This is a genomic window from Rosenbergiella sp. YN46, from assembly GCF_036620675.1.
In the GTDB taxonomy this organism is placed as follows: Bacteria; Pseudomonadota; Gammaproteobacteria; order Enterobacterales; family Enterobacteriaceae; genus Jejubacter.
Genome location: NZ_JAZHEE010000004.1, coordinates 170,280 through 285,622 on the forward strand (window position 1 = coordinate 170,280; position 115,343 = coordinate 285,622).

Sequence of the window (115,343 nt, forward strand, 5' to 3'; positions counted from 1 at the left end):
TTCGCCCCGGTGCCGAATATAAGTATGCCACCACGTCAGATCGTAGCGAGCCGATCGCCCTGGCGACTTACGGAGAACTGTTCAGCATTGACCGGCAGGCCATCATCAACGACGACATGAGCGCGTTAACGTCCGTTCCTCAGAAGATGGGGGCCGCCGCCCGTCGTACAGTCGGTGATTTGGTTTATGCGGTACTGCTGAGCAATCCGAAGATGGGGGACGGGACACCTGTTTTTCATGAGAAGCATGGGAACCTTTTAAAGGCGGTGGATCTGTTTATTGACGGGCTAAGCACTGGACGCAGAGCAATGCGAATGCAGAAGAACGGGGCGGGCTCCGTTCTGAATATTCCGCCGCGATTCCTGCTGGTCCCCGTTGCGCTGGAAGATCGCGCCACTCAACTGATTCGCTCGACTTCGTTACCGGATGCACAAAATAGCGGTGTATTTAACCCCTACAACGACGCCCTGACTGTAGTCACTGAAGCCCGTCTTGATGCCGACAGCCTTAAATCCTGGTACCTGCTGGCCGGGCAGGGGCAGGACACGATCGAGGTGGCTTATCTCGATGGTATCGATACGCCGTATCTGGAGGAGCAGCAGGGCTTTACTGTGGATGGTGTGACGTTCAAGGTTCGCATTGATGCCGGCGTGGCACCGTTGGACTGGCGCGGCATGGTGAAGTCTGAGGGTGGGGCTCCGAAATAATCGGCTTTTGATCTGGCGGTCTACGGGCCGCCTTTTTATAGATGAGGACCGGTATGGGTGGTATCAGTCAAAAATTTAGCGCTGTCATTCAGTTTGGCGGCAATCTGGACAGCAGCTGGACCCGCAGCGCCGACGGCCTGAAAAAAAGCCTGAAGGATGTGGACAAGCAGTCTCAGTCGTTGATCAAAGACCAGAAGAAGCTGGCGGCAGAGCTGAAGCGGGCGAAGCTGGCCGGTGAGAGCATTACCGAGCTGAGCCGCCGTTACAGCGATGTTTCCCGTGAAATCCGCAAGACCGAAACCGAACAGGAGAGACTGAATAAATCTCTGCAGAAAGCCGATCGCCTGAGCCGTTTTAAGGGGACGGGACAGGGACTGTTTCGTCGGGCTGCGGGCGTTGCTGGTCAACTGGGCGGCATGGTCTCGCCCGGCCTGGCCATCGGCGGCGGCGGTGTGGTTGCTACGGCGCTCGGAACACTGATAGCCCCGGCAGCGACGAATGCGGCGACGGCTGAACGCGCCGGGGTGGCGAAAAGCTATGGCGTGGACGTCCCCACTTTTAATGCCTGGGATAACCTGGCGAAACAGTACGGCATGAACGGCGAGAACTTCGGCGACCTGTATGAGGAATACCTCCATAAGTCCGGGGAGTATAAGCAGAACGGCAAGCAGGGCGGTCTGCAGGATGCTTTCGAAACGCTGGGATTCAAAGCCGGTGATTTTGCCGGGCTCAGTGACATGGCGCAGTTTAACAAAATCGTTGAGCGGGCGCTGACGCTGAAGGATGAATCAAAAGCCTCGTTTGCGCTGGATTCCCTGTTTGGCGGTGAAGCCAGCAAGTTGCTGATGCTGCTGAAACAGTCAGGGAAAAGCTACCGTGACCTGATGGATGAACAGCGGCGCTATAACCTGGTGACGAAGGAGGGCGCCGACGGTGCGATTAAGGGGAATCTGGCATTCAGTAACCTTCGAACGGTGTTTTCATCGGCGATTGCCGAAATATCGGGGCAACTGGGTAACGAGCTGGCGCCGGATGTTAAGCGACTGACCGACGATCTGGCGGAGTGGTTTAAGGGAGGCGGCATTAAAAAGATTGTCAACTTCATGAAAAGTGACCTTTACCCGGGTGTAGTCAAATTTGCTGATGGTGTTGTTTTGGTCGGTAACGTAGCTCTGGCACTTGCCAAAAAGCTTTCCTGGTTGTTGCCGGATGAAAGGAGTGACAGGAAGGATGTACTTAAGTCTCTTGCGTTTACCGGTTCAGTAGATATTGCCCGCCAGACGGCAGAGAACAATGGTCAGGCTGAGTGGTTTAACCAGCAGATACATTCTGACCCTGCGCTGCCTGAGAAGGTCAGGGATGCTTACACCTCAACCCGCGGCTTTCTGTGGTCCGATGATAAAGAGTACGAAAAACGCCTTGATGATCTGTTGGGTGACAATGATTCAGATAAAGGAGGCTTATTCGGGAGCCGTCGGCTAAGCCATAAAATACCCGAACCAGAGCTGACTGATGGTTCAGGATTTGGTGATGCCTGGAGCACTCAGATGAAGAGCATGGATTTGTTGGATCGGGATAAACACTCTGTTCAGGTCACAGATAACCGGAAAAACGATGTCAGGATTGAGGTTTATGCCGCCCCCGGACAGAGCCCGCAGGATGTTGCCAGTGAAACAGCGAGCAGATTCCGTGACTCTGATATTTTCGGCGGCCAGAACTCGCTTTACGACCTTCCGGGCCTCTGATTTTGCGGGTCCTCCTGGCGATTCTGAGCACCGAGGGGGCCTGGACACGCGGGAAACGGCTAGTTTTTTGCATTTTATTGGTTTCATCATCATCTGAATAACCACTTGATTTAACAGGTATCAGAAAAATCATGATGATGGTTTGTCCGTTTTTTGTTCGACATGCGGAGAGTGGCAGTGATTAAACCTGAAGCGGTACTAATGGAGATGGCACGCCTGCAGGGGCTCGACCTGAACGGGCAGGCTCGCCTGGTTATTCGTACCCGGGTGGGAAATGCGCTGGCGGCCAGAGAACGGCACCGTAGACGCATGAATGCGGGGCCGTACCAGTGGAAGAAACCGGATAAGCCAAGACGCTAAAATACCTGCTAATACTTCCCTGCGGTATCCTATAGGTATCCTGGAAAAAACTAAGGGCCTGCAATTTCTCGCAAGCCCTTGATTTTTTGGTGGCCCCTGTTGGGTTTGAACCAACGACCAAGCGATTATGAGTCGCCTGCTCTAACCACTGAGCTAAGGGGCCATGACGGTGGATTATAAAGTAACTCCTTGCGGCAATCCAGCGTTACGCAGTGATATGCCGATTTTGTAACCAGCGGATTGCAAAGGCTTTATAATGGACTTTTTTACGTAAGGGAATGCCATGATTGACGATATTCTGGCGCCGGGGCTGCGGGTGGTGTTTTGCGGCATTAATCCGGGTAAATCATCGGCCCATACCGGGTTTCATTTTGCCCATCCCGGCAACCGCTTCTGGCAGGTGATCCATCTGGCGGGCTTTACCGAACGCCTGCTGAAGCCAGAGGAAGAGCGGCATCTGTTGGATACCGGTTGCGGAATTACCATGCTGGTGGCGCGGCCGACGGTGCGGGCCAGCGAAGTGAGGCGCGACGAGCTGCGAAAAGGCGGCCAGGAGGTGGCGGAAAAGATGAGCCGCTATCAGCCCGGCGCGCTTGCGGTGCTGGGCAAACAGGCCTACGCCCAGGCGTTTGGCGTGCGCAATGTACAGTGGGGCAGGCAGCCTCAGGGGGGGGCGGAAACCGAAATTTGGGTACTGCCTAATCCCAGTGGGCTGAATCGCGCGTCGCTGGATGCGCTGGCGGCGGCGTATCGTGAACTGAATGACGCGCTGAAGGGCAGGGGGCTTTAGTGTCTTCAGGGGGCGGATTCTGTTGAGTACCTGCGGTTTGATGCCCTCACCCCGGCCCTCTCCCACAGGGAGAGGGAGTAAAAAAAAGCTCCCCGAAGGGAGCCTGTGACGTTTTATGCCGTTGTCAGTTAGTCGTCCAGGAAGCTACGCAGCACTTCCGAACGGCTCGGGTGGCGCAGCTTACGCAGGGCTTTAGCCTCAATCTGACGGATACGCTCACGGGTAACGTCGAACTGTTTACCGACCTCTTCCAGAGTGTGGTCGGTATTCATATCAATGCCGAAACGCATACGCAGCACCTTGGCTTCACGGGCGGTCAGGCCCGCCAGCACGTCGTGAGTGGCGGCGCGCAGGCTTTCGGTGGTGGCGGAATCCAGCGGCAGTTCGAGGGTGGTATCCTCGATAAAGTCGCCCAGATGCGAATCTTCATCGTCGCCGATCGGCGTTTCCATGGAGATAGGCTCTTTGGCTATCTTCAGCACCTTACGGATCTTGTCTTCCGGCATCAGCATCCGTTCGGCCAGCTCTTCCGGCGTCGGTTCGCGGCCCATCTCCTGCAGCATCTGGCGCGAAATACGGTTGAGTTTGTTGATGGTCTCAATCATATGCACCGGAATACGAATGGTACGCGCCTGATCCGCGATAGAACGGGTGATGGCCTGGCGAATCCACCAGGTGGCGTAAGTTGAAAATTTATAGCCGCGGCGGTATTCGAACTTGTCTACCGCCTTCATCAGGCCGATGTTGCCTTCCTGAATCAGATCCAGGAACTGCAGACCGCGGTTGGTGTACTTCTTGGCGATAGAGATAACCAGACGCAGGTTCGCTTCCACCATCTCTTTCTTGGCGCGGCGCGCCTTGGCTTCGCCGATGGACATACGGCGGTTGATGTCTTTCACCTGCTCGATGGTCAGGCCGGTCTCTTCTTCGATCTGCTGCAGCTTCTGTAGCCCGCGGTGCACGTCGTCCGCCACGTTGTGCAGCTTTTCAGACCACGGCTTGTTCATGGCGATAGCGGCATTGAACCAGGTATCGCTGGTTTCGTTACCGGTGAACAGCGTAATGAAGTTTTTCTTCGGCATTTTGCACTGTTCAACGCACAGCTTCATGATGATGCGTTCCTGGGTACGAACCCTGTCCATCATGGTGCGCATGCTGTTGACCAGATAGTCGAACTGTTTCGGCACCAGGCGGAACTCTTTGAAAACTTCAGAAAGTTTGTGAATTTCCGCCTGCGCGTCGGCGTGGCTGCGCCCTTTGCTCTTGATGACGCCGCGGGCCACTTCATACTGGGTGCGTAGCGCGGCGAATTTTTCGCGGGCTACTTCCGGGTCGATGCTGTTGTCGTCGTCGCTGCTATCGTCATCGTCGTCATCGTCATCGTCGTCGTCCATCTCTTCCTGAGAGAGTTCGGAGCCGACGTGAGTGGCGGTAGGGGCGAGATCTTCTTCGGCGTTAGGATCGACAAAACCAGTGATCAGGTCTGAAAGCCGGGCTTCTCCCGCTTCCACGCGATCGTACTGCTCCATCAGGTAGGTGATGGCTTCGGGGTACTCAGCAACGGAGCACTGTACCTGGTTGATGCCGTCTTCGATACGCTTGGCGATATCGATCTCACCTTCACGGGTAAGCAGCTCAACGGTACCCATTTCACGCATGTACATGCGCACCGGGTCGGTGGTACGCCCGATTTCCGATTCTACGCTGGAGAGCACCTGAGCAGCAGCTTCGGCGGCATCTTCGTCCGCGGCGTTTTCAGCCAGCATCAGATCATCGGCATCCGGTGCTTCTTCCATCACCTGGATGCCCATGTCGTTGATCATTTGGATGATGTCTTCGATCTGATCGGAGTCGATGATATCTTCCGGCAGATGGTCATTGACCTCGGCATAGGTCAGATAGCCTTGCTCCTTACCACGGGTGACAAGAAGTTTCAGCTGTGACTGCGGGTTTTGCTCCATAAGACGGTATCCACACTGTATATTAGGGTTGGTGTCGGTCGGCGAAACCGCCAACAATAACGTATGCGGGCTGATTTGTTTCTCTTGCCGCTGCCCGTCTGCGCGGCTTTCGGGCTCTCCCGATGACATTTCGGCATTTAAGCCGCTCAAATTACTTCCTGGCGCGTGCTTCGGTAATCACGCGGACTTCTTCCCGCTCCGCCGGGGTTAACCCCTGAGTGCGCGCACGGGCGATCAATTCTGTCAGTCGTAGTTCAAGCACTGAATCAAACATGTGATCCAGCGCATCGGTGAACGTTTTTTCTGCAATGTCCTTATCTGCTATATCGTCCCAGGTTGCGAGTTTTTCAAGGGTAGCGGCCTCTTTTGTGCCGCGATAATGCTCCAGAAGCTGCCCGGTGGTCAGGCCCGGCTGGGCCAGACACAGCCCCACCAGATCGCTGAACAATCCAAGGCCGGGGATTTTACTGCGATCCAGCCCTTCGAGCGACGGCACCAGCGGCGCCAGATCGGGGTTTTGTATCAGTAACCCTATCAGTATACGCATGGTTGTGCGTTTTAGCTGGGGCGCCGGGCGAGCGCTTCCCTGATCCACCTGTTTTGGTAACAGCTTTTCCAACTGAGCATCGTCCAGAATACCCAGCTTATTGCCCAGCTCCTGGCGCAGATAGATACGCAGGGTTTCACCCGGCACCTGAGCGATTAACGGCAAGGCCAGGGTACTCAGGCGCGTGCGCCCGTCGGGAGTACTCAGGTCTACCTGAGGCAGCAGCGTATTAAACAGGAAAGCAGAGAGGGGCATCGCCTCTTCCATCCGCGCTTCGAATGCTGCTTTACCCTCTTTACGCACCAGGGTATCGGGGTCTTCGCCATCCGGGAGGAACATAAAACGCAGCTGACGGCCATCCGTCATATAAGGCAGCGCCGTTTCCAGCGCGCGCCATGCTGCGTCCCGCCCGGCGCGGTCGCCGTCATAACAGCAGATAACCGTGTTCGTCACGCGAAACAGCAGTTGAATGTGGTCGGCGGTCGTGGAGGTGCCCAGGGAGGCGACGGCATAGTTAATGCCGTATTGCGCCAGGGCCACCACGTCCATATAGCCTTCCACTACCAGCAGGCGCGCCGGGTCCGACGTATCCTGCCTGGCTTCATAAAGGCCATACAACTGGCGGCCCTTATGGAAGATCTCAGTTTCGGGGGAGTTCAGGTATTTCGGCTGACCGTCGCCCAGTACGCGGCCGCCAAAGCCGATAACCCGGCCCCGTTTGTCGCGAATCGGGAACATTACCCGTTCACGGAAGCGGTCATAGCTGCGACCGCGATCGTTTGTAACCAGCATTCCGGCATCGGTTAGCGACTTGCGATTTTCGCTGTCTTTTCCGAAGCGTTTCAGCACGTTATCCCAGCCTTCCGGCGCATAGCCGATGGCAAAACGTTCGATAACCTGCTGGCTCAGGCCGCGACGCTGCAGATAAGCTCGCGCTTGCTCGGCATTGGGCTGCGTCAGAGCCTGCTGGTAAAAGCCGTTCAGACCGTCGAGCAACTGATACAGGCTCTGACGCTGATGGCGTTCAATCTGACTCGGCCCGTTCCCCGCTTCATAGGGGATCTCCAGGTTGTGCATGGAGGCCAGCTCTTCCACGGACTCGACAAACTCCAGCTTGTCGTAGTTCATCAGAAAGTCGATGGCGTTACCGTGCGCCCCGCAGCCGAAGCAGTGGTAAAATTGCTTGTCGCCGTTTACGGTGAATGACGGGGTTTTCTCGTTATGGAATGGACAACACGCGTGATAGTTCTTGCCCTGCTTCTTCAGCTTTACCCGCGCGTCGATGAGGTCGACGATGTCGGTGCGAGCCAGCAAGTCATTGATAAAGACGCGTGGGATTCGTCCAGCCATAGGCCCCCGGTTTGTCAGCTCATAAACGAGAATAAGCCGCGCATTCCTTTCGGAAGCACGGCCTTACAGCAATAACTCTGTCTGATGATGAGGGTAGCGCACCCTCAAGACTAATTAGTACAGACGAGTGCGGCGTGCGTTTTCGCGAGCCAGTTTCTTCGCGTGACGTTTCACTGCGGAAGCTTTAGCGCGCTTACGTTCGGTGGTCGGTTTCTCATAGAATTCACGACGACGAACTTCCGCAAGGATGCCCGCTTTTTCGCAGGAACGTTTGAAGCGACGCAGTGCTACGTCGAACGGCTCGTTTTCACGTACTTTAATTACCGGCATGTGCCTCTCACCTTTGATTAATTCGGTTTGCCGCTGGCAGCTCGCCAGCTTGTTTCAAAATGGTGCGGAATTTTACTGCAACCGCTGCTGCTTTGTAAAGCAACAACGGCAGAAAGCGGCCTTTTACTTACAGGCATTACTCGCAAGGGGCAAGAGTATACACCATGAGCGGACAGAAGTTGAACAAAGTTTTATACCCGGCATACTTCAGGCTGTAACTATTTGGCCCATCCCCGGCCTTGCTCCTGTGGGGCTCTTACTGGCAAGGTTCAAATCTGCTCCCGGCAGATTTGTCGTTTCCCCCGGTCACATAGAACGGCTATGCCCCGGGGATTATGAGCCTTTGGCTCACCCTGCGGGCCAGCGCAAGCGCTGTTCAAACCGGTAAACCGGTTTGTCACTCAGTTGCCGTCGTGATGCAACTTGAATTATTTAGAGTATACTGGCCGCCGACTGCGGGCATACACTGCGCGCTATCAACAGAGGTAAAAGTAAAGACATGCGTGTACTGGGTATAGAGACATCCTGCGATGAAACCGGCATCGCCATTTACGACGACGGCCAGGGGCTGTTAGCTAATCAGTTGTACAGCCAGGTAAAATTGCATGCCGACTACGGCGGTGTGGTGCCGGAGCTGGCCTCGCGTGACCATGTACGCAAGACGGTGCCCCTTATCCAGGCGGCGCTGAGCGATGCGGGGCTGACGGCAAAGGATATCGATGCCGTGGCTTACACCGCAGGCCCTGGGCTGGTGGGGGCGCTGCTGGTGGGGGCGACCGTTGGTCGTTCGCTGGCTTTCGCCTGGGAAGTGCCGGCCATTGCGGTTCACCATATGGAAGGTCATCTGCTGGCGCCGATGCTGGAAGAGACGCCGCCTGAATTTCCCTTTGTGGCGCTACTGGTTTCCGGCGGCCATACCCAACTTATCAGTGTAACCGGCATTGGCCAGTATCAGTTGCTGGGCGAATCCATTGACGATGCGGCGGGCGAGGCGTTCGATAAGACCGCCAAGCTGCTGGGGCTCGACTATCCCGGCGGGCCGCTGCTCTCTAAGCTGGCGCTCCAGGGGACTCCTGGCCGCTTTACCTTCCCGCGGCCGATGACCGATAGGCCAGGGCTGGATTTTAGTTTCTCGGGATTAAAGACCTTCGCGGCTAATACCATTCGTGACCACGCCGGCGACGAACAGGCGCGCGCTGATATCGCCCGCGCCTTTGAGGATGCGGTGGTGGATACCCTGATGATCAAGTGCCGCCGGGCGCTGGATCAGACCGGCTTTAAGCGGCTGGTGATGGCGGGCGGCGTTAGCGCCAACCGTACTCTGCGGGCCAGGCTGGCGGAGATGATGGCCAAACGCAATGGCGAGGTGTTCTACGCGCGCCCGGAATTCTGCACCGACAACGGCGCGATGATTGCCTACGCTGGTATGGTGCGTCTGAAGGCGGGTGACTGTGCGGATCTGAGCGTGAGCGTGCGACCGCGCTGGCCGCTGGCGGAATTACCCGCCGCCTGACGGAGGGCCCTTTCTGCGAAAGAGGGGGCTGGTGTTTTCCCCCTCTCCCCGCGGGAGAAGGCCGGGGTGAGGGGGCAGACGGCTACTTCTGTTCCCCGTCTTTTCCCTTCTTCCCTTTCTTCAGCTTCTTCCAGATCTTTGTCTCCTGACCGCGCCACAGGCGTTGAATATTGTCGTGATGACGCATCAGAATCAGGCAGGAAAGCATGGCCACCGGGAAGGTGAACTGAGGTTTAAACCACCAGACATAGAAGGGGGCTATCAGCGCGCTGACGATGGCGCCCAGCGAAGAATATCCGCTCAGCAGTACCGTCAACAGCCAGGTGCCGGTCATCACGCCGGTCAGATCCCAGCCGATAGGCGCAATGGCACCGAATGCAGTGGCGACGCCTTTACCGCCGCGAAAACCGAAGAAGACCGGCCAGATATGGCCCAGGCAGGCGGCGATCGCCACAATGCCTAACCAGAACGGCGGAACGCCCAGCCCGTATGCCGCCCACACCGGCAGCATGCCTTTCAGAATATCGAAAATCAGTACCACTGCGGCTGCGCCCTTGCCGCCGGTGCGAAGCACATTGGTGGCCCCCGGATTATGGGAGCCGCTCTGGCGGGGATCCGGCAGGCCGGCGAGTCGGCAGACCAGAATGGCGCTGGAAATTGAGCCACAAAGATACGCGAGGATAATCATCCCAAGCGCGATTGCACTCATAACGCTGTTCCGTTGTGAAAATGTCGTTTTATTTTCTGCATCTGTGGATAATACGCATATTTCGCCGCGAGTGGTATCCCTGAAGATGCTTCCTGCGCCGCCTTACCGACCGCCTCTGGTTGGTCTGGCGCCAGTAACGGAGCGGCATACAAGGGATGGCGCTTGTCGCCTATTTGTAACATAACTTATTTATGCTGTGCACAACGTAACGGGCAGGTCGTGATGGATATTGTATTTATAGAGCAACTTTCGGTAATTACCACCATTGGCGTTTACGACTGGGAACAGACCATCGAACAGAAGCTGATTTTCGATATCGAAATGGGTTGGGATAACCGAAAAGCGGCGGCAAGCGATAATGTGAACGACTGTCTGAGCTATGCGGACGTCAGCGATGCGGTGGTCGCCTACGTAGAGGGGGGGCGTTTTGCGTTGGTCGAACGGGTGGCGGAAGAGGTGGCCGAACTGCTGATGAGCCGCTTTAACTCGCCCTGGGTGCGCATTAAAGTCAGCAAGCCGGGCGCCGTGGCAAGGGCCGCCAGCGTGGGGGTGATTATCGAGCGTGGCACAAATCTGAAAGGCTAATTTTAGGGTTATTCGGGTAAACCAAACGCGGTATGCAAGGTCATACTGCGTGCACCTTTTTTGAGCTGCGGGTTGCGGCTGTTTTTATTGCTTATTATTTAGAGGGTTAATGTTGATGGGCGATGTTCATTCGCTGGTGGTTGCTGCCATACTGGGGGTCGTGGAGGGGCTGACTGAGTTTCTGCCGGTCTCCAGTACCGGGCATATGATTATTGTGGGCCACCTGCTGGGTTTTGAGGGAGACAAAGCAGAAACCTTCGAAGTGGTTATTCAACTGGGCTCGATTCTGGCCGTGGTGGTGATGTTCTGGCGCCGTTTGTTCGGGCTCATTGGCATTCACTTTGGTAAACCGCCCCACGAAGGTGAAGGCAGCGGACGGCTGACGCTCATTCATATTCTGCTGGGGATGATTCCGGCCGTGGTGCTGGGGCTGGTATTCCACGACGCCATCAAGTCGCTGTTTAATCCGGTGAATGTGATGTACGCCCTGGTGGTGGGCGGTTTGCTGCTGATCGCCGCCGAATGTCTGAAGCCATCGCAGCCGCGCGCTGTGGGGATCGACGATATGACCTACCGCCAGGCTTTTATGATCGGCTGCTTTCAGTGTCTGGCGTTGTGGCCTGGCTTTTCGCGCTCCGGGGCCACGATCTCCGGCGGTATGCTGATGGGCGTGAGCCGCTATGCCGCGTCTGAGTTCTCTTTCATCCTGGCGGTGCCGATGATGATGGGGGCGACGATTCTGGATCTTTACAAGAGCTGGGGATTCCTGAGCGTTGGCGACCTGCCGATGTTTGCGGTGGGATTCGTTACCGCCTTTATCGTGGCGCTGATCGCCATTAAGACCTTCCTGCAGCTAATTAAGCGCATTTCGTTTATCCCATTCGCCATCTATCGCTTTATCGTTGCGGCGGCGGTCTGGGCCGTCTTTATGTAAGATCGCGTTCTGCCTTCAGCCCGCAGGCTGAGGGCAGGCCTGCGCCTTCCACTGCGCGACCGCCTGAATGCGGCGGCGTGTGAGCTCCTCGCGAATTTCCGCGCCTTTAAAGCCCGCTTCGACTACCGCTTTGGTCGACACCGACTGCGCCGCCTGCCAGGCGTCGCGAAGCCACCGTCCCTGCGGATAGTCGCTGGATTCGAAGCCGGTGCGTCCGCGGGCGTCCGCCTCGCTGGTCAGAGCGATTTGCTCTACGCGCTGTGGCTTACGCCAGGCGTCGATATCGTCAAACAGCTTCACCAGGGTTTCAGGCCGTAGTATCGGTAGCGTGTGGATCAGATCGTGATAGCGGGCCACCAGTTTCGCCAGGTCGCGAATTTCGTTTGGTACCCGCAGGCGCTGGCAGAGCTGTTCGACCAGCTTAACGCCCGCCGGGCCGTGCCCGTGATGGCGTGGCCAGAGATGCTTCGGGGTCAGGCCTTTACCCAGATCGTGAGTCAGGGCCGCAAAGCGCACATCCAGCGCCGGGCTGAGCTGCGCCGCAATCGCCAGAGTCATCAGCGTATGAACGCCGGTATCGATCTCCGGATGCCATTTTTCCGGCGCTGGCACGCCAAACAGCGCCTCTATTTCCGGAAACAGCACCGCCAGCGCGCCGCAATCGCGCAGCACCTGGAAATAAATCTGGGGATTACGGCTTATCAGGGCGCCTTCTGTCTCTTTCCATACCCGTTCCGGCGTCAGATGCGCCAGCTCGCCGTTCTCGGCCATCGAGCGCATCAGCGCCAGGGTTTCATCGGCAATACGGAAATTAAGGTGGGCGTAACGAGCCGCGAAGCGCGCGACCCGCAGCACCCGTAACGGATCTTCATTAAACGCGGGGGAGACATGACGCAGCACGCGGCATTCAATATCCCGGCGTCCTCCCAAGGGATCGATAATCTCCCCGTGTTCGTCCATAGCGATGGCGTTAATAGTAAGATCGCGGCGCTTAAGATCCTGCTCCAGGGTAACGTCCGGCGCCGCGTGGCAGATAAAACCGGTATAGCCGTGCCCGGCTTTACGCTCGGTTCGCGCCAGGGCGTACTCTTCGTGAGTCTCGGGGTGAAGAAAGACGGGAAAATCGCGCCCGACCTGCTGATAGCCGGATTCCAGCATGTGCTGTGGTGTAGCGCCAGTGACCACCCAGTCTCTGTCTTTGACCGGCAGACCTAGCAACCCATCACGTACCGCGCCACCGACCAGATAAATCTTCACCTGCAATTCTCCTTACCACTATTGTTCAGTCGATGATACGTAAGTGTAGAGGAGAAGGCTAAGGAAAGCTGAGCGGCGGGCGCAGGAACGCCCGCCTGAGGAGGGTTAGTTCATCCAGCGGTCTTTGCGTTTACGGCTGGGGATCATATGCGGGAGCAGCAGGCCCAGCAGCAGGCCGACGCCGGCAACGCCGCCGCCGTACATAAACCACTGCATAATGATGGTGCGCTGCTTATCATCCAGCTGGATATTCGCGGCATTGACCTTTTTCTGGGCGACAACCAACTGATTTTTTAGCTGCTGGTTCTCGTCCTTCAGGCCGTTAATAATGCCATCGCTCTTCGCGACTTTCTGTTGCATATCGGCGGTACGCTTATTCCAGGTGGCGTCGATATTGTTAAGCTTGTCGGTCAGCGTCTTTACCTGGTTTTCCAGATCCGGAACCCGGGTGCGCAGACTGGGTTCGCTTTTAAGCTGATCGACCGGAATCCAGGCGGTACGCCCGTCTGCTTCGCGGATCTGAGCATATTTGCCGTTGGTCTGAAGCAGCGTGACCTCATCGCCGGCGTTAACCGTACCCACCAGACGGTAGTTGTCGCCGGGGCCGCTGCGGATCCAGGTCGTCAGTTCGTCGGAGACGAAGCGTTTTTCCTCCGCATGGGCCGCAGTGGCTGCGCTCAAAGAGAGCAAGATCAGGCTAATCAGGCGTAATTTCTGCATTAGATCGTCGTTATTGTCATAAAACGTGGAAAAATTATGGTGACATCAGTCTGACGAGGCGGGTAACAAACCTGAATGAGAATCATCCTGGTGTGTTTTTCCCGCGACTGTCGTCACCGCCTCAGGTTTTACGCCCGTCAAATCGCGCACGACGCGGCAATTTGGCGCAAAATGTCAGACTGTATCCTGCCATGTATAATGACGGAATGCAGCCTTTCTAATGACAAGTATTTGAATCATAAGTTCGCTGGTTTTTGACCAATGGTAAACAGCAGGGTGACGAAACAGATTATGGCCCAGGAAATCGAATTAAAATTTATCGTACGCCAGGATGCGCTCGCCTCGCTGCGCGCCGAGCTGAATGCGCTGGAAGGGGAGCATGGCAGCGTCCGTAACCTTTTGAATATCTACTATGAAACCCCGGATTTACAGCTACGTCGCCATGATATGGGGCTACGGGTGCGCGGCGACGACGGGCGTTACGAGATGACCATGAAAACGGCGGGACAGACCATCGGCGGTCTGCACCAGCGCCCGGAATATAACATAGCGCTGGAGCGCCCTGAGCTGGAACTGACGCGCTTCCCGGCTGAGATGTGGCCCCAGGGGCTTGACGTCGATGTGCTGTCAGAAACGCTGGCGCCGCTATTTCGCACTGACTTTCAGCGGGAAAAGTGGGTGGTTACTTACGGTGAAAGCCGTATTGAGATTGCGCTCGATCAGGGTGAAATCGTCGCTGGCGAACATCAGGAACCACTGTGTGAACTGGAGCTGGAGCTGCTGGAAGGACGTGTGGAAGACGTACTGAGCCTGGCCCGTGAAAAGCTGTTGGGCGAAGGCCTGCGTCAGGGAAGCCTCAGTAAGGCGGCGCGTGGTTATCATCTGGCGCGCGGCAACCTGCCACGCGAAGCTCGTGAACTGTCGGGGATGGACTGGCTGCCGAAGGCGACTCTGGAGCAGGGAATGGAAGCCGCGCTGGCGATGGCGCTTTCCCACTGGCAGTATCATGAAGAGCTGTGGGCCAGGGGTAACAGCGACGCCGCGCGTCAGGTGGCACGCGGCGTCGTGCTGGTTCGCCATGCGCTGGCCCTTTTTGGCGGCGCAATCCCAAGAAAAGCGAGTACCCACTTACGTGGTGAGTTAAGCCAGCTGGAAGAGGCGCTCGCGGCGCAGCCGCTGGATGATGAATTGCCGTGGAGTCTTAGCAACAGCGGTGCTCAGCTGGCATTGACCGAATGGCTGGCGACCCACGCCTGGCGTCCATGGCTGGACGCGAAAATGCGCAGTAAACTGGAAGGCTCTTTCAAACGCTTTGCGGATACCCAACTATCCCGGCTGGCTGCGGAGCTGAAAGCGGCCTTTTCTGGTCGTGGTAATGAGCATGCTAGTGAGCAGTTACTTCGACTTGAGCGCTGTCTGGATATGGCGAGAATCCTGACCGCCGGCTATAAAGAAGCGCGCTGGCGGCCCTGGCTTGCAAGCTGGCAGGCGCTGGCCGACGCCATCCCCCATGGCCGGGAGGGCGATATTGAACATGCACGCAGGCAGGCGTTAACTCAGGCGCCGTTCTGGAATCACAGCGGGCAACGCTAACCGGACAAGGACTACCTTATGACGCCGCTTTCCCCCATATTACAGCAGCACTGGCAGACCCTGACGGCGCTTTTCCCTCAGGAAATCGATCCCGCATCCTTGAGCGAAGAGGCCCGGGGCGCGCTGATTTTTAGTGATTTTCTGTTCAACAGTCTGACGGCGGAACCTGCCCTGCTGGCGGCGCTACAGCAGTCGCCTCCCCGGCCGGATGAATGGCGGGAATATAGCGGCTGGCTGGCTGCAGAACTGGCCAGCGTGGAGGACGAAGCCGATCTGATGCGCGAGCTGCGCCGTTTCCGGCGCCGGATTCTGACCCGCATCGCCTGGAGCCAGATTCTGCATCACGCCAGCACGGAGCAAACGCTGACCCAACTGAGTGAACTGGCGGAATGTCTGATTGTCGCCGCCCGAGAGTGGTTGTATGCCGCCTGCTGTCGGGAATGGGGAACGCCCTGCAATGCCAGCGGCGAACCTCAGACGCTGCTGGTGCTGGGCATGGGCAAACTGGGAGGCGGCGAGCTTAACTTCTCGTCGGATATTGACCTGATTTTCGCCTGGCCGGAAGGCGGCACGACCCGGGGAGGGCGGCGGGAGCTGGATAATGCCCAGTTCTTTACCCGTATGGGGCAGCGCCTGATTAAGGCGCTGGATCAGCCGACGGCGGACGGCTTCGTCTATCGGGTGGATATGCGGCTGCGTCCGTTCGGCGACAGCGGCCCGCTGGTACTGAGCTTCGCGGCGCTGGAAGATTACTATCAGGAGCAGGGGCGCGACTGGGAACGTTACGCCATGGTAAAAGCCCGCGTAATGGGCGCCCAGGATGATGCCGCCAGCCAGGAGCTACGCGCCATGCTGCGGCCCTTCGTGTTCCGGCGCTATATCGACTTTAGCGTGATTCAGTCCCTGCGCAGCATGAAGGGAATGATCGCCCGCGAAGTGCGGCGCCGCGGCCTGACCGATAATATCAAGCTGGGAGCGGGGGGCATCCGAGAGGCAGAATTTATCGCTCAGGTATTCCAGCTGATTCGCGGCGGCCGGGAACCGCAATTGCAGCAGCGTTCCCTGTTGCCTACCCTGACGGCCATCGGCGAGCTGCATCTGCTGGCGCCGGAAGATGTTGACGCACTACGTGAAGCTTATCTGTTCCTGCGTCGTCTTGAGAATCTGTTGCAGAGCATTAACGACGAACAGACCCAGACTCTGCCGCAGGACGCGCTGAATCGCGCTCGCCTGGCCTGGGGAATGGGCATGGCAGACTGGCAGTGCCTGCACACCCGGCTGGAACAGCATATGGCCGCGGTACGGCGTATTTTCGATGCGCTGATCGGCGATGACGAGCCCGGTGGTGAAGAAGAGGCGGTGACTGAGTGCTGGCGAGGACTGTGGCTGGATGCGCTGGACGCCGACGAACGTATGCCGGAGCTGGCACATCTGAGTGAAGAAGCGCGCCAGCAGCTGCTGGCGCAGCTGGCCGGCTTCCGGCGTGAAACCGACAAGCGCACCATTGGCCCGCGCGGCCGTCAGGTGCTGGATCAGCTAATGCCGCGCCTGTTGAGCGAAATTTGCGTGCGCGATGATGCCGCGCTGACGCTGGCGCGTATCACGCCGCTGTTGAGCGGTATCGTTTCGCGCACCACTTATCTGGAGCTGTTGACCGAGTTTCCCGGCGCCCTGAAGCATCTGATTCGACTGTGCGCCGCATCGCCGATGGTGGCCAATAAGCTGGGGCGCTATCCACTGCTGCTCGACGAACTGCTGGATCCCAATACCCTCTATCAGCCCACCGCGACCGACGCTTATCGCGACGAGCTGCGTCAGTACCTGCTGCGGGTGCCGGAAGAAGACGAAGAGCAGCAGCTTGAAGCGCTGCGCCAGTTTAAGCAGGCCCAACTGCTGAGGGTGGCGGCCGCCGATATCGCCGGGACGTTGCCGGTGATGAAGGTCAGCGATCACCTTACCTGGCTGGCCGAAGCGATGATTGATGCCGTGGTACGCATGGCCTGGAATCAGATGGTGGCGCGCTTCGGCCAGCCCACACACCTGCGCGATCGCGAAGGGCGCGGCTTTGCGGTGGTGGGGTACGGTAAGCTGGGGGGATGGGAACTGGGCTACGGCTCCGATCTCGACCTGGTGTTTCTGCACGATTGTCCGGCCACGGTGATGACCGACGGCGCCAGGGAGATAGACGGGCGTCAGTTCTATCTGCGACTGGCCCAGCGCATTATGCATCTGTTCAGCACCCGCACTTCTTCCGGCGTGCTCTACGAAGTGGATGCCCGTCTGCGGCCTTCCGGTTCGGCGGGCATGCTGGTTACCACCCTGGAAGCATTCAGCGACTATCAGCAGAACGAAGCCTGGACCTGGGAACATCAGGCGCTGGTGCGCGCCAGAATGGTGTGGGGAGAGCCTGCCCTCGCAGAAGGCTTTGACCAGATTCGTCGTCAGGTGCTGGAAAAACCGCGTGATGCCGCCGCTCTGCGCGAAGAAGTGCGCGGCATGCGGGAAAAAATGCGTGCTCATCTGGGCAACAAGCACCGGGGACGTTTCGATATTAAAGCTGATGAAGGCGGTATTACCGATATCGAATTTATCACCCAGTATCTGGTGCTGGCTCATGCCCATACCCGGCCGCTGTTAACGCGCTGGTCTGACAATGTGCGGATTCTGGAGCTGCTGGCCAGAAGCGGGGTCATGGAGCAGGAAGAGGCGCAGGCGCTGACCGATGCTTACACCCATTTGCGCGACGAGCTGCATCACCTGGCTCTGCAGGAACTGCCGGGCCATGTGGATCCTGCACTTTTCGAACGCGAACGGGCGCAGGTCACTGCCAGCTGGCAGAGGTGGTTGGGGTGCCAGGCGGTGTAATTATGCTATTATCGCGCCAGATTCGAAGTTTCTCGCTGGAGAGTCAGAAATGAAAGTAACGCTGCCCGAATTCACGCGCGCAGGCGTCATGGTGGTTGGGGATGTCATGCTGGATCGCTACTGGTATGGCCCCACCAGCCGCATTTCCCCGGAAGCCCCGGTGCCGGTGGTGAAGGTGGACACGATTGAAGAGCGCCCCGGCGGCGCGGCTAATGTGGCGATGAACATCGCCTCGCTTGGCGCTTCGTCGCGGCTGGTTGGCCTGACCGGCATCGACGATGCGGCGCGGGCCCTGAGCAAAGCGCTGGCCGACGTCAATGTGAAGTGCGATTTCGTCTCGGTGCCGACTCATCCCACCATTACCAAACTGCGGGTGCTGTCGCGTAACCAGCAGTTGATCCGCCTGGATTTCGAAGAGGGATTCGAAGGGGTCGATGCCGAGCCGATGCATGAGCGCATCAATCAGGCGCTACCGCAGATCGGTGCGCTGGTGCTTTCCGACTACGCCAAAGGGGCGCTGGCCAGCGTACAGCAGATGATTCAGCTGGCGCGCAAAGCGGGCGTTCCGGTACTTATCGATCCGAAAGGCGCCGATTTTGAGCGTTATCGTGGCGCGACGCTGCTGACGCCTAACCTCTCTGAATTCGAGGCGGTGGCAGGCAAGTGCCGCAGCGTTGACGAGATCGTTGAGCGCGGTATGAAGCTGATTAGCGACTTCGAACTGTCCGCATTGCTGGTGACCCGCTCTGAACAGGGTATGACGCTGCTGCAGCCGGGTAAGGCGCCGTTTCATCTGCCGACCCAGGCCCAGGAAGTGTATGACGTGACCGGCGCCGGGGATACCGTTATCGGCGTGCTGGCGGCAACGCTGGCAGCCGGGAATTCGCTGGAAGAGGCCTGTTTCTTCGCCAATGCTGCGGCAGGCGTTGTGGTCGGCAAGCTGGGAACCTCTACGGTGTCGCCGGTTGAACTGGAAAACGCGGTACGCGGTCGTTCAGAGACGGGGTTCGGCGTGATGAGCGAAGCAGGGCTTAAGCAGGCCGTGGCCGATGCCCGCAAACGCGGCGAGAAGGTGGTGATGACCAACGGCGTGTTTGACATTCTGCACGCGGGCCATGTTTCCTATCTGGCCAACGCCCGTAAGCTGGGGGACCGGTTGATAGTCGCCGTGAACAGCGACGCCTCTACCCGCCGACTGAAAGGCGACAGCCGCCCGGTAAATCCGCAGGATCAGCGGATGGACGTTCTGGCGGCTCTGGAAGCCGTGGACTGGGTGGTGCCTTTTGAAGAGGATACCCCGCAGCGCCTGATCGCGGAGATCCTGCCGGATCTGCTGGTGAAGGGGGGGGATTATAAGCCGGAAGAGATTGCGGGCAGTAAAGAGGTGTGGGCCAACGGTGGCGAAGTGAAGGTTCTGAACTTCGAAGATGGCTGTTCCACCACCAACATCATTCGCCGGATCCGCGAGGAGGCGAAAGGCGAATAACGCGATAGCGGGAGGTGTTCCTCCCGCTTATTGAATCAGGCCTGCGGCGTCTGCTGATCGTCGTCGACTGGGGTTTTATCCCTGTTTTCCAGCTCATTCAGACGCTGCTCCAGCGCGGTCAGCTTTTCGCGGGTGCGCAGCAGAACCTGGGTTTGCACGTCGAACTCCTCGCGGCTTACCAGATCCAGGCGATTAAGCTGCGACTGCAGCACCTGGCGGATTTTCTTTTCCACATCTTCCCCGAATTCGCGAATCCCTTTCGGCATCGACTCATGGACCTGACGGGCTATCTGTTCAATTTTTTTCGGGTCAATCATAGCGGGTTTCCCTGAGATAAATAAGGTGTATACCCGTCATACTTCAAGTTGCATATGCGTTGGCTGCGCTCAGTTATTCGGCCCATCCATGGGCCTCACCCTTTCAGGGCCGCACTTATCGTGCGTTCAAATCTGTTCCTGACAGATTTGTCACCCCAGTCACTTACTTGAGTAAGCTTCTGGGGATTCACTCTCTTGCCGCCTTCCTGCAACTCGAATTATTTAGGGCGTATTGCGTTAATTGTAATGCCTGATGCGCGGCGGATAAACCTGTAATCATGCTTTTGGCTTCTGCCGCAAACATCGATCCCGAAACCTCATTGCCGGGTAAAGTAATTAGCGTTATAGTGATCCTGCTTATTCTCAGGGCGGGGCGAAATTCCCCACCGGCGGTAAATCAGTTCGAATCCAGCAGGATGACTGAAAGCCCGCGAGCACTCCGGAATTCATCCGGAGGTTAGCAGATCCGGTGTAATTCCGGAGCCGACGGTTAAAGTCCGGATGGGAGAGGATAACGATTCTGTCGGGCGCTACCCGCTCACGTTATTGTAATGCCGTTTTTTCGGCACACTCCTAAGACAGCCCTGGTTCTGGTAATCCATAATTTTAATGAGGTTAATTTACCATGAATCAGACTCTGCTTTCCGAATTTGGCACGCCTTTCCAGCGTGTCGAAAATGCACTGGCCGCACTGCGCGAAGGGCGCGGCGCGATGGTGCTGGATGATGAAGATCGCGAAAACGAAGGCGATATGATCTTTGCCGCTGAAAATATGACCGTAGAGCAGATGGCGCTGACCATCCGTCACGGCAGCGGTATTGTCTGCCTGTGCCTGACCGAAGCGCGTCGCCAGCAGCTTGACCTGCCGATGATGGTTGAGAACAACACCAGCGCCTACGGCACCGGCTTCACCGTGACCATAGAGGCTGCCGAAGGCGTAACCACCGGGGTTTCCGCAGCAGACCGCCTGACTACGGTACGCGCCGCCATCGCCGATAACGCCAAACCCTCTGATCTGCATCGCCCGGGCCATGTGTTCCCGCTGCGCGCACGCGAAGGTGGGGTGCTGACCCGCGGCGGCCACACCGAAGCGACCATCGATCTGGTGACTCTGGCTGGCCTGAAGCCGTCGGGCGTGCTGTGCGAACTGACCAACGATGATGGTACTATGGCGCGCGCGCCGGAGTGCATCGCTTTTGCCCGCCAGCACGATATGGCCGTGGTCACTATCGAAGATCTGGTGGCTTATCGCCGTGAGCATGAGCGTAAAGCCAGCTAAACGGATGTTGATTCCTTAAGTTGCATAAAAAACCCCGCCAGAGCGGGGTTTTTGCATTGTGGCGGCGTAGATTCAGCCGATACCCGCGCTCTGCAACAGCGTCAGGCTGAATCCCATCACTGACATACCGCACAGCACGCCGTAGCTTGGGTTGTTATGCGGATCGATCTCCCTGGCCAGCGGCATCAGTTCATCTACCGACAGCGCTACCATTATTCCGGCCACCGCCGCCATGATGGCGGCCATCATCACCGGCGAGACCAGGCTGCCGAGGATAAGCCAGGCCAGAACCCCACCAAGAATTTCAGCGAACCCCGAGATACCTGACCAGAAAATGGCTTTTCGCCGCGAGCCGGTAGCGGCATAGACAGGCCCAGCCACCGCCAGTCCCTCGGGAATATTATGTAGCGCCACGGCCAGGGCGATGCCCGCGCCCAGCTCCAGATCGCTGCTGGCGGTGACAAAGGTGGCAATGCCTTCGGGAAAGTTGTGCAGGCTGATGCCCAGGGTGAGCAGCAACGCGGTACGACGCAAATTACGCTTTTTTTTGTTCAGGGTACCGTCGAGCAGATCCTGAGGATGGGCATGGGGCAGTATGCGATCCAGCGCGAAGTAGCCCAGCAGTCCCAGCATAAACATGCCGTAACCGATGACCGGCGACATCCCGGGCGTATCCAGCGCGGCCGGCAGCATCTCCATCAGAGAGATCAGTAGCATAATGCCGGCAGCGAAGCCGAGTGAAAATGCCAGCACCCGATTGGAAGGCTTCTGGCCAATCACCCCGAAGAAGGCGCCGATAAAGGTGGCACCTCCTGCCAGCAGAGTCAGGATCAGAGGGGCAGACATCTCAAACTCCTTGATGATAATGATTATTATTCATGCTATCGGGTGGCCGTAAAAAAAGCGACACCGCTGCCGGTGTTTTACAGAATGCTTACATTCAAATTTCCTGACAGTCTCCATCACGCTTCTCCGGCATCTTCGCTGGCCGAAAATAGGTATGGTGTCATGAACAACATTACCATGTTCAGGACACCTGTTTATGACGATTCGCCCAATGCCGGCACTTTTTCTTGGTCACGGCAGCCCGATGAACGTGCTGGAAGATAACCCATATACCCGCAGCTGGCGACAGCTGGCAGAGGCGCTACCGCGACCAAAGGCCATTGTGGCGATTTCCGCCCACTGGTATACCCGCGGCACCTTTGCGACAGCCATGGAACAACCGCGCACTATCCATGATTTCGGCGGTTTTCCGCAGGCGCTGTACGATACGCGGTATCCGGCCCTTGGCTGCCCGGCTCTGGCGCGAGAGATAGCGGAGCGGCTGGCGCCGGTTCCGGTGGCGCTGGATAAAGATGGCTGGGGCTTTGACCACGGTAGCTGGGGCGTATTGATTAAGATGTACCCCACGGCAGATATTCCTGTCGTGCAACTGAGTATTGACGCTACGCAGCCTGCGCACTGGCATCTGGAGGTGGGGCAGCGTCTGGCCGCCCTGCGTGAACAGGGGATACTGCTGCTGGCCAGCGGAAATGTCGTTCATAACCTGCGGATGGCGCGTCGTCAGGAGGAAGGAGCGGCTTATCCCTGGGCTGAATCTTTTAACCAGTTTGTTAAACACAACCTGACCTGGCGCGGCCCGGCCGCCCGGCATCCACTGGCGCATTATCTGGAGCATGAAGGGGGGATATTGGCAAACCCGACGCCGGAGCATTTCCTGCCGCTATTGTATATCCTGGGCGCCTGGAACGGAGAAGAACCGGTAACGTTACCGACTGAAGGGATAGAGATGGGATCCCTGAGCATGCTGTCGGTTCAGGTGGGTGAATAGAACAACCGGGGGCATTCCCCCCGGCTCAGGGCTACTCGCCGATAAAGCTGTGGGGATAGAAGCGTGACAGATCCTGAGTGATAAGCTCCCGGTCTTCACGGATCCCGATGCCGGCCGGCTGGTCGTCTATCAGCCAGCTGCCAATCAGCGTATAGCTATCGCCGAACTTAGGCAACGGGTGGAACTGTTGGATGATATAGCCTTCTTCTCCGTAAGGGCCGTCCACCCGGGCTATCTCCTGACCTTTCTCGATAATGCGCACATTAGCGCCTTCACGGGAAAAGATCGGTTTTACCACGTATTTTTCCAGCTCCGGATGATCCTCGTCGGCGAAGTAAGCCGGCAGCAGGTTCGGGTGGTTGGGGAACATCTCCCAGAGCATTGGCAACAATGCCTTATTGGACAGAATGCTCTTCCAGGCGGGTTCCAGCCAGCGTACACCGGCATCTTCCAGCTTGGTCGAAAACATTTCGCGCAGCATAAATTCCCACGGATAGAGCTTGAACAGGTTACTGATTACCTGATCCTGCATATCCGTGAACTGCCCTTTTTCCCCCAGACCAATATCTTCAATATAGAGAAACTCACTGGCGAGTCCGGCTTCGCTGGCGCAATCCTGTAGATACTGTACGGTACCGCGATCTTCTACCGTATCGCGGCAGCAGGTGAAGTGCAGCAGGTTAAAACCGGACTGCGCTTTAAGCTGTGCGAAGCGTTCGATCAGTTTTTCCTGCAGGCTGTTGAACTGATCGCTGTCGGGCGGCAGATTGCCGGCGGCTATCTGATCTTCCAGCCAGATCCACTGAAAAAAAGCGGCTTCGTACAGCGAGGTGGGCGTATCGGCGTTATTTTCCAGCAGCTTTGGCTCGCCGCTGCCGTCCCACGCCAGATCCAGACGTGAATAGAGCGAAGGCTGATGGCTGTTCCAGGACTGGCGGACAAAATCGCGCACGTGCTTTGGAATGCGGAATCTGTCCATCAGTTCATCACTGGCGACCACCCGTTTGGCAACCTGCAGGCACATCTGATGCAGTTCGGCAGTGACCTCTTCCAGCTTTTCGATCTGGGCCAGCGTCAGGCGGTAATACGCCTCTTCACTCCAGTAGGGCTCGCCGTGCATAGTGTGGAAGTTGAAGCCGTATTCGGCGGCCTTTTCGCGCCAGTCCGGACGCTCGCTAATGGCGACTCTTTCCATGGATCAGCCGCCCATGGAACGGCTGGAACTGCCGGTCGCGCTACGCTGCATGGCGCTCTGCTTAGCGACGGATTCACCAAAACCACCGCGGGTGATAGTGGTGGTGGTCGCAGGTTTCGGCGCCATAGCTGTTTTCGGCACCGTCATGCTGCGGCCCGGACGCGCCGCGCCATAGCTTTTGCCGCTGGCGTCCGTGTACTGGCCGTAGGCCGGACTGGCCGGATTACGTGATGAGAACAGCGGCTGCTGAGCCATGCCGCCGCCCATCATTCGGCCCATCATATAGCCCGCCATCAACGGCATCCAGAAACTGCCGCTGGACTGGGCTTCGGCCTGGTGTTCGCTGTTACCCGCCATAGAGGCCTGAGCGGGCGCCTGCTGGCACTGGTCTTCGCCAAATTCCGCCACGCAGTCTTCGCGGGTTGCATATTTCGGCGCGGTACGTGCGGCTTCTTTCACGGCGTTATTGTAGGCCGTGGTGCATTCGGCGCTTTTACCGGGGTTGGCCTGGGCGCACTGATCGGCGTTCTGATAGAGCGAGACGGTTTCATCGCTCTGCTCGCAGCCAGCCAGCATAAAGACGGCCCCAACGGCCAGTGCGACCGGCGTTAAATGGCGGGCGCGCCAGTTCTTACGGAATGCGGCGTGATTAATTGTTTTTGTCCGTTTCATCCTGTCTTCCTGAATCCCGAGGTATATACAATATTGTGGGCTAAAGGATAGAGGATGACTGGTTGAAATTAAAGCGCAAGGCGCAGGCAGAGGCGGGATCTTTACGTTGCCTTACGTAACAGGGGCGCCGTATGGCGCCCCTGTGTCGGTACTAGTTGCGGAACGGGTTACGACCGCTGGTAGTGCTGGCGGCTGTCGCCGGGCGGGTGACAGGCTGAGCGGCGGGGGCTGAGCTCCTGGCGCTGGCGGTATTATAACCGTCGGCCTGGGCATCCTGCTGTGGGTTGTCCGGGGCCAGGCTTTGAGGACTGGTGGCGATAGGTTTACCCAGGGTATTGTTCAGCGCCTGCAGATCCTGCTCGTTCAGAGTACCGAGCGCATACTTAATATTCAGCTGGTTAATCAGATAGTTATAACGCGCGCTGGAAAGCTGCTGCTTGGCGTTGTAGAGCGTGGTGGTGGCGTCCAGTACATCGACGATGGTACGGGTACCCACCGAGTAGCCGGCTTCCATCGCGTCCAGAGAGCTCTGAGAAGAGGTTACTAACTGCTCATAGGCCTTCACATTGCTGATAGAAGCGTTGACGTTGTTCCAGGAAGAACGAACGTTCTGAACCACGCTACGATGCGCGCTTTCCAGCTGTTCGCTGGCGCCCACGAAAGCGTACTGTGCCTGCTTCACCTGAGACGTCACCGCGCCGCCGCTGTACAGCGGCAGATTAAAGCTCAGGCCGATCTGATTCTGGCCGGTATGGCTATTGCCCATGAACTGACGGCCTTTGGCATTGTAGTCCTGATCGGAGACGCCGGAAGAGGCGCTCAGGTCGACGGTTGGCATATGGCCGGTTTGCGCGTAGCGAATCTGCTCGCGGGCCAGATCCTGGCTCAAACGCGCCTGCAGCAACGTCAGGTTACGCTTTTCAGCTTCTTTCAGCAGGTTATTAACCGTATCGGGCTTCGCGGAGCTGAAGCGATCGACATTCAGCGACGCAAGTTCCGGGTAGAAATTACCGCTGATCTGGCGCAAGTCTTCCACCGCGTTATCCAGGTCGTTACGCGCGGTCACTTCCTGCGCCAGGACGCTGTCGTACTGGGCGCGGGCGTTCTGTACGTCGGTAATCGCCACCAGGCCCACATTAAACCGCTGGGTGGTCTGATCCAACTGGCGATAAATCGCCTTTTTTTCCGCTTCAATGTAAGAAAGCGTATCGATGGCGCTCAGCACTTTAAAATAGGCGGTGGCGGTATTGAGGATCAACTCCTGTTGGTCAGCCTGCCAGGTGACATCCTGTATACCGGCGGTTTTTTCCTGGAGCGTTAACGCACGCCATTTCGACATATCGAAAATGGTCTGGGTCAACTTAAGTGACGCGCTGGTAGCGTTATAGTGGACGCCGCTGTTGTCGCGGAACCCGGAGTTGTAGCTATAATCCGCGCCCAGACCGAGCTGCGGCAGCAGCGGGCTGCGCGCTTCGTTGATCTTCTCGAACGCTGCGTCACGGTCAGCGGCGGATTTACGCAGGTCCGGGTTGCTCAGACGCGCCTGCTGATAAACCTGAAGCAGGTTTTCAGCCTGGCTCATGGCGCTGAATCCTGTCAGACTCAGGCCGATAAGAATGGGGAGCAGTTTCTTCATTTGCATTCCTTGTTGTGAAGCTGAATTTTTTGTTAGCGCTGACAAGTGCCGAAAATGATCGCAGATTCTAGCAGAGTCCGCCTGAGGACGGGCTTGGCGTAATGTGCCATCGGTCGCTGATATCCGTCAATCTACCATAGCATGACGGAAACGGTAGCCGTCCTGTTGTAAAACGATCATTTAACCACCATTACCTGCGGATGACATCATGAGTAAACCGACAAAAATGGCAGTCACTTTTGGTAAAAACGATGTAGAAATTATTGCACGCGAAACGGTATACAGCGGCTTTTTTTCGTTAAAAATGTATCGTTTCCGTCATCGCCTGTTCAATGGCGGCATGAGTGAAGAGATCAAACGGGAAATTTTTGAGCGCGGCCACGCCGTGGTCTTGCTACCCTATGACCCTGTGCGCGATGAGGTGGTGCTGATCGAACAGATTCGTATCGCTGCGTATGACACCAGCGACAGCCCGTGGCTACTGGAGCTGGTGGCGGGTATGATCGAAGAGGGTGAAAGCCATGAAGAGGTGGCCCGTCGCGAGGCGCAGGAAGAGGCCGGATTAAGCGTCGGTCGGGTTCGTCCGGTGACCAGCTATCTCGCAAGTCCGGGCGGCACCAGCGAACGTCTGTCGGTGCTGGTCGGCGAAGTGGACGCCTCCACGGCGAAAGGCATCCACGGCCTGGCGGAAGAAAATGAGGATATTCGTGTCCATGTGGTAAGTAGGGAGCAGGCTTATCGATGGGTCAATGAGGGAGTTATCGATAATGCAGCTTCGATCATTGCCCTGCAGTGGTTGCAGTTGCACCACGAGACGCTGAAAGTCGACTGGAACGCCAGCGCAGGTTAAGCCATTACGTGCTTTAAGACTGGCGGTCGCTTCAGCGGTGACGTTGAATTTCCCGCACCGTCCTCCCCCGTTGATAGCAGAAGGTTGGGCGATGCGGCTATACAAAAAGAGGTTACCCCCAGGTATGAAGCGCTATGTGCCTGATTTTCCCGAAATGATGAGGCTGAGTGAAACCAATTTCGCCCAGCTGCGGCGCCTGCTCCCGCGCCAGGACTCGCCTGGCGAGACCATTAGTTACCGGGTAAAGGATGCGCAATATCGGATAACGATTCTTGAATCTACCCGCTACACTACGCTGGTGGAAATCGATCAGACGTGGCCGGCGGTCAGCTACTGGAGCCTGCCATCGATGACGGTGCGGCTGTATCATGATGCGATGGTCGCGGAAGTGTGTTCAAGTCAGCAGATCTTCCGCTTTAAAGCGCGTTATGATTATCCTAATAACAGGTTGCACCAACGCGACGAAAAGCATCAGATTAATCAGTTCCTTGCTGACTGGCTGCGCTACTGTCTGGCGCATGGAGCGATGGAGATACCGGTGTTACCCTAATGTATTCGGGGGCTCTGGTATGGCGATGTGGTTAAGGTGAATCACAACCTTTATATGGGCGGCGCTTCGATACGCCGCCAGTGGCGCCCGGAAGGGCAAGTCCCGGGGATTGAGGACAGTGCCAACGAATATGCGGCCTGAAGTATGACGGGTATGTTAGCGTCGTGAAAGCTGAAGGACACCATTTGGAAAGCCAGTTAAATCTTCCTGTGGCCGGTGGGGCCAGCATCAGGATTTTACAAATTACCGATACTCACCTGTTTGCCGACAAGAGCGGCGCCCTTTTGGGGGTGAATACCTGGGCGAGTTATCAGGCGGTGGTCGCGGCGATTCGTGCCCGGCACAACCACTGGGATCTGATTGTTGCGACCGGCGATCTGGCGCAGGATCAGAGTGCCCAGGCGTACCAGCATTTCGCCGATGGGATAGCAGGGTTTTCAGTGCCCTGCGTCTGGCTGCCCGGTAATCACGATTTTCAGCCTGCGATGTACAGCGCTTTGCAGGAGGCGGGCATTTCGCCGGCCAAAGTGATCTACGCCGGTGAGGCCTGGCAGATCCTGCTGCTGGACAGCCAGGTGTTTGGCGTGCCCCACGGCGAACTCAGCGACTATCAGCTGGAATGGCTGGAACGCCAGCTCTCAAGGGCGCCTCTGCGCCATACCCTCTTGTTGCTGCATCACCATCCCATGCCGGCGGGCTGTAGCTGGCTCGATCAACATAGTCTGCGCAACTCGGCGGCGCTGGACGATGTCCTGGCACGCTGGCCGCGCGTCAGGACGCTGCTGTGCGGTCATATTCACCAGGAACTGGATCTTGACTGGAACGGTCGCCGACTGCTGGCGACGCCTTCCACCTGCGTGCAGTTCAAACCCCACTGCGCCAATTTTACCCTGGATACCATTCCGCCCGGCTGGCGCTGGCTGGAACTGGCGCCGGACGGTACAATCACCACCGAAGTCTGTCGTCTTGAGACCCAGGACTTCAGCCCGGATACCGAGTCGGAAGGCTACTGATGGCTAAGCTGCTTTATCTGCATGGCTTTAACAGTTCGCCGCGCTCCGCCAAGGCGATGGCGCTGTCGGCGTGGCTGGCGGAACATCATCCCGATATCGAGATGCTGGTGCCTGAATTGCCGCCTTACCCCGAAGAGGCGGCGCAGCTCATGGAAAGTCTGGTTCTGGCCCATGGAGGGGAAAATCTCGGCCTTGTCGGCTCTTCCCTTGGCGGTTACTACGCCACCTGGCTGTCCCAGTGCTTTATGTTGCCTGCCGTGGTGATCAACCCGGCGGTGCGTCCGTTCGAGCTGCTGACCAACTTTCTGGGGAATAACGAGAACCCGTGGACGGGGCAGCAATATGTGCTAGAGTCTCGCCATATTTACGATCTTAAAGTCATGCAGATCGACCCGCTTGAGGCGCCGGACCTCATCTGGCTGCTACAGCAGACCGATGATGAGGTTCTGGATTACCGCCAGGCCGTGGCATATTACGATGCCTGCCGTCAGAGCGTGGAAGAGGGCGGAAACCACGCTTTTGTGGGCTTTGAGCGCTATTTCACACAGATTGTCGATTTTCTGGGGCTCCGCTAAGGCCCGGAAAGCACGACGCTTGACTACCTGAACGAACAGATCATGACGCAATCCTATAACGCAGATGCCATTGAGGTACTGACCGGGCTTGAGCCTGTGCGCCGCCGCCCGGGCATGTACACCGATACCACCCGCCCTAACCATCTGGGCCAGGAAGTTATCGACAACAGCGTGGACGAAGCCCTGGCGGGCCACGCAAAGCGCGTGGAGGTTATCCTGCATGCGGACCAGTCGCTGGAAGTGATCGACGACGGGCGCGGCATGCCGGTAGATATTCACCCGGAAGAGGGGGTACCGGCCGTTGAGCTGATCCTCTGCCGACTGCACGCCGGGGGCAAATTTTCTAATAAGAACTACCAGTTTTCTGGCGGCCTGCACGGGGTCGGGATCTCGGTGGTTAACGCCCTGTCGAAACGGGTGGAAGTCACCGTGAAGCGCGACGCGCAGGTATGGCGAATTGCGTTTGAAAATGGTGATAAGGTGCAGGATCTGGAAGTGATCGGTACCTGCGGCAAGCGCAATACCGGCACCAGCGTCCACTTCTGGCCGGACGAACAGTTCTTTGACAGTCCGCGCTTTTCCGTATCGCGTCTGACGCATCTGCTGAAGGCCAAAGCGGTACTGTGCCCGGGCGTAGAGATCGTCTTTAAAGACGAGGTCAACCAGACCGAACAGCGTTGGTGCTACCAGGATGGTCTTAAGGATTACCTGTGCGAAGCGGTAAATGGCCTGATAGCCCTGCCGGAACAGCCCTTTATCGGTGACTTCCATGGTGAAACCGAAGCGGTGGACTGGGCGCTGCTCTGGCTGCCGGAAGGGGGGGAACTGCTGACGGAAAGTTACGTGAACCTTATCCCCACCATGCAGGGGGGAACCCACGTTAACGGGCTGCGTCAGGGGCTGCTGGACGCCATGCGCGAGTTCTGCGAATACCGCAACATCCTGCCGCGCGGCGTGAAGCTGACCGCGGAAGATATCTGGGAACGCTGCGCCTATGTGCTTTCGGTGAAGATGCAGGATCCGCAGTTCGCCGGCCAGACTAAAGAGCGCCTCTCTTCACGTCAGTGCGCGGCCTTTGTTTCCGGCGTGGTGAAAGACGCTTTCTCGCTGTGGCTCAATCAGAATGTGCAGGCTGCGGAACAGCTGGCCGAAATGGCGATCTCCAGCGCCCAGCGCCGCCTGCGCGCGGCCAAAAAGGTGGTGCGTAAGAAGCTGACCAGCGGCCCGGCGCTGCCCGGTAAGCTGGCGGACTGCACCGCTCAGGATCTGAGCCGTACCGAACTGTTCCTGGTGGAAGGGGACTCGGCGGGCGGTTCCGCCAAGCAGGCGCGCGATCGTGAATATCAGGCGATCATGCCGCTTAAGGGGAAGATCCTGAACACCTGGGAAGTCTCTTCCGACGAAGTACTGGCTTCTCAGGAGGTGCATGATATCTCGGTGGCTATTGGTATCGATCCCGATAGCGAGGACTTGAGCCAGCTGCGCTACGGCAAGGTTTGCATCCTGGCGGACGCCGACTCGGACGGTCTGCACATCGCCACGCTGCTGTGCGCGCTCTTTGTGCGCCACTTCCGCGCGCTGGTCAAAGGCGGTCACGTTTACGTGGCGATGCCGCCGCTCTACCGCATCGATCTGGGGAAAGAGGTTTACTACGCGCTGGATGAAGAAGAGAAAGCCGGTATCCTGGAGCAGCTTAAGCGTAAGCGCGGCAAGCCGGGCGTACAGCGCTTTAAAGGTCTGGGCGAAATGAACCCGATGCAACTGCGGGAAACCACCCTCGACCCCAATACCCGTCGTCTGGTGCAGCTGACCATCAGTGACGATGACGACGAGCGAACCCGTGCGGTCATGGATATGCTGTTGGCCAAGAAGCGCGCGGAAGATCGCCGCCACTGGCTGCAGGAAAAAGGTGATATGGCGGATATCGAGGTCTGATTTACGCCCCACGGCGCCGCCGCGGCGATGTGGGTAAATACAGCGCGTTGGTACGGGAATTTATCCACCTCAGAAGCCGTATGGCGATGAGGATATTTTCGGAATCAACCAGGAAGGGAAAAGCGATGCAGGGCATCGCTTTTTTTTTGTTACGAGGCTGGGTTTATACCCCCTCTTCGAGGATGCGAATGCGGGTTTCCAGCACGTCCTCTTTTACCTTTTCAGACCAGGCTTTCATGTGCGGCGTCTGCAAATGGGCCTGCAGGTGGGCAACGCTTTCCCACTTTTCCACCATGGTGATGGAATCCGGCACGCAGGTCTGAAAATCGACCTGGGCGTTATGATCCACCAGCGGCGCATAGCCGTGGCAGCCGTCCTCTTTCAGCACGGTCGGAATGATTTCTCTGAAGGCGTCCAGTACCGCCTGGCGATGGTGCTGGCCAGGGCGGGTGCGGATGTCGGCAATAACAGTTAGCATGTTTGATTAACTCCTTAACGCCTGCCTTGCAAAACAGGCTCTTATCCTGAATTCATCCTGCGTCAGGCCGTGCGATGACGTTCCTGCGACCCCGGAATGAATGCCGGGATACAGTTAAGCAAAAATTTCGCTCAGATGCTTGCGGTATTCTGCGATATAGCGCGGAACATCGGGCATTTTGATGACGTCATTGGCGATAAAGGTCGGCAGGCTCTCCATGCCCAGGAACTGATTGGCTTTGTGAAACGGCAGATAAACGCCATCCACGCCCACGCCGTGGAAGAACTGTGCTTCGTCGGTGAAGGCTTCCATCGGGGCGTTCCAGGTCAGGGACAGCATATAGCGGGTACCCTGCATCAGGCCACCGGAGCCATATTTCTTCGATGCGTCGGAGCGGGTGCGTCCATCGCTGGCGTACAGCGTGCCGTGACCTTCGGTGAACACGTCGTCCATATATTTTTTCACGGTCCATGGCGCGCCCATCCACCAGCCGGGCATCTGCCAGATAATCACGTCAGCCCACTGGAATTTTTCCACTTCGGCTTTAATATCGTAATCTGCATCGGCGCGGGTCACTTTTACCTCGTGGCCGGCGTCACGCAGAAAGCCTTCCGCCACTTCGGTCAGGGTATCGTTGAGCTGGCCGTTGGAATGGGCAAATTTTTTGCCGCCGTTGATGATAACAATGTTGCTCATAATTTGTTCCTGAACTGTTATGTTTGTAGCCAATCATATAGTGATACCCATCACAAAAAAATGGCTAAAATCTGCAAAGACTTTTGCTTTTAGGGCAATAATCTGGCTTCCTTGTGACCCCAGGCGTCAGATACTGTATTATCACCGCAACTGTCCCGCTTAACTCATGGAAAGCCAGTCTGAGGATTATTAATGAGCGATCTGACTCATGATGGCGCAGAGCGTCTCGCCCTGCATGAATTCACGGAAAACGCCTATCTGAACTACTCCATGTACGTCATCATGGACCGCGCGCTGCCGTTTATCGGCGATGGCCTTAAGCCCGTACAGCGCCGTATCGTCTATGCCATGTCGGAACTGGGGCTGAGCGCCAGCGCGAAATTTAAAAAGTCGGCGCGCACCGTGGGTGACGTGCTGGGTAAATATCATCCCCACGGCGATAGCGCCTGCTATGAAGCCATGGTGCTGATGGCGCAGCCTTTCTCCTATCGTTACCCGCTGGTGGACGGTCAGGGAAACTGGGGGGCGCCGGACGATCCCAAATCCTTTGCGGCGATGCGTTATACCGAATCGCGACTCTCTAAGTATGCGGAGGTGCTGCTGGGCGAACTGGGGCAGGGGACGGTGGATTTCGTGCCCAACTTCGACGGTACGATGCGTGAACCTGCGAGGCTACCGGCGCGCCTGCCCAATATTCTGCTGAACGGCACTACTGGCATTGCGGTGGGGATGGCGACCGATATCCCGCCCCACAACCTGAAAGAGGTGGCCCAGGCGGCCATTACGCTTATTGAGCAGCCGAAAACCACGCTCGACCAGCTGCTGGATATCATTCAGGGGCCGGATTATCCCACCGAGGCGGAGATTATCACCTCGCGTGCCGACATTCGCAAAATCTACCAGACCGGCCGCGGCTCGGTGCGAATGCGGGCGGTGTGGAGCAAAGAGGATGGCGCGGTCGTTATTAGCGCGCTGCCGCATCAGGTTTCCGGCGCCCGGGTGCTGGAGCAGATCGCCAGCCAGATGCGTGCCAAAAAGCTGCCGATGGTGGACGATCTGCGCGACGAATCCGATCACGAAAACCCGACCCGTCTGGTGATTGTGCCGCGCTCTAACCGCGTGGATATGGAACAGGTTATGAATCACCTGTTCGCCACTACCGATCTGGAAAAAAGCTACCGCGTTAACCTCAATATGATCGGGCTGGACGGGCGTCCGGCGGTGAAGAACCTGCATGAAATTCTGAGCGAATGGCTGGTCTACCGCCGCGATACCGTGCGTCGCCGTCTGAACTATCGTCTGGAGAAAGTGCTGAATCGCCTGCATATTCTGGAAGGCCTGTTGGTCGCCTTCCTGAATATCGATGAGGTGATTCACATCATCCGCAGCGAAGACGAGCCGAAGCCGGTGTTGATGTCGCGCTTTGCGCTCAGCGAAACCCAGGCCGAAGCGATTCTGGAACTGAAACTGCGCCACCTGGCGAAGCTCGAAGAGATGAAAATTCGCGGCGAGCAGAGCGAACTGGAAAAAGAGCGCGACCAGCTGCAGGCGATTCTGGGTTCCGAGCGCCGGATGAACACCCTGCTGAAAAAAGAGATTCAGGCCGATGCCGATGCCTTCGGCGACGATCGTCGTTCGCCGCTTCACGAGCGTGAAGAGGCGAAGGCGATGAGCGAGCACGACATGCTACCTTCCGAGCCGATCACCGTGGTGCTGTCAAAGATGGGCTGGGTGCGTAGCGCCAAAGGGCACGATATCGACCCCACGGGGCTGAACTATAAGGCCGGGGACGAATACCTGTCTTCGGCCCAGGGCAAGAGCAACCAGCCGGCGGTGTTTCTGGACTCTACCGGGCGCAGCTACGCGGTCGATCCCATCACGTTGCCATCGGCGCGCAGTCAGGGCGAACCGCTGACCGGTAAGGTCACACTGCCACCGGGCGCGGTGGTGGAGCAGGTATTGATGGCCGGAGACGACCAGAAGCTGCTGATGGCGTCGGACGCGGGCTATGGATTTGTCTGCACCTTCGGCGATCTGGTGGCGCGCAACCGTGCAGGTAAGGCGTTGATTACGCTGCCGGAAAACGCGCACGTCATGCCGCCGCTGGAGCTTATCGGCCAGGATGATATGCTGCTGGCGATCACCGCCGCCGGGCGTATGCTGATGTTCCCGGTCAGCGATCTGCCTGAGCTGTCACGCGGCAAGGGCAACAAGATTATCTCAATCCCCGCCGCCGACGCGGCGAAGGGAGCGGATCGTCTGGCGCACCTTCTGATTCTGCCGCCGCAGAGCGGGGTGACCATTCACGTCGGCAAACGTAAGCTGAAGCTGCGTCCGGAAGAGCTGCAGAAGGTGCGTGCCGAACGCGGCCGCCGTGGTACGCTGATGCGCGGTTTGCAGCGAATCGACAGCATTGAGGTGGATGCGCCTGCGGGTGGGCAAGATACCGGCGGCACGAAGTAGTTCGCGCGCGGTTGACTGTCGCGGGGAAGGTGTTGTTTCCCCGCGCAAATCCCGCTTACTATTTTTCCCGTCAGGGCCATTGTTTGTTAGCGTAATGCGCATAACAATAGTGGCTCCGGGAATCCCACTCTACGAACCTGGTTCTAACGCGCCATATATCACACGCCAGCCGGCATTCGCCGGTATGACTTGTTAGCGGCTGCGGTTTCAGAGGTTGTTATGCTATTTATTTTTCGCTTTATTATCGTCGTCGTTTACAGCATCCTGGTATGCATATTCGGTTCGATCTGGTGCCTGTTCAGCCCGCGTAACCCGCGCCATGTGGCGACTTTTGGTCATCTGTTTGCCCGGCTTTCCTGCGTTTTTGGCCTGAAAGTGGAAACCCGTAAACCCGAGGGCGCGGAAAACTACGGTAATGCTATCTATATCGCCAACCACCAGAATAACTACGATATGGTCACGGCCGCGTATATTGTACAGCCGCGGACGGTAACGGTAGGGAAAAAGAGCCTGGCCTGGATCCCGTTCTTCGGCCCGCTTTACTGGCTGACCGGCAACCTGCTTATCGATCGTAATAACCGGGCCAGGGCTCACAGCACCATTGCCGAGGTGGTGCGTCAGATCCATAAACGCGAAATTTCTGTCTGGATGTTTCCTGAAGGAACCCGCAGCCGGGGGCGCGGCCTGCTACCCTTTAAAACCGGTGCCTTCCATGCGGCCATTGCCGCAGGTGTCCCCATTATTCCCATCTGCGTTTCGAATACCAATGATAAAATTAAGCTTAATCGCTGGAATAACGGACTGGTTATCGTCGAAATGCTGCCGCCGGTGGATATCAGCCAGTACGGTAAAGACCAGGTACGTGAACTGTCCAGTCACTGCCGGGCGTTGATGCAGGAAAAGATCGACGAACTGAACAAAGAGGTTGCGGAGCGGGAGCGCGCCGCAACGGTGGAAAAGAAACAGGCGAATTAACTTTTACCGGATGATGTTGCCGGGGTTTATATGGAGCAAATATGTCACTCAGTCGGCGTCACTTTATTCAGGCATCCGGAATTGCACTGTGTGCAGGTGCGGTGCCACTGAGGGCACAAGCGGAAGGATCGCAGCCGCAACTGCCGGTTCCGCCGCTGCTGGAGTCCCGTCGCGGGCAACCGCTTTTCTTAACGATGCAGCGTACTCACTGGTCGTTCACCGGCGGGGGCAAGGTGCCGGTATGGGGGTTTAACGGCCGTTACATGGGGCCGACCGTTAGGGTCTGGAACGGCGACGACGTTAAGCTCATCTACAGTAATCGCCTGCAGGAAAACGTGGCGATGACGGTGAGCGGATTGCTGGTGCCCGGCCCCCTGATGGGCGGTGCGCCGCGTATGATGACCCCAAATGCCGACTGGGCGCCGGTGCTGCCGGTACGTCAGCAGGCGGCGACCCTCTGGTATCACGCCAATACGCCCAATCGCTCTGCGCGTCAGGTATATAACGGCCTGGCGGGGATGTGGCTGGTGGAAGACGAAGTCAGCAAATCATTACCCATTCCGAATCACTACGGGGTAGATGACTTCCCGGTGATTATTCAGGACAAACGGCTCGATAACTTCGGCGCGCCGGAATATAGCGAACCCGGCAGTGGCGGCTTCGTTGGCGATCGCCTGCTGGTGAACGGCGTGCAGGGCCCCTATGTGGAGGTTTCCCGCGGCTGGGTGCGCCTGCGTCTGTTGAACGCTTCCAACGCCCGGCGCTATCAGCTACAGCTCAGTGACGGTCGTCCGCTGCATGTGATCGCCGGCGATCAGGGCTTTTTACCGGCGCCGGTTCCGGTACGCCAGCTGTCGCTCGCCCCTGGCGAACGGCGTGAAGTGCTGGTGGATATGACCGATGGCGATGAAATTTCGCTGACCTGCGGAGAGTCGGCGGGCATTATGGATCGCATTCGCGGTTTCTTTGAGCCTTCGTCGATTCTGGTCTCCAGCCTGGTGCTGACGCTGCGCCCCACCGGGCTGCTACCGCTGGTGACCGACAATCTGCCGATGCGTCTGCTGCCGGACGAGATCCTCAACGGTGCGGCGGTGCGCAGCCGTGATATCGCGCTGGGTAGCTCCCCGGGCATTAACGGTCAACTGTGGGATATGAAGCGCATTGACATCACCACCCAGCAGGGCAGTTGGGAGCGCTGGACGGTTCGCGCCGACTCGCCCCAGGCTTTCCACGTGGAAGGGGCGCGCTTCCTGATTCAGGATGTGAACGGCGCGCTGCCGTTTGGCGAAGATCGCGGCTGGAAAGACACCGTGTGGGTGGATGGCCAGGTCGAACTGCTGGTCTATTTCGAACAGCCTTCCTGGCAGCACTTTCCGTTCCTCTATTCCAGCCAGACCCTGGAACTGGCGGACAGGGGCTCTATCGGTCAGATTCTGGCGAATCCGGCGCCCTGATGATGTGCTTATAGAGAGCAATCCCCGGCGTTGCCGTCGGGGAGGCTTTTAATATTTCCAGAAGTTTCCAGAATTCCGAATCTACCCTTTTCAGGCGGTACAACATTTACGCTTTCGCGGCCCTCCGTGTAATATTCTTTGGCAGTGGCGACATGGACAACGGCACAAGGAAAGGCGCAGATGGCCGCATTATCATTACCCTGTACAATATTCAGAACTCAAAAATGGATGGATGACTACAGCGCCTGTGATATGCGCAGCGGAGATCTGTCCGCCGCTCAGCTAAACATGCAGTTTCATCTGCTGGATATTTCCACAAGAGTGAACCCTTTCACATTGACGAAAATCACGCCGTTCAGTCAGCCGCATTCCCGGTTTCATGGCTCCCGCTGCGTGGGTGAAAAGGTCTCCCGGCAGGCGTGTGCTGCGATTCTGTTCGACGAATTCCGCCATTTATCCCGCCCTTTTGCCCTTTACGGCCCTTATAAGTCACTGATCGAAAAGATGATCATCCATATGCAGAAGGGAGATGGCCAACCCTTCAGGGATATGTCTTTAGACAGCGCGTTGAGAGAGCATATTTTGCGGGATAATACTAAAAATAGTACTCGCGTTCTGTTAGAAAAAGCCTTTGAAAGAAATATAGACTGGGAAAAAAAATCCCAATAGAAAATAAAAAGAAATTTAAAGAAGCTATATTGAATGGCAAATTACCAAAATTTGACCGGTTTCAGGATAATTTTAACGGGATGGGGATCTCTGTTCATGACACCTGGGCTACGCATATTACGTTAAAATCGCTACAGATTGATAATCATCGCTATCGTGCGATAGTGCACTATAAAGTTCAGGATCATTTTGGTCTGGATAGTCACGATATATTAAAGACTAAATTTAATCAGTTCCGCTTTTTCCGCATCTGGTTTGTACTACAACACTATAATCAATTTGGTTTTAAGCCTTTTATGACCAATATGGAAGCCAGTATTGAAATTACAGGAGAACGTAATGAAAGTGAGAAATAAAAAAGTGCTTTACGCATTCTGTCTGGTGGGGATGGCCCTGTGCGCTTACTTTTTTTGGCTTTCACTGCGTCCGGTGGAGATTGTGGCAGTTCATCACAGGAGCAGCGGTTTTAGCGATGTACTACTTAAAAATCCTCCTCTCACTGATAAGGGAAAGATAAACTGGTGGCTGAAAAACAAGGATATGTTAAAAGAAAAATATGATATTCCTGAACCAGATAAAGAGGGGTGGTTCTGGGTAACGTTTTGGTTATTTGGTGATGGGTATAAAGAAGAGGGAAAATATGACAGACTCTGTTTTCTTGATATGAAAATCCCTAAAAATTGCATTGAAAAAAATCCGGTCTTTTCTGTAGATAAAAGTAAAAATCTGGGCGTGATTTTTACCGTCTATGACGGTGACGATTACCGGTTAAAGAAAAATGGCGAGATCGTCAAATTTAAGCGCAATCTACAGTTCAGGTAATCACTGTGCTTGCGTATGAAGCATGCGTTTCCGGTACTGATGTTGGTAAAACCCCTGCCTTTAGCGCGGTATTGCGCGTATAATCCGCTCTCTTTTTGACGCTTTTTCACCGCCCGGAATACCCCATGCCCCGTACCACGCTGATCCAGCCCGAACGCCTGCTCTTCTCCTGGCCCCGCTATCGGGGAGACGACTTTACGCCAGCCCCCTTTATGCCGATGTCCCGGGCCGAGATGGATAAACTGGGCTGGGACAGCTGCGACATTATCATTGTCACCGGAGACGCCTACGTTGACCACCCGAGCTTCGGCATGGCGATCGTCGGGCGGATGCTGGAATCCCAGGGCTTCCGGGTGGGGATCATCGCCCAGCCGGACTGGCAGAGTAAGCGGGATTTCATGCGGCTTGGCAAACCGAATCTGTTCTTCGGCGTGACCGCCGGCAATATGGACTCGATGATCAACCGCTACACCGCGGATCGCAAACTGCGTAAGGACGACGCTTACACCCCGGGCAACGAAGGTGGCAAACGACCCGATCGCGCCACCCTGGTCTATACCCAGCGCTGTAAAGAGGCCTGGAGCGACGTGCCGGTGCTGCTGGGCGGTATCGAAGCCAGCCTGCGCCGTATCGCCCACTATGATTACTGGTCGGATAAAGTGCGGCGCTCGGTGCTGATTGACGCCAAGGCCGATATGCTGGTGTTCGGCAACGGCGAACGCCCGCTGGTGGAGGTGGCGCACCGCCTGGCGGCGGGGGAGTCCATTACCGATATCACCGACGTGCGTAATACCGCCTTTATTTGCAAGAGCGCGCTGCCGGGATGGACTGGCGTCGATTCCACCCGCCTTGATACGCCGGGGCGCATCGATCCCATTCCTCACCCCTACGGCGAGGATCTGCCCTGCGCCGATGGGGCACCGTCGGTGCCCGTAAATGAGACGCTGCCGGTGACGGTGCAGCCGCCGCGCCCTAAGCCCTGGGATCGCACCTATGTGCTGCTGCCTTCATTCGAAAAGGTGCAAAACGATAAGGTGTTATACGCTCATGCCTCGCGCATTCTGCACCATGAAACTAACCCTGGCTGCGCCAGGGCGCTGATGCAGAAACACGGCGATCGCTATATCTGGCTGAATCCGCCGGCTATACCGCTGACTACGGAAGAGATGGACGGCGTTTTCGGTCTACCGTATCGGCGAGTACCGCACCCTGCCTATGGTCGCAGGCGGATCCCGGCTTACGATATGATCCGTTTTTCGATCAATATCATGCGCGGCTGCTTCGGCGGCTGTTCGTTTTGTTCGATAACCGAACATGAAGGGCGGATTATTCAGAGCCGATCCGAAGATTCGATAATCCATGAGATCGAAGCGATTCGCGACAGCGTGCCGGGCTTTACCGGTGTGATTTCCGATCTGGGGGGCCCGACGGCCAATATGTATATGCTGGGCTGTAAGTCTCCGCGCGCCGAGCAGACCTGCCGTCGCCTCTCTTGCGTCTACCCGGATATCTGCCCGCATATGGATACCGATCATCAGCCGACTATCGATTTATACCGCCGGGCCAGGGCGCTTAAAGGCGTCAGGAAGATCCTGATCGCATCCGGAGTGCGTTACGATCTGGCGGTGGAGGATCCGCGCTATATTAAAGAACTGGTCACTCACCACGTGGGCGGTTATTTGAAGATCGCGCCGGAGCATACCGAAGCGGGGCCGCTGTCGAAGATGATGAAGCCGGGTATGGGCAGCTATCATCGCTTCCGCGAGCTGTTTGACAAATATTCGCGCGAGGCGGGAAAAGAGCAGTATCTGATCCCCTATTTTATTTCGGCTCACCCCGGCACCCGGGACGAAGATATGGTGAACCTGGCGCTGTGGCTGAAGGAGCATCGCTTCCGCCTGGATCAGGTACAGAACTTCTATCCGTCGCCGCTGGCCAATGCCACCACCATGTACCACACCGGTAAGAACCCCCTGGCCAAAGTGGATTACAAAAGCGAGGTGGTGGCGGTACCGCGCGGCGATCGTCAGCGTCGCCTGCACAAGGCGCTGCTGCGCTATCACGATCCCGCTAACTGGGCGCTGATTCGCAGCGCGCTGGAAGCGATGGGTAAAAAGCATCTGATTGGCGCGCGACCGGGTTGCCTGGTGCCGGCACCTACGGTGGATGAAGCGCGCAACGCGCGGCGTAAGACGCCGCGCGGTCAGGCGGCGTTGACTCGCCATACGCCGATGAACAAACAGCAGCGCAGGCCGAAGCCGCGCGCCCGCTAATCCGTCAGGAGGCCGAATGAGTAAGACGCTGACCCTGGAAGGCAGTCGGATCCACGATATCGGCAGCTTTTACGATCGGATTAACGATCTGTTTATGGCGGACGAAAGCTGGCGGCTCGGGCCGAGTCTGGATGCGCTGAACGACCTGCTGTACGGCGGTTTCGGCGCGCTGAAAAGCAACGAGCCGCTAACGCTGATATGGCGGGATATGGCGCATAGCAGGGCGGCGCTGGGGCGTGACGCCACCCGCCGTTACTATCAGGATAAACTGGCCCAGCCGCAGCGTTATAATCAGGCGCGCATCCGGCAGGATCTGGCGGCGCTGGAGCGCGGCGAAGGCCCAACCTACTTTGATATTATCCTGGAAATTATCGGGAGCCATCCCAACATCACGCTGGTTGCGGCCTGAGTGGTAAAAAGCCCGACCGGAGGCCGGGCTGTGATTGATGACAAACCTGGGTCGAACGTGTTCGGCCAGAATCACCAGAAAAATAAACAAGGAAAATCAATTCATTGATTTTCGACTGATAACCGCACAGAGGGAAAACCACGTTTTTTCCTCTATGACATCAACATGAGCCCGGCCAGAGGCCGGGCTGTGAGGGTTACTGGGCGCTAAAGGTATCGGGATCCGGCCCCAGACGTTTACCGCTATCGAGCTGTGCGATATCGCCCAGTTCGTCTTTATCCAGCCGGAAGTCCCAGACATCGAAGTTGTCAGCGATACGCGATGGCGTGACCGATTTGGGAATCACCACCAGCCCGTTGTCCAGGTGCCAGCGAATCACGATCTGCGCCGGCGATTTTCCATATTTTTTCGCCAGATCGACAATCACTTTTTTGTCGAAGACCCCTTCGCCGCCCTGAGCCAGCGGGCTCCAGGATTCGGTCTGAATATTATGCGTCGCGTTCCAGGCATGGAGTTCGCGCTGCTGGAGCAGGGGATGTAGCTCAATCTGGTTGATAACCGGCAGCGTTCCGGTCTCCTCTTTCAGTCGCTGCAGATGCGGGATATTAAAGTTGCAGACGCCAATGCTTTTCACCAGGCCCTGTTTTTGCAGGTCGATCATGCCTTCCCAGGCGCTGACGTAATGATCCTTTGCAGGAACCGGCCAGTGCATAAGGTACAGATCGAGGTAGTCGAGCTGTAGCTTTTCCAGACTCGTCTCCAGAGCCTGTTGAGGATGCTGCTGGTCGGCGTTCCACAGTTTGGTGGTGATGAACAGCTCATCACGTGCGACGCCAGCGCTCTTCAGGGCTTGTCCCACGCCTTCCTCGTTGTGATAGGCGGTGGCGGTATCAATGGAGCGATAGCCGACCTCCAGCGCCTTATGTATGGCCGTGATTACCTCGTCGTGGCTCGCTTTCCATACGCCGAGCCCCAACTGCGGCATCAGATTCCCGTCCTTTAATTTGATTAGGGTTGGATTTGCCATCTGTTCCTCCTGTAAGCATCGGAGCCGGAAGGTGTCCGGCGGCAGGGGATCCCCTCACCCCGGCCCTCTCCCAAAGGGAGAGGGGGAAAACCAGCGAGTTCCCACTCCCCACAAGGGGGGGGGAGAAAACTACCAGTTCCTTCTCCCCACAAAGGAGAGGAGAAAACTACCAGTTCCTTCTCTCCATAAGGGAGAGGAGAAAACTACCAGTTCCTTCTCCCTACAAGGGAGAGGAGAAAACTACCAGTTCCCTCTCCCCTCTGGGGAGAGGGTTAGGGTGAGGGGAAACATACCTGCCTGATTATTAATTCTGGACCAAATACCCGAAAACGAAAGTGCCTTAACGGGCCGCTTCGTAGATACGGCGGCTGACGTCCAGAGTGATATCGCCATGTTCGCCAAGCTGGGTCATGCCGTGTTCTTCCAGCTTCGCCAGCAGCGCTGGAATGCTGCTGCCATCCAGACCGTAGTCGCTCATCCGGGTCGCAACCCCCATCCGCTCGAAGAAATTGCGGGTAGCGGCGATAGCGGCGTCGATGCGCTGTTCGTCGTCACCATCAGAGATATTCCAGACCCGCTGCGCATACTGCAGCAGTTTATCGTGTTTGCTGTCGCGTTTTTCATTCAGCAGCGACGGCAGGACAATAGCCAGAGTCTGGGCGTGATCCAGACCGTGCATGGCGGTCAGCTCGTGACCCAGCATATGGGTGGCCCAGTCCTGGGGAACCCCGGCGCCGATCAGTCCATTCAGCGCCATGGTGGCGCCCCACATCAGGTTGGCGCGCACGTCATAGTTTTCCGGTTCGGCCAGCGCACGTGGGCCTTCTTCGATCAGAGTCTGCAAAATGCCTTCGGCGAAACGGTCCTGGATTTTGGCGTTCACGGGCCAGGTCAGATACTGCTCTATAGTGTGAACGAAAGCGTCCACCACCCCGTTGGCCACCTGGCGCGGCGGCAGGGTATAAGTGTAGACCGGATCGAGCACGGCGAAGCGTGGCTGGACGTGCGGCGACTTAAAGGCCCGCTTATCGCCGGTCGCACGTCGGGAAATCACTGCGCCCTGGTTGGATTCCGAACCGGTAGCCGGCAGCGTCAGCACCGAACCCAGCGCGATAGCGCTATGGATCTCGCTGCCGTAGTTTTCCAGAATCTGCCACGGATCGACCCCTTCAGGGTAGCGGGCCGCGGCGGCGATAAATTTGGTGCCGTCCAGTACCGAACCGCCGCCGACCGCCAGCAGGAAGTCGATATTCTGCTGACGTACCTGCTCCACGGCCTTCATCAGAGTCTCGTAGGCGGGATTAGGTTCGATACCGCTAAATTCATGGACTTCCAGGCCTTTCAGCGCATCGTACACCTGGTCGAGTACGCCATTTTTCTTAACGCTGCCGCCACCGTAAGTAATTAGCACCCGGGCGTCGGCCGGGATTTGTTCGCGCAGGTCGGCAATAGCGCCTTTGCCGAACAGAATGCGGGTCGGAGTATGAAGATCGAAATTATTCATGGTGAATTCCCGTCTGGTTCAAAAAAGTATGGCGTTATTTTGCGGCTCCGGCGGCCTTCGCCTCAATGCTCATTTCTGCCTTTGTCTTGCCTGTTTCTCCAGGAATGTAGAGAAAGCACCAGATTTTATGCACAATGTCAGTCGAGCGAGAATCGCGGGAAGGGGGCAGTGAAATGGCGCATACGGCAATCTGTCAACAGCTGGCAGAAAGAATTAATATTTTGAAAAACAATGAAAAAATATCGGAGGATAGCGTGCCGGGATTATCGCTGATGTACGGTACCGCACCGCATCCCCGGGCGCCTGTTGTATACCAGCCGGGTATCATTTTTCTCTTTTCCGGGCATAAAACAGGCTATCTTAATGGTCGGGTTTTTCAGTACAGCGCCAGCGACTACCTGCTGCTGACGGTGCCGCTGCCGTTCGAATGCGAGACCCTCGCTACCCCGGAACAGCCCCTGGCGGGAATGCGCATTAATGTAGATATCGCACAGCTCCAGGAATTGCTGATCGAAATTGGCGAAGATCCCGCTTTTCAGCCGCAGCCGGTGGTCAGCGGCATTAACCCCACGCCGCTGACCGAAGATATACTCTGTGCCGCGGAACGGCTGCTGGACGTGCTGGAAAACCCGCTACAGGCCCGGGTACTGGGGCGTCAGATTATCCGTGAAATCCTGTTCTATGTACTGACTGGCCCCAGCGGAGGCGCGTTTATTCAGCTTTCCAGCCGTCAGAGCCATTTCAACCTGATCGGTCGGGTGCTACGGCGCATAGAGACTCGCTATATGGAAAGCCTCAGCGTCGATCAGATGGCGGCGGAGGCCAATATGAGCGTTTCGGCGTTCCACCACAACTTTAAGGCGGTGACCAGTACTTCACCGCTTCAGTATCTGAAGAGCTGGCGGTTGCATAAGGCGCGAATGCTGATGTTGCACGATGGCGTAAAGGCCAGCGCGGCGGCGATGCAGGTGGGGTATGAAAGCCCTTCCCAGTTTAGTCGTGAATTTAAGCGTTATTTCGGTGCCACGCCGCAGCGGGAAGTGGAGAAAATGCGGAGCATGCCGCCGCTGCCGGAAGGCGAAGCGACGGCGCGCAGAGGGAATCAGGAGCGGGCGTAGCGTTTTTTCAGAATTACCGCCAACGCGCTGACCAGCCCGGCGACCAGCAGGACTACCGGCAACACCATCAGGAAGGTCATCACCTGTTCTTCATGGTGCTGTACGAAGGGCACCAGGCCCAGCGCATAGCCGAAACTGGTGACCACCACCACCCACAGCAGCCCGCTCAGCCAGTTAAAGAGCTGGAAACGGCGGTTCGACAGGCCGGAAAGCCCCGCCAGGGTCGGCAGCAGGGTGCGAACGAAAGCCAGAAAGCGGCCCGCCAGCAGCGCCAGCAGCCCGTGACGGTCAAACATTCGGGTGGCGCGCTGATGGTAATGCAGAGGCAACTGCTCCAGCCAGCCCTGAACGATGCGGGTATTGCCCAGCCAGCGCCCCTGGAGGTAGCTCAGCCAGCAGCCCAGGCTGGCGGCGATGGTCAGTAACAGAATCGTGGGGACGAACCCCATCACGCCCCGGCTAATCAGGGCTCCCGCCAGAATCAGCAGGCTATCGCCCGGCAGGAAAGAGGCGGGCAGCAGACCGTTTTCCAGAAACAGCGTGACGAACATGACGAAATAAACGAAGCCCACCACGTGGGGATCCGCAAGCGCGGTAAAGTCATGTTGCCAGAGCGCGGCGACGATATTCTCTATAACGGTCATGGGTGTTCCTGTGGAAAGAGCGAACTGCGTGTCGGGGGCTATTGTAACCGGAAAAATCCCAGGAGCGGTGGCCCTGGGGCAATAAAATGCAGAAACTTTGACCCAGGGTGTTCATTACCGCGTCCACCAGCGGAAAGCTTACGTGATACGGGCGAATCCCGCGGCTAAATCCGCAATTAAATCTTCAACGTTTTCTAAACCGATGTGCAATCTGACCAGGGTGCCGCTGAAGTCGGGTTGACCGCCCGGGCGAATAGCCGCCAGCTCTTCCGGCTGGTTCGCGAGAATAAGCGACTCGAAGCCGCCCCAGGAATAGGCCATGGAAAAATGTTGGAAGTGGTCAAGGAACTGCGCCATGGCGGCATCGTCGAGCCGTTTCTTCAGAACGAAAGAGAACAGGCCGCTACAGCCCAGAAAATCGCGTTTCCAGAATTGGTGTCCCGGACTCTGGGGCAGGGCCGGATGGTTTACCCGCGCCACCTGGGGCTGTTCGGCCAGCCACTGCGCCACGGCGATACTACTCTCCTGGTGCTGGCGCAGGCGCACCGCCAGAGTGCGCAGGCCGCGGCTGGTCACGTAGGCCGTATCTGCATCCACCATCTGGCCCATCAGATAGGCGTTTTCCCGCAGCTGTTCCCAGCAGCGCTCGTTCGCCACCGCCGTACCGATCATGGCGTCTGAATGGCCCACCAGATATTTGGTTCCGGCCTGAATCGAGATGTCGATACCGTGCTCCAGCGCGTTAAACAGCACCCCGGCAGACCAGGTGTTATCGATCATAATGACGGCGCCCGGCGCCTTGCGGCGTACCGCGCGCACAATGGCGGGGATATCCTGAACTTCCATGGTGATAGATCCAGGGGATTCGAGGAAGACAATGCGGGTATTGGGCTGCACCAGATCGGCAATGTTTTCGCCCACCATGGGATCAAACCAACTGGTGGTCACGCCCAGCTTCGCCAGAATTCGGGTACACAGATCCTGCGTAGGCTCATAGGCGCTGTTGGTCACCAGGATATGGTCACCCTGTTCCACAAAAGCGAGGATAGTATTGGCTACCGCTGCCGCGCCGCAGGGGAACAGCGCGCAGCCCGCTCCCCCTTCCAGTTCACACATCGCCTCCTGGAGCGAGAAATGCGTCAGAGTACCGCGACGCCCATAGAACAGCTCGCCGTCGGCGCGGCCTTTGGTGGCGCGTTTTTTCTGTTCCACGCTGTCGAATACCAGCGAAGAGGCGCGCTGAACCACGCTGTTGACCGCGCCCTGGGTATAGCGTTTACGCCGGCCGGTATGCACCAGGGTGGTTTCGATATGCTGCTTTGTCATTGTCATCCCCATCTTTACGTCTGGATGTCCAAAATAAGCTAGCGGGACTTTGAGTGCAATGGGCCAGAAGACGAAAGGGTGAACGCTTCCCGTTTTTTACTGCGTGAGCGCAAGGAAAATGAGGACAAAGTACGTCAGCATGTAAATACTAATGAGAACTACTATCAATTCGAAGCCGTTTTGGTATTATTACGAACAGTTTTTCTCTAAATTTTGTCCTGGAGAGTTAGTGTGACAGAGAATTTGATGCAGACGGATCTCTCCGTCATGGGTATGTATCATCATGCCGATATCGTCGTAAAGATAGTGATGATCGGCCTGATTCTGGCGTCAGTGGTCACCTGGGCCATCTTCTTCAGCAAGGGAGCCACCATGCTGAAGCAGAAGAGCCGTCTCAGGCGTGAACAACAGGCTCTGGCCGATGCCCGTTCGCTGGAAGAAGCGAGCGAAAAAGCGGCTTCTTTTGGAAACGGCAGTCTCTCCGCTCTGCTTCTTCAGGAAGCGCAGAACGAACTGGAACTCTCCGCAGGCAGCGAAGATAACGAAGGAATTAAAGAGCGTACAGGCTTCCGCCTGGAGCGGCGTGTGGCTTCCGTTGGTCGCCTGATGGGGCGTGGTAATGGCTATCTGGCCACTATCGGCGCTATCTCTCCGTTTGTGGGGCTGTTTGGTACCGTATGGGGGATCATGAACAGCTTCATTGGTATCGCCCAAACCCAGACCACCAATCTGGCCGTTGTGGCGCCGGGTATCGCGGAAGCGCTGTTGGCCACGGCTATCGGCCTGGTAGCGGCGATTCCTGCGGTGGTTATCTACAACATCTTCGCCCGCACCATCGGTAACTTTAAAGCCGCACTGGGTGACGTGGCGGCGCAGGTGCTGCTGCTGCAAAGCCGTGACCTTGACCTGGAGGCGACCGCGGCAAACCGCCCGGTACAGTCGGCCCGTAAACTGCGTGTAGGTTGATACGCTATGGCGATGCACTTTAACGAAAATGTCGATAACGACGGCGAAATGCATGACATCAACGTCACGCCCTTTATCGACGTGATGCTGGTGCTGCTCATCATCTTCATGGTGGCGGCGCCGCTGGCGACGGTGGACGTGAAGGTTAACCTGCCGGCGTCCAGCAGTAAGCCGGAGCCGCGCCCGGAAAAACCGGTCTACCTGTCGGTGAAAGCGGACAACAGCATGTTTCTTGGTGACGATGCCGTCACCAAAGAGAATATGGTCAATGCCCTGAACACCATGACGCAGGGCAAGAAGGACACCACCATCTTCTTCCGCGCGGATAAAAGCGTGAACTACGAAACCATGATGGACGTAATGGATACGCTGCGCCAGGCAGGCTATCTCAAAATAGGTCTGGTGGGACAGGAAGTTTCCCATAAGTAGCGGTTTTTTAGCGTTAAAACTGTAAACCCCGGCACTGAATGCCGGGGTTTTTTTATGGTTCATCGCGGATTGGCGTGAAGCTGAAGTTACCGGTGGCTGTCCTGTCTTCCGGGTGAGTATGTCGCGCAGGAGAAGCTTCCGTTCACCTTGAGGTGATTTTTTATATGCCGGTTGCGGAACCGGTGAATCGACAGTGATGTGCCGTATTCCGGAGAAATATGCCGCGCCGGCGGAGGTTCCGTTCACCTTAAGGTGATTTTTTATATGCCGGTTGCGGAACCGGTGAATCAACAGTGATGTGCCGTATTTCGGAGAAATATGTCACGTTGGCGAAGGTTCCGTTCACCTTAAGGGTATTTTTATATGTCGGTTGCGGAACCGGTGAACGGGCCAGGGGCTCAGATGCCGCCCCTGACAACCCCGCTTTCCGGCGTGAAAATCGCCGCTGTCGCGGGCCCCTGCGTATTCCCGCCAGCCGGGCGGGTCGGGCGTGACTCCACGTCCTTGTGCCGCACGCCCTCAGCCCGACGTCCTGTCGGGCTGACCCTGGCTGCCGTGAATACTCCGGCGATTTTCAGGCCGGAGTGTCATCGCCTTTAACCTTCTGCCCTGATTAATCAGAGCTGGCATCATTTGAAAAAACAGACTGAAGCGACGAGGGGCTTATATCCCGGCTTAAAAAACGCCGTAGCGTTCACGCAGGGCCGGAGGAGCGACAGGATGTCGCGACAGGGCAAGGCCGCCTGGGATGGCGACTCTTGCCCGTTCCGAAAAGCCCGGCGTGATAAGCGAAGGGGCCCCGAAGGGCGTTTTTTAGCGCCGGGGAGCCCGGGTCGCCAGGGGAGCGGCGACTGAGCCCCCCTGGCCCGTTCACCGGCGGTGGATTAACAGAGAAGCAATCACGCAAAGTGAACGGAACCGCCCACCGCATCGTCATATTCTGCCGCTTCTCTGAAACCGGGCGCCGAAGCTGTCTGTCACCCTCACCCCGGCCCTCTCCCTGAAAGGAAGTGGGGCCCCAGTCCGCCGCATCATCATATTCTGCCGGTTTTTTGTTTCCGTTTTCGAACACTCCACGCTAATCCGCGCTGAACCTTTTTTATGGACATCGGACTTTAAGCCCGCGCGCTTTGACAGCGCCATCCCGTCACTACAGAATAACGCCACAGGCTACCCGGGAGCGCGTTATGAAGGAAGAACGACATCTGCGGATACTGAAACTGCTTGGCCAGCATGACTGGCTGGCGACCGATGTTCTGGCACGCGCCCTGGCAGTGAGCCAGGAGACGCTGCGCCGCGATCTGCGGGAGCTTCAACGTCAGGGAAAGATTCTGCGCAGCCATGGTCGGGCGCGCAGCCTGCTGGGGGGTACCTCTTATGCCGATCCGTTTCGCGCCCGCCAGAAGAGCCACTACGCCCGCAAGGCGGATATCGCGCGTCGGGCACTGCCCTGGATCGACGAAGGCATCACGCTGGCGCTGGATGCCAGCACCACCAGCTGGTATTTGGCGCGTCAGCTTCCCGATCTCTCCCTGACGGTTTTCACTAACAGTCTGCGTATCTGCCAGGCGCTGGAGCGTCGCCCGAATATCCGACTATTGCACAGCGGTGGCTGGCTCGATCGCGACAGCGCCTGCTATGAGAATCCTGCCCTGCTGGCGCTACTGCGCCATATCGACATTGACTTGTTTATTTTCTCCTGCCAGGGGGTGGATTCCGCAGGCGATATCTGGGATGTACAGGGCTGGAATGCGCGTTTTAAACAACTGCTGCTGGCCCGGGCGGGGCAGTCGCTGTTGCTGATGGATGCCAGCAAGCGCGGTCGCACCGGCGAGGTGTGTATCGGCTCTCTGAGCGGGGTGACGGCGCTTATTGATGACGCAAACCGCGCCCCGTAAAGTTGGCCGCCACGTCACGAAAAAACAGCGTGGCGGCCACAGCGTTTCAGGCATGCAGGAATCACTGATCTGAAGACGCCTGCCACAGATTCAGTTCGCCATCGGCTACATGAGCGTCGATGGCGTTCAGTTCTTGCTCGCTAAAGCGCAGGTTATCCAGCGCCTTCACGTTCTCTTCCAGTTGCTCTGTACGGCTGGCGCCGATCAGCACCGAGGTTACGCGTTTATCCTTGAGCAGCCAGCTCAGGGCCATCTGGGCCATGCTCTGGCCGCGAGCCTGGGCCATATCGTTAAGGAGACGCAGGCTGTTAAGGTTGCGCTCGCTAAGCATATTTTCCGTCAGCCCGCGGGCCTTCTTACCTTCGTACTGCATTCGCGAACCAGCCGGAATACCGTTCAGGTATTTCCCGGTCAGCAGACCCTGAGCCAGCGGGGTAAAGGCGATGCAGCCCATCCCGTTGTCCTCCAGGGTATCGAGCAGGCCGCTGCTGTCCACCCAGCGGTTAAGCAGATTATAAGAGGGCTGATGGATCAGCAGCGGAATGTTCTGTTCACGCAGCAGGCGCGCCATCTCCGCGCTGCGCTGTGGCGAATATGAAGAGATACCGACGTAGAGTGCCTTGCCGCTTTTCACCGCATGGGCGAGCGCGCCGGCGGTTTCTTCCATCGGGGTATTTTCATCCACCCGGTGCGAATAGAAGATATCGACATAATCTAGCCCCATACGTTGCAGGCTCTGATCGAGACTGGCCAGCAGATACTTACGGGAACCGCCGCTGCCGTAGGGGCCAGGCCACATGTCGTAGCCTGCTTTGGTTGAGATAATCAGTTCGTCGCGATAGCCGGTGAAATCTTCGCGCAGCAGGCGGCCGAAATTGGTTTCGGCGCTGCCTGGCGGCGGCCCGTAGTTGTTGGCAAGGTCGAAGTGATTGATGCCCAGATCGAACGCCTTGCGCAGCAGGGCGCGCTGGTTATCCAGGGCGCTGACGTCACCGAAGTTATGCCACAGGCCAAGAGAAAGGGCCGGGAGTTGCAGGCCGCTGCGGCCGCAGTAGCGGTATTGCATCTGCTGGTAGCGGGAAGGGCTGGCAGAGTAAGACATAGTGTCTCCTTTCTTATTTTGAAACGATGTTTCTAATATCTATACTAAAGCGCCCGCTGTTGTTACGCCACCCCACAATCCCGGGAATTTTGCACCACCAGCCAGCGTTCTGGTTTGGCGAGTAGCTGTCGGTAAAGTGTATCCAGCGCGCTGGGTGTGGTGGCGGTGTCGTTTTCATGGGCGCGGCGACGATGGGACTGCCAGGCCTGAGCCGCATGAATTAACGGCGCCTCTGGCGGTTGTTCGCCGGAGGCTGCCGCCAGGGAAGCCAGCTCTTCCGCGGTCAGGCGTGGTCGGGCGTGTTCCAGAAATGTCCGGGTGGCCTCCAGCAGCGCCTTAGCGTTAAAGTGCGCCGACTGGGCCATAAACAGCAGCCCGCAGCGCCCGGCGCTTTGATAAAAGCGGCAGCCGACAGCGTAGCCGACCTTTAGCTCGTCGCGCAGCCGCCGGAAGTAGTCCGGCGCCAGCAGCAGGGCCAGCATACGCATCGCCTGTTCGCTGGCGGTATCGGGCGCCGGGCAGAAGAGCAGCAGGGCGGCTTCGTCGCCTGCGGCTGGCCGGTAATGGCGCCCGCTGGCGAATGGCGCAGGCGTATCCTCCCGACTCAGCGGCCAGGGCAGGTCGCTAAGCCGCCTGGCCAGCCGGTGATGCAGTTCGCTGTCGCCTCCCATTAGCGCTGCCTGCCAGCGGGGCTTCTTCCCTGGCGTTTCCAGCAGCGCTGGAAGCTGGGCCATCAGGGCGCGGAGTGCAATCTCGCCCATCCATTGCTGGCGATGCCGGGCCTGCGCGACCTCTCCGCGTCGCCATGCTTCGGGCGTCATCTGCCGGAAAGCATCCAGCGTCGCCGTCAGCGCCCACTCCATCACCTGCGGCGGCCCGCCCAGCGCCAGCAGCCATTCGCCGCCGATATTGTCAAAACGCATGGCGCCGCCGTAATGGCGGCAGGCGGCGGCCAGCGGTGCGCAGATAAGCTGTAGGGCCAGTCCCCGTTCCGGCGGTAACCGCGCGCCAAGCAGCAGGGTGGCCTCCCCTTGCCATGCCAGGTGCGGCAGTTCAGCCTGCTGCGATGGCGGCTGCGACGGAGTGGGGCAGTTGCCGTTCATAAATCGCCAGTCCGTTACCGGTACGACGTTTTCAACGCCGGGGTAATCGCTCAATTCCAGGTTAAAGCCCTGGCTGTTGACCGGCTGGCCGCTGATATGGGGCGCGCTGTAGAGATACAGCATACGGTTCGGCATTATTGCCTGCAGCAGCTGCCGCCACGCCATGGAGCAGTCGGCTTCGCCCAACAGCAGCGCCCGGGCGCGCAGCTGTTCCAGAGGGGAGAGGGCAGTAAAATCGTGCCGGGCCTGCGCCGCGTAGTGACGGGCGATTACCGGGGCCTGGCAGCGCAATTGCGCCAGCCAGTCGAAAAACAGGGCGGCGACGCTTTCCGGCGGCGACTCTCCACAGGAGAGGTCAATCGCCAGCACCCGGGCATGCGGATTTTCCAGCACCTGACTCAGCCTCGGGCGACTGCCCGGAGCCCGTTCAGCCAACGCCTGGGCCAGACTGCCCGGTGCATCGTCCTGAACAAATGCCTGGAGTAGCGCGGCGGCCGCTATAACAGCAGGCTGATTTTCAACGCTAAAGGCCAGCCGCAGCTGCGGCGTTTCCGCCAGCTTTAGCGCCATGCGCCGTGGCATAACAGAAAGCGGCGCCGCGACATGGAGCGATTCTGCGCTGCCGGACAACTGCGCCCAGGGAACGCTCAGCGCCATGAGCGCTTCTTCGCTTTGTGGCCCCTGGAGCCACAGCGACATCCTGCCTGCATGGTAATAGCGCTGATGGAAGGCGCATAAGGCGGCTCTAAGCGCCTGCGAGTCTTCGCCGAAAGCGACATGGCTGCCGACATGGAAGCGGTGAAGGGGCGGGGTGCCCGTACAGGCCAGTAGCGTTGCGGCTTCACGTAGGGTGTCGCCGTGGCGCTTAAGCAGGCCATATTCAGCATCAATCGCCGCGGTTTCCGCCTGGATGGCCGCCAGGGGAAACGCCGGTGCGGCCAGCATATCGCGCAGTCGTTCCAGTCCGTCTGCCAGGTGTTCCGGCGCCACCTCAAAAAAGAAGGCGGTTTGCTCGCCCCGGGTCGTGGCGTTGAGCTGGCCGCCCTGGCGCTGAACCCAGGGCATCAGCCGCTGCTGGTCACGGTAGCGGGCGCTTTCGGCGAATAGCGTATGTTCCAGCAAATGGGCCAGCCCCGGCCAGGCTTCGGGTTCGTGATAGCTACCGGTTTCGATGCGTACCAGCGCCGCCGCCCGCTGCGCCCCCGGCTGCGTAACGGCATGGACCCGCAGTCCGTTGGCGAGGCGGCGAACGATCATACGTGGCTCTTGTAGATAAGCTGCGAGTTGGCGCGGTTACGGAACTGAAGCTGATGGATATCGAGCGACGCGCACTCCGCCTGGCGACGGGCTTCGATAATTTTGCCGTGATGGGGCGATTTGCTGCACACCGGATCGGCGTTGGCGGCATCGCCGGTCAGCATATAAGCCTGGCAGCGGCAGCCGCCGAAGTCTTTGGTTTTTTCCGGGCAGGAGCGGCAGGGCTCCGGCATCCAGCTGTCGCCGCGAAAGCGGTTAAAGCCAAAGGATTCGAACCAGATATGCTTAAGGCTGTGTTCCAGCACTGACGGGAATTCAATCGGCAACTGGCGGGCGCTATGGCAGGGCAGAGCGGTGCCTTCCGGTGTGACGCTCAGGAATACCGCGCCCCAGCCGCCCATACAGCCTTTGGGGCGCTCTTCATAGTAGTCCGGGGTGACAAACAGCAGATCGGTCAATACGCCGTCGCGCTCCATACGGGTGCGGTAACGGGCGACCACCTCTTCCGCCCGGGCTATCTGATCGCGGGTGGGTAGCAGCCCTTCCCGGTTCAGAAACGCCCAGCCGTAGAACTGACAGGTGGCCAGTTCTACGTCGTCGGCTTCCAGAGTCAGGCTAAGGTCGAGGATCTTATCGATCTGATCAATATTGTGGCGGTGCAGCACGAAGTTCAACACCATCGGGTAGCCGTGCTCTTTCACCGCTTTCGCCATCTCCAGCTTACGCTCGAAGGCTTTTTGCGATCCTGACAGTGCGGCGTTGAGATCCGGATCGCTGGCCTGGAAACTGATCTGGATGTGATCCAGCCCGGCATCGGCGAAGTCGGCGATCTTCTTGCGCGTCAGACCAATGCCGGAGGTAATCAGATTGGTGTAAAAACCAAGGTCGCGCGCGGCCCGGATCAGATCGGGCAGATCCTTACGGGTCAGCGGCTCGCCGCCGGAAAAACCAAGCTGCACCGCGCCCATCTCTCTGGCCTGTTCAAACACCCGGATCCACTGCTCGGTGGTCAGCTCTTTCTCCTGGCTCGCGAAATCCAGCGGGTTGGAGCAGTAAGGGCACTGCAACGGGCAGCGGTAGGTCAGCTCCGCCAGCAGCCACAGCGGCGGTTTAACGGCTAATTCACTCTGGCTCACGTAATAAAATCCATTTCTGTTGCACTACCCGCGGAAAGAAGGCGACAACGTCGTCATCCACGCCTCCCGCGTCGGGGTAGCGCTGGTTAAGTTCATCGATTATCCCGGCGATGGAGCGCTTACCGTCCACCAGTTGCAGGATCTCTGCCGCGGGGCCGTTCAGTTTCGCCATACCTTCCGGGTAAAGCACCACATGGCAGTTTTGCGTCTCTTCCCACTGCAGGCGGTAGCCGCGGCGGAAAACGGGGATCTGTTCGCTACTCATCAGACGAGCCTCGTGGTATGCCACAGGTCTTTATCAGTGACGCTGTGATAGGGTTTACGATGCAGTTCATAGGCCATGGTCATGGCGTCCAGCATCGTCCACAGGATATCCAGTTTGAACTGCAGGATCTCCAGCATTCTTTGCTGTCTTTCTACCGTAGTACAGAATGTTTTCGCAAGCGTAAGGCCGTGTTCCACATCACGGCGGGCCTCGCCCAGGCGGCGGCGGAAGTAGTCGTAGCCTGCTGCCTCGATCCACGGGTAGTGGCCGGGCCAGGTATCCAGCCGCTTCTGGTGGATCTGCGGTGCGAACAGTTCGGTCAGGGAGCTACAGGCGGCTTCCTGCCAGATGGCGCGGCGCGCGAAGTTAACGTAAGCGTCTACGGCGAAGCGCACGCCCGGCAGCACGTGCTGGTGGGAAAGCAGGGCTTCGCGCTTCAGGCCCACCGCTTCACCCAGCCGCAGCCAGGCTTCAATGCCGCCTTCGGCGCCCTGATAGCCATCGTGATCCAGAATACGCTGAACCCACTTGCGACGGGTATCGGGATCCGGGCAGTTGGCCATGATCGCCGCGTCTTTCAGCGGGATATTCACCTGATAGTAGAAGCGGTTCGCCACCCAGCCCTGGATCTGCTCGCGGGTCGCCTGGCCGTTGTGCATAGCGACGTGATAGGGGTGGTGAATATGGTAACAGGCGCCTTTGTCGCGCAGCGCCTGCTCGAATTGCTCGGGAGTCATGGGTGCGGTTTGCATAGTCTTGTTTTACCTAAATTTCGATGAGCATGCCGTCGTGGCTGACCTCAATACCGTGGCGGGTTAACGCCAGGCGTTCAGCGGACTCCTCATCAAGAATGGGGTTGGTATTATTGATATGGATGAGTATTTTGCGCCGGGCCGGTTGTGCCGCCAGTAGCGCCATCAGCCCCTGCTGTTCACCAAGGGCCAGGTGTCCCATCTCTTTGCCGGTGTGGCTGCCGACGCCAGTGGCGGCCAGCTCGTCGTCCTGCCACAGCGTACCGTCCACGAGCAGGCAGTCAGCGCGCCGGAACCAGGGCATCAACGCCTCGTCCGGTTCGCCCAGGCCCGGGGCATAGAGCAATGTACTGCCACTGGCGGTATCTTCCACAAACAGCGCGACATTGTGGCCTGGCAGCGGTCGGCCGCGATATTTCGAATAGGGCGGCGCATTGCTGACGATAGGCAGCGCGGTAATGCGCAGCGTCGGACAGATTCCGGGGTTAAAAGCCTCGTCCGGCGTAATCTGGTGATGCACCAGGCCGCCATTCCAGTGCGACAGCATGGGAAACAGAGGGAATCCCTCATTAAGGTCGTTATGGACTTCGGTGGTGCACCAGACCTGATGCGGGCAGCCTTCACGCAGGCTTAACAGCCCGGTGGTGTGATCGATCTGGCTGTCGGTCAGAATAATGGCGCCGATAGCGGTACCCCGCAGTACATCGGTGTTATGGAGTTCAGGATTCGCGGCCAGCTGTTGGGCGATATCGGGTGAGGCGTTACACAGGATCCAGTTCTTCCCGTCATCGCTCAGCGCAATGGAAGACTGGGTACGCGGCGTGGCTTTGATGGTACCGTTGCGAACGCCCCGACAGTTCCGACAGTTGCAGTTCCACTGAGGAAAACCGCCCCCGGCACCGGAACCCAGGACTTTAATTTTCATGGTAAATCCGTTTTGGTGGGAAAGGCTCCTCCCGGTTCAGGAGGAGCCGATGTGCTTAGCGGTTGGAAATGTACAGCGTCACTTCCAGGCCTAAACGCATATCTTCAAAATCAGGCGTGCACCATGTTTTCATATTATTTACCTCCGGTTATTAATCGCCACCCGGTCGGGGTTATCCGTTATGTTAACGAGGGACTGACTTGCATCTCTCCCGCATATCAGGATAGCGTCAGGGTGATAATCCCGGGGTTCAGCCCCGGGTCATGAGGCTTTATTTTAGATCACGATCACAATTTTTAATTAACAAATCATGCAACCCATTAACGGATTTCGCACGATTACCTAACCCCAGCTTTGCTTCAGCACCCGTAACCAGTTGCGCCAGCAAAGTTTTTCCAGTAATGAGTCCGGGTAGCCTGCCTGGCGCAGGGCATCGATAAGACCCGGGAGCGCCGCGACATCGTTGAGCGCGTCGGGCGTCTGGGTGCCATCGAAATCAGAGCCGAAGCCGACTCTGTCTTCTCCCAGTTTTTCAATCAGATAGTCGATATGACGCACCACCTGGCTCAGCGGTGTATCGGATGAACGTTTACCGTCGTCGCGCAGAAACGCGTTGCCGAAATTAACGCCAACCAGGCCGTCGCTGGCGGCGATGGCCGCCAGTTGCTCATCGGTAAGATTTCGCGGCTGGGGGCAGATAGCATGGGCGTTGGAGTGGCTGGCGACCAGCGGTGCCTCGCTCAGGCTGGCGGTATCGAAAAAGGCTTTCTGATTCATGTGGGAAACGTCCAGCATAATGCCCATCCGGTTGCAGGCACGCACCAGTCGGCGACCGGCTTGCGTCAGCCCGGGGCCGCTGTCCGGCGAACCGGGGAAGCTGCCGCTAATCCCTTCGCCAAAGGCGTTAGGCAGATTCCAGAAGGGGCCGATACTACGCAGCCCGGATTGATACCATCCTTCGAGCTGGCTTAGCTCCGCATCCAGCGCCGCCGCACCTTCGATATGCATTACCATGGCAATGGCGCCGTCGCGGATGCTGGCGTCGATCTCCGCCGCGTTCAGACACAGTCGCGCCTGGCCCCGGGAGCGGTTTATAAGTTCGTGCAGCAGCGCCATCTGGCGTTCGGTAATCTCCAGCGCTGTCTGCCGTTGCGCCTGTTCCAGCGGGATATTGAGCATCTGTGCCACATAGTGGGCCGGGGGCACAAAAACGGCGAACAGACCGCCGACAAAACCGCCCTGGCGCATTCGTGCGTAATCGAGTTGACCCGGCAGCGTACCATGCAGGAAATCCTCAATTGGCGAGCCTGATTGCATCCACAGCTGAAGGAGCAGATCGTTGTGTCCGTCAAAGACAGGAAATGTTTTTTTATTCATTGAGTTACTCATCTTGTCAGTCTCCTGTAACGGAAAGGGATGGGCGGGCTCTGATAACCGACACGAACATTAATTCTACTAATGTTAACGATATGTCTATTAAATTTTAATCTTCCACAAAAATTTTTAACATATCCGAAAAAGTGATATGTTGATCCGGCTTTGACTGCTTCAGACGGTATCGCTCCGGTGCCGCCCAGCGTCAGCCATAGCATAATTTTTTGATTTCTTGGGAATTATTGCACTTTTTGACTCTGTAGTGACTCCTGGATAGTGAAAAAAACAAAAGAGGCAGTAGAGATGAGGAAGTTGGCGCTTGTCATGCCCGCGGCCAATCTGCTGGGCGCGAACCACAAAGTGGACGTAGCGGAAGAGAAAACCGTTGATGTATTACTGGTCGGCGGTGGAATCATGAGCGCGACGCTGGGCACGTTGTTGCAGGAGCTTGAACCGGACTGGACTATCGAAATGGTGGAACGCCTGGATGGCGTAGCGAAGGAAAGCTCGAACGGCTGGAACAACGCGGGCACAGGCCATTCCGCGCTGGCGGAGCTGAATTACACCCCTGAAACTGCCGATGGCGTGGAGATTTCCAAAGCCGTTAACATTAACGAATCCTTCCAGATTACCCGCCAGTTCCTGGCATGGCAGGTTCGTAATGGCGTTCTGCATAACCCCCAGAGTTTTATCAACAGCGTCCCGCATATGAGTTTCGTCTGGGGCGATCGGAACGTTAACTTTCTGCGTAAACGTTTTGCTGCCCTGCAGCAGAGCACCCTTTTCCGCGGTATGGCGTATTCAGAAGATCCGGAGCAGATCAAAGCATGGGTGCCGCTGATAATGGAAGGACGCGACGGCGGGCAAAAAGTGGCCGCCACCCGCATCGGTACGGGTACCGACGTGAACTTTGGCGAAATCACCCGCCAACTGGTGGCGTCACTGCAGAAGAAACCCAACTTCAGGCTGAATCTCAATACCGAGGTTCGCACTCTGAAGCGTAATAGCGATGGAACCTGGAACGTCACTCTGGCCGATAGCAAAACCGGGCAGGATCGCGTCGTTAAAACGAAGTTCGTCTTTCTGGGAGCGGGCGGGGCATCACTGACCCTGCTACAAAAATCCGGTATCCCGGAAGCGAAGGAGTACGCGGGGTTCCCGGTGGGGGGCGAATTCCTGATAACTGATAATCCCGAGGTGGTTAACCGTCATCTGGCAAAGGTGTACGGTAAGGCTTCGGTGGGAGCACCTCCAATGTCGGTGCCGCATCTGGATACCCGGGTACTGGATGGCAAACGGGTGCTGCTGTTCGGGCCGTTCGCCACTTTCTCGACCAAATTCCTGAAAACCGGATCGCTCTGGGATCTGTTCGGTACCATTAATGGCTCCAACCTGATGCCGATGATGCGGGTCGGGCTGGATAATTTCAGTCTGGTGAAGTACCTGATTAGCCAGGTGATGCAGAGCGATGAAGATCGCTTTGACGCACTGCGCCAGTACTATCCGGATGCGAACCCGGATGAATGGCGGTTGTGGAAAGCCGGGCAGCGGGTGCAGATAATCAAGCGCGATCCCAAAAAAGGCGGCGTGCTGCGTCTGGGTACCGAGATCGTCTGCGATCGCGAAGGCACTATCGCCGCGTTGCTGGGGGCGTCTCCGGGGGCATCGACCGCCGCGCCTATCATGCTTAATCTGCTGGAACGGGCCTTCAGCGAGCAGATGGCCAGCGCCGACTGGCGCATGAAGCTACAGCAAATCATCCCTTCCTGGGGCACAAAGCTTAACGGTAACGTCGAGGCCACCGAGCAGATACTGAGTTATACCAGCGAAGTGCTGCAACTGGATAACCCGGTTCCTGATTTCCGTCCTGATGCAGCGCCGGAGCCGGATCGCGGTATCCCTGCCGCTCAGCCGGAAACCGTGGCCGATATTGCGCTCTGATACCCACACTTTTGCTAGCGTCGCAGGCTTTTGCGCGGCGCTCGCTCTCATCTGCGAATAATCCCAATTATGACAAAGTGCCGTGCGACGGGCAGAAATACCGGCCAGGTTTGCTATAGAGGCGCAATTTTGCTATCCCCAACCTGACATCATGATTGAACGACAGTCCGCGACTGCCGTTCGGCCATTTTGGCGGGGGAGCGGTCGACTTAACGATAAACCATGCGGAAAATCCGCCCGTTGCGGAATCAGTATTCAAAAGGTCCTGCCGCATATGCATACCGGATATTTTGACTACGGGGTTCAGCACGCGCCGTTCCGGTTATTCCGGTAACGGTTCCGGCACCAGACACCCGACGCCGCTACCGCTCCCTTGATCAGACGCCAGCCGGGGTTTAGCCTGGCGGGCTGAGGGGAACTGATGGCGTCCGGGAGTCAGGCCGGAAACGGGTTTGTTGATGACAGAGGTTTTTCCGCTCGGGTGGCGACACCGGTCGTCGGCCGTGACCTGGCAGGAGAAAATTGCGATGCAGACAAACTCATCATCTGTAGATCAGGAACTGCCGCAGCAGGTCAGCGATGTCACGATAGTGGACAAACCGCTGATGAAGCGCGCCATTGGTGCGGCTTCGCTGGGAAATGCCATGGAGTGGTTTGATTTTGGTATCTACGGCTACCTGGCCGTGATTCTGGGTTCGGTCTTTTTCCCGGATGCCAGCCCGGTAGCGCAGTTGCTGTCGACCTATGCCGCTTTTGCGGTGGCCTTCCTGGTTCGCCCGCTGGGCGGACTTTTCTTTGGCCCCCTGGGAGATCGCATTGGCCGTAAGAAAGTCCTGGCTTTAACCATGATTCTGATGGCGCTGGGTACGTTTTCTATAGGGCTTATCCCCAGCTATGCCGCTATCGGACTATGGGCACCGGCGCTGCTGCTGCTGGCGCGCCTGGTTCAGGGATTTTCCACCGGCGGTGAATATGGCGGTGCCGCGACCTTTATTGCCGAATATGCGCCGGATAAAAAGCGCGGCTTTATGGGGAGCTGGCTGGAGATTGGCACGCTGTTCGGACTGGTGATATCGGCGATGCTGGTAACCAGTCTGACGCATCTGTTGGGCAATGAGGGAATGCGCGAGTGGGGCTGGCGCATTCCCTTCCTGATCGCCGGTCCGTTGGGGCTTTTAGGGGTATGGCTACGTCTGCGGCTGGAGGAGACCCCGGCCTTTCGTCAGTACCTGGAAAAGCAGGCGCCGAAAGAGAAGCCGCCCGGCATGGTACAGCAGTGGCGGGATCTGCTGACGAACAGCCTGCGCCCGTTTCTGATCTGCATCGGGCTGGTGTTTATCCTTAACGTTTCGGACTACATGTTACTGACCTGGATGCCGGGCTATCTGAATGTGGTGATGGGGTTTAGCGAACTTCAGGGTCTGGCGGTGGTGATGGTCGCCATGCTGTGCATGATGGCGGTGATCCCTTTTGTTGGCATGCTGTCGGACAGGATCGGGCGCCGCCCACTGTGGATGACCGGCTGTCTGGGGTTCCTGTTCCTGTCGCTGCCCTGCTTCTGGCTATTGGGGAGCGGTAATCTGGGGCTGGCGTTTGTGGGGATGCTGGTACTGGGCCTGTTACTGAGCTGTTTCCTGAGCACAGTGGCTTCCACGCTTCCGGCGCTGTTCGCTACTTCAGTGCGCTATGGTGGTATGGCGATTGCCTATAACCTCTCCACCTCGCTGTTTGGCGGTACGGCGCCGCTGTTTAGCGCATGGCTGGTGGAAAGTACCGGGCATCCGCTGGCGCCGGCGTTCTATTTGATGTTCGCTGCCGCGGTCGGAGGTATTGCCGCCTGGCTGAGTAAGGAGAGCTCGCGCCAACCGCTGGCGGGATCGCCGCCGGCAGTGGAAAGCCATTCGGAAGCGGTGGCACTGGTGAAGCGTAACCGCAAGCGTCGTATCGGCATGAAGCCGCTTTCCGCCCGATAAGGGCTCTTGCGCCGGGCGGGATCGCCCGGCGCATTCCATTCAGGGTTTATCCCTGACGTTTATCTTCCGTCAGCGTATCGAAATCCGAAGCGTCGTGGCGTTCATGCAGCTGTTCATTAAGCGGCCCCGCAGTTCGGTTTACGATCCGTCCACGCTTTACTGCTGGTCGGGCGTCTATTGTCTTTGCCCAGCGCACGACATTCTTATAGCTGCTGGCATCCAGAAATTCGGCGGCGTCGTAAGAGCGATTCAGTACCAGTCCGCCGAACCAGGGCCAGACAGCCATATCGGCAATGCTGTATTCATCGCCAGCCACCCACTGGTGCCTGGCAAGTTGCTTGTCCAGCACGTCGAGCAGGCGTTTGGTTTCCATGGCATAGCGGTTAATGGCGTATTCGATTTTCACCGGCGCATAGGCATAGAAGTGGCCGAAACCGCCGCCTACGAAGGGGGCCGATCCCTGTAGCCAGAACAGCCAGTTCATGGTTTCGGCGCGGGCGGGCTGAGTTGTCGGCAGGAAGTGGCCGAATTTTTCCGCCAGATAGAACAGAATGGAAGCGGATTCGAACAGGCGAGTCGGTGGTGTGGTGGAGCAGTCCAGCATGGCCGGGATTTTTGAGTTGGGATTAACCTCAACAAACCCGCTGGAAAATTGATCGCCTTCGCCAATTCGAATCAGGTGTGCGTCATATTCCGCCTCCTTTACCCCTTTCGCCAGCAGCTCTTCCAGCATGATTGTCACTTTCTGGCCGTTAGGGGTACCCAGCGAATAGAGCTGCAGGGGATGTTTGCCTCGCGGTAGCGTCACCTCGTGAGTCGCGCCGGAAACTGGGCGGTTAATAGAGGACCAGGTGCCTCCATCCTCAGGTTGTTCCCAGGTCCATACCCTGGGAGGTTGATATTCGTGTTGCGACATCTTATTCCACCTTTTTGGTAAGTGAAGTGAGTGGCAATGACAGGATAGTGTAGCAGAGCCAGGGGGGTTTTCTTCCTGTGCGGTGAGTGCGGTATACTGGTGTATCTTCTGATTCTGATGTTGACAGAAAATCGCTTCACGTAACGTATTTGAGCTTCTTTTACGTCTGGCGGCCATATTCTCTGTAGAAACACGCATGTGACGATAAACTAGTGATTATCCATTCTTTATGGGATATCTTGTTGTTATAGAAGGTTATTTTTTTATTTTTTTTAGGTGTGTTTATTGCGTATATGAGATATATCCTTAGATTTACTTATTTTTTTAGGTTTCTTGCCTATTGACGGTAAGATAAGATACATGATTACTTACTCACCCATCCGCGTTTAAATCTCCCTGTTTAGCAACGGTGCAGGGTGATTTCCTAAATCATATGACGTGAGTTATTCAGAACTTTAAATGGAATCGGCAGTCGAGGCGTATTGCTGGAATAAAAGGCAGAGGGATATGGACATTCTGTATATAAGAGATAACAGTTTAACGGGCGCAGGGATTCAGTATGTGCTGGAACAAAAATTATCTAACTCTACTATTCATGCCAAATTTTCCGGAGAACTCAACGGATCTTTAAATATAAAAAATTATAGTATCGTTATTCTTGACTGCCTGAGCACTGATAATTCGCTGGAGGCGATATGTGCCTGCCTGTCCCTGCTGGAGGGGATTCCTGTCATTGCATTAACCAAAACTAAAGATGTCTGGCCACTATTACAGAAGAATATTCCAAGTCTGCGCGGCATGCTTAACCGGGACAGCGATGTTGAATTCTTTATTGCCGCGATTCGTATGGTGCTGAACGGAGGATATTGCTATTCATGGAATATTAGCGCTTTATGGAGTGTGTCAGATAATCAGTTTTATGAGTCTTTCTTTTCTACTTCGGGATTAACCCGACGTGAAAAAGAAATATTCCAGATGTATTTGGGTGGTGCAACAAATAAAATGATTTCCGATAAGCTATCGCGCAGTGAAAAAACAATAAGCGCGCATAAGTCTAATATATTGCGTAAACTGGGGCTAAAACGAATTCCCGTTACGCTGGACAATTGTCTTAAAATTTCCGAGAAAAGCACCTAGATTTCTGATTTTAGTGACACCCTGTGCTGTGCTGTGCTGTGCTGTGCTGTGCTGTGCTGTGCTGTGCTGTGCTGTGCTGTGCTGTGCTAAGTGTAGCCAGTAAGCAGAGGCGTTTGGGAAAATATATGATTTTATAATCCTGTAATCTTATGCTTTTATGATTACAGGATTATTTGATTTCTAGGTGATCTAGCCTTCACCTTGTTGATTAAGCCATTGTTTTATAAGATTTATTGTGACTTCTGTCATATCCATATCTGCCTTCAGGCAGGCCATCTTAAAGGACTTGTGCAGCTCTTCCGGAATGTTCATTTGTAGTTTTTTGGTCAATCCGGTGGCGTTGCGTAACGAATTGACTGCCTGAACGGTATTACGGTTTTGGCCGAGTTTCATTTTCATACCAGTAGCTCCAGTATCTCGTTGGTCAGCACTTCAATCTCTCCTTTTGCGGCGCCGTCATCGGTATCGAACACGGTGCTGCCGTCCAGCATCACCCGAACATAGCTCTGGCGCTGGGCCATGCCGGTTCGCAACGCTGGCACGCCGGTATCGGCGATGGATGCTTTAAGCACCGACAGCATGCGCGCTTTCTGCACTTTGCGGGTAATAAAGAAGCGCGCGACCACCGGTTGCAGATCCTGGCGTGCTTCCAGTACGGCGAGAATCGCGCTACAGGCTGCGAAATCCAGCGGGGAAGGGGTAACCGGAATCAGCACCAGATCGGAAACCATCACTGCCGCAGCCGAAATAGCCGAAATCGCAGCCGCGCCGTCGATAATGACATAATCATAGGATTTTAAGGCCTTACGGACCTGGTAGACCTCTTTTTCACTTGCCGCTTCGGTCAGGTCAAAGCGACATTTGTCCTCTTCATACCAGTTGCTGATGCTCTGTTGGGGATCGGTATCGACAACAGCGACTGAATAACCTTTACGCGCGATGGCGGTTGCCACATTCACCGCTGCGGTGGTTTTCCCCACGCCGCCTTTTCCGTTCAGAAAAGCGATAATCTTAGCCATGGCTTATCCTTATCTAATGCAATCATCTTATGATTATCAGATTCTCATCATCACATGATTACCGCTATGGATAACAGTCTGATGTTTGTATCTTTGCATGACAGTATTAAATAATTTTATAATCATGTGATTATAAAATCCAATACGTTTATGCATCCTTGTGCAGTAAAAGTAAATAATATCAAATTCTTATAAGGTGTTGTTGTGATTTAGTGATTGTATAATTATTTAGCTATATGATTTCATGATTATAGCATTCAGGGGACGTAGCGGATGATGACAGGATTCCATGATGCTATGATTATTTTTGCCTGGCGCTATCGGAGCGGAGTCGAATCATCGGCCTCTGGTCGACCCGGCGAGTGGTCGTTTTTGATTCAGAATGGTGCTGGTGCTGGTGCTGGTGCTGGTGCTGGTGCTGGTGCTGGTGCTGGTGAGGAGCCTGATTTCGAAACCGTGATAAATGCCAATGGCGTCGATTCTCTGCCTGGGCGTGGAAAACTGAATCAGCAGTGTCCCCGCCCGGCGCGCCAGTGGCTCCCTTTCGGTACAAGCTGGATGGTGGCAGCGAAAAGCACAGGTGGCGCGAAGGGGGTGTATTGCCTCCGATGTCATGCGTAGCGCCATCGGGCGTTGAGGAATATTAACCTTGATCCGCCGATTCCCGGACTGCTGCGTTTTTCGGTAATTCCCTTCCATTTCATTCTACGCGGCTTCGCTGTCCAGCCACCACGGAGTGGAGGTTACTCCTGGCGGCACCTCCATCGGCGGTATTAAAGAGACACTGCTGTTCCCCTTCAGGCCCGGATAGGCAGCGCTTCGACCCAGTATCCGATAGGCAATGGCGTTTACGAGTGGTCCGCGCCGGATGATGGCGAACTGACGCTGCTCATCACTGATTCCAACTACGCTGATAACAGCGGCGAATTTCACGTCGATATCTACAAGTCGGCTGCCGGCGGAAAAGCCGGCGTAAGTCAGGCGTGGACAGGGGAGATCCCGGCCAGCAGAGCGGAAGGTGCCAGCACCGGGCTACAGCTAAAAGCCGGAGATAAAGTGACCATTCAGGTCTCCGGCTGGATTAAATACGGCAAAGAAGAGTTTGCGTTAGCCACGCCCTATGGGCGGGTACGCGATGGTCTGGTGACGCGCGATGAAGTGGTGGTAAAAGCTCGTTTGGGCGCTTCCGGAAAAAGTTACGATATCGGTAGCGGCATCGTTGACTGGGAAGTCCCGGAAGATGGCGAGCTGAATCTGTTTGTGGTCGATAGCGCTAAGGGCTATGGCGATAACAGCGGCAGCTTTAACGCGAAGATATACCGGTAATTCCGGGCTCTGATATAAAAACGCCATCCGTTGGGATGGCGTTTTTATTTATTCAGGAAGCTATCTTCATTAATACCAGACCTGAAACGATCAATACTGCGGCGATAATGCGGGTTAATGAAGCCGGTTCGCCAAGGATAAACAGCCCAACCGTAAATGCCCCCACCGCGCCGATACCGGTCCAGATGGTATAGGCGGTGCCCAGAGGCAGGGAGCGCATGGCGAATGAAAGCAGACCAAAGCTGGCAATCATGGCAACAATCGTAATCACAGCATAGCTGGGGCGGGTAAAGCCGTGGGACAGCTTTATGGTATACGACCAGACGATCTCCAGGATACCGGCGGCGACAAGGAAAATCCACGCCATAACAGACTTCTCCATTAGCGTCAGGTCGTCCTGACAAAGATGAAAGCCACCCGGGTCGTCCCGGATGAGGCGCAAGCCGCAGCCGATAGTAACAAATCGGGATGAAAATTGCGCCCCGTCAGGGGCGCAGCGGCCATTAACGGTCGACAAAGCGCGCAAAATTTTCGGTATAGCGCGCCCCACGGGTCTGATGCCGCTGCGTCATGGCGCTTAATCCGGCATACTCCTGCGCCGATAAATTGAGAGCGGCAGCGCCCAGGTTATCCTCCAGATGGCTGCGTCGCCTGCTGCCGGGGATCGGCACGATATCCTGGCCCTGATGCAGCAGCCAACCCAGAGCCACCTGAGCGGGCGTGGCGTTATGTTTGTCGGCCAGCGCTTTGACCGCATCGACGATGGCCAGATTAAGCCGGTAGTTTTCGCCCTGCAGGCGCGGATCGCCCCAGGAGCGGAAATCCTCTTTCGGGTAGTCCTGAGCCGGTTTGGCCTGACCGGTCAGAAAGCCTCGCCCCAGGGGGCTGAAGGGTACCAGACCGATGCCCAACTCGCGTAACGTCGGTAATATCTCCGCTTCGATATTGCGTTCCCACAGCGAATATTCGCTCTGCAACGCGCTAACGGGGTGTACGCGATGGGCTCGGCGCAGGGTGTCCACTCCCGCTTCCGACAGACCGAAATAGCGCACCTTGCCTTCGGCAATCAGATCGCCAACGGCGCCCGCGACCTCTTCGACAGGAACATCCGGATCGACCCGATGCTGATACAGCAGATCGATATAGTCGGTTTGCAGACGCTTCAGTGAGGCTTCGACCACCTCGCGAATATGCCGCGGTCGGCTGTCCAGGCCGCTGGCCCGCGTCTTGCTGATATCAAAGCCAAACTTGGTGGCGATAACGGTCTGCTGGCGCTGTCGGCTTCGTTTTAGCCAGCGGCCGAGCAATTCTTCATTCAGATAAGGGCCGTAGAATTCCGCGGTATCGAAAAAGTTCAGCCCCAGCGCCAGGGCGCGATCCAGGGTCGCCAGAGATTCCTGTTCGTCGGCCGCGCCGTAGGCATGGCTCATGCCCATGCATCCCAGGCCAATCTCAGAAACGGTCAGCCCCTGGCTGCCTAAAGCTCGTGGTTTCAACATTGTTTCCTCTCCGGTATGGGGTGAGGCCCCTATTCTGCAGGCGTTGACATTGATGTTTAATGCCACGCATTCTTCATGAATTGATTAGCTGTGGATATATAATTGATGAAAGACAGCGACTATAAGCAGCTACGGGCTTTTCAGGCCATCGCCGAACAGGGAAGTTTTGTGGCCGCCGCCAGAACCCTGAATATCACCCCGTCGGCGCTCAGTCAGGTAATTCGGCGACTGGAAGATAAAATGGGCACCCGGCTGTTTCATCGCACCACCCGCAGAGTGTCGCTTAGCGAGGCCGGGCAGCGCCTGTACGCGCGGTTGCGCCCGGCGCTGGATGAGCTGGATGCCGCTTTTCATGAAGCTCGCAGCCAGGCGGGAAAACTCTCCGGACGGGTGCGGTTGCACGCATCCAGCATCGCTGCGGACGATGTACTGGCGCCAGTTCTGGGGGGCTTCCATGAACGCTATCCCGATATCGTGCTGGATATTGTCGCCGAGTCGGCTTTTGTTGATTTGATTGCCGAAGGTTTTGACCTGGGCATTACCCTGGGAGAGTTCGTACAGAAAGATATGGTGGCCTGTTCCCTGGGGCCTGAATTGCGGATGGTGGCGGCCGCTTCGCCGGCCTATCTGGCGCGTTATGGCACGCCTGAAACGCCGGGCGATTTGCAGCGTCATAAGTGCATTAACTGGCGCAATCCTGGAAATAACAGTCTGTATCGCTGGGAGTTCTTTCAGAACGGACACTGGATGTCGCTGGCCGTGGAGGGGCCGCTTATCACCACCCGACGGGAAGTCGCGGCGGTGGCGGCAGTTCAGGGGATCGGAATCACTTTCTGGAGCGAAGATAAACTCAAACCCTGGCTGGAAAGCGGTGAACTTATCCCTTTGTTACGAGCGTACTGCCCGCCGTTTCTGGGCTGGCATCTTTATTATCCGCGTCAGCGCCACACCGCGCCCGCGGTGCGGGCGCTTATTGATTATCTGAGGGATGTGTGCCGACAGGAAAGGTGATTTACGCGTCTTCGTCCTCTGAGCGGCTGGCTTTCAGGTCGATGATTCTGCCGATCCTATCGTGATAGAGGGTGAGCTGGTTGTACTGGCTCATTTCCGAGATGATTTGCGGCGCGACATGAAAGCTTTCCGCCAGCTCGTCATGGCCTAATGAATCCAGGGCGCCGTGGCGCCTGGCATCAAAGCGCCGCAGATTGTATTGATACCATAGGATAAGCAGCCAGCCGTTGATGACCGCAATCAGTAAATAGACCAGCACCGTATTAAACGAGGCGATAATGATTTCCCAGCGATGGTTGCGCTGTTCGGTAATTTGCGTCAACAGATTATCGTACAGGAAAAACAGAAACCCGGCCCAGGCGATAAGGGTTAATATGCTGTCGAAAACTCGCGGCAATAGGCGGTGCTCGGTCAGTATTAAGGCGTTCTCGTTCATTATATTCTTCCTTTTCCTCGATCCGGGCTTACCCAGCGGGCCCGGGAACGTTTACGTTTAAGCATCACTTTGGGGAAGGAGACCAGTGTGGTAAACAGACTGATCATCCAGTAGACCATCGGAAACCAGATCACCCAGAACAGTGAACCGGCCACTTTTTTTTCATAGCGCCGTTCAATAAACAGGCTCACCAGAAATTGCAGCAGGCACATTACGCCCAGCAGCAGCCCGGTAAATTCCGGCGGGAACAGACTCTGTACGGCCAGGTTAGGAGGGAGCGGCACCAGGTGACTGGCGATAAACAGTAAAATGGTGACTGCATAGGAAAACGCCCAGGTGGTGGAAAGGGCATACTCCACGAATAGTGGCCACATGCGATGGTGCTCCCATCGGAACAGGCGGCGCAGATTGACCAGAAAGACTTCCGCTCCGCCCTGGGCCCAGCGCAGGCGCTGCTTCCACAGCCCTTTTAGCGTCTCTGGCATCAGGATCCAGCACAGCGCCCGGGGTTCGAAAAAGATAGTCCAGTGCCGTAACTGCAGCTTCCAGCTGATATCGATATCCTCGGTTATCATGTCCGGGCTCCAGTAACCGACGTCCGCCAGCGCCTGGCGGCGAAAAGCGGCAACCACGCCGGAAACGGTAAATACCCTGCCATAGATACGCTGGGTGCGTTTAATCAGTCCGATAATTGAGGAAAACTCTCCCACCTGAATACGGCCGATCAGCGTGGAGCGCGTGCGGATGCGCGGATTGCCGGTAACGGCGCCCACGTGGGGGTAGTGGATAAGCGGCGCGACCAGGTACGCAGCCGTATCGCGATCCAGCAGGGCGTCGCCGTCGATACAGACCAGCAGATCGCCGCGTGCTGCGGCGGTTCCGGCTTTCAGCGCCACCGCCTTTCCCTGGTTTTCCGCCAGTTGTATCACCCGTAGCTTCGGATACTCCTGTGCCAACTGATGCAGCACCTGAGCGGTGTTATCGGAAGATCCATCGTTGATTGCGATAACTTCAATGTTTTCATAACGCTGGCCCAGCGCCGCTTCAATCGTTTCCCGGGCATTTTTCTCTTCGTTAAAGCAGGGGATCAGAATGGAGATCAGCGGATTTCCCTCAAGCTGAGGCGCAGGCATCTCTTTGCTCCAGGGCCAGTGACGTTCCAGCTGGAACCAGAAATAGAGCCCTCCGGTTATCCACAGCACCGACATAAACAGCGGCCAGAAAAAGACGAAATCCAGAATCAGTTCCCCGGTGAAAATCGCGGCGAAGCCTAACGGCAGTCCGAACACCAGGCACAGAATAGAGAATGCGATAATGCGATCAGTCATGGTCAGGGTACCAGTACGAAGAGAATTCAGGCCTGATGTGCGAAATATCAGGTTGGTTATTGATGAAGTCGTCCGGGTAGTATCCGTAATTTTTGACGCCGTTAAGCTGAAGCAAGCGCATCCATTGGGCCAGTTGCTGGTCGGCAATACCGGCTTGTTGCTTCTGGTTCCAGTCCCTGGCCTGGAGCTCAAAGATGGTTTTATTCAGCGCATCCGGGCGAGTTGCCACCGCCTGGATAAGCCTGGTCAGCCAGGCATCGCTTTCGCTTTGTGGCACGTTTTCCATCAGCGGCATTGCCATTGGCACTGTCCAGTCATAGGTCGCCAGGAAATCATCAAGATTCTGCGCGAACCAGGTTTCGCTGTGGGGCTCCAGGATGGGCAGTGCGAATATATTGCGCGCGGTCTTCACCTGAGGTCCGCGAATTTCCCGGACGTCCTGGCTCAGAGTGCGGGTGAATTCCACCAGCGCCCGGCTTTTAAAACGCGTCCAGCGCTGAAGTTCCGCCGGATTGTTGCGAATTGCGGCGATATCATCCTGAAAGCCGGCGGCGCGCCAGGCCGCCATCGCGTCTGGCCCTGCATCTTCGAAGTCAGAAAGCACCGCATCATCGTGAAACAGGATGCCGTCGAAGGTGGCATGGCGCGCCAGGTCTTCATAGATATCCGCAATCCGCCTGCGCGCCTGCTGATTCCAGGGAGAAAGGCGCAAATAAGGCGTGGTGGCGCGTCGGACGCCGCCAGACTGCGGATCCCATTCCTGGACTCGCGGCAGTGTTGGGTTTAAATCGAAAGAGAGTACCGGCAGCCAGGCGTACACTTTGACTCCGGCCCGGGTCTGCAACTGCCAGGAGACGAAATTGAACAGATCGGCACGTACCGGCAGCCAGCGGTTGGGAAAGTAGAGCGATTTAATGTTGCCGTCGCCCGACGGATCGGAGAACGCCTGTAAAAAGACATGGCTTATTTTCATGTCGTAGACGCGCTGAATCAGCGCATCGATATTCTTCGTCTGCTGAATGGGATCCGGGTCATAGACATAGTCCAGATCCACGTGCATGACCCGTACCGGCGGATGCTCCTGTATCTGAGTCACGGCATCGGCGAACGCCTTTATCGACGGATTCCCGGAAATTAACAAACGGGGAATATTATCCAGATCCCGCACGTTAGCCAGGCCGTCATTCAGCGTAAAGGCCAGACGATAGCCGCGCTTTTTGGCGATGGCGAGCGTTGTGCCATTCGCGGCGCCATACGGCCATACCCAGGCACGTGGCGATTTCCCGGATACCTGATGGATCTTGTCGGTTATCTTGCGTACGTCATCGTCTATACGGCGAATGAATTGTAGATCGCTTTCATAATGGCCGGACGCCTTATCGTAGAAACGGTTGGCGACCGCCGGTTCGTGGCTACCCTGGGGATTCGCCACAATGCCGTAGTGCGATGCCCAGGTATGGGCACCGATCTCCACCAGCGGCGAGCGGCTTAATTCACTCACCTGCTGCCAGTTGGCGAATTTATCCCGCTGCGTCATCAGGCCGCCGAAATTAACCTGGCGGTTGGCTGGCGTATCCACCCAGCTTCCCACTGGCGCCCAGAGCGCGGGAACGTTATATGCCTTAAGCAGTGGCCAGACCCGTCGGTAAAAGCTGCTGTAGCCGTCGTCGAAACTCAGTAAAAATGCTTTGGACGGCAGTGATTTTATGCCGTCGTGGGCATCCAGAATGTCCTGAACGCTGACTGCGCGGTAGCCGTTATTGAGCAGCCAGCTTATCTGATCGTTTAGCGCGCTGGTGCGTACCGACAGATAGCGCTGGTCGGCCGCGTCGTCTTCCACGTCGTGGTATGCCAGAACCAGAAAGCTGTCTTTCGGCCAGGGCTTATTGGCTTCCAGTTGCGGGCGTTCATGAGGCGGCAGGAAAGGAATCTCTCCGGCGCGAACCCCGAATACGATAGCCAGCCAGCCGACAACCATCAGGCTGATGCGTAGACTCTTATTCAGCATGTTGATCCTTAAAATCGTAAATTCGCATCAAAGGCAACGGAGAGATTACTTTCGCGCTTGCCGTCATAAGGGCGTTTATCCCAGTTCAACATCACTCCGGTATCGACCACGTTATTCCACTGGAACCGCTGTCCATAACCCAGGATGGCAATGGCTCCGGTATCGTAATTTCTCTGCCATCCAGCCCCACCACCAGCCGTAAACTGCTGGCTCCAGACGGTGTCGTAGCGCTGATACATCACGTGATCGGCGGCAAATGTCGCCGTGGCGGAAAAATCTCGCTTTGGGTTGTAGTAAGCCGCATCGTCGTGGCTGTTGGCGCTGGCGGAAAGACCGGGTATCAGGTCAAGAGTCACGGTTGGCGCCTGCCAGAGCCGCTCTTTACCCTCCAGGCTATATTCCTGACGGCGGTTATGATCGGAAAAGTCGCTGGCGGCAAAGCCAAACCGGTATTCGCGCCGTTCGTTGTAATACCAGCGCGTCCAGGCTTCCGCGCGATTGGCGCTGACGCCATTACGTAATGCCCGTAGCGGCGTGCTGGCCGACATCCGTTCCAGGCTGCCGCCCAGGCGCCAGCGATCGCTGAAGTCATGCCAGGCGGAAAGGCGCGCGCCCGGTTTGTTAGCACCGTGAAAATTGTTGCTGGACAGCTCCAGCTCGGCCCAGTTATCCCGGGGACGCCACTCCAGCCCGCCGAAAACATTCCGGCTGTCGCCTTTCCCCTCTTCAAACCGGCCCGTGCTAAAGCGGGTACCGCCGAAAAGGCGCCAGTCGTCAGCTAACGGTGGGCCATAAATGGCGGCCTCCCATTCCCGATCGTGGCTGCCGCTTACCGGACTATCGGAATGGATCCCCTGAGTGCCGGCGATCCGCAGTTCCGACATATGGTGAACCTCGCGTGCTCTGGCCAGCTGCCGGGAGGCGAGATCGAGCGGCGTGCGGGTGATGACATCATCGGTCAGCAGATCCATCTGCCGCCACTCCTGTAGATCCATGGCGACATATGCCTGCTGGCGCTCCAGTTCAATGTTGGACGGTTCCAGCGACTCGGCTGCTTTCAGCTCGCGTTCGGCGGCGCGCGGCAGACCCCGGGCCTGAAGCAGGGACGCATAATCGATGCGCAGCCCCTGATTTCCGGGGGCCGTTGTCGCCATGTGGCGGGACAGCTTCTCCGCTTCCGGCAGCGCGTTGGTCATTAACAGATACTGGAACCAGAGCGACTGCCCGGTGAGCCAGAGATCGTTCGGTTGCGGCGTTGGGGAACCGAGGTCATAGCGTGCGTAAGGGACGTTACGGGTTATCTGTCTGATGTACTGACGGGCCGATGAATACTGGCCGCTATCCATCAGGGCGTAGAACATCTCGTTCTGCTCTTCCTCTTCCGTTGCCGGGGGAAGTTCCGGATGCTGGCGGACGATAGCCAGCGCGCTTTCCACCTTCTTTTCTGCCAGATAAGCAGACACCACCCAGCGCAGCGCCCAGTCAGGAATCGCCGTATTTTGCGCACGGAGCGATTGATACTCGCTAATCACGTCGTGGTAGTAACCGTGGGCGTGCAGCGCCCCAAGGCGGTCAATGCGAGCCCGGGTGATATCGGCGGCGGCGTTGGGTTCATTGCGCCAGCGGGCGAACAGCGCGTCGTAGCGATCCAGCGCCTTCCGGGCGAGGCCAAAGCGTTCCTGTTCGCTGCGCGATGGCGTATCGGCAAGCCGCACCAGCTCTGCAGCGGCATTGGCCTCCAGCGCGCGACGCTGTTGTGCGGAGACTGTTGTCTGGCCCGATAGCTTTAGCGCGGGGCCGCTTACCCTGTTCAGCGTCAGGGCGTTAACCAGGCTATCGAGCACCTCCTTATCTCCCGGAGCTGCAGAGAGCGCGCGGGTATCATTCAGTAACTGATCCCAGCTTTTCCCCTGGCTCTGGTACACATAAGAGAGCGTTTGCAGATGCGGCGCGCTTGGTTGAGCCGCCACCAGACTGCGGGCTTCATGCAGCGCCTGTTGGTCTCTGCGAGCGTCGGCCAGAGTTTTTATCCATCCCATGCGATAGTCGTCGTTTTTCGGCGCCAGTTGACGTGCGCGTTCCCACAGCGCCAGCGAAGGTTCCCAGCTTTTGAGATTACGATAAGACTGGGCGGCTGCCGCGACGGCACGGTCGGGAAGCGCCATTTTGCCCTGATAGCGCAACCAGATGTGGATGGCTTCATTATCTCGTCCGGCCCATGAAGCGACCTGAATCCAGTCGGCTACCTGTTCGCCATTCAGAGCATGTTGCCGCTCGTCGTTTTGTAGATAGTCCAGAAGCGGTGTGTAATTTCCATTTCGTGCCTGTAACACTCGTTTCTCATATACTGATTCCGCACTATGCACTAACCCCGGAAATAGAAATATCAGCATTAATGAGAATGGGTATTTTGCAGCGTGAAAAAAGAATAACTTATTGATACCAGTTAATAGTTCCATAAATATTTGCCATATATCCCATCTGCACCAGAGCGCGGTTCTATTCACCGTTTGTGAATAAAATCAAACAGCATCAGTCAGTGAGTTGAGGTGTAGTAAACTCACCATTTAAAATTGGATTAGTTCTTTGGTGCCGCTCTCTTTCTGTCTGTAGCTCCGTCTCACATAACGTATGATAAAGTAACTAAAAATCTGACTTTCAGATAAGGGGAGAGATAACCAGGAGGGAATGTACACCTGATGTCTTTACGAATAAATATCCCGAATAGCCGTATGGCTGCTTTTAAGAAAACTCTGTAGAAGGTGTATTGATGAAATGGACTTGTGATTTCATTGTTTTCGTAACTGATTGAAAGTTAAAGTTTTTGATTTATTTTTGTTCGTGTGAGAATTATCTGCCAGGTGTCATTTTTTTTGGTTTTTTGTTGTTTTTTTATAACTATTTGGGATGTTTCGTGACAAAAAGTCCGAATGCCAGAAAAAGGTTCTTTTTTGTACTGTTATTTTATTTATATAATTGGCACTCAGTTAATGTGGATAGTGGTTATAAATTATAGTCAAATTCCACAGGGGAGCAAAGAAGCTATTGATGGATAACTAACTAACCTAAAGGTTAGTTATGTCGTCACTGAGAGAAAACCAAATTTGGTGAGAGGAAAGCGATGATTGCGCAGCCTCTTTAAGAAAGGAATTTGTTATTTTTGTGTTAATGGGATGGTTTGTGGCAGGTTCAATGTTTTTGGTTACTCAGGATCATTTTCTCTTTCAGGGAATCAAAAGTTTTTTCCCTGATATTGTCTTACTGCACTCCATTGACAGGGGAATCTTTGATAGCAGCAGCGATGAGTATTCTGTTCTGGTCGACAGCCGGTCGCCTCTGTGTCTGTCAGAATATCTGATGTTTGACGCCGCCAATGCCGGCAAGCGTATTAGCTGTATCATACTGGAAATGCGTAATCGCGAAACGCATCAGTTGAGCCTTAAATGGTGTCTGGACATGGCGCTGGCGCGTACCGATATGGCGGCAATGTTCGGTCTGTTTCTGGACGTTAAAGGTAATCGTCTGACCAAAGAGTGGTTTAACGAAATTCGCTTGAGTGAACAGGAGCGCATGATGCTGCTCTTACTCAGGGAAGGAAGAACCATGGAAGAGGTGGCAGTCGCTTTAGAGCTGTCGGTTAAAAGCCTGTACCGTAAGCGGATTGAACTGTACGAGCGGCTCGGACTGTCTAACTTTAACGAGGCCTGCCTGTTTATCTTTAAAAACGGGCTGTTGGATTACCCTTACGATGCGACTTGTGAGCGGGAGTCCCTGTTTTCTACATAGGGGGTCGGACGCCCCCTGAATCTGGTTGGTTCGGCTGAACTGGCGAACATGGATATGAGTGGATTTGCTTGTCGGGGCGAGCCGGGGTACGAAGAGATTAAACGTAATCTGGCGGATGACAGCGCTACGGCAGTCGACGCAAATTCACAGCGGCGGTCATGGGAACTACAACGGTATGGCGTCTGGCCGCAGCCATAGAGATTCCTGCGAACTTGTTCGAAAGTAAGGGGCGATTCCGTCATCGATAACGTAGAATTCGCTCTGTCGTCGGGGATTTCGCCATTTTTACGCCAGCGCCAGCATGTCACAGCCGTTATCAATACGCGCATCAATCTTCAGGCGTTCTTCGGGCCGGTATTTCTTTCCCGTATCCAGAGGCGGAACGCGGCAAATAGCAGAAGATTCCGCTGCGGGAAGGCGAACCTGAAGATGCGGCATATATGGCGCTTTTTTCGGTGACCGGTGAATTATGGCTCGGACATTATGATCGACGCTGGCGGAAGTCAGGTTGATTACCAGCAATCTGCCTGGCTTAACGGCATAGCCTGCGAAGCAGCATAGAATTTTGAGCATATACTTAGTTGCTCGCTTAACGCTGCGACTAATACCGGAGATACCGCATGAGCCAACTGTTTACCTCTATCAAACTCGGCAACCTGACCCTGGAAAACCGCATCGCTATTGCCCCGATGTGCCAGTATTCGGCCGAACGCGGTCGGGCTACCGCGTGGCACCGGATTCACCTGGGGAATCTGGCTCTGTCTGGCGCCGGATTGCTGATTCTGGAAGCCGCCGCCGTTGAGCCTGACGGGCGCATTACGCCGCAGGATCTGGGGATCTGGGATGATGAAACCGAGCAGGCGCTGGGTGCAGTGCTGAAAGACGTTCGCCAGTATTCTCCGATGCCGGTCGGCATCCAGTTGGGACATGCCGGACGTAAGGCTTCGACCGACGTGCCCTGGCGCGGCGGTGGCTTTCTGACGACGGAGCAGGGCGGATGGCAAACCTCAGCGCCTTCCGCGCTGCCTTTCCATAACAGTGACGGCATGCCGCAGGCGCTCACCAGAGCGAGGATCGAAGAGATCAAGCAGGCCTTTATCGATAGCGCCGTTCGCGCCGATCGACTGGGATTAGATCTGATTGAGGTACACGCCGCCCACGGCTATCTGCTACATCAGTTTCTGTCGCCGCTTGCTAATCAGCGCGACGATGAGTATGGCGGTTCGCTGGAAAACCGTATGCGGCTGACGCTGGAGGTATTCCGCGAAGTGCGCCGGGTATTCCCGGCGGATAAGCCGGTTGGAGTACGTATTTCGGCTACCGACTGGGTGGAAGGCGGCTGGGATCTTGAGCAGTCCATTATCCTGAGCCAGGCGCTGGAAAAAGAGGGCTGCGCCTATATACACGTTTCCAGCGGCGGTCTGGCGCCGGAACAGAAAATCAGCGTCGGCCCCAACTACCAGGTGCCGTTTTCCGCTGCAATCAAGAAGGTGGTTTCGATTCCGGTTATTGCCGTTGGGTTGATTACCGAGCCGGAGCAGGCCGAAGCGGTGCTGGTGGAGCAGGAAGCCGATATGATAGCCCTGGCGCGCGGTATCCTTTACGACCCGCGTTGGCCGTGGCATGCGGCGGCGAAACTGGGGGCGAAGGTGTATGCCCCGGATCAGTATCTGCGCTGCGAACCGCACGATGTGAAAGGGCTGTTTAATAAGTAAAATCGCACCGGCCCGTATGGGTTAATGCTTGTCATTTAAGGAAATGAAGCCCGATAATTCGGCCCCCCGAGATGACAGGCGAAGCCCTGAAAGCCGCTGCTTTTAACAACGCGCCTGAAAGCAGCGGTACCGGCCTAAAGTTCCCCCTGAGTCCCTTAGCCCGACAGGAAGGCTAAGGGCGTCCGGCTGTCAGGAAAAGCGCGGAGAACCGCGTTAGCGGCGATTTTTACGCCGCAGCGCTCAGGTTCGTTCACCGACTGCTGCTGTTCGAAGAGGGATGGACGTCACCTGAACGTAAAATTCCACCCAACTACCATATTCTGCCATTGTCACAGGGAATACCGTCGTAAGACTGAAGGCCTGCCTGTTTATGTATGAATATATTGCTGGTGAGGGTGGAAAAGGCGCGGCGGAAAAGGGCTGCGCAGCGCCGTGATTTTAAGCATTCAGATGATTTCGCCACGCGATATTCAGTATACCGGCCAGGCTGGAAGCCTGCAGTTTTAATATAATATGATTCTTAATCACGCTAATGGTTTTGTCGCTTATTCCCAGCTCCCGGGCTATGGCTCGGCTATCCATGCCGCGCATAAAATTCTGCAGTACCTCGATCTCACGCGAGGTCAGCCGGCTCAGATACTGATTATCGGTCGGGTAGCGTTGATAGTGCTGCAGAACATCCGGAGACAGATAACCGCTGCCCCGCTTTACCAGGGAGATGGCGTGTATCGCTTCGGAAAGCGGGGCAGTAATGGATAAGTAGCCATGGAACCCCATTCGGATCGCCCGTGAAAACATGAAGTAGCTGGCACCGCAGATGGCGACCAGGCGAATACCAGGAATCTGGCGTCGAAATCTGTCCAGAATAGAAATCTCCTGTCGGGTAAGAGGAATACGATCAAGAATTAATATTTCTGGCGTTTCTCTGAACATCATATTGGGGAGCTCTGCCAGCTTTTTCAGGCTGTGGCAGTGTATATCGTCGTTATGACTGATAATCTCTCTGAGTCCCCGGCGTAGATAAGGATCTCTTGCGATCATGATACAGGACTTTCTCATAACGGGACGATCCTGTCGGCAGATGCAATCGTCGAAGGGCGATGCGCAATAATGATGCGGGTAATTTTGAGCTCGGAAATAGATTTATTAATAAAGGCTTCATTATCCAGATCCAGATGGCTGGTCGCTTCATCCATAAATAACACTGATGGGCGGCGATAGAGCGCTCTGGCAATCAGCAGACGCTGTTTCTGACCGCCGGAAAGACCGGTTCCCAGCTCGCCTACCAGGGTTTCATAGCCCATAGACATCTGCATGATTTCATTATGGATATTGGCGTAAAGGGCGCAGGCGGTCACCAGCTTCATATCGATATTGCTGTCGAATCCGGCAATATTGTCGGCGATAGAGCCAGAGAACAATTTATCTTCCTGTAATACGCAGGAGATAGCCTCCCGGTAATTATTCAGCCCCATATTGTTAATATTGATGCCTTCGACCAGAACTTCACCTTCATTAGGGGAAAGCAGGCCGCACATCACTTTCATCAGGGTGCTTTTTCCTTTTCCGGATGCACCGACTATGGCCACGCTTTCACCTGGTTTCACCGCCAGATTGAATTCGCTGAAGATGGGGGGCGTTAAGGGATCGTATTGAAAGGTCAGGTTTTTTAGTTCCAGTCTGACGGGAACGCCGGGAGCGAACGGGCGATGCGGCGTATTCTCTTTTTCCGGCTCGGTAAAGACAATATCGGAGATCCTTTCATTGTGGAGCGATAACATACGCAGTTTGATAATCAGGTCGACCAGACTTCCTGCCCGCTGAGAAAACTGCCCCCGGTAGGCGTTAAACGCCATAAACATCCCGAGCGTCATGGAGTTATCTATTACCATCAGAGCGCCTATCCAGAGAATCGCGACCTGATCGATAGTGTTGATAAAAATATTAATACCGGAAAAAAACATATCGAAGCGGGTCTGGCGCACGCCAGTATTGGCTGCATCGATATTCAGATTTAACCATCCGCCTGATCGGTTGGCGTTGAGTCCCAGCGCTTTTATGGTGCCTATGCCGTACAGCGTCTCCATAAAATGGGAGCCGGCCCGGGCGCTTTTTACGATCTGCTCTTCGGAAATGCGGCGGTAAACGTTATAGGTACTCAGTCGCAGCAGCGCATAACATGCCGTAAACCCCCCAACAACCCACGTCAGCCATCCGCCGTACAGCACCATCATCACTATCAGGCCCAGAGAAACGATGGCATCCATCAGTCCGCCGACGACATCCTGGGTGAAGGTACGGCGTATCACGTCCAGGGAAGAGAAACGAGACTGGATATCACCGACCTGACGTTTTTCGAAGAAGTCGAGCGGTAGCTTGATCATGTGGTCGAACAGGGAATTCTTCCACTGAACATCGATAAGCGTTGCGATCACCAGGCTTATCCACGAGCGAATCATGCCCATAAAGGTGCGAAAGAGCATAAACAGTAGCAGCCCGCAGCAAATAACCATCAGCAGGCTGCGATCGTGGGCCATGATGACGTGGTCTGTTACCAACTGCATACCGACCGGGAGCAGCAGATTAATGGCTTCTATCACCACGGAAAGGGCCGCAATTTTGACTAATGCGCCTTTCAGTCCTTCGACGTTGCGCATCAGATCCAGCAATCTGACGCGGGTCTTAAAGCTGCCTTTCTCAAAGTGGCTTTCCGGCCAGAACTCCACGGCTACGCCGGTAAAGTGTTCAGAAAGCTCTTTAACGCCAATCACGCGTTTGCCCAACGCTGGATCGTGGATAACCCAGCCAGAGCGACGACGTCCGACAAGGACAACGAAGTGGTTCATATCCCAGTGCAGAACGCAGGGGAGCTTAAGCTTATTCACTTCGTCCAGATCGAGAGACAGCGAGCGGCTTTTCAATCCGATAGCCGAAGCGGTACGAATTAATCCTTTAAGCGTCGTTCCCTGGGAAGAGACCGAAAAGTGATGACGCAGATTCAGCATATCCACGTCCAGACCGTGATAGCCGCAGATCATGGCCAGGCAGGCAAGCCCGCATTCGCTGGATTCAATCTGTAATATTTGTGGGACTTTTCGGGTCAGGCCAAAATTAATTTTTTTTCTGAGGTAATCCAGAATATCTTTATTCATTTGCAACCCGTCCCGTTACGCTATGCTTAACTTCATAAAACGGCATAAACATCCATTGATATAATTTTCGCGTATCCAGAAAAACGATAGTTCTGGCCTGTAAACCCCCCGATAAATGCATCTTCTGCCCTTTATCGCTGATGTCGGTGTTTTTCAGGTCGACCAGCACTTTGTAGTAATTGCCGCTGCTGCCCGCATTTTCTTTTGGCGCGCTGCCATAGCCCATCATTTCTTCCCGGGAGGCCGGAATATAGGCAATGGATTTAATCACGCCGGGAAACTGACCGAATTTTTCTGACGGAAAGGCGGAATAACGGATGTTGACGGTATCTTTTATTTTGACATAGGGCAGGCTGCTGTCTGGCAGCCACAGCACCATATAGTAGCGCGTTTTTTCCTGTGGCTGGATCTGCGCCAGGGAACTACCGCTATTGACCATCTGCCCGGGCGTGACGCTGAGTGATTCCACCCGCCCGGCCCCCTGGGAGAAGATGATAATGGTCGCGCCGGCATCAGATTCAATTAACTTACGCTGTAACTCGTTACGCTGATAGATATTCTGGGTAATATTATTGTCGAACTCAGCTGCCCGGGTCAGTATCTGGCTGCGTAACTGAGAAATCTGTAGCGTTTCCTGAATAGCCTGGCTGTTGAGTGATTGCAGGTTACTCTGTTGCTGATAAAACATAAAACGCTGATTGTTTAATTGATCGGTGGTAATCAACCCCCGCTTGCGATATCCCTCATAGCTGGTCATGCCTTCACGCATTTTTGCTACGCCATCTTTGACGCTGGCGATAAGGCGAGCGGTTTTTGTATGATTCTGCTCATAATGAGTTAGCTGATCCTGCAAGTTACTGAGGGTCTCCTTTTTATTGCTGTTTAGCTTTTCGATAATTTTATCGATGTTGGCAATCTGCTTTTTGAGTACAGCTAAAGTTTCTGCACTCACATTGCCTGAGGTGGTTTGCCTGGAGACGTTAATGCTATAAATGGGATCGCCGGCTTTTACGCTGTCTCCCTGTTTAACAAAGACCTTACTGATATATCCCTGCTGGGGGGCGTAGATGTTTATTGCGTGTGGAAAGGTAATGACCTCGCCATTAACCTCAATGCGCCGTGTGTAGTCGAAAAAAAACAGAAAATAAAGTAGCAGAGCCATAAAAAGAGCGCTCAGTAACGTAATTAACCACGGTGGAAGTCCGTTAGTGAGTAGCGCTCTTCCTTTCCACTCAGCCTTCTGGCGATTAATAACCTGTAAACGGAAGATTCCCTGATTGCTCATATCGTTGTCATATATCCTCAGTGTTTTTTTAAGCCGGGGTTTCCCCCGGCTAAAATGAGCGGACAATCAGGGTACGAGAGTCCCGTTGGCGAAGCCCTTAGCGACTTCGTCAACAACTTCCCAGGTGGTGTCCCAGCCCACGGCAGCAGCGGCGACTACGCCACCAGTCAGGCCAATCAGGCCACCTGCGACCATACCTACGCCCTGGCCGATAGCACCGAAGCCCAGAACGCCGCCGCCGTCACCGCCGTGTTTGCCGCCGATGATGGCGCCAGCAAAACCTGCGGCGACTCCGCCCACTACGGCACTTTTAATTGCTTCGCCGATGTCGGAAAAGAAACCATTGCCGTATGCGCCTGCAACTTCATCAATTTCAATAGTGGTTAATTCTCTCATTTTTATTACCTTCTAATGTCATTCATGGATATTAAATATTATCGCCTGACGTCTGATATATTCAGACAATAATATTTTGTTATTCATTCATAATGAATGAATTCGGTTAGCTATTCGCAAATTAATTTTGCGTAATAGTAAAAGTCATTGCCGTATTGGCGATTCCTGGCGTTATCTTTGATGCGGTTTGTACATAACCGGCACGTAATGGAATCGTAATACTGGTTTCAGCGCCGGTGTGATAAGTCTCTTCGGTATCAAACTGCAGCGCCGCGCCGCTGGCTCTGACGACTTTGACCGCCACGCCGCTGGCCGAGCCTTCGCTGCCGTCCAGCGGAATCACGCCAGGCTCGGGTGAAGCGGAACCGCCGCTGGCGCTAAAAGAGACTTTCACCGGCATATTGTCCCCCTGGCAGGTCAATTCGACGTTGAAGGCCACCATATCGCTGGTGCTGCCCGGGCCGTTAAACTCCGTACGCTGATGTCTGCCCAGCGGTACGGTGATGCTGGGCGATTTCGCGTAGCAACTCTTAATTCTGGCGCCCCCGGCGGTGACCTGGAGCGACAGGATATTCGTGGCGCTGCCGGACGGTCCCGGCAGGGTGAAACGGGCTACCACACCGGTAGGGAAGTTGCCCGGTTCAATGGTGCCGGTACGGTAAAACAGCAGCTGAATGTCGGAGCCGCTTAACCCCAGAGTCTGATTAGGGGAAAGGGCGGCATTGGTCACTGGTACAGAACGTTCGGGCAGCACAAAATCGGAAACTTTCACGCCAATTCCCGGTAATCCCGTTTCATACACCCCCGGTACCGTGGCGCTTGGCGTGGCCCAGCTTCCCAGAAGGGAGGAGCGATACGTTGTACTACCCGTACAGTTCAGGGTCAGCAGCCTTGCGACACTCAGCGTTTTTCCTCCGATAACGCCGCCGACGGGAATATTGGGATCCACGGCAAGATTAGGGAGCACAACCCGCACCGTTTCCGGAGAAGCCACAAAAGTACAGCCGGCAAACACCTTCGCGGAGGCAAATAAAAGAGGTGTTAGCAGTAAACTCAGCGTTCGGACGTTTAACATATTTTCCTTCCTGATTCCTTTATACGCTCTGGTCTGGCTGCCGTTACCGGCATTCCGCCGCCACTTTCTGAAGCCCCTGTGTCGCCTGGTCGCCGATGTGATAACTGGCGCGGCACTGGCTATCTGCTGTGTTGCCCCAGGAGACTTTCAGCGTTCCGTTTTCCTGTAATCCACTCAGATAAACTTCTCCGTCGTCGCCGACGATGCTGCTGTAAGAGGAGCCTTCACCTTCTGGCACCACTGTGGCTCCAAAGGGTACGGGTAAGCCATTGGGTCGCGTCAGCTTCACCATCAGACGCTGCCCAACGCGCCCGGAAAAGTCAGCCCTGACTACAGCGCCGCGTGTTGGTACGACGTTACGGGTGGTCTGTTCCAGTTCGACGTTGTCTGCCAGCGTCTCCGGATCGAGCGCGATTTCGTTACGACGATAGGCGCTCATATAGGGGACGACGGTGTAGCCGCGGAAATCGGTTTTCACTCCGGTCTGATTGATGACCCGGGTACCGCTTACGCCCGGCGCTTTTATCAGTGCTACGGTTTCTCCCAGCGGCTGGCTCAGAGTTATGCCGTCTTCGTGCAACATGACCGCGCCTTTAACGCCATAGCTGACGCGTTGGCTGTTTTTATCCCAGGCGTAGCCGGCATCCACTTCGCCATAGGTTGCCTGGTAATCGGCATTCAGGTTACCGCCGCTGCCTTCGCCGTGATTTGTCCAGGACTCCTGAACGCTCCAGTTCAGGTTGTTATCCGCAAGGGCCGTGCCATTCAGACCCACCGTCTGGGAGGTATCGCCATGGCGCTGGGTATTGATGCTGTAGCTGACCCAGGTGTTGCTCAACCAGCGTTCCAGCGGAATATTGATGTTGAAAGCCAGGATCTGATCCTTGTCATACACCCTGCCGCTGTGTTCGTCGAAACCGGTATCCTGCTTATATGAGTTACGGTTGTAGCTGTAGTTGAGGCTGTAGCTGATTCCATCCCAGCTGTTGTTGTAGCCAACAGAAATCGAACGCATCTGGCGGCTGTTGTTCCAGTAATCTTCACCAATCAGGCTGAGCGTTAACGCTCCCGCGCCCTGCCACAGATTCTGGCTGAGGGTCATTTCCGCACGGTTACGGCGCCGTTCCTGCCACAGTCCGTAGTCATCGTCGCTGCTGTACCAGGAATCCATGACTTCATTCAGGGTGTAAAAACCGCGAGTGGAGTAGCGATAGCCCGCAATGGCGAAGTTGGTTCCGGTATCAACGAAATTCTTGCTGTAGCGTACGCGCCATGATTGGCCTTCCTGGCGCCCTTCATCCTTTGGCTTTCCCCATGACTGCGTCATATCCAGGGAGAGGGCACCCAGCATTCCCAGGTTTTTTCCCAACCCGCCAACCACTGACTGATAGCGCGATGAGAGCTGGGTTCCGCCGTAGATCGTGAAGCCGTAGGGCAGCCCCCAAATCCCGGTTCCCTGGGTAAAGAAGGTATGCTCCGAATTATTGTTCTGGTAGGAGCGATAAGTCCCGCTGGTCAGGCTGTACTTCAGGCGACCTTCACGCTGCAGCACAGGAACGGAAGCGAAGGGCACTACAATGTGCTGTTCGGTGCCGTCGGCTTCCTTAATAGTGACGTAGAGATCGCCGCTGCCGCCAGTCGGATACATATCGGAGATAGTAAAGGCGCCTGGTGCCACGTAGCTCTGATATATGATGTAGCCGTTCTGGCGGATAATGACCTGTGCATTTGTGCGGGCAATGCCGCGCACGACCGGAGCATAGCCTTTCAGGCTATCGGGTAGCATTTCGTCATCTGAAGCCAACTGAACCCCACGAAACGAGACGCTATCATAGATATCTGAAGGCGAACTGCTTTCCCCAAGCGTGAGCTGGCTCTTCAGGGCTACAATGTCGCGCTGCAGGAAGGTATAAATCGTATCCCAGTGCGAATCACCACGGCTACTGCGGCTCCATGTCGTATAGTTACGCAGACGCCAGGGGCCGATATTTACCGACGGACGAATGTTTAAATACTGGCTGTCGCTGTCGTGCACGCCAGACTTTTTGGCATAATAGTTTGCGCCGCTGAAACTGTAATCCAGCCAGAACGCATTGATGCCTTCGTCCCATTTTTCCGGAGGAACATAGCCGCGAGCCTGATTGGTCATGGCCGCCTGCGGGATGCTCAGAATCAGTCGCTGCTCGCTGAAGATCAGCTGTGCATCGGCGTCCGGAATCGCGTTCAGATTCGCGCATTTCGCGCCGGTATCCAGCTCAGGGAATCCGTCTACCCGCACGCCGTAGCGAATCAGATCGTCCACGCTAAGACAGGGCCACAGGCGCTTTTTGCCGTTGGTATCCGCTTTTAGCATAAAGGCGATATCGCGCGTTTCCTGATCCTGACGGTTGACCAGTACATCGACATGGTAGACGCCAGGCTGTTGGGTATCCTCTTCGAACGCCGACAGGTCTACCCGGGGACGATCGCTTCCCTGGCGCTCCAGCAGCGCGGGGTTAAATTGCGCTTTGGCCTGGGCCTGCGTGGTCACGCCAGACGCAAAAAGGATGCCCAATAACATTGAGGAGATTTTTTTATATTCCGCCACAGCCATCATTTACTGATTCCCTTCCCGTTCTGGCTAATTCATAAACCCGACATCAGAAATACGCGTCATTACAGCTGTGCATGATGCGCGTTACCTGATGCGCCAAAGTCGCTGATTAGCTTCCAGGTCACACTTCCAGAGACTGCCCCATTAAGCGCGTAAGTTTTTGTCGCGAACGGGGCCACCCACTGCGGATCCTTAATGCGTTGTCCGCCAACATTGATTTCATAAAAATTCATGTAGTACGGTGTTGGGTTATTCACCTGTAGCTGACTGCCGGAACGCGTCCAGCGCAGTTGTTCTGCCACATCTTCCGGCCGTTTATCTTTCAGCGCCTGCGGGCGATAAATGAGCTTGATTCTCGTTTTTATCGCAACCTGCAATACGTTATCTTTATTGGCCGCTTTTGAGGGGATCGATTTAATATTAACCCAATACAAAGATTCCCGATCGGCGGCCAGATTTGAACCGTCATTAAGGATTCTCAGGATATTCTGTTGTTGACCATCTAATCTGAATAATGGTGGCGTAATAATAAATGGCGGTTTGCCGCTGCCGCTATTTTCAACCCACGACTGAATTAAATAAGGTGATGTGTCTGGATTATTGACGCTGAGCGAGGTTTCTTTTTTCCCGCCTTCAAAAATCACCCGGGTTCCGCCAATGATTACGCCGGCATAAGCTGTGGAGCAGCCAAGTAACAGCGCCAGACACAGAGCCATTTTCTTCATAGATGATATTCCGTTACGTTTAATAATTGGGCCGGAGGAACCGGCCCAATAGGGCAATAACTTAGTTGTAGTTCATAGTGAACGTAGCAACGGCGTTAGCCGGGCCAGCAGTGACCGTGTCAGACATAGCGATATAGCGAGCGTAGAACGGCAGATCGTTTTCTACACTAGCCTGCAACGGATAAGAACTGGACGGCGTAAACAGCGGCAGTACCGCCTGAGTACGGTCGGAAAGCTGGATACCCACGCCGGTAGCCACGCCAGTTTCTTCGGTCAGCGCCAGTACGGAGTCATCGCCGGAGTAGGCCGTGCCGTCAAATTTTACGGTAGCACTGGTGATAGTCTCCGGGCAGTCCTTCAGCTTCAGAGAGAATTTAGTGGCAGATGCGGTAGAGCCGGCGCCGGTAAAAGCACTTTTATTTACTTTACCCAGATCGACGGTCATCTTATTACCAGCACCGATATCAACGGTACAAGCCGCATCGACGATCTCACCCTCGAAGTTTACGGTACCATCATAAGCCTGCGCAGAAACACTGCCGGCCAGTAACATCATCCCTACCGCAGTAAGAGAAAGACCCGTTTTCATGTTCATAGAATTTCCTTTATATAAACATATTATTGGTGATGAAGCTGTTTAGCATTTAGCGAGATTGCAGTTTCATCATTACTTATTCCATATGCATAGTTCTCTCGGGAGACCTACACGCAGGAACAATCCTTGGAAGTACCACCTTATCTTTATTCTCACGATGTCAGTCTTTCTGAATAACCAGGGCTAAGGAACAAACTGTCTGGTTATAGTCAGCAGCGTAATATCAGTGAGCATTCAAGATGCCGCAATTATCCAACTGATTATCCAGGAAGAGAAAGTGAAGTGTTTTTTGTGGAGAAAAAACCAAGATAAATTAATGCATGGCATGTCTGCTATTAGCCTCGGGTATGTGAAATGTAACTCCTTTTTTTTCATAGGTTATTGTTGTTATTTGCTTACAAACTAACCTGTCGCTTTCAGACAGATCCGCAAGACGCTAGGTGGGAATGTATGGATCACCATCCGCGATTTCATCACTACAATAGTCTTGCATGATGTGATTTCATGAAAAATCAGTTAACCTGAAACTGATTTGTCTGTGACAGAGTAAGCTTCGTCCGTGCTCTTCGGGCACGTTATTGATGAATTATTCATAAATCCTGTTTTATGAAATTATGAATCTCTTTTAGGTTGTTATTTAATCAGTTTTTTATGTTGCTGAATGCTGTATGTGCGGAATAATCCTATAGTTAATTAATTTCCATTCTTATAGGCTGTTTGGTAATCTTGTTATGTTTCTTATGAATCATTGTGAAGTTCTGCATCTGCATGTTTTTAAAGTTAAAAAACGAAGTTAATGTCATTGCGATTGATCGATTCAGATTGTGCGTATTGAATCTGGATGATGTGAAAAATTCTGAATGTGCGTGATTTGAATGGTGGAATGATATGGATAATCAATATGTTATGGGAATTAAGAAAAATTCGCAGAAATATTGCTGTATGAAAAATAATCCTCTGCAAAATTAATTTACTTCAGCTAAATGTTATAATAACATTATCTTGCCATATGGAACTTCCCTGAAACATATATTCATGCTGACAATGGATGTGACACCGTATGCACAATCACTATATCATTAATGGCAAAGTTGAATTTCACCCCGCTGCCAGTACCCTGAAAACCCTTGATGGTCATGGCATGGAGGTTGAATTAAATTCACCCGCGGCACGTTGTCTTTTGCTGTTAATTCATAAACAAGGTGAAATCATTGGTCAACAGGACTTCATGGATGAAGTTTGGGGTAAGAATGGAATACATGTTACTTCAAATACTTATTATCAGAATATATCGATATTGCGTAAGGCTCTAAAGAAAGCTGGAATTGATGAAGAGATCATCGTCACCATTCCAAGAATGGGGTTAACCTTAGCAAGCGATACCCGAATTGAGCGTAAAGGCCCAGAGAGTAAGCCTCCAACTGAGCAGCCTCCCGAAACCGGGCAGGGTAAAGAGAATACTGATAACAACATTCACAACAGCATACAGGAGGTATCTTCAGAAAAAATAGAACCTGCGATTGTCGATGGTTCACCTCCACTCACTGAAGTCAGTACACGATTTTTTCAGTTAAAAGGTGGAATCTTTACCGGAATCTTATGCTTAGTGACTGCTGTTCTTATCTTTTGGTTCGTACAGCACCATACACAGGAAAATTACTATTCAAATTATCAAGTTATCTACCAGGGAAAGGGATGTAAGATTTATGCTTATCATCTTATGAATACCAAAAGCTTCAGGCGTGAAATCATTAACTGGGGAATGAAGTTCGCCGCGGATTGCACTGTCCACCCTTATATCTATATCGATAAATATGAAATGTTACCCCGTATCTCGATAATACGTTGTGATAAAGAGATCAATAAAAACAATGAGTGCATATCTGAATATTTTATAGAGTAACAAGAATGAAGCGAGTTCTGATAATAGCTTGTGTCGTGTTTTCAATTTTCGCCGCTATCCTGGTGATAGAGTTACATGTCAGTGAAGAAAGCGATGATGGTTTTTCCTGTATAGCGAGCTACATCCAGCACACTAAAGGGTTTCGCATAGAGATGATGGTCAGCTACACCTTCGGCGCCAAAAACGGCATCATTAACCTGACCGGCGTAGCGACTGACGAGACAGGGAAAATATGGTCATTAGATCGTCGGGTCATCTTTCAGTACTACCGGGAAGAGAACCTTTACTTCTTAACATCGATACGAACCACCCGCTTTCCGAACGATAACGCGGACACTGCGATGCTCAACAGATATATCCCGTCATTTTATCTGAAAGATTCTTATGAAATTGTATTAAAGATACTGCCTAACGGCGGGAGTAACTATCTGTTTTTTCTGGATCCTATCCCAATTTATAATTGTAAGCGTTCTCTCTGATGCCGCGTCAACCGGATACCTGCTGAACATTAGCTTATCGATGATGGAGAGCCCTGTATTATTTTACCCGCCTTGCGATGACGGCGTGGTGGATAAAAATAAACAAAACTTCACATGACCATAAAATCGCCAGATCGTATAAAAGGGCGATTAATTAGCTAAAAGCTCCGCGGTTTTCGGCCGCGCCTCCGCTTTCCCTGAACCAATTGCTATCGTCTCAAGGAATGAAATCATGAAGCTATGGCGTTTACATCCCATCCCTGTAAAAAAATCTCCGTTGATATACGTCTTCCCTTTTGTCGGAGTCAGTTTGTTGGCGCTTAACGCCAGTGCCGCCACCTCTGGCAGCCTGAACGATACGGATTTTTCTCAACCGGGATTTTCCATTAACCCTGGCGATGCCGTAGTAGCAACATTAAGAGATAAAGAAGGAACAGGTTATGGGGTTCTGAATGAAGAGCGTGGTGGCCATTTGTCACTTTCCCGGGATGTGACCGTAACCAGTAATGATGGGGCCCCCTGGTCTCGCGGTATCATGATAAATGGTGATGCCAGTTCCCTCAGCGCCGATCGTCTGGTTGTTAATAGCAGCGGTACTTTTGCCGAAGGTATTGCCGTTAATGGTGATGACGTGCAGGTTGAATTAGGCTCCAACAGCCGGATTAACGTAACCAGTCAGAAAGATCCTGTTCAGGCTGCGGGGATTTACCTGCGGGGCAATTCGCAGTTGACAGCGAATGGACTGGTTGTTGCGACAGACGGCAACAATACCGAAGGGCTGCATATTGATAATGAAGGCACACGGGCGAACCTGGGAGAAAACAGTAGCATCACGACTGCCGGGCGGAACAGCGCTGGCATTTATATCTTTGGCGCCAATGGCGATCCGCAAAACGGTCTGGCTTCTTTGACCGCCTCCCGTCTTAATATTCATACCTCCGGGGATAATGCTTACGGCATCAATATTCAGTCCAGTTCGGATGTGCAACTGGGTACTGGAAGCACTGTGACAACCAGCGGTACTAACGCTATCGGAATTTGGGCCGTGGGGGAAGGGGGACAACTGCGGGGGGATGCTTTGACGATAAATACCCGGGGCGCGGGTGCCAGCGCCCTGGAAGCCGGTTATGGCGCCCAGGTAGATATCGGCTCCGGGAGCCAGCTTTTTTCCTCTGGCGGAATGGGGATTGCAGCGGTGGGTTCGGGTACCGTTGTTAGCTATCGCGGCGATCAAAGTCGCCGGAATACGGTGAGCTCCCTGGCGGGGGCGGCGGTATCAGCGCAGTCCGGAGCCGAGCTTAATCTGGCGTATACCCAGGTCGGCGCATCGGGACAACATCAACCTGATAAACCGGGTTACGGGCTGTGGGCGATTACCGGCGGCCGGATAAACGGAGAGGCGCTGACGATTCAGGGAGCGTCAGGCAATCGTGGTATCTATGCGACTTCGGACGGTAACGTTACCCTGACGAATTCTCTGTCGGTAGCGATGGCGGACGCGGATGATATCGCTATGATGACGGATCGTGATGATAATTATGGGCCGGGAGCCGGGCACATCCATGCCAGCGGCGTGATCAACCTGCTGGGCGGCGTGAACGCAGCTGACGGTTCCATCGATATGGTGATGCAGCCAGGCTCTGTCTGGACCGGGGCCTCTACGGTGGCGAATGAAAACGGCGCGTTGTTAAATGTGACCATGAACGACAGCCGCTGGGATATAACTCATGATTCCAGGGTAAGTTCGCTCCAGATGGCAGATAGCCAGATTTCTTTTACTGCCGGGACTCCAGGAACCACGCTGACTGTCGGGCGGCTGAGCGGAAGCGGTCATTTTGCGCTGAAAACAGATATCGTGGGCGATGGCGGCGGGGTGAATAACCGTAGCGATAAAATTGTGGTGACGGAAGCCAGTGCAGGGAATCATCTACTGGATTTCACTAATCAGGGGAGTGCTGCCACGAACGGTAATGAAACTCTTACCGTTGTTAAAACACCGGATGGTAAGGCTACATTTACCGGTACCCATAATGTTGAACTGGGCGGCTATCTGTACGAATTGCATAAGCAGGGAACCGACTGGGTTCTTCGTGCCGCTGTGCCCGACACGCCCGAAATACCGCCAGACAACGGGGATGACGTAACGCCGCCAGATGATGGAGACGACATAACGCCGCCAGACACGCCGGAAAACAATAATAACGGGCAGCCGGATAAGCCGAGCGGGCCGATTACCACTGCGGCAGATGCCGGAGCCAATTTTCTGAATATCGGCTATCTGCTCAACTTTGCTGAAACCCAGACGTTGATGCAGCGTATGGGGGATCTGCGGCAGAGCCGCCGCGGCGGCAATATGTGGATTCGCGGTTACGCCGGGCGCTTTGACAGTTTTTCCGGTGGTAAGCTGAGCGAGTTTACGCTGGACTATAGCGGCACCCAGTTCGGGGCGGATAAACGATTTTTTGACGATATTCCGCTCTATACCGGGGTATTTATGAGCATGACTCATGCCAGCCCTGATTATCGTAGCGGCGATGGAACCGTTAAGGCTCACAGCGTGGGGGTTTATGGTTCCTGGATGGCGGCTAACGGCTTTTATAGTGACGCAGTGCTGAAATATACACACCTGAAAAATAGCTTTAACGTTCTGGATTCCGAAGGGCAGAGCGTTGAGGGACAGGGAAATTCAGGAGGTGTGAGCCTTTCTGTGGAAGCGGGGCGAAAATTTTCCTTAAGTCATGAGGCTGCCGGTAACGGATTCTATCTGGAGCCGCAGGGACAGCTGACGTGGAGCCACCAGAACGCTTCTCATCTTCACGCCAGTAATGGATTGCGAATTGGCCTGAGCAGCTATGAGTCATTACTCGGACGCGCCAGTATGCTGCTGGGCTATGAAGTCAGCCGTCGCGATATTGCGCTAAATGTTTATCTGAAGAGCGGTTATTTGCATGAGTTTAAAGGTGATGCCGGATATCAACTGAATGGCTCACCGGAACAGCATCGCTTTGGTGGCGGCTGGTGGAACAACGGTCTGGGTATCAGTGCGCAGTTTAAACAACGGCATACGCTCTATCTTGATGTGGACAGTTCAACGGGGCACCAGTTTAATCAGCGTACGGCGAATCTGGGCTATCGCTATAGTTTCTGATCTACCGTTGCCGGTTTTTCCTGTTCCGATAAGGAAAAACCGGCATAACGAGAATAAACAGAGCGCATACGGTGTTATTTAAAAGTCATCAAGTTGTGATGGTGAATATTTTTTAGTATTTAAAAGTTACCAATGAAATGTTTTACCGTAGGCGAGCGTTCAAATTTTCGCCACGCTAAAGCCACATCAGTTTCTAACCCACTTTCCTTTATTTGATGAAAAGTGATGTTCGGATTCTGAACACAGGTCATGGATTCAGGAATAAGCGCAAAACCAAAACCGGCCGCAACCATACTCACTGAAGCTGAAAACTGTGAGGCCTGAACTTTGTTATCCATATTAATTCCCGAGCGCTGGCAGGCCTGATAGATAAGACTGTAAAGACCAGGCGCCACTGCCTGTGGGAATATAATGATTGGTGTTCCCGCTAATTCGCTAAGCGACAGCTCAGACTGGCCTGCTAAGGGGTGGCTGCGATGCAGCCCAACCAGCATCCTCTCCGTGGCAATCATCCGCAGATTAAAAGACTTACTGCTGTCGCAGGGCAGGCGCACAAAGGCGGCGTCGATGATACCTTCATCCAGTTCATGCATTAGCGTTGCCATATTCGCCTCTTTCTGATGAAGCGCAACGTTTGGAAAATCTTTATGAAATTGATAAATCGCGGAGAATATTTGGGGGTGAAAAGCATTAGAACTGGTTACACCCAGATACAACTTTCCATTAATGCCCCGGGCAATTCCTTTTGCTTTTTCAAGGGCTGCATCGCTTAACGCAATTATCTTACAGGCATCCTCATAAAAGGCTTTTCCCGCTTCAGTCAGTTCCACGCTACGGGTCAGTCGGTACAGCAACTGGGTACCGACTTCTCTTTCTAATCTTTGAATTTGCTGACTAAGTGGGGGTTGTGAAATTCCCAGCTCTTCAGCTGCTCTGGAAAAATTTTTATTTTGTGCTACGGCAATAAAATAACGGAGATAACGAAGTTCCATATAAAAACCACCTTCGCCCTGAGGGTCTTTGGCGCTATATCATAAATATCTTGAATTGGTATGTTCTGTATATTGGAACTGTTAGCTGAAACGAGTCAATAATTAATCATCTTTCCAACCTGTTATTGATGCGAGGGAACAAGGCATGGCTCATGCAACTAATTGTTCTTGCGAAGAAAACCTGATTCAGACTATTTCTGATTTTTCAGAGGTTAACCCGGAATGCGTGATATATCAGACCTCGCTTATGAGCGCGTTACTCAGCGGCGTGTATGAAGGTGAGACGACGATTGCCCAACTGATGGAGCGGGGGGATTTTGGTCTGGGGACATTTAACGAACTGGACGGTGAGCTGATCGCTTTCAGTCAGGAGGTATACCAGCTACGCGCCGACGGGAGTGCGCGTAAAGCGCTGCCGGATCAGAAAACCCCTTTCGCTGTGATGACCTGGTTTAAGCCCCGATACCGGTTACCGATAGACAACGTTATCACTCGACAAAAACTGCATGACATCATCGATGCCCGGGTGCCTTCCGATAATATCTTCTGTGCGCTACGCATCGACGGCCATTTCCGCCACGCGCATACCCGTACCGTTCCCAGGCAAACTCCACCATACCGGGCCATGACCGATGTGCTCGATGATCAGCCGGTCTTTCGTTTTAACCACTGTGACGGGGTGCTGGTGGGCTTTCGTTCGCCGCAGCACATGCAGGGGATTAACGTTGCTGGCTACCACGAACACTTTATTACCGACGATCGCCAGGGGGGTGGGCACCTGCTGGATTATCAGCTTGAACATGGCGTACTGACCTTTGGTGAAATTCACAAGCTGGAGATCTCTTTGCCGAAAGATAGCGCCTTCCTGAATGCAAACCTGCATCCGGACAATCTTGATGCCGCTATCCGTGCGGTAGAGAACTAACCCTTATCTGAAGGAGGAGTCACATGGACAATAAAAACCGTCAATGGAGCTGCGGCGCCGATATGGTGGTTGGCCAGCTTGAGGCCCAGGGGGTGAAGCATGTGTTCGGGATACCTGGCGCTAAAATCGATAAGGTTTTTGATTCCCTTCTCGATTCGTCCATCCAGATAGTGCCTGTGCGCCATGAGGCCAACGCAGCCTTTATGGCTGCCGCAGTGGGCAGAATTACCGGCAAGGCAGGCGTAGCGCTGGTCACGTCCGGGCCGGGCTGTTCCAATCTGATTACCGGAATGGCGACGGCAAATACCGAAGGCGATCCGGTGGTCGCGTTGGGCGGTGCGGTTAAACGTTCGGATAAAGCGAAACTGGTGCATCAGAGTATGGATACCGTGGCGATGTTCAGCCCGGTAACCAAATACGCGGTGGAAGTAACCTCCTCCGACGCCATTGGCGAAGTGGTCTCTAACGCGTTTCGCGTTGCCGAGCAGGGGCGCCCTGGCAGCGCATTTGTCAGCCTTCCTCAGGATATCGTCGATCGGCCCGCAGTCGGCAGAATTCTGCCTGCCAATGGGGTTCCGCGTTGCGGCGCTGCGCCGGATGCGGATATCGCCCGGGTAGCCAGGATGATAGCCTCGGCTAAAAATCCGCTGTTCCTGCTTGGGCTGATGGCCAGCCAGCAGGAAAACAGCGCCGCGCTTCATCAACTGCTGGAAAAAAGCCGGGTTCCGGTGACCAGCACCTACCAGGCGGCCGGGGCGGTGAATCAGCAGAACTTCACTCATTTTGCCGGACGCGTCGGGCTGTTTAACAACCAGGCGGGTGATAGGCTGCTGCAGCTGGCGGATCTGGTTGTCTGCATCGGCTATAGCCCGGTGGAGTATGAGCCGTCGATGTGGAATACCGGTAACGCGACCCTGGTGCATATTGATGTGACGCCCGCCTATGAAGAACGTCATTACATTCCGGATATTGAACTGGTAGGCGATATTGGCAGTACCCTGGATAAGCTGGCAGGCCATATTGAAAAGCCGCTGACGCTGTCGCCTTGTGCCGCTGAGATCCTGATGGATCGCCGCCATCAGCGCGATCTTCTTAATCGCAAAGGGGCCCAGCTTGATCAGTTCGCTCTGCATCCGTTGCGTATCGTGCGCGCGATGCAGGATATCGTAAACAGCGACGTTACCCTGACGGTGGATATGGGGAGTTTTCACATCTGGATTGCCCGCTACCTGTACAGCTTCCGCGCCCGGCAAATAATGATCTCCAATGGCCAGCAGACCATGGGGGTGGCGCTGCCATGGGCTATCGGCGCCTGGCTGGTGAACCCGGATCGTAAAGTGGTTTCCGTGTCCGGGGATGGTGGCTTTCTGCAATCGAGTATGGAGCTGGAAACCGCCGTGCGGCTCGGAGCCAATATTTTGCACATTATCTGGGTCGATAACGCCTACAACATGGTGGCGATTCAGGAACAGAAAAAATATCAGCGGTTATCCGGCGTCGACTTCGGCCCGGTGGATTTCAAAGCATATGCGCAGGCGTTTGGGGCGAAGGGATTTGCCGTGGAAAGCGCACAAAACCTTGAACCTACCCTGCGTACCGCGATGGACGTACAGGGGCCGGCTGTGGTCGCGATTCCCGTGGATTACAGCGATAACCCGCTGCTGATGGGCCAGCTCCATCTTAGCCAGATTCTATAAATAACCAGAAGGATGATGTGATGAGAAAAGTGGCATTTGTCACCGGCGCCGGTCAGGGGATCGGTAAAGCCATCGCCCTGCGGTTGGCCAAAGACGGCTTTGCCGTCGCCGTCGCTGACTATAACCGCGCTACCGCGAACGCTGTCGCTCAGGAGATCAAAAGCAGTGGCGGCGAGGCTATGGCTATTACGGTGGATGTCTCGGATCGTGAGCGAGTGTTCGCCGCCGTGGAAGAGGCGCGCCGGGAGCTGAAAGGGTTTGATGTTATCGTCAATAACGCGGGGATCGCTCCCTCCACGCCTATTGAATCCATTACGCCCGAGATTGTTGATAAGGTTTATAACATCAATGTTAAAGGCGTTATTTGGGGGATTCAGGCTGCGGTGAAAGCCTTTAAGGCCGAAGGTCACGGCGGCAAAATTATCAATGCCTGTTCCCAGGCCGGTCATGTCGGCAACCCGGAACTGGCGGTATACAGTTCCAGTAAATTTGCAGTTCGCGGCCTGACTCAGACCGCAGCCCGGGATCTGGCATCTTCAGGCATTACCGTGAACGGGTACTGCCCCGGGATTGTTAAGACGCCGATGTGGTCGGAGATCGATCGCCAAATCTCAGAGGCTGCCGGTAAGCCCCCGGGCTATGGTACCGAAGCGTTCGCTAAGCGTATTACCCTGGGGCGTCTGTCGGAGCCGGAAGATGTAGCCGCCTGTGTCTCTTATCTGGCGGGGCCGGATTCGGATTATATGACGGGTCAGTCTCTGCTTATCGATGGCGGTATGGTTTTTAATTAATGTTGGTTAGATTGGGACATAGTTTGTGCTCCTGCCGCATCGCGGCAGGATTTTTTTATCATAATTGGCAACAAAATACTTTTTCGCTGATAAATAATCAGGGAGATCAGTGAGATTAATGGTTTGTTATAGGGAAAATAGCCTGATTAGTTATCTTTGATGTTTTCTTTTTTCTTTTTATAGAAACCCAAAAAACAACTCCTCTTCTTGTTTTTTGATTGTTTTGGAATGTTCCTGGTTATATATGAATGGTTTTTTCATTATCGTTTATTTGACATGGATTCTTATTCATAATTCCTGAAAAAAGGCAGCATTGCATTTTGTCTGACTTATGCTTTGTAAGGGTAGATGGCGGTATTCGTTATGAAATAACTCCACTTCACCATTAAAAATTATTTTAAATCAAGTTGTTGCATGGAATTTTTGTTTTTTGCTATTTTCAGGTGATGGCGGAGTTTTATGGCCGTTTATTGATAATTATCTTCTGGTGTTGATGACGGATAGGAATTTTGCTCCGTTGACAATTAATTTTGCCGGGGCAACTATTATCTGGCATTGCGCAAAATAACAGGAGTTATATTATGGATAGTCATATCATGGAAACTTTCCCTGTCTCATATTCTTATTCTGATTTTACTAACTGGTCAAAGGAGGTTACCGGTAGTCATATTCTTACCTGCGCTCCAGCCAACCAGCAGGAATTGCTGGCGGTGGTCAATTGGGCGTATAAAAATAATTATCATGTTCGCCCGGTGGGAATGAAACATAACTGGTCGACCCTGACGATTGCTAACGGTGATAATAACGGAAGCGTGTTGCTTGTGGATTTAACGAAGAAACTGACAAAAGTTTCTATTACTAAAGAGGGAGAACATGGTTTTGTCACGGCGCAAACCGGAGTCGCCATGCAGGCGCTGATGACGGAGCTGGAAAAGCAGAAACTGGGGTTTTACGCCACGCCAGCGCCTGGAGATCTGACGTTGGGTGGAGTGCTGGCTATCGGCGGTCACGGCACCTGCATTCCCGCAGCCGAAGAGACTCTGGCAGAAGGGGGAAGCTACGGGTCAGTGAGCAATAGCATCGTGTCTCTTAGCGCCGTGGTGTGGAATAAGCAGACCGGTGAATATGAACTTAAAACCTTTAAGCGCGACGATGCGGAAATCGCTGCCTTTATGGTGCATGTCGGTCGCGCGCTGATTTTCGAGGTCACTCTCCAGCTTCCACGCAACCGACGCCTGCGCTGCCAGAGCTATGTCAATGTCCCGGCTAAAGAGCTTTTCGCCGCAGAGGATTCCGGTGAGCGCACGTTTACGCGCTTCCTTGAACAGTGCGGACGGGCGGAAATAATCTGGTTTCCCTTTACCGAAAATCCCTGGTTAAAAATATGGACGCTGGAAGATCATTATCCGGTAACCGCTAAGCCGGTAAACGCACCGTTTAACTATCCGTTTTCAGATAATCTGCCCGTACAGATTTCCGATCTGATTAAAAAGATCAATAACGGTGCGCCGGAGTTTACGCCGGATCTTGGCAAGGCGCAGATGGAGCTGGTAAGTATCGGGCTGGGGGCAACGCTTTCCGGCGATCTCTGGGGCTGGAGCAAAGATCTACTGCTGTATGTTAAGCCGAGCACGCTTCGGGTTACGGCCAATGGCTACGCGATTATTACCCGCCGCAGCAATATACAGAAGGTACTGAATGATTTTGCCATGAAGTATGAAGAGATGGTCAGCCGTTATAAAGAGAGAAACTCTTATCCGATGAATGGCCCGATCGAAGTACGCGTTACCGGACTGGATAATGCCAGGGACAGCACTGTGGTGAACGCCGTCACGGCCGATCTCTCGGCGATACGCCCGGTGGAGGGGAAACCTGAATGGGATACCGCTATCTGGCTGGATATTTTAACCATGCCAGATACGCCAGACGCCAATAAGTTTTATCACGAAATGGAAACGTGGATTTACAAGCATTTTAGCGGTGATTACGCAACCGTAAGGGTCGAGTGGAGTAAAGGCTGGGCTTATACCGACCAGGCTGCATGGGCCGCTGACGAAGTGATGAGTAAAGAAATTCCTCAAAGCTTTGGTGACAGTTGGCAACATGCCCGGGATGTATTAGATAAATACGATCCTCACTATCTGTTTTCGTCACCGCTGATCAATACCTTGTTTAACCCGGTGAAATAAATCCTGATTGGTTTTAATAATAAAGCCACCATCCGGTGGCTTTATTATTTTGACGAGAAAAAATAAAAGCCGCCGAATATTTCAGGCGACTTTTATCGGTTTGCCTGGTCAGTCAGGGCATTTCATCGTTATCAGGCGCCCCACTCCTCCTCGAAGTGATAATCAATGCGGCTGGTGTCGCCGCCCAGCAGACCGCCTACATCGGCAACGGTCTTAAATGCCGCATATCCTAATGAGTCGGCCAGATAGTGAATTCCCCCCAGCCCTACTGCGTTGAACGTCTGGCCAACGGAAGAAACCAGTCGGGTATTCAGAACATCGTTGGAAACTTTAACGGCATCAACGATGGTGTCTCCAACAAAACCCAGGGTATCCGAAATAATTCCGGCGCCAGCAACAATTTCAATTTCATTAACGGTTAGTTCTTTCATAGATAAACTCCTTTAACACTCATACTCATGCGCGACGCCTCAACGCCGCCTGCTTTTTCCTTATGCTCAATCAAATGGGACTAAGGAAGTTAAATCCTTTTTAATATTTAAAGCACCAGTAGAGCTAACGGTCAAATGCTATTGCTTGCGCCATAATGAGACATCGATTTGACATGAAAAATATTCTCAAGGAGGATTCTTGTTTTTTATTGTTATTCTTTGCTCTATTCCTGGTGATTATTCCTGGTTTATTTTTTTTCTAATGGTGTGGGATATTTTTATAATGTTGTTTATTAAGACGGTTAGCATTATTTTGAATAACTGTGATGAGGATTTGATGATGCGTGATAATTATTTCTATTTGTAGCTTTATTTTAGCGTGAGAAATTTTCCGAAATTGATGTTTAGCACCACAGCGCCTCAATCGGTGTCTCCGCCGCATAGTGCCAGGCTATCTGGGCCTGGAGGAGTTCGGCGCAGGCCAGCGCGTCGGTCAGGGCATGATGCGCCGGGTAGTGGGGCAGGTTATAGCGGGCCCGACTTTCCGGCAGGCGTAGCGACACCGGTTTTCTGTACCCGAATAGTCGCGCCACCGGGTTCATGGTATGGCGGCGATGCAGTCGTGCCTCCAGCGCCAGCGTGTCGATGCAGGGGAAATGAATCCCTTCGCCGATGCGGCGCTTCAGGGCGGCATCAAGGAATTGTCGCTCTATTCCGCGATGGTGCACCACCAGTACCTTACCCGCCATTTGTTCCAGCAGCGTGATAAACAGGGTATTCAGATCCGGCGCTTTCGCTACCTCTGAATGAGTGATCCCGTGGATCACCACCGATTCGTCGCGCAACGCCGTTCGCGGCTTCAGCAGCCAGTGACGGCTGTCGCGCAGACGAATACGCTCAAGGCTCATCGGAACCAGGCCGATGCTGACGATATCATCCCGCCGTGCGCTGAGGCCGGTGGTTTCAAAATCCATAGCCAGTAGCGGAACCCGATCGATGGTGGTATCGGGCGCCACGGTGCCTGCCCGGTAAAAAGCCCGTAGCGCCGGGTGTTGCGCCTGACGGGCCAGTTCGGCCATTTTTTCAGGCCAGGGCAGGGAGGGGCACGGCGCGGTTTTTAACGGATGCTTACCGATATAGAACATTATTCCCTCAGCGCATCCGGCCAGCCTGATAACGATATTTCAGGAATTTCTGCGCGTTACTCAGGATCTGAAAAGCGTCCTTCAGATTCTTGCGCTCGAAATCCGACAGATTTTCTGGCTCGATATTATTGTCGGGCGGGCGTCGGGCATCCAGATCCAGCGCCTGATGGCGAATGCGCACCATTGAGATAAACTCCAGCGCGTCGCGCAAATCCTGACCCCGCCCGTGAGGCAGAATATCGGCTTCGATAATATCCTGCAGTCGCTCAAAGGAGTTGCGGGCGCGGGAGCCGACCGCCAGCGCATGAACGCGGATGAGATCCGCCAGCGGTGCCGTGCCGCGCCGCTTCATATTGATGGATCGGCTATGGTGGCCGGAAGGCTCCATCACAAATCCCTTAAAGAAGCCGAGCGGCGGCGTGCGCAGCAGCGCGTTGCGCGCCATACAGGCCAGGAAACGGGCGTTGTGGCGTACCTGTCGGGAAATAGTCTGATTCAGGCGATCGGCCCATTCGGTTTTTCCCCACAGGCCGTCGAGATCGAAGAAGATGGCGCTTTCAAGCAGCGTCTTCGGCGTAGGGTTTCCCGTCCAGTCGGCGAAGTAGCGTTCCCATACGGCAAGAGGCTGGCGCCATCGGGCGTTGGTCGCCATAATCCCGCCAGCACAGTAGCGATAACCGCAGGCCGCCAGACCGTCGCTGACAAAGGTCGCCAGCTGAAGAAACCAGTCATCGTGACGGGCGGGATCGAAACGGTTGTCGAGTACCAGCGCGTTATCCTGATCGGTGACGATCAGCTGTTCCTGACGCGCCATGGATCCCAGCGCCAGGAAGCAATAGGGCACCGGCGGTGGGCCAAACTGCTGTTCTGCCAGCTCCAGCAGGCGCTGGGTGAAGCTGCGGCCAATTACCGCCATGGCGCTGCCGATCATCTGTGAATTAGCATCTTCGCGCACGATGCGCCGGAAGCAGGCGCGTGCCTCGCCGCTCAGGGCGCTTAACTCGGCGATGCTGTTGGCGTGGAAAATACGGCTGACCACAAACAGGCTGTTCTGGGATTCGTAGCGGATAATATCCGACTGCGATATCACGCCGATGGGCTGACCCTGTTTCAGCACCGGTAGATGGTGTACGTTATGGCGCATCATGGTCAGCATGGCTTCGAACACCATCTGGTGGGATTCGCAGTGGATCGGTTCCGGCGTCATCACGTCGCCGACTGGCGTATCAACGCTCAGTCCTCTGGCGATAACCCGGGTACGCAGATCGCGGTCGGTGAGCATTCCGGCCATTCTGGCGGCATTGCCTGTCTCGCCTTCCGGTACGCCGGAGTGCATCACCAGTAGTGAAGATACCCCTTCGACACTCATCATCATGGCCGCTTCCCGCACGCTGGCGAAGGTATCGATAGTCACCGGTTTACGGCTGATGAGCGTATCAATGCGTGAGGTAAGCAGTTCGTTGGCATCTTCGGTACGGGCTATGGTATGGCGCAGCCGGGTGCGATCTTCCACCTCCACCATGTCGGCGAAGGCTTCATATTGGGTGAACAGTTGATGGAACACCGGCGCAGGTATCAGCCAGACCAGGGTGTCCTCCAGGGCTGTGACCGGAAAACGCACGCTGCTTTCGCGCAACAGGCCGAACTGGCCGAAATAACCTCCGGCGCTGAGGCGGTTGTAGAGTTCGCCATTACGCCGATAGACCTCGACAGCGCCGCTGCGCACCACATACCAGGCGTCCACCTGCTGGCCGAAGGAGAGGATGCTGCTGCCCGCCTTGAAATAACAGACGTCAATATTGGCGGCCGCCAGCGTCAGCGCTGCGTCGGGTAGTGCATCGAAGGGCGGTGAGCTGCGCAGAAAGTCGATGATTTCCTTATGTTCAGCCTGCATGCTAAATCTCCGGGGCTTAGCCCTGTTCCGTACCCGGAGCCGGGCGACTATGTCTGGGCTCCGAAGCCAGCCCCTTAAGCACTGAAAACGCGGCAATCAGCAAGACGATGGCGAATGGAAGTCCGGTAGAGAGCACCATAGTCTGCAGCGCCACCAGACCGCCGCCCAGCAGCAGCGCAATGGCCGCCACGCCCTGGAAACTGCACCAGAATACTCGCTGTGGCGTGGGGGCGTTGACCTTGCCGCCTGCCGAGATAATGTCGATCACCAGCGAGCCGGAATCCGATGAGGTGACAAAAAATACTACTACCAACAGAATGCCAATGAGCGAAGTGATCTTCGCCAGCGGTAGCGTATCCAGCATGGTGAACAACTGCAGTGGCAGCTTCGCGTTGGCGATGGCCTGATGCCCCTGATTAAAATACTGGAAGATAGTGGTATCGCCCAGAATGGTCATCCACATTACGCAGGCCAGTGACGGAACAATCAGCACTGAGATGATAAATTCGCGCACGGTGCGTCCGCGAGAGACCCGGGCGATAAACATGCCGACAAACGGCGACCAGGAGATCCACCAGGCCCAGTAGAAGGCGGTCCAGCTGGCGACAAAGTGGCTGTCTTCGCGCCCGAAGGGATTAGACAGCGCCGGAAGGTATTGCAGATAGGCGCCCAGGTTCGAAAAAAAGCCTGTCACCAGTGCAAGCGTAGGGCCGACGGCGATCACGAACAGCAACAGTAGCGCCGCCAGTATCATATTGATTTCCGACAACCGGCGTACCCCCTTTTCCAGCCCGGCCATGACCGACACCATCGTAACCGCGGTAATCCCAACCACCAGCAGGATCTGGGTGGTTTCGCCCATGGGAATATCGAACAGATAATTCAGGCCTGAGGCCGCCTGGGCGGCGCCCAGACCCAGAGAGGTGGCCAGGCCGAACAGCGTAGCCAATACTGCCAGAATGTCGATGATATGCCCGGGCCAGCCCCAGACCGAATCTCCCAGTAGTGGGTAAAACACTGAACGCATGGTCAGGGGCAGCCCCTTATTAAAAGAGAACAGCCCCAGTCCCAGCGCCAGCATGGCGTAGATAGCCCAGGGGTGAAGCGCCCAGTGGAAGATGGTGGTGGCCATTGCCAGGCTGCGGGCAGTTTCCGGGTTGCCAGCGGCAGCCCCCAGCGGCGCGGTGTCGCTGCGAACGCCGTTTTCAATGCTGATTCCCGCCAGCGAGCTGGAGAAGTGCGACAGTGGTTCAGACACACCGTAAAACATCAGACCTATGCCCATTCCGGCGGCGAACAACATCGAAAACCAGGTCAGATAGCTGTAGTTCGGTCTGGCCAGAGTGCCGCCCAGACGTACTTTGCCGAGCGGGGAAAAGACCAGTGCCAGGCAGAGCAGCACGAAGATGTTGCCGGTGCTCAGAAAGAACCAGCTCAGGTTGCCGGTCAGCCAGTTGAGGACGCCGTTGAAGATGGGTTCGACCTGACGATGGAACGCCATCGTCAGCGCGACAAAGATGATGACCGCCAGCCCGGAGATAACAAAGACGCGGTTATGAATATCCAGCCCGAACGGGCCGACGCTGACCACAATATTATCCTGGCCTATCTGATAGTCGGTATCGTAGGGGTTAACCTCACCATCGGGTACCATCGGATCTTTCGAATCCGGCATAGTGTTTCCTCCCAGGAAATGGTTGGTGTGTGGAATGCCAGTAAACTGTGGGGCGCTAAGACAGCCTGGCCCTGGAGGATGATAAAGGCGGGTCAGCGGCCCGGAATGCCTGGCAACGTCTTATGAGGATTGATTTGCGACATAAGGTCTGCGCCAGCGCTGTCGGCAATTTCCGGTCGGTCTGATGACCTGAAGCGTCGCTATCTGGCATCTTCCGGTGTGAATTTGTCGCAATAATCGATGCTGATATTTCATTCAGGCTCCGGGAGAAAGAGGATGAGCATCAGCGTCTTTGATCTGTTCAAGATTGGGGTTGGCCCCTCCAGTTCACATACCGTTGGGCCAATGCGGGCCGCGCAGCGATTCATCCGCCAGTTAAGCGAGCAGGGCGCGCGCGCGACGGTACGCCGCGTCAGGGTGGATCTGTTCGGCTCCCTGAGCGCTACCGGCGTGGGGCACGGTACCGATAAAGCAACGCTGATGGGGCTGATGGGCGAAGCGCCGGAAACTGTTGAGCCCCGTACTATCGCCCCTGCCATTCGGGCGCTGTGCGAAACCGGATTTCTGCCCCTGGCCGGTGGCCCGGGTGTGGATTTTGACTGGAACCGCGATCTGCATTTTGTGGACGAAGTGCTCCCTTATCACCCGAACGCCATGCGCCTGACGGCCTTTGGCGAGCGTGAGGTGGTTTATGCCAATACTTACTATTCGGTGGGAGGCGGCTTTGTGCTGGACGAAAGTGAAGCCACCGCCAGCGCTCATCTGGTACCTCAGGTGGTTTTGCCTTACGACTTTAACTCCGGAGCCGAACTGCTGACGCACTGTCGGCAGCAGGGGTTAAGGGTTTGTGAGCTGATGCTGGAAAACGAAAAAGTCTGGCGCGATGAACCGGCGATTCGTACCGGTCTGGCCGCCATCTGGCAGGCTATGCAGGCGTGCATCGCGCAGGGGCTGGAAAACGAGGGCGTATTACCGGGCGGGCTGAACGTGAAACGTCGAGCCCCGGGCCTGTATCGCTCCCTGAGGCAGGCCACCGGTGCGAATGTGATTGGCACCACGCTGTCGGCCATGGACTGGATCAACCTCTATGCGCTGGCGGTAAATGAAGAAAACGCCGCAGGCGGGCGTATGGTCACGGCGCCTACCAATGGCGCTGCCGGTATCATTCCGGCGGTGCTGATGTACTACATGCGCTTTAGCGAGCGGGCCGGGGATGGGGACGTGGTGGACTTTCTGCTGGCCGCGGCAGCGGTGGGGGCGCTGTGTAAGAAAAACGCCTCGATATCAGGCGCCGAGGTGGGCTGCCAGGGCGAGGTTGGCTCCGCCTGCGCCATGGCTGCTGCCGGGTTGACCGAGGTGCTGGGCGGTACTCCGGAGCAGGTGGAAAACGCGGCCGAGATCGCGCTGGAGCATAATCTGGGGCTGACCTGCGATCCGGTGGCCGGGCTGGTGCAGGTGCCCTGCATTGAGCGTAATGCTATCGCTGCCATGAAAGCGATCAATGCCGCCCAGATGGCGCTACGCGGAGACGGTCAGCACTTTGTTTCGCTTGATAAAGTGATTCGCACCATGCGTGATACCGGGCGGGATATGCAGGATAAGTATAAGGAAACCTCACGTGGGGGACTGGCAGTGAATGCGATTGAGTGTTGATACCATCCGGAACTGATGTCTGCCCTGATCCGGGGCAGACGCACCAAAAAAGCATATAGCAACAGGTGATTACCCTGCTCAGCACGAAACGTGCCATCTCTGTTTTTATGATTCCGACTGCGGCGCTATATCACTCCCGATGAATGATTATCGGGAGATTGCGCATATATTTTTAATGTAAAAAGGAAGTGGTACATATGTTGCTTTATTGTTGTTTGTGGAAGTTAAGAGGTATCAGACCCGTTTGTTCCCTCTCCTGACTGAGAGACAACAGAGGCAAGAGCATATGTCTGAATCAAATGAATCACCCCAGGGTTGTACCGATAATTACAAGACACGTACCATTGGTTTTTTGCTCATCAATAACTTCACCATGATGGCGCTGGCGACGGCGGTAGAGCCGCTGCGCATGGCGAACCAGTTAAGCGGCCGCGAGCTGTATGACTGGCATACCATCAGTGAAGATGGCAACACGGTGATGGCCAGCGACGGCATTAGCATTACTCCTGATTGCGCTATGGCCGACTCCACCGCGCTGGATGTTCTGATTGTGGTGGGGGGGGTCAATATTACCCGCAGTTACACCCGTCGTCAGATTAGCTGGCTTCAGATGATGGCGCGCAAACACATTCTGATCGGCGGCGTTTGTACCGGCCCCTATGTCCTGGCGGCAGCTGGATTGCTGGACGGCTACCACTGTAGCGCTCACTGGGAGTGCATTGCCTCAATGCAGGAAGCCTGGCCCAAAGTACGATGTACCAATCAACTCTTCGTGATTGAACGCGACCGCATGACCTGTAGCGGCGGCACGGTGCCGATGGATATGATACTTAGCATGATCAAACGCGACTTCGGCTATCAACTGACGGCGGCGATCTCAGAGATGTTTATCTGCGATCGCGTGCGCAACGAATCAGATTATCAACGCATACCGCTGCGCCACGTGCTGGGAACCGCCCAGCCGAACCTGGTGGAAGCGGTGTCTCTGATGGAAGCCAATATCGAAGAGGCGATCGAACTGGATGAACTGGCCGCCTATGTGGGGCTTTCCCGCCGTCAGCTTGAACGCCTGTTCCAGAAGTACCTGCAATGTTCACCTTCCCGCTACTACATGAAGCTTCGACTGTTCCGGGCCAGGCAGTTGCTTAAGCAAACCTCGATGTCAATTATCGAGATAGCCCTGGCCTGCGGATTTGTATCGACGCCGCATTTCAGCAAATGCTATCGCGAACATATCGGCATTCCACCGCGTGAAGAGCGACGCGGCATACGCAGCCAGGAACAGAACGAAACCGTGCCGCAGCTGGTAACCACCGCATTGCCCGGTCTGAATGGTAAGAAAGAGCGCTCCGCCACCGCGGTAGCGGTACGCGCCCTGAGCGAGGCGCGCTTCGAACCTACTTACGGTTCGGTGGCGCTGGGCTGGACTTCACCGCCCTGAACTTTACGGCCGCCTGCCTGTATGGGGCAGGCGGCACAGCGAGACTACGCGGCCCAGTCTTCCAGGGGTAATCCCGGCACCCGTTCAAATTCCTTCACGTTATTGGTGACAAGGATGGCGCCAGCGGCAATGGCATGCCCGGCAATGGCCGTATCGTTGGATCCGATGGGCGTGCCTGCGGCGTTAAGCGTCGCTTTCAGCTCAGTGGTTTCATCCACTGCGGCGCGGTCCCACGGCAGAACAGCGTCAAGACGGATACAGAAAGCCTCTACCAGCTGTGCATGGCGCGGCGACGCTTTTTTACCGAGGGTACCGAAGCGCATTTCGGCATAGGTAATGGCCGACACCACAATGCGATGACGCTGCATGACCGCCTGCTCCAGACGCCGAATTACGGTTTCCGGCTGCTCACGCATGATGTAAGAGCAGATACAGGTGTCCAGCATATAGGTTTTGGTCATAGCTTAATGCGCCCTTCATCATTGACAATCTCTTCACGTTCCGTCATGAAGTCCGCATCGGCTTTCTCTTCCAGCAGGAACGATCCCCAGCTCGGTTTGATCGGCCGCAGAAGGATAGTGTCGCCTTCACGGGTAATCTCCAGTTCGTTAACGCCCTCAAAATCCAGATCCCTGGGTAAGCGGATCGCGCGGTTATTGCCGTTTTTAAACACCGATACCGTTCTCATCGTGATGGTCCCCGCCAGGTGAAAGAGTGCCCTGATACATATGGCAAGTATATGCCTCAATTTCCCTGTTGTATAGGTCAGACATATGCTTTTCTTCCACTCTGGCGATAGCCCTGGTTTAATAAAGGTGGCTTTATGGTGAACTAAATCTCCTCCAGCGCGAGAGTTTGATTCGAAATCCCCGAGACGCCTCGACATTTTTATTTGCGCTCCGGGTCAGCCAGGTGACGCTTTCAGAACACTTTCTCGTTATTGATAACCCTATGCTGTCGGTCAACACGGTGTGACAGACAGAGGGTGGAGAGATGAACGCAGAACAGTTGCACGACGACGCCATCGTCATCGATGGCCTGGTGATCGCAAAGTGGGATCGCGAGCTGTTTGAGGATATGCGGCGCGGGGGGTTAACCGCTGCAAACTGTACGGTATCGGTGTGGGAAGGCTTCCAGGATACCGTGGACAACATCGTCGCCATGAACGCGCTGATTGAACAGAACTCCGACCTGGTGATAAAGGTGCGCACCACCGACGATATACGCCGCGCCAAAGCGGCGGGTAAAACCGGTGTGCTGATGGGCTTTCAGAATGCTCATGCCTTTGAAGACCAGCTCGGCTATGTTCAGATCTTCAAGGATCTCGGCGTTGGCGTAGTGCAGATGGCCTACAACACCCAGAACCTGGTGGGCACCGGCTGTTACGAGCGCGATGGCGGTCTTTCCGGCTATGGCCGGGAGGTGGTGGCGGAAATGAACCGCGCCGGCATCATGTGCGATCTCTCCCACGTGGGAGCCAAAACCTCCGAAGAGGTTATCCTGGCGTCTGAAAAGCCGGTCTGCTACTCCCATTGCCTGCCTTCCGGACTGAAGGATCATCCGCGCAACAAGTCCGATGCCGAACTGAAGTTTATCGCCGATCATGGCGGTTTTGTCGGCGTCACTATGTTTACGCCGTTCCTGAAGAACGGGATTCACTCCACTATCGACGACTATGTCGAAGCCATCGAATACATCTTCAACCTGGTGGGTGAAGATCAGATAGGTATCGGTACCGACTTCACCCAGGGGCAGGATCAGGCCTTTTTCGAATGGCTCACCCATGACAAAGGCTATGCCCGCCATCTGACCAACTTCGGCAAGATAATCAACCCCGAAGGGATCCGTACCCTTGGCGAATTTCCTAATCTGACCGAAGCCCTGCTACGCCACGGGTTCAGCGAACATCAGGTACGCAAAATAATGGGCGAGAACTGGGTGCGCGTTCTGGCTGAGGTATGGGGCGAATAACGGATAGCCGGGGAGAAATCAATGAACTCACATGCACCTGAATTGCCGATTAACGTAGACGATGAAACCGGGGTCTGGACTACCGATGCCCTGCCGATGCTCTACGTGCCACGCCACTTTTTCGTCAACAACCATATGGCGATTGAAGAGGAGATCGGCGCTGAACGCTATGCCGGGATCCTCTACAAGGCGGGCTATAAATCCGCGTACTACTGGTGTGAAAAAGAGGCTGAAGCCCACGGTATCTCGGGCGCTGCGGTCTTTGAACACTATATGAAGCGCCTTTCCCAGCGCGGCTGGGGGCTGTTCATCATCGAAGCGCTCGACCTGGCGCAGGGGACGGCCCGTATTCGCCTGGAACATTCGGCGTTCGTTTACCAGTACGGCAAAGTCAATCGCAAGGTCGATTACATGTTTACCGGCTGGTTCGCAGGCGCTATGGATCAGGTGGCCCAGAGTCTGGGCTATGCGGTCAGAACCCGGGCAGTCCAGACCAGGAGCGCAGCCGAAGAGGGAAATGATTACGGCGTTTTTGAGGTTTTGCCGCTGTAAGTCCGCGTTGGCCGCCTGCGAGCGGCCGGGGTTTTTGCATTGAATCAGGGTGTAGCCATGTCCCAGTTTGATCTTCTGTTCCAGCCGTTGAATATTAACAAGCTGACCATCCGCAATCGCATCGTCAGTACCGCTCACGCCGAGGTCTATGCCACTGATGGCGGCATGACCACCGAACGCTACGTGAAATATTACGAAGAGAAGGCTAAAGGTGGCTGTGGGCTCTGTATTTGCGGTGGTTCCAGCGTGGTGTCTATCGACAGCCCCCAGAGCTGGTGGAGCTCGGTGAATCTTTCCACCGATCGCATCATTCCCCATTTCCAGAATCTGGCCGACGCGGTACACAAGCACGGCGGCAAAATCATGATCCAGATCTCCCATATGGGGCGCCGTTCGCGCTGGGACGGCGAAAACTGGCCGAACCTGATGTCGCCGTCGGGCATCCGTGAACCGGTGCACCGCGCTACCTGTAAGACTATTGAAGTGGAAGAGATCTGGCGGGTGATCGGCGACTTCGCTCGGGCGGCGGTACGCGCCAAAGAGGGCGGGCTGGACGGCGTGGAACTTTCGGCTGTGCACCAACACATGATTGATCAGTTCTGGTCTCCGCGCGTCAATAAACGTACCGACGAGTGGGGTGGCAACTTTGAAAATCGCATGCGTTTCGGCATGGAAGTGCTGAAAGCAGTACGGGATGCGGTGGGGCCAGATTTTGTGGTGGGGATGCGTATTACTGGCGATGAGTTTCATCCCGACGGCCTGAGCCACGAAGATATGAAGCAGATTGCCGCTTACTACGATGCCACGGGCATGGTGGACTACTTTGGCGTGGTGGGTTCCGGATGCGACACCCACAACACCCTGGCGAATGTGATTCCGAATATGAGCTATCCGCCGGAGCCGTTCCTGCATCTGGCCGCAGGAATCAAAGAGGTGGTGTCGGTGCCGGTGATCCACGCCCAGAACATCAAGGATCCCAATCAGGCCCAGCGTATTCTGGAACAGGGTTACGTCGACTTTGTGGGCATGACCCGGGCCCATATCGCCGATCCGCACCTTATTGCCAAGATCAAACTGAATCAGGTGGATCAGATCCGCCAGTGTGTGGGAGCTAACTATTGCATCGATCGCCAGTATATGGGGCTGGATGTGCTGTGCATTCAGAATGCAGCCACCTCCCGCGAATATATGGGGTTGCCGCACATTATTGAAAAGAGCGCCGGGCCGCGCCGCAGGGTGGTCGTGGTAGGCGGTGGTCCCGGAGGCATGGAGGCCGCCCGGGTGGCGGCCGAGCGCGGTCATCAGGTCACGCTGGTGGAGCGCGCTTCAGAGCTGGGCGGTCAGATAACCATTGCAGCCCGGGCGCCGCAGCGTGACCAAATGGCGGGTATTACCCGCTGGCTGGCCATGGAGCTGGAACGATTAGGAGTGGAGATTCAACTCAATAGAGAAGCGGACGCCGCCATGGTACGCGATCTGAGGCCGGACGTTTGCATTCTGGCGACCGGGGGTCGTCCGTTTATGGAACAAAACCCGGAATGGGGCGCCGATGACGGGCGAGTGGTGGCCAGTTGGGACATTCTGACCGGCGCCGTGGAGCCGGGTAAAAACGTGCTGATCTACGACACCATCTGTGAATTTACCGGTATGTCTACCGCCGATTACCTGGCCGCCAAAGGGGCGCTGGTGGAACTGGTCACCGACGACATTAAACCCGGCGTTGGTATCGGCGGTACCACTTTCCCGACCTATTATCGCAGCCTGTACGAAAAGGCGGTGATCATGACTGCGGATCTGGCACTGGAGTCGGTTTATCGCGAAGGCGACCAACTGGTGGCGGTGCTGGAAAACGAGTACACCGGCCAGAAGGAGGAGCGGGTGGTGGATCAGGTGGTGATTGAAAACGGCACCCGACCCAACGAAGAGCTTTACTACCAGCTGAAGGCGGAATCGCGTAACCAGGGGCAGATTGATAACGAGGCGCTGTTTGCCGCTCATCCCCAGCCTGTTCTGGCGCAGACGGGAGAAGGCATGATCCTCTGGCGGTTGGGGGACTGCGTTTCCCAGCGCAATGTGCACGCGGCTATCTATGACGCATTACGCCTGTGCAAGGATCTGTAACAGAGGGGGCTGCATGATACTCGACAGATTACTCCCGGTGCTGCTGGCTGCGGTACTGCTGCTGGCTCTGGTGGGGATGATCAGAAGGATCCGTCTGTGGCGCGCCGGCCAGCCGGAAAAAACGGCCGGGTTTGCCGGGCTGATGGCCATGCCGCGCCGCTATCTGGTGGATCTTCACCATGTGGTGGCGCGCGATAAGGTAATGTCGAATACCCACGTGGCGACCGCAGGCGGCTTTGTCTTGTCGATGGTGCTGATTCTGGCGGTTCATCTGTCAGGCATTCATAGTCGCTGGCTGGCTACGGCGCTGTTGGGGTCGCTGGCGCTGATGCTGGTGGGGGCGCTGTTTGTCTGGCGGCGTCGCCGCAATCCGCCTGCTCGCCTGTCGAAAGGGCCGTGGATGCGGCTGCCGAAGAGTCTGTTGGCCTTCGCTGCCAGCTTTTTTATCGCCACGCTGCCTGCGGCGGGGATTCTGCCGCAGGGCAGCGGCGGCTGGCTGCTGGCGGCGGTGCTGGGCGTCGGGATAGTCTGGGGGCTGGGGGAACTGGTATTCGGCATGGCCTGGGGCGGGCCGATGAAGCACGCCTTTGCTGGCGCTCTGCACCTGGCGTTTCACCGGCGCCCCGAGCGTTTTGGCGGCGGGCGTTCCACTGGCCTGAAGGCGGTGGATCTGGATGCGCCTAAGCTGGGGGTGGAAAAGCCCGTCGACTTTAAATGGAACCAACTGCTCGGTTTCGATGCCTGCGTACAGTGCGGCAGGTGCGAGGCGATGTGCCCGGCCTTCGCCGCCGGGCAACCGCTTAACCCCAAGAAGCTGATTCAGGATATGGTGGTCGGCCTGGCAGGGGGATCTGACGCCCGTTTTGCCGGTAGCCCTCATCCAGGCATTGAGGTCGGCAATGCGACCGGCTCACCGCATCAACCGATTACCGAAGGGCTGGTCAGCCCGGAGACCCTGTGGTCCTGCACCACCTGTCGCGCCTGTGTGGAAGAGTGCCCGATGATGATCGAGCATGTAGATGCCATCGTCGATATGCGCCGCTTCCTGACGCTGGAAAAAGGCGCCACGCCGAATAAAGGGGCCGAGGTGCTGGACAATCTGATAGCCACCGACAACCCTAACGGCTTTAACCCCCGTAGTCGCACCCACTGGGCGGCGGATCAAAATCTGCGGGTAATGAAAGAGGTGGGACAGGCGGATGTGCTGTTCTGGGTATCCGACGGCGCGTTTGATATGCGCAGCCAGCGGATCCTGCGCGCCTTCGTGAAGATTCTGAAAGCGGCGGGGGTGGATTTCGCCGTGCTGGGGGACGAGGAGCTGGACAGCGGCGACGTGGCGCGCCGTCTGGGGGACGACGCCACCTTCCAGAGGCTGGCGAAATGCAATATCGCCACCCTGGGCAAGTATCGTTTTAACCGGATTGTGACCACCGACCCGCACGCCTTTCACTGCCTGAAAAACGAGTACCCGGATCTCTATCCCGAAGGGGCGCAGCCGGACTACGACGTGCTGCACCACACCACCTTTATTAATGAGCTGGTGAAGGCGCAGTTGCTGAACCTGAATGACTACAAGGGTGGCAGCGTCACCTGGCACGATCCCTGCTATCTGGGGCGCTATAACGGCGAGTATGAAGCCCCTCGTGAGCTGCTGGCTGAACTGGGGATTCAGCCGGTCGAGATGGAACGCTCCGGCTTTCGTTCCCGCTGCTGCGGAGGCGGAGGCGGCGCGCCTGTTACCGATATTCCTGGCGAACGGCGGATTGCCGACATGCGCATGGAAGATGTCCGGGCCACCGGCGCAGAGGTGGTGGCCGTCGGTTGCCAGCAGTGCACCGCGATGCTTGAAGGCGTGGTGGAGCCGCGTCCGGAAGTGAAGGATATCGCCGAACTGGTGGCTGAGGCGCTGGTGGAACCAGCCGCGCCGCCAGTCCGACGTAAGAGCGAACAATCTGCGATGGAGGTAGCCTGATGAGCGAGATTATGCGCAGAGATCCGCGCGCCGAGTGGATTGCACGTAACCGTCTGCATCCGCAGCATGCGGCCA

Annotated in this window: 100 protein-coding genes, 1 tRNA gene, 1 pseudogene and 1 riboswitch (2 of these 103 cut by a window edge); of the genes and pseudogenes, 50 read left to right on the plus strand and 52 right to left on the minus strand. The window is 55.6% G+C overall.

Features of this window, described 5'->3' with window-relative positions; all coding sequences use genetic code 11:
* The 3 genes from V3W49_RS05630 to V3W49_RS05640 form a co-directional block, all read left to right on the plus strand.
* Positions 1-707, plus strand: partial view of a ClpP-like prohead protease/major capsid protein fusion protein gene (locus V3W49_RS05630; protein ID WP_500144231.1) — the 3' portion only. It extends 1,126 nt beyond the left edge of the window; the window shows 707 of its 1,833 coding nt (coding positions 1,127-1,833); its start codon lies beyond the left edge, outside the window; the stop codon is at positions 705-707.
* Between the two features lie 53 nt (positions 708-760).
* Complete coding sequence (locus tag V3W49_RS05635; protein ID WP_500144232.1) at positions 761-2,452, plus strand: hypothetical protein; 1,692 nt, start codon at positions 761-763, stop codon at positions 2,450-2,452.
* Positions 2,453-2,653: 201 nt separating this feature from the next.
* Entirely contained in the window at positions 2,654-2,812 is a 159-nt protein-coding gene (locus tag V3W49_RS05640; protein WP_500144359.1) for a hypothetical protein, read from the plus strand.
* Positions 2,813-2,899: 87 nt separating this feature from the next.
* On the opposite strand, the gene V3W49_RS05645 is transcribed toward V3W49_RS05640, so the two are convergent.
* Positions 2,900-2,975: transfer RNA gene (locus tag V3W49_RS05645), tRNA-Ile, on the minus strand.
* Positions 2,976-3,095: 120 nt separating this feature from the next.
* On the opposite strand from V3W49_RS05645, the gene mug reads away from it, so the two are divergent.
* A complete protein-coding gene (gene mug / locus V3W49_RS05650) occupies positions 3,096-3,602 on the plus strand; it encodes a G/U mismatch-specific DNA glycosylase (protein WP_500144234.1) in 507 nt (168 codons plus the stop codon).
* 128 nt (positions 3,603-3,730) lie between these two features.
* Here the strand turns inward: mug and rpoD are convergent, their stop codons facing one another.
* The 3 genes from rpoD to rpsU form a co-directional block, all read right to left on the minus strand.
* The gene (gene rpoD, locus V3W49_RS05655; RefSeq protein WP_500144235.1) at positions 3,731-5,563 is read right to left on the minus strand and encodes an RNA polymerase sigma factor RpoD; all 1,833 of its coding nucleotides are present in this window, start codon (positions 5,561-5,563) and stop codon (positions 3,731-3,733) included.
* Between the two features lie 151 nt (positions 5,564-5,714).
* The gene (gene dnaG, locus V3W49_RS05660) at positions 5,715-7,460 is read right to left on the minus strand and encodes a DNA primase (RefSeq protein WP_500144236.1); all 1,746 of its coding nucleotides are present in this window, start codon (positions 7,458-7,460) and stop codon (positions 5,715-5,717) included.
* Between the two features lie 114 nt (positions 7,461-7,574).
* Positions 7,575-7,790, minus strand: a complete 216-nt coding sequence (gene rpsU / locus V3W49_RS05665; protein ID WP_005295814.1) for a 30S ribosomal protein S21 — start codon at positions 7,788-7,790, stop codon at positions 7,575-7,577.
* A 499-nt stretch (positions 7,791-8,289) separates the two neighbouring features.
* Between rpsU and tsaD the strand changes: the two genes are divergently transcribed.
* Positions 8,290-9,303 (plus strand): tRNA (adenosine(37)-N6)-threonylcarbamoyltransferase complex transferase subunit TsaD, encoded by a 1,014-nt coding sequence (gene tsaD / locus V3W49_RS05670; RefSeq protein WP_500144238.1) that lies wholly within the window; start codon positions 8,290-8,292, stop codon positions 9,301-9,303.
* Positions 9,304-9,385: 82 nt separating this feature from the next.
* On the opposite strand, the gene plsY is transcribed toward tsaD, so the two are convergent.
* Complete coding sequence (gene plsY, locus V3W49_RS05675) at positions 9,386-10,012, minus strand: glycerol-3-phosphate 1-O-acyltransferase PlsY (protein WP_500144239.1); 627 nt, start codon at positions 10,010-10,012, stop codon at positions 9,386-9,388.
* A gap of 222 nt (positions 10,013-10,234) precedes the next feature.
* Between plsY and folB the strand changes: the two genes are divergently transcribed.
* Positions 10,235-10,597, plus strand: coding sequence for a bifunctional dihydroneopterin aldolase/7,8-dihydroneopterin epimerase (gene folB, locus V3W49_RS05680; protein WP_500144241.1), 363 nt, complete (start codon positions 10,235-10,237; stop codon positions 10,595-10,597).
* A 115-nt stretch (positions 10,598-10,712) separates the two neighbouring features.
* Positions 10,713-11,531, plus strand: a complete 819-nt coding sequence (bacA, locus tag V3W49_RS05685; protein WP_500144242.1) for an undecaprenyl-diphosphate phosphatase — start codon at positions 10,713-10,715, stop codon at positions 11,529-11,531.
* 15 nt (positions 11,532-11,546) lie between these two features.
* Here the strand turns inward: bacA and V3W49_RS05690 are convergent, their stop codons facing one another.
* Both V3W49_RS05690 and V3W49_RS05695 read right to left on the minus strand, forming a co-directional pair.
* Positions 11,547-12,788 carry a multifunctional CCA addition/repair protein gene (locus V3W49_RS05690; RefSeq protein ID WP_500144243.1) on the minus strand — a complete coding sequence of 414 codons (1,242 nt, stop codon included), beginning with the start codon at positions 12,786-12,788 and terminating at the stop codon, positions 11,547-11,549.
* Between the two features lie 105 nt (positions 12,789-12,893).
* A complete protein-coding gene (locus V3W49_RS05695) occupies positions 12,894-13,508 on the minus strand; it encodes a TIGR04211 family SH3 domain-containing protein (protein WP_500144245.1) in 615 nt (204 codons plus the stop codon).
* Between the two features lie 291 nt (positions 13,509-13,799).
* Here V3W49_RS05695 and V3W49_RS05700 point away from each other — a divergent pair, with 291 nt between their 5' ends.
* Genes V3W49_RS05700 through hldE form a run of 3 tightly spaced genes read left to right on the plus strand, consistent with a single transcriptional unit; the run spans position 13,800 to position 19,452 of the window.
* Positions 13,800-15,101: a CYTH domain-containing protein gene (locus V3W49_RS05700; RefSeq protein WP_500144361.1), complete on the plus strand. Its 1,302-nt coding sequence runs from the start codon at positions 13,800-13,802 to the stop codon at positions 15,099-15,101.
* Between the two features lie 18 nt (positions 15,102-15,119).
* A complete protein-coding gene (glnE, locus tag V3W49_RS05705) occupies positions 15,120-17,966 on the plus strand; it encodes a bifunctional [glutamate--ammonia ligase]-adenylyl-L-tyrosine phosphorylase/[glutamate--ammonia-ligase] adenylyltransferase (protein ID WP_500144247.1) in 2,847 nt (948 codons plus the stop codon).
* Positions 17,967-18,015: 49 nt separating this feature from the next.
* Positions 18,016-19,452, plus strand: a complete 1,437-nt coding sequence (hldE, locus tag V3W49_RS05710; RefSeq protein ID WP_500144248.1) for a bifunctional D-glycero-beta-D-manno-heptose-7-phosphate kinase/D-glycero-beta-D-manno-heptose 1-phosphate adenylyltransferase HldE — start codon at positions 18,016-18,018, stop codon at positions 19,450-19,452.
* Between the two features lie 35 nt (positions 19,453-19,487).
* On the opposite strand, the gene ubiK is transcribed toward hldE, so the two are convergent.
* Positions 19,488-19,769: a ubiquinone biosynthesis accessory factor UbiK gene (gene ubiK / locus V3W49_RS05715; RefSeq protein ID WP_500144249.1), complete on the minus strand. Its 282-nt coding sequence runs from the start codon at positions 19,767-19,769 to the stop codon at positions 19,488-19,490.
* A 355-nt stretch (positions 19,770-20,124) separates the two neighbouring features.
* Positions 20,125-20,286, plus strand: a riboswitch (FMN riboswitch).
* 108 nt (positions 20,287-20,394) lie between these two features.
* Here ubiK and ribB point away from each other — a divergent pair.
* A complete protein-coding gene (gene ribB, locus V3W49_RS05720; RefSeq protein WP_500144250.1) occupies positions 20,395-21,048 on the plus strand; it encodes a 3,4-dihydroxy-2-butanone-4-phosphate synthase in 654 nt (217 codons plus the stop codon).
* 72 nt (positions 21,049-21,120) lie between these two features.
* On the opposite strand, the gene zupT is transcribed toward ribB, so the two are convergent.
* Positions 21,121-21,894 carry a zinc transporter ZupT gene (gene zupT, locus V3W49_RS05725; protein ID WP_500144251.1) on the minus strand — a complete coding sequence of 258 codons (774 nt, stop codon included), beginning with the start codon at positions 21,892-21,894 and terminating at the stop codon, positions 21,121-21,123.
* A 196-nt stretch (positions 21,895-22,090) separates the two neighbouring features.
* Here zupT and ygiD point away from each other — a divergent pair, with 196 nt between their 5' ends.
* Complete coding sequence (gene ygiD, locus V3W49_RS05730) at positions 22,091-22,882, plus strand: 4,5-DOPA-extradiol-dioxygenase (RefSeq protein WP_500144253.1); 792 nt, start codon at positions 22,091-22,093, stop codon at positions 22,880-22,882.
* 31 nt (positions 22,883-22,913) lie between these two features.
* Here ygiD and V3W49_RS05735 read toward each other — a convergent pair whose 3' ends face one another.
* The 3 genes from V3W49_RS05735 to tolC form a co-directional block, all read right to left on the minus strand.
* Entirely contained in the window at positions 22,914-24,077 is a 1,164-nt protein-coding gene (locus tag V3W49_RS05735; protein WP_500144255.1) for a glutathionylspermidine synthase family protein, read from the minus strand.
* A gap of 3 nt (positions 24,078-24,080) precedes the next feature.
* A complete protein-coding gene (locus V3W49_RS05740; protein ID WP_500144257.1) occupies positions 24,081-24,749 on the minus strand; it encodes a DUF1190 family protein in 669 nt (222 codons plus the stop codon).
* 151 nt (positions 24,750-24,900) lie between these two features.
* Complete coding sequence (gene tolC / locus V3W49_RS05745) at positions 24,901-26,385, minus strand: outer membrane channel protein TolC (protein ID WP_500144258.1); 1,485 nt, start codon at positions 26,383-26,385, stop codon at positions 24,901-24,903.
* Between the two features lie 208 nt (positions 26,386-26,593).
* Between tolC and nudF the strand changes: the two genes are divergently transcribed.
* The 5 genes from nudF (at position 26,594) to parE (ending at position 31,308) form a co-directional block, all read left to right on the plus strand.
* Positions 26,594-27,235 (plus strand): ADP-ribose diphosphatase, encoded by a 642-nt coding sequence (nudF, locus tag V3W49_RS05750; RefSeq protein WP_500144259.1) that lies wholly within the window; start codon positions 26,594-26,596, stop codon positions 27,233-27,235.
* A gap of 124 nt (positions 27,236-27,359) precedes the next feature.
* A complete protein-coding gene (locus V3W49_RS05755; RefSeq protein ID WP_500144260.1) occupies positions 27,360-27,785 on the plus strand; it encodes a DUF1249 family protein in 426 nt (141 codons plus the stop codon).
* 185 nt (positions 27,786-27,970) lie between these two features.
* Positions 27,971-28,798, plus strand: coding sequence for a 3',5'-cyclic-AMP phosphodiesterase (gene cpdA / locus V3W49_RS05760; protein ID WP_500144261.1), 828 nt, complete (start codon positions 27,971-27,973; stop codon positions 28,796-28,798).
* Positions 28,798-29,373 carry an esterase YqiA gene (yqiA, locus tag V3W49_RS05765; RefSeq protein ID WP_500144263.1) on the plus strand — a complete coding sequence of 192 codons (576 nt, stop codon included), beginning with the start codon at positions 28,798-28,800 and terminating at the stop codon, positions 29,371-29,373. The genes cpdA and yqiA overlap by 1 nt, the downstream gene beginning before the upstream one ends.
* A 42-nt stretch (positions 29,374-29,415) precedes the next feature.
* A complete protein-coding gene (gene parE / locus V3W49_RS05770) occupies positions 29,416-31,308 on the plus strand; it encodes a DNA topoisomerase IV subunit B (protein ID WP_500144265.1) in 1,893 nt (630 codons plus the stop codon).
* Positions 31,309-31,471: 163 nt separating this feature from the next.
* Here parE and V3W49_RS05775 read toward each other — a convergent pair whose 3' ends face one another.
* Both V3W49_RS05775 and V3W49_RS05780 read right to left on the minus strand, forming a co-directional pair.
* Positions 31,472-31,786 (minus strand): putative quinol monooxygenase, encoded by a 315-nt coding sequence (locus V3W49_RS05775; protein WP_500144266.1) that lies wholly within the window; start codon positions 31,784-31,786, stop codon positions 31,472-31,474.
* A 114-nt stretch (positions 31,787-31,900) separates the two neighbouring features.
* Positions 31,901-32,482 (minus strand): NAD(P)H-dependent oxidoreductase, encoded by a 582-nt coding sequence (locus tag V3W49_RS05780; protein ID WP_500144268.1) that lies wholly within the window; start codon positions 32,480-32,482, stop codon positions 31,901-31,903.
* Between the two features lie 192 nt (positions 32,483-32,674).
* Here V3W49_RS05780 and parC point away from each other — a divergent pair, with 192 nt between their 5' ends.
* The 7 genes and pseudogenes from parC (at position 32,675) to V3W49_RS05815 (ending at position 41,547) form a co-directional block, all read left to right on the plus strand.
* Complete coding sequence (gene parC, locus V3W49_RS05785) at positions 32,675-34,945, plus strand: DNA topoisomerase IV subunit A (RefSeq protein ID WP_500144270.1); 2,271 nt, start codon at positions 32,675-32,677, stop codon at positions 34,943-34,945.
* A 219-nt stretch (positions 34,946-35,164) separates the two neighbouring features.
* Complete coding sequence (locus tag V3W49_RS05790; protein WP_500144272.1) at positions 35,165-35,920, plus strand: 1-acylglycerol-3-phosphate O-acyltransferase; 756 nt, start codon at positions 35,165-35,167, stop codon at positions 35,918-35,920.
* A gap of 41 nt (positions 35,921-35,961) precedes the next feature.
* Entirely contained in the window at positions 35,962-37,374 is a 1,413-nt protein-coding gene (ftsP, locus tag V3W49_RS05795; RefSeq protein ID WP_500144274.1) for a cell division protein FtsP, read from the plus strand.
* Positions 37,375-37,554: 180 nt separating this feature from the next.
* A pseudogene (locus V3W49_RS05800) lies at positions 37,555-38,399 on the plus strand (YPO3983 family protein).
* A complete protein-coding gene (locus V3W49_RS05805) occupies positions 38,383-38,865 on the plus strand; it encodes a DUF943 family protein (RefSeq protein ID WP_500144275.1) in 483 nt (160 codons plus the stop codon). The pseudogene V3W49_RS05800 and the gene V3W49_RS05805 overlap by 17 nt, the downstream one beginning before the upstream one ends.
* A gap of 125 nt (positions 38,866-38,990) precedes the next feature.
* Entirely contained in the window at positions 38,991-41,138 is a 2,148-nt protein-coding gene (locus V3W49_RS05810; RefSeq protein ID WP_500144276.1) for a YgiQ family radical SAM protein, read from the plus strand.
* A 16-nt stretch (positions 41,139-41,154) separates the two neighbouring features.
* A complete protein-coding gene (locus tag V3W49_RS05815; protein ID WP_500144277.1) occupies positions 41,155-41,547 on the plus strand; it encodes a barstar family protein in 393 nt (130 codons plus the stop codon).
* Between the two features lie 196 nt (positions 41,548-41,743).
* Here V3W49_RS05815 and dkgA read toward each other — a convergent pair whose 3' ends face one another.
* On the minus strand, positions 41,744-42,574 hold the full coding sequence (gene dkgA, locus V3W49_RS05820) for a 2,5-didehydrogluconate reductase DkgA (protein WP_500144279.1): 831 nt from the start codon (positions 42,572-42,574) through the stop codon (positions 41,744-41,746).
* A gap of 340 nt (positions 42,575-42,914) precedes the next feature.
* Positions 42,915-44,078 (minus strand): alcohol dehydrogenase, encoded by a 1,164-nt coding sequence (yqhD, locus tag V3W49_RS05825; protein ID WP_500144281.1) that lies wholly within the window; start codon positions 44,076-44,078, stop codon positions 42,915-42,917.
* A 173-nt stretch (positions 44,079-44,251) separates the two neighbouring features.
* Here yqhD and V3W49_RS05830 point away from each other — a divergent pair, with 173 nt between their 5' ends.
* Positions 44,252-45,196, plus strand: coding sequence for an AraC family transcriptional regulator (locus V3W49_RS05830; RefSeq protein WP_500144282.1), 945 nt, complete (start codon positions 44,252-44,254; stop codon positions 45,194-45,196).
* Here V3W49_RS05830 and V3W49_RS05835 read toward each other — a convergent pair.
* Positions 45,181-45,840, minus strand: a complete 660-nt coding sequence (locus tag V3W49_RS05835; RefSeq protein ID WP_500144283.1) for a DedA family protein — start codon at positions 45,838-45,840, stop codon at positions 45,181-45,183. The two genes, V3W49_RS05830 and V3W49_RS05835, sit on opposite strands and share 16 nt — an antisense overlap.
* A 138-nt stretch (positions 45,841-45,978) precedes the next feature.
* Positions 45,979-47,166 carry a cystathionine beta-lyase gene (gene metC, locus V3W49_RS05840; protein WP_500144284.1) on the minus strand — a complete coding sequence of 396 codons (1,188 nt, stop codon included), beginning with the start codon at positions 47,164-47,166 and terminating at the stop codon, positions 45,979-45,981.
* Positions 47,167-47,397: 231 nt separating this feature from the next.
* On the opposite strand from metC, the gene exbB reads away from it, so the two are divergent.
* The 4 genes from exbB to fucR all read left to right on the plus strand — a co-directional run bounded on the left by exbB (position 47,398) and on the right by fucR (position 50,459).
* Positions 47,398-48,132 carry a tol-pal system-associated acyl-CoA thioesterase gene (gene exbB, locus V3W49_RS05845; RefSeq protein WP_500144285.1) on the plus strand — a complete coding sequence of 245 codons (735 nt, stop codon included), beginning with the start codon at positions 47,398-47,400 and terminating at the stop codon, positions 48,130-48,132.
* Positions 48,133-48,138: 6 nt separating this feature from the next.
* Complete coding sequence (gene exbD, locus V3W49_RS05850; protein ID WP_500144286.1) at positions 48,139-48,561, plus strand: TonB system transport protein ExbD; 423 nt, start codon at positions 48,139-48,141, stop codon at positions 48,559-48,561.
* A gap of 402 nt (positions 48,562-48,963) precedes the next feature.
* Entirely contained in the window at positions 48,964-49,161 is a 198-nt protein-coding gene (locus V3W49_RS05855; RefSeq protein WP_500144287.1) for a hypothetical protein, read from the plus strand.
* 587 nt (positions 49,162-49,748) lie between these two features.
* Positions 49,749-50,459 (plus strand): L-fucose operon activator, encoded by a 711-nt coding sequence (gene fucR, locus V3W49_RS05860; protein WP_500144288.1) that lies wholly within the window; start codon positions 49,749-49,751, stop codon positions 50,457-50,459.
* A 61-nt stretch (positions 50,460-50,520) separates the two neighbouring features.
* Here the strand turns inward: fucR and mgrA are convergent, their stop codons facing one another.
* The 8 genes from mgrA to V3W49_RS05900 form a co-directional block, all read right to left on the minus strand.
* The gene (gene mgrA, locus V3W49_RS05865; protein ID WP_500144289.1) at positions 50,521-51,561 is read right to left on the minus strand and encodes an L-glyceraldehyde 3-phosphate reductase; all 1,041 of its coding nucleotides are present in this window, start codon (positions 51,559-51,561) and stop codon (positions 50,521-50,523) included.
* Positions 51,562-51,623: 62 nt separating this feature from the next.
* Positions 51,624-53,921, minus strand: coding sequence for a pyrroloquinoline quinone biosynthesis protein PqqF (gene pqqF, locus V3W49_RS05870; RefSeq protein ID WP_500144290.1), 2,298 nt, complete (start codon positions 53,919-53,921; stop codon positions 51,624-51,626).
* Positions 53,918-55,057 carry a pyrroloquinoline quinone biosynthesis protein PqqE gene (pqqE, locus tag V3W49_RS05875; RefSeq protein WP_500144291.1) on the minus strand — a complete coding sequence of 380 codons (1,140 nt, stop codon included), beginning with the start codon at positions 55,055-55,057 and terminating at the stop codon, positions 53,918-53,920. The genes pqqF and pqqE overlap by 4 nt, the downstream gene beginning before the upstream one ends.
* Complete coding sequence (pqqD, locus tag V3W49_RS05880) at positions 55,044-55,322, minus strand: pyrroloquinoline quinone biosynthesis peptide chaperone PqqD (RefSeq protein WP_500144293.1); 279 nt, start codon at positions 55,320-55,322, stop codon at positions 55,044-55,046. Before pqqD ends, pqqE begins: the two co-directional genes overlap by 14 nt.
* Positions 55,322-56,074, minus strand: a complete 753-nt coding sequence (pqqC, locus tag V3W49_RS05885) for a pyrroloquinoline-quinone synthase PqqC (protein ID WP_500144295.1) — start codon at positions 56,072-56,074, stop codon at positions 55,322-55,324. Before pqqC ends, pqqD begins: the two co-directional genes overlap by 1 nt.
* Before the next feature lie 13 nt (positions 56,075-56,087).
* Entirely contained in the window at positions 56,088-56,999 is a 912-nt protein-coding gene (gene pqqB / locus V3W49_RS05890) for a pyrroloquinoline quinone biosynthesis protein PqqB (protein ID WP_500144296.1), read from the minus strand.
* A 55-nt stretch (positions 57,000-57,054) separates the two neighbouring features.
* Complete coding sequence (gene pqqA / locus V3W49_RS05895; RefSeq protein ID WP_138099083.1) at positions 57,055-57,132, minus strand: pyrroloquinoline quinone precursor peptide PqqA; 78 nt, start codon at positions 57,130-57,132, stop codon at positions 57,055-57,057.
* A 209-nt stretch (positions 57,133-57,341) separates the two neighbouring features.
* Entirely contained in the window at positions 57,342-58,376 is a 1,035-nt protein-coding gene (locus V3W49_RS05900; protein ID WP_500144297.1) for a dipeptidase, read from the minus strand.
* 321 nt (positions 58,377-58,697) lie between these two features.
* Here V3W49_RS05900 and mqo point away from each other — a divergent pair, with 321 nt between their 5' ends.
* Entirely contained in the window at positions 58,698-60,314 is a 1,617-nt protein-coding gene (gene mqo / locus V3W49_RS05905; RefSeq protein WP_500144363.1) for a malate dehydrogenase (quinone), read from the plus strand.
* 527 nt (positions 60,315-60,841) lie between these two features.
* Positions 60,842-62,287 (plus strand): glycine betaine/L-proline transporter ProP, encoded by a 1,446-nt coding sequence (gene proP, locus V3W49_RS05910; protein ID WP_500144299.1) that lies wholly within the window; start codon positions 60,842-60,844, stop codon positions 62,285-62,287.
* A gap of 46 nt (positions 62,288-62,333) precedes the next feature.
* Here the strand turns inward: proP and yghU are convergent, their stop codons facing one another.
* Positions 62,334-63,203, minus strand: a complete 870-nt coding sequence (yghU, locus tag V3W49_RS05915) for a glutathione-dependent disulfide-bond oxidoreductase (RefSeq protein WP_500144300.1) — start codon at positions 63,201-63,203, stop codon at positions 62,334-62,336.
* Positions 63,204-63,710: 507 nt separating this feature from the next.
* Between yghU and V3W49_RS05920 the strand changes: the two genes are divergently transcribed.
* Complete coding sequence (locus V3W49_RS05920) at positions 63,711-64,340, plus strand: helix-turn-helix transcriptional regulator (protein WP_500144301.1); 630 nt, start codon at positions 63,711-63,713, stop codon at positions 64,338-64,340.
* Between the two features lie 189 nt (positions 64,341-64,529).
* On the opposite strand, the gene V3W49_RS05925 is transcribed toward V3W49_RS05920, so the two are convergent.
* The 3 genes from V3W49_RS05925 to V3W49_RS05935 form a co-directional block, all read right to left on the minus strand.
* Positions 64,530-64,739, minus strand: a complete 210-nt coding sequence (locus tag V3W49_RS05925) for a plasmid partition protein ParG (RefSeq protein ID WP_500144302.1) — start codon at positions 64,737-64,739, stop codon at positions 64,530-64,532.
* The gene (gene parA, locus V3W49_RS05930) at positions 64,736-65,359 is read right to left on the minus strand and encodes a ParA family partition ATPase (protein WP_500144303.1); all 624 of its coding nucleotides are present in this window, start codon (positions 65,357-65,359) and stop codon (positions 64,736-64,738) included. The genes V3W49_RS05925 and parA overlap by 4 nt, the downstream gene beginning before the upstream one ends.
* 705 nt (positions 65,360-66,064) lie before the next feature.
* A complete protein-coding gene (locus V3W49_RS05935; RefSeq protein ID WP_500144304.1) occupies positions 66,065-66,292 on the minus strand; it encodes a hypothetical protein in 228 nt (75 codons plus the stop codon).
* A 6-nt stretch (positions 66,293-66,298) separates the two neighbouring features.
* Here V3W49_RS05935 and V3W49_RS05940 point away from each other — a divergent pair, with 6 nt between their 5' ends.
* Positions 66,299-66,685, plus strand: a complete 387-nt coding sequence (locus tag V3W49_RS05940; RefSeq protein ID WP_500144364.1) for a LecA/PA-IL family lectin — start codon at positions 66,299-66,301, stop codon at positions 66,683-66,685.
* A 52-nt stretch (positions 66,686-66,737) separates the two neighbouring features.
* Here V3W49_RS05940 and V3W49_RS05945 read toward each other — a convergent pair whose 3' ends face one another.
* Both V3W49_RS05945 and V3W49_RS05950 read right to left on the minus strand, forming a co-directional pair.
* Positions 66,738-67,052, minus strand: coding sequence for a DMT family transporter (locus V3W49_RS05945; RefSeq protein ID WP_500144306.1), 315 nt, complete (start codon positions 67,050-67,052; stop codon positions 66,738-66,740).
* A gap of 136 nt (positions 67,053-67,188) precedes the next feature.
* A complete protein-coding gene (locus V3W49_RS05950; RefSeq protein WP_500144365.1) occupies positions 67,189-68,181 on the minus strand; it encodes an aldo/keto reductase in 993 nt (330 codons plus the stop codon).
* 108 nt (positions 68,182-68,289) lie between these two features.
* Here V3W49_RS05950 and V3W49_RS05955 point away from each other — a divergent pair, with 108 nt between their 5' ends.
* Positions 68,290-69,195: a LysR family transcriptional regulator gene (locus tag V3W49_RS05955; protein WP_500144307.1), complete on the plus strand. Its 906-nt coding sequence runs from the start codon at positions 68,290-68,292 to the stop codon at positions 69,193-69,195.
* A 1-nt stretch (position 69,196) separates the two neighbouring features.
* On the opposite strand, the gene pgaD is transcribed toward V3W49_RS05955, so the two are convergent.
* From pgaD to pgaA, 4 genes are read right to left on the minus strand one after another with little or no spacing between them, the layout of a single operon-like run.
* A complete protein-coding gene (gene pgaD, locus V3W49_RS05960) occupies positions 69,197-69,631 on the minus strand; it encodes a poly-beta-1,6-N-acetyl-D-glucosamine biosynthesis protein PgaD (RefSeq protein WP_500144309.1) in 435 nt (144 codons plus the stop codon).
* Entirely contained in the window at positions 69,631-70,959 is a 1,329-nt protein-coding gene (pgaC, locus tag V3W49_RS05965; RefSeq protein WP_500144310.1) for a poly-beta-1,6-N-acetyl-D-glucosamine synthase, read from the minus strand. Before pgaC ends, pgaD begins: the two co-directional genes overlap by 1 nt.
* Entirely contained in the window at positions 70,952-72,967 is a 2,016-nt protein-coding gene (gene pgaB, locus V3W49_RS05970; RefSeq protein ID WP_500144312.1) for a poly-beta-1,6-N-acetyl-D-glucosamine N-deacetylase PgaB, read from the minus strand. Before pgaB ends, pgaC begins: the two co-directional genes overlap by 8 nt.
* Before the next feature lie 8 nt (positions 72,968-72,975).
* Positions 72,976-75,426, minus strand: coding sequence for a poly-beta-1,6 N-acetyl-D-glucosamine export porin PgaA (gene pgaA / locus V3W49_RS05975; protein ID WP_500144313.1), 2,451 nt, complete (start codon positions 75,424-75,426; stop codon positions 72,976-72,978).
* 733 nt (positions 75,427-76,159) lie between these two features.
* Between pgaA and V3W49_RS05980 the strand changes: the two genes are divergently transcribed.
* Positions 76,160-76,753, plus strand: a complete 594-nt coding sequence (locus V3W49_RS05980) for a helix-turn-helix transcriptional regulator (RefSeq protein ID WP_500144314.1) — start codon at positions 76,160-76,162, stop codon at positions 76,751-76,753.
* 285 nt (positions 76,754-77,038) lie between these two features.
* On the opposite strand, the gene V3W49_RS05985 is transcribed toward V3W49_RS05980, so the two are convergent.
* Entirely contained in the window at positions 77,039-77,326 is a 288-nt protein-coding gene (locus tag V3W49_RS05985; protein ID WP_500144315.1) for a hypothetical protein, read from the minus strand.
* A gap of 47 nt (positions 77,327-77,373) precedes the next feature.
* Between V3W49_RS05985 and V3W49_RS05990 the strand changes: the two genes are divergently transcribed.
* Positions 77,374-78,468 carry an NADH:flavin oxidoreductase/NADH oxidase gene (locus V3W49_RS05990; RefSeq protein WP_500144316.1) on the plus strand — a complete coding sequence of 365 codons (1,095 nt, stop codon included), beginning with the start codon at positions 77,374-77,376 and terminating at the stop codon, positions 78,466-78,468.
* A 438-nt stretch (positions 78,469-78,906) separates the two neighbouring features.
* Here V3W49_RS05990 and V3W49_RS05995 read toward each other — a convergent pair whose 3' ends face one another.
* The 8 genes from V3W49_RS05995 to V3W49_RS06030 all read right to left on the minus strand — a co-directional run bounded on the left by V3W49_RS05995 (position 78,907) and on the right by V3W49_RS06030 (position 88,283).
* Complete coding sequence (locus tag V3W49_RS05995; protein ID WP_500144317.1) at positions 78,907-79,527, minus strand: LuxR C-terminal-related transcriptional regulator; 621 nt, start codon at positions 79,525-79,527, stop codon at positions 78,907-78,909.
* Complete coding sequence (locus V3W49_RS06000) at positions 79,524-81,620, minus strand: peptidase domain-containing ABC transporter (protein WP_500144318.1); 2,097 nt, start codon at positions 81,618-81,620, stop codon at positions 79,524-79,526. Before V3W49_RS06000 ends, V3W49_RS05995 begins: the two co-directional genes overlap by 4 nt.
* A complete protein-coding gene (locus tag V3W49_RS06005; protein ID WP_500144320.1) occupies positions 81,613-82,782 on the minus strand; it encodes an HlyD family secretion protein in 1,170 nt (389 codons plus the stop codon). Before V3W49_RS06005 ends, V3W49_RS06000 begins: the two co-directional genes overlap by 8 nt.
* Before the next feature lie 189 nt (positions 82,783-82,971).
* Positions 82,972-83,301 (minus strand): hypothetical protein, encoded by a 330-nt coding sequence (locus V3W49_RS06010; RefSeq protein ID WP_500144321.1) that lies wholly within the window; start codon positions 83,299-83,301, stop codon positions 82,972-82,974.
* A gap of 121 nt (positions 83,302-83,422) precedes the next feature.
* Positions 83,423-84,376 (minus strand): fimbrial protein, encoded by a 954-nt coding sequence (locus V3W49_RS06015; protein WP_500144322.1) that lies wholly within the window; start codon positions 84,374-84,376, stop codon positions 83,423-83,425.
* A 43-nt stretch (positions 84,377-84,419) separates the two neighbouring features.
* Positions 84,420-86,969 (minus strand): fimbria/pilus outer membrane usher protein, encoded by a 2,550-nt coding sequence (locus V3W49_RS06020; protein WP_500144366.1) that lies wholly within the window; start codon positions 86,967-86,969, stop codon positions 84,420-84,422.
* 62 nt (positions 86,970-87,031) lie between these two features.
* Positions 87,032-87,694, minus strand: a complete 663-nt coding sequence (locus V3W49_RS06025) for a fimbria/pilus periplasmic chaperone (RefSeq protein ID WP_500144324.1) — start codon at positions 87,692-87,694, stop codon at positions 87,032-87,034.
* A 61-nt stretch (positions 87,695-87,755) separates the two neighbouring features.
* Complete coding sequence (locus V3W49_RS06030) at positions 87,756-88,283, minus strand: fimbrial protein (RefSeq protein ID WP_500144368.1); 528 nt, start codon at positions 88,281-88,283, stop codon at positions 87,756-87,758.
* Positions 88,284-89,349: 1,066 nt separating this feature from the next.
* On the opposite strand from V3W49_RS06030, the gene V3W49_RS06035 reads away from it, so the two are divergent.
* From V3W49_RS06035 to V3W49_RS06045, 3 genes are all read left to right on the plus strand, one after another.
* Entirely contained in the window at positions 89,350-90,192 is an 843-nt protein-coding gene (locus V3W49_RS06035; RefSeq protein WP_500144325.1) for a winged helix-turn-helix domain-containing protein, read from the plus strand.
* 5 nt (positions 90,193-90,197) lie between these two features.
* On the plus strand, positions 90,198-90,671 hold the full coding sequence (locus tag V3W49_RS06040; RefSeq protein ID WP_500144327.1) for a YqeJ family protein: 474 nt from the start codon (positions 90,198-90,200) through the stop codon (positions 90,669-90,671).
* Positions 90,672-90,903: 232 nt separating this feature from the next.
* On the plus strand, positions 90,904-93,819 hold the full coding sequence (locus V3W49_RS06045) for an autotransporter outer membrane beta-barrel domain-containing protein (protein ID WP_500144329.1): 2,916 nt from the start codon (positions 90,904-90,906) through the stop codon (positions 93,817-93,819).
* 119 nt (positions 93,820-93,938) lie between these two features.
* On the opposite strand, the gene V3W49_RS06050 is transcribed toward V3W49_RS06045, so the two are convergent.
* Complete coding sequence (locus tag V3W49_RS06050; RefSeq protein WP_500144331.1) at positions 93,939-94,811, minus strand: LysR family transcriptional regulator; 873 nt, start codon at positions 94,809-94,811, stop codon at positions 93,939-93,941.
* Positions 94,812-94,956: 145 nt separating this feature from the next.
* On the opposite strand from V3W49_RS06050, the gene budA reads away from it, so the two are divergent.
* From budA to V3W49_RS06070, 4 genes are all read left to right on the plus strand, one after another.
* Complete coding sequence (gene budA / locus V3W49_RS06055; protein WP_500144332.1) at positions 94,957-95,736, plus strand: acetolactate decarboxylase; 780 nt, start codon at positions 94,957-94,959, stop codon at positions 95,734-95,736.
* 23 nt (positions 95,737-95,759) lie between these two features.
* Complete coding sequence (gene alsS / locus V3W49_RS06060) at positions 95,760-97,433, plus strand: acetolactate synthase AlsS (protein ID WP_500144333.1); 1,674 nt, start codon at positions 95,760-95,762, stop codon at positions 97,431-97,433.
* 20 nt (positions 97,434-97,453) lie between these two features.
* Positions 97,454-98,224 carry a (S)-acetoin forming diacetyl reductase gene (locus V3W49_RS06065; protein ID WP_500144334.1) on the plus strand — a complete coding sequence of 257 codons (771 nt, stop codon included), beginning with the start codon at positions 97,454-97,456 and terminating at the stop codon, positions 98,222-98,224.
* Between the two features lie 596 nt (positions 98,225-98,820).
* Positions 98,821-100,413, plus strand: coding sequence for a cholesterol oxidase substrate-binding domain-containing protein (locus V3W49_RS06070; protein ID WP_500144370.1), 1,593 nt, complete (start codon positions 98,821-98,823; stop codon positions 100,411-100,413).
* Positions 100,414-100,544: 131 nt separating this feature from the next.
* On the opposite strand, the gene V3W49_RS06075 is transcribed toward V3W49_RS06070, so the two are convergent.
* The 4 genes from V3W49_RS06075 to V3W49_RS06090 form a co-directional block, all read right to left on the minus strand.
* On the minus strand, positions 100,545-100,844 hold the full coding sequence (locus tag V3W49_RS06075) for a hypothetical protein (RefSeq protein ID WP_500144335.1): 300 nt from the start codon (positions 100,842-100,844) through the stop codon (positions 100,545-100,547).
* A 404-nt stretch (positions 100,845-101,248) separates the two neighbouring features.
* Entirely contained in the window at positions 101,249-101,989 is a 741-nt protein-coding gene (locus V3W49_RS06080) for a 3'-5' exonuclease (protein WP_500144336.1), read from the minus strand.
* A 7-nt stretch (positions 101,990-101,996) separates the two neighbouring features.
* Positions 101,997-103,883: a DUF294 nucleotidyltransferase-like domain-containing protein gene (locus tag V3W49_RS06085; protein ID WP_500144337.1), complete on the minus strand. Its 1,887-nt coding sequence runs from the start codon at positions 103,881-103,883 to the stop codon at positions 101,997-101,999.
* Between the two features lie 16 nt (positions 103,884-103,899).
* A complete protein-coding gene (locus V3W49_RS06090; RefSeq protein ID WP_500144338.1) occupies positions 103,900-105,558 on the minus strand; it encodes a BCCT family transporter in 1,659 nt (552 codons plus the stop codon).
* A 276-nt stretch (positions 105,559-105,834) separates the two neighbouring features.
* Here V3W49_RS06090 and V3W49_RS06095 point away from each other — a divergent pair, with 276 nt between their 5' ends.
* Entirely contained in the window at positions 105,835-107,211 is a 1,377-nt protein-coding gene (locus tag V3W49_RS06095) for an L-serine ammonia-lyase (protein ID WP_500144339.1), read from the plus strand.
* Between the two features lie 286 nt (positions 107,212-107,497).
* On the plus strand, positions 107,498-108,652 hold the full coding sequence (gene gbdR / locus V3W49_RS06100; RefSeq protein ID WP_500144340.1) for a choline metabolism transcriptional regulator GbdR: 1,155 nt from the start codon (positions 107,498-107,500) through the stop codon (positions 108,650-108,652).
* 44 nt (positions 108,653-108,696) lie between these two features.
* On the opposite strand, the gene V3W49_RS06105 is transcribed toward gbdR, so the two are convergent.
* Both V3W49_RS06105 and vapB read right to left on the minus strand, forming a co-directional pair.
* Positions 108,697-109,113, minus strand: coding sequence for a type II toxin-antitoxin system VapC family toxin (locus tag V3W49_RS06105; protein ID WP_500144341.1), 417 nt, complete (start codon positions 109,111-109,113; stop codon positions 108,697-108,699).
* Positions 109,110-109,340 carry a type II toxin-antitoxin system VapB family antitoxin gene (vapB, locus tag V3W49_RS06110; RefSeq protein ID WP_500144342.1) on the minus strand — a complete coding sequence of 77 codons (231 nt, stop codon included), beginning with the start codon at positions 109,338-109,340 and terminating at the stop codon, positions 109,110-109,112. Before vapB ends, V3W49_RS06105 begins: the two co-directional genes overlap by 4 nt.
* 305 nt (positions 109,341-109,645) lie before the next feature.
* Between vapB and V3W49_RS06115 the strand changes: the two genes are divergently transcribed.
* The 5 genes in view from V3W49_RS06115 to etfA are tightly spaced (at most 57 nt apart) and all read left to right on the plus strand, a layout consistent with a single transcriptional unit that may run on beyond the window.
* Complete coding sequence (locus V3W49_RS06115; protein ID WP_500144343.1) at positions 109,646-110,623, plus strand: dipeptidase; 978 nt, start codon at positions 109,646-109,648, stop codon at positions 110,621-110,623.
* 21 nt (positions 110,624-110,644) lie between these two features.
* On the plus strand, positions 110,645-111,175 hold the full coding sequence (locus V3W49_RS06120; RefSeq protein ID WP_500144344.1) for a DUF5943 domain-containing protein: 531 nt from the start codon (positions 110,645-110,647) through the stop codon (positions 111,173-111,175).
* A 57-nt stretch (positions 111,176-111,232) separates the two neighbouring features.
* Positions 111,233-113,296, plus strand: coding sequence for a dimethylglycine demethylation protein DgcA (gene dgcA / locus V3W49_RS06125; protein WP_500144346.1), 2,064 nt, complete (start codon positions 111,233-111,235; stop codon positions 113,294-113,296).
* A 16-nt stretch (positions 113,297-113,312) separates the two neighbouring features.
* Positions 113,313-115,268 (plus strand): (Fe-S)-binding protein, encoded by a 1,956-nt coding sequence (locus V3W49_RS06130; RefSeq protein ID WP_500144372.1) that lies wholly within the window; start codon positions 113,313-113,315, stop codon positions 115,266-115,268.
* Positions 115,268-115,343 carry the 5' portion of an electron transfer flavoprotein subunit alpha gene (gene etfA / locus V3W49_RS06135; RefSeq protein ID WP_500144348.1) on the plus strand. 1,163 nt of this gene lie beyond the right edge of the window, so the window shows 76 of its 1,239 coding nt (coding positions 1-76); its start codon is at positions 115,268-115,270; its stop codon lies off the right edge, out of view. The genes V3W49_RS06130 and etfA overlap by 1 nt, the downstream gene beginning before the upstream one ends.

What these genes read in the sequence shown, in the direction of transcription:
- V3W49_RS05980 (WP_500144314.1), top strand. Translation starts at nt 76,160, where the DNA reads ATGTTTTTGGTTACTCAGGATCATTTTCTCTTTCAGGGAATCAAAAGT.
- V3W49_RS05780 (WP_500144268.1), bottom strand. Translation starts at nt 32,482, where the DNA reads ATGAGCAACATTGTTATCATCAACGGCGGCAAAAAATTTGCCCATTCC.
- V3W49_RS06070 (WP_500144370.1), top strand. Translation starts at nt 98,821, where the DNA reads ATGGAAACTTTCCCTGTCTCATATTCTTATTCTGATTTTACTAACTGG.
- V3W49_RS05900 (WP_500144297.1), bottom strand. Translation starts at nt 58,376, where the DNA reads ATGAATAAAAAAACATTTCCTGTCTTTGACGGACACAACGATCTGCTC.
- parE (WP_500144265.1), top strand. Translation starts at nt 29,416, where the DNA reads ATGACGCAATCCTATAACGCAGATGCCATTGAGGTACTGACCGGGCTT.
- V3W49_RS05700 (WP_500144361.1), top strand. Translation starts at nt 13,800, where the DNA reads ATGGCCCAGGAAATCGAATTAAAATTTATCGTACGCCAGGATGCGCTC.
- parC (WP_500144270.1), top strand. Translation starts at nt 32,675, where the DNA reads ATGAGCGATCTGACTCATGATGGCGCAGAGCGTCTCGCCCTGCATGAA.
- V3W49_RS06115 (WP_500144343.1), top strand. Translation starts at nt 109,646, where the DNA reads ATGAACGCAGAACAGTTGCACGACGACGCCATCGTCATCGATGGCCTG.
- pgaB (WP_500144312.1), bottom strand. Translation starts at nt 72,967, where the DNA reads ATGCTGAATAAGAGTCTACGCATCAGCCTGATGGTTGTCGGCTGGCTG.
- ribB (WP_500144250.1), top strand. Translation starts at nt 20,395, where the DNA reads ATGAATCAGACTCTGCTTTCCGAATTTGGCACGCCTTTCCAGCGTGTC.
- V3W49_RS06045 (WP_500144329.1), top strand. Translation starts at nt 90,904, where the DNA reads ATGAAGCTATGGCGTTTACATCCCATCCCTGTAAAAAAATCTCCGTTG.
- V3W49_RS06010 (WP_500144321.1), bottom strand. Translation starts at nt 83,301, where the DNA reads ATGAGAGAATTAACCACTATTGAAATTGATGAAGTTGCAGGCGCATAC.
- V3W49_RS05955 (WP_500144307.1), top strand. Translation starts at nt 68,290, where the DNA reads ATGAAAGACAGCGACTATAAGCAGCTACGGGCTTTTCAGGCCATCGCC.
- parA (WP_500144303.1), bottom strand. Translation starts at nt 65,359, where the DNA reads ATGGCTAAGATTATCGCTTTTCTGAACGGAAAAGGCGGCGTGGGGAAA.
- V3W49_RS05945 (WP_500144306.1), bottom strand. Translation starts at nt 67,052, where the DNA reads ATGGCGTGGATTTTCCTTGTCGCCGCCGGTATCCTGGAGATCGTCTGG.
- pqqA (WP_138099083.1), bottom strand. Translation starts at nt 57,132, where the DNA reads ATGAAAACATGGTGCACGCCTGATTTTGAAGATATGCGTTTAGGCCTG.
- V3W49_RS05925 (WP_500144302.1), bottom strand. Translation starts at nt 64,739, where the DNA reads ATGAAAATGAAACTCGGCCAAAACCGTAATACCGTTCAGGCAGTCAAT.
- V3W49_RS05775 (WP_500144266.1), bottom strand. Translation starts at nt 31,786, where the DNA reads ATGCTAACTGTTATTGCCGACATCCGCACCCGCCCTGGCCAGCACCAT.
- V3W49_RS06090 (WP_500144338.1), bottom strand. Translation starts at nt 105,558, where the DNA reads ATGCCGGATTCGAAAGATCCGATGGTACCCGATGGTGAGGTTAACCCC.
- V3W49_RS05985 (WP_500144315.1), bottom strand. Translation starts at nt 77,326, where the DNA reads ATGCTCAAAATTCTATGCTGCTTCGCAGGCTATGCCGTTAAGCCAGGC.
- V3W49_RS06020 (WP_500144366.1), bottom strand. Translation starts at nt 86,969, where the DNA reads ATGGCTGTGGCGGAATATAAAAAAATCTCCTCAATGTTATTGGGCATC.
- ubiK (WP_500144249.1), bottom strand. Translation starts at nt 19,769, where the DNA reads ATGATTGACCCGAAAAAAATTGAACAGATAGCCCGTCAGGTCCATGAG.
- pqqB (WP_500144296.1), bottom strand. Translation starts at nt 56,999, where the DNA reads ATGAAAATTAAAGTCCTGGGTTCCGGTGCCGGGGGCGGTTTTCCTCAG.
- ygiD (WP_500144253.1), top strand. Translation starts at nt 22,091, where the DNA reads ATGACGATTCGCCCAATGCCGGCACTTTTTCTTGGTCACGGCAGCCCG.
- ftsP (WP_500144274.1), top strand. Translation starts at nt 35,962, where the DNA reads ATGTCACTCAGTCGGCGTCACTTTATTCAGGCATCCGGAATTGCACTG.
- pqqD (WP_500144293.1), bottom strand. Translation starts at nt 55,322, where the DNA reads ATGAGTAGCGAACAGATCCCCGTTTTCCGCCGCGGCTACCGCCTGCAG.
- V3W49_RS06035 (WP_500144325.1), top strand. Translation starts at nt 89,350, where the DNA reads ATGCACAATCACTATATCATTAATGGCAAAGTTGAATTTCACCCCGCT.
- dnaG (WP_500144236.1), bottom strand. Translation starts at nt 7,460, where the DNA reads ATGGCTGGACGAATCCCACGCGTCTTTATCAATGACTTGCTGGCTCGC.
- tolC (WP_500144258.1), bottom strand. Translation starts at nt 26,385, where the DNA reads ATGAAGAAACTGCTCCCCATTCTTATCGGCCTGAGTCTGACAGGATTC.
- mgrA (WP_500144289.1), bottom strand. Translation starts at nt 51,561, where the DNA reads ATGTCTTACTCTGCCAGCCCTTCCCGCTACCAGCAGATGCAATACCGC.
- pgaD (WP_500144309.1), bottom strand. Translation starts at nt 69,631, where the DNA reads ATGAACGAGAACGCCTTAATACTGACCGAGCACCGCCTATTGCCGCGA.
- yqiA (WP_500144263.1), top strand. Translation starts at nt 28,798, where the DNA reads ATGGCTAAGCTGCTTTATCTGCATGGCTTTAACAGTTCGCCGCGCTCC.
- V3W49_RS05640 (WP_500144359.1), top strand. Translation starts at nt 2,654, where the DNA reads ATGGAGATGGCACGCCTGCAGGGGCTCGACCTGAACGGGCAGGCTCGC.
- V3W49_RS05810 (WP_500144276.1), top strand. Translation starts at nt 38,991, where the DNA reads ATGCCCCGTACCACGCTGATCCAGCCCGAACGCCTGCTCTTCTCCTGG.
- V3W49_RS05835 (WP_500144283.1), bottom strand. Translation starts at nt 45,840, where the DNA reads ATGACCGTTATAGAGAATATCGTCGCCGCGCTCTGGCAACATGACTTT.
- V3W49_RS05740 (WP_500144257.1), bottom strand. Translation starts at nt 24,749, where the DNA reads ATGAAACGGACAAAAACAATTAATCACGCCGCATTCCGTAAGAACTGG.
- V3W49_RS05920 (WP_500144301.1), top strand. Translation starts at nt 63,711, where the DNA reads ATGGACATTCTGTATATAAGAGATAACAGTTTAACGGGCGCAGGGATT.
- fucR (WP_500144288.1), top strand. Translation starts at nt 49,749, where the DNA reads ATGAAGGAAGAACGACATCTGCGGATACTGAAACTGCTTGGCCAGCAT.
- V3W49_RS06080 (WP_500144336.1), bottom strand. Translation starts at nt 101,989, where the DNA reads ATGTTCTATATCGGTAAGCATCCGTTAAAAACCGCGCCGTGCCCCTCC.
- V3W49_RS06040 (WP_500144327.1), top strand. Translation starts at nt 90,198, where the DNA reads ATGAAGCGAGTTCTGATAATAGCTTGTGTCGTGTTTTCAATTTTCGCC.
- alsS (WP_500144333.1), top strand. Translation starts at nt 95,760, where the DNA reads ATGGACAATAAAAACCGTCAATGGAGCTGCGGCGCCGATATGGTGGTT.
- plsY (WP_500144239.1), bottom strand. Translation starts at nt 10,012, where the DNA reads ATGAGTGCAATCGCGCTTGGGATGATTATCCTCGCGTATCTTTGTGGC.
- glnE (WP_500144247.1), top strand. Translation starts at nt 15,120, where the DNA reads ATGACGCCGCTTTCCCCCATATTACAGCAGCACTGGCAGACCCTGACG.
- V3W49_RS06015 (WP_500144322.1), bottom strand. Translation starts at nt 84,376, where the DNA reads ATGTTAAACGTCCGAACGCTGAGTTTACTGCTAACACCTCTTTTATTT.
- yghU (WP_500144300.1), bottom strand. Translation starts at nt 63,203, where the DNA reads ATGTCGCAACACGAATATCAACCTCCCAGGGTATGGACCTGGGAACAA.
- mqo (WP_500144363.1), top strand. Translation starts at nt 58,698, where the DNA reads ATGCCCGCGGCCAATCTGCTGGGCGCGAACCACAAAGTGGACGTAGCG.
- V3W49_RS06075 (WP_500144335.1), bottom strand. Translation starts at nt 100,844, where the DNA reads ATGAAAGAACTAACCGTTAATGAAATTGAAATTGTTGCTGGCGCCGGA.
- dkgA (WP_500144279.1), bottom strand. Translation starts at nt 42,574, where the DNA reads ATGGCAAATCCAACCCTAATCAAATTAAAGGACGGGAATCTGATGCCG.
- V3W49_RS05815 (WP_500144277.1), top strand. Translation starts at nt 41,155, where the DNA reads ATGAGTAAGACGCTGACCCTGGAAGGCAGTCGGATCCACGATATCGGC.
- V3W49_RS06000 (WP_500144318.1), bottom strand. Translation starts at nt 81,620, where the DNA reads ATGAATAAAGATATTCTGGATTACCTCAGAAAAAAAATTAATTTTGGC.
- V3W49_RS06030 (WP_500144368.1), bottom strand. Translation starts at nt 88,283, where the DNA reads ATGAAAACGGGTCTTTCTCTTACTGCGGTAGGGATGATGTTACTGGCC.
- dgcA (WP_500144346.1), top strand. Translation starts at nt 111,233, where the DNA reads ATGTCCCAGTTTGATCTTCTGTTCCAGCCGTTGAATATTAACAAGCTG.
- V3W49_RS06085 (WP_500144337.1), bottom strand. Translation starts at nt 103,883, where the DNA reads ATGCAGGCTGAACATAAGGAAATCATCGACTTTCTGCGCAGCTCACCG.
- hldE (WP_500144248.1), top strand. Translation starts at nt 18,016, where the DNA reads ATGAAAGTAACGCTGCCCGAATTCACGCGCGCAGGCGTCATGGTGGTT.
- zupT (WP_500144251.1), bottom strand. Translation starts at nt 21,894, where the DNA reads ATGTCTGCCCCTCTGATCCTGACTCTGCTGGCAGGAGGTGCCACCTTT.
- pgaA (WP_500144313.1), bottom strand. Translation starts at nt 75,426, where the DNA reads ATGGAACTATTAACTGGTATCAATAAGTTATTCTTTTTTCACGCTGCA.
- pgaC (WP_500144310.1), bottom strand. Translation starts at nt 70,959, where the DNA reads ATGACTGATCGCATTATCGCATTCTCTATTCTGTGCCTGGTGTTCGGA.
- rpsU (WP_005295814.1), bottom strand. Translation starts at nt 7,790, where the DNA reads ATGCCGGTAATTAAAGTACGTGAAAACGAGCCGTTCGACGTAGCACTG.
- exbD (WP_500144286.1), top strand. Translation starts at nt 48,139, where the DNA reads ATGGCGATGCACTTTAACGAAAATGTCGATAACGACGGCGAAATGCAT.
- V3W49_RS06050 (WP_500144331.1), bottom strand. Translation starts at nt 94,811, where the DNA reads ATGGAACTTCGTTATCTCCGTTATTTTATTGCCGTAGCACAAAATAAA.
- bacA (WP_500144242.1), top strand. Translation starts at nt 10,713, where the DNA reads ATGGGCGATGTTCATTCGCTGGTGGTTGCTGCCATACTGGGGGTCGTG.
- V3W49_RS05790 (WP_500144272.1), top strand. Translation starts at nt 35,165, where the DNA reads ATGCTATTTATTTTTCGCTTTATTATCGTCGTCGTTTACAGCATCCTG.
- gbdR (WP_500144340.1), top strand. Translation starts at nt 107,498, where the DNA reads ATGTCTGAATCAAATGAATCACCCCAGGGTTGTACCGATAATTACAAG.
- V3W49_RS05855 (WP_500144287.1), top strand. Translation starts at nt 48,964, where the DNA reads ATGCCGCCCCTGACAACCCCGCTTTCCGGCGTGAAAATCGCCGCTGTC.
- mug (WP_500144234.1), top strand. Translation starts at nt 3,096, where the DNA reads ATGATTGACGATATTCTGGCGCCGGGGCTGCGGGTGGTGTTTTGCGGC.
- V3W49_RS06005 (WP_500144320.1), bottom strand. Translation starts at nt 82,782, where the DNA reads ATGGCTCTGCTACTTTATTTTCTGTTTTTTTTCGACTACACACGGCGC.
- V3W49_RS05695 (WP_500144245.1), bottom strand. Translation starts at nt 13,508, where the DNA reads ATGCAGAAATTACGCCTGATTAGCCTGATCTTGCTCTCTTTGAGCGCA.
- V3W49_RS05830 (WP_500144282.1), top strand. Translation starts at nt 44,252, where the DNA reads ATGGCGCATACGGCAATCTGTCAACAGCTGGCAGAAAGAATTAATATT.
- pqqC (WP_500144295.1), bottom strand. Translation starts at nt 56,074, where the DNA reads ATGCAAACCGCACCCATGACTCCCGAGCAATTCGAGCAGGCGCTGCGC.
- V3W49_RS06065 (WP_500144334.1), top strand. Translation starts at nt 97,454, where the DNA reads ATGAGAAAAGTGGCATTTGTCACCGGCGCCGGTCAGGGGATCGGTAAA.
- nudF (WP_500144259.1), top strand. Translation starts at nt 26,594, where the DNA reads ATGAGTAAACCGACAAAAATGGCAGTCACTTTTGGTAAAAACGATGTA.
- yqhD (WP_500144281.1), bottom strand. Translation starts at nt 44,078, where the DNA reads ATGAATAATTTCGATCTTCATACTCCGACCCGCATTCTGTTCGGCAAA.
- V3W49_RS05995 (WP_500144317.1), bottom strand. Translation starts at nt 79,527, where the DNA reads ATGAGAAAGTCCTGTATCATGATCGCAAGAGATCCTTATCTACGCCGG.
- V3W49_RS05635 (WP_500144232.1), top strand. Translation starts at nt 761, where the DNA reads ATGGGTGGTATCAGTCAAAAATTTAGCGCTGTCATTCAGTTTGGCGGC.
- V3W49_RS05735 (WP_500144255.1), bottom strand. Translation starts at nt 24,077, where the DNA reads ATGGAAAGAGTCGCCATTAGCGAGCGTCCGGACTGGCGCGAAAAGGCC.
- folB (WP_500144241.1), top strand. Translation starts at nt 10,235, where the DNA reads ATGGATATTGTATTTATAGAGCAACTTTCGGTAATTACCACCATTGGC.
- V3W49_RS05990 (WP_500144316.1), top strand. Translation starts at nt 77,374, where the DNA reads ATGAGCCAACTGTTTACCTCTATCAAACTCGGCAACCTGACCCTGGAA.
- V3W49_RS06105 (WP_500144341.1), bottom strand. Translation starts at nt 109,113, where the DNA reads ATGACCAAAACCTATATGCTGGACACCTGTATCTGCTCTTACATCATG.
- V3W49_RS05805 (WP_500144275.1), top strand. Translation starts at nt 38,383, where the DNA reads ATGAAAGTGAGAAATAAAAAAGTGCTTTACGCATTCTGTCTGGTGGGG.
- V3W49_RS05755 (WP_500144260.1), top strand. Translation starts at nt 27,360, where the DNA reads ATGAAGCGCTATGTGCCTGATTTTCCCGAAATGATGAGGCTGAGTGAA.
- metC (WP_500144284.1), bottom strand. Translation starts at nt 47,166, where the DNA reads ATGACAAAGCAGCATATCGAAACCACCCTGGTGCATACCGGCCGGCGT.
- rpoD (WP_500144235.1), bottom strand. Translation starts at nt 5,563, where the DNA reads ATGGAGCAAAACCCGCAGTCACAGCTGAAACTTCTTGTCACCCGTGGT.
- V3W49_RS06120 (WP_500144344.1), top strand. Translation starts at nt 110,645, where the DNA reads ATGAACTCACATGCACCTGAATTGCCGATTAACGTAGACGATGAAACC.
- V3W49_RS06025 (WP_500144324.1), bottom strand. Translation starts at nt 87,694, where the DNA reads ATGAAGAAAATGGCTCTGTGTCTGGCGCTGTTACTTGGCTGCTCCACA.
- budA (WP_500144332.1), top strand. Translation starts at nt 94,957, where the DNA reads ATGGCTCATGCAACTAATTGTTCTTGCGAAGAAAACCTGATTCAGACT.
- vapB (WP_500144342.1), bottom strand. Translation starts at nt 109,340, where the DNA reads ATGAGAACGGTATCGGTGTTTAAAAACGGCAATAACCGCGCGATCCGC.
- tsaD (WP_500144238.1), top strand. Translation starts at nt 8,290, where the DNA reads ATGCGTGTACTGGGTATAGAGACATCCTGCGATGAAACCGGCATCGCC.
- proP (WP_500144299.1), top strand. Translation starts at nt 60,842, where the DNA reads ATGCAGACAAACTCATCATCTGTAGATCAGGAACTGCCGCAGCAGGTC.
- pqqF (WP_500144290.1), bottom strand. Translation starts at nt 53,921, where the DNA reads ATGATCGTTCGCCGCCTCGCCAACGGACTGCGGGTCCATGCCGTTACG.
- V3W49_RS06095 (WP_500144339.1), top strand. Translation starts at nt 105,835, where the DNA reads ATGAGCATCAGCGTCTTTGATCTGTTCAAGATTGGGGTTGGCCCCTCC.